A 115,343-nucleotide genomic window follows, 5' to 3' on the forward strand; every position below is an offset into this window, starting at 1 on the left:
GACGCCGTGCTCGAGCTCATGGCCGAGAAGGGCGAGGGGCTCACCATGACCGCCGTCGCCCGCCGCGCCAACTGTTCAAAGGAAACGCTGTACAAGTGGTTCGGCGACCGGGACGGCTTGCTGACCGCGACCGTGCGCTGGCAGGCGTCGAAGGTTCGCGCCGGCAACTACGACCGCCAGAAGCGCGACGCGGCTTCGCTGCGCGAGAGTCTCGAACGCTTCGCCGCCAACTGGCTGAGCGTCATCTCGAGCCGAACCTCCATCGCACTCAACCGTGTCGCCGTGAGCCAGGCGTCCAAGGACAGCAGCCTCGGCAGGATCTTGCTCGCCAACGGCCGCTTCGCGATCGGTGAGCGCATCAAGCCGCTGCTGGAGGACGGGCGCGATGCCGGTCTCATCGCCTTCGACGACACAGAGACCGCCTTCCGCACCTTCTTCGGCCTCGTCGGGCGCGATGTGCAGATCCGACTGCTGCTCGGCGACATGATCGAGATGAGCAAGGCGGAGATCGAACGCGACGCCTCGCTCGCGACCACACAGTTCCTCACCATTTTCGGAGCGGCGAGCGCCGAGCCGAGAATCCGCCTCACATGATGATTCAACTCAAGTAAGGAAACGTCTGACAATGCGTGTTTATTACGATCGCGACGCCGATCTCAACCTGATCAAGGGCAAGAAGGTTGCCATCGTCGGCTACGGCTCGCAGGGCAGGGCGCATGCGCTCAACCTGAAGGATTCGGGCGCCAAGGAGATCGCCATCGGCCTGAAGGCCGGCTCGGCGACCGCCAAGAAGGTCGAGGCCGACGGGCTCAAGGTGATGACCGTGGCCGAGGTCGCCAAGTGGGCGGACCTGATCATGATGGCGGCTCCGGACGAGCTGCAGGCCGATATCTACAAGAACGAGATCGCCGACAACATCCGCGACGGCGCGGCGATCGCCTTCGCCCACGGCCTCAACGTGCATTTCGGCCTGATCGAGCCGAAGAAGACCGTTGACGTGCTGATGGTTGCGCCGAAGGGCCCTGGCCACACGGTGCGCGGCGAGTACCAGAAGGGCGGCGGCGTGCCGTGCCTCGTCGCCGTCCATCAGGACGCCTCGGGCAATGCGCTCGACCTCGGCCTTTCCTACGCCTGCGGCGTGGGCGGCGGCCGCTCGGGCATCATCGAGACCAACTTCAAGGAAGAGTGCGAGACCGACCTGTTCGGTGAGCAGGTCGTTCTGTGCGGCGGCCTCGTCGAACTGATCCGCGCCGGCTTCGAGACGCTGGTTGAGGCCGGCTATGCGCCGGAAATGGCCTATTTCGAGTGCCTGCACGAAGTGAAGCTGATCGTCGACCTGATCTACGAGGGCGGCATCGCCAACATGAACTACTCGATCTCGAACACCGCCGAGTGGGGCGAGTACGTGTCGGGCCCGCGTATCATCACGGAAGAGACCAAGGCCGAGATGAAGCGCGTCCTGAAGGACATCCAGACCGGCAAGTTCACCTCGGAGTGGATGCAGGAGTACCGTTCGGGCGCAGCGCGCTTCAAGGGCATCCGCCGCATGAACGACTCGCACCAGATCGAGGAAGTCGGCGAAAAACTGCGCGGCATGATGCCGTGGATCGCCAAGAACAAGCTGGTCGACAAGGCCAAGAACTAAGAAGTCCGTCTCAATACTACCCTGCCGGCAATCTGCCGGCAGGGTGCTACGACGCCCAATTCCCGACGATTTGAGACGTTTCCTCCATTTCTTTCGCCCGCGCATGGCCTTTCAACTCCCGGCGGTCGGATTACTTTTTCGTCGTCGCTTCGGCCATTTGGCAGCAAATCCTTCAACCTGATTGCGAGTGCTCGTCCGCCTTCACAGCGGCTACCCTAATCGAGCCAGAGCCCCGAACACCGAGAAATCGAACGGGTTGTCCCATTCTGGAGCAGTATGTTGGCGCGGACCTTGCTTCGGGTGCACGGATGCCATTTGGAGGTGGTCGATGAACATCGTTAAGGGAACTGGCTGCGAGGGAGATAGGGCCGATCTCCCGGAGCGGCGCACCGAAGTGCGCCGCCGCGCGCTCAAGGGCGCGATCCTGTCATTCAATCGCGGTTTCAGCAGCTTCGAATGCGTCGTGCGCAATCTGTCGGATGGCGGAGCCAGGCTCAGCGTGGGGGAAACCTTCGCGCTGCCGTCGCGCTTCAGCCTGAAACTTGATGGGGAAGCGCCGCGGACCGCGCATGTGCGGTGGCGGACACACAACGCCATCGGAATCCGGTTTTCCGCCGGTTAGCGGCGGAGGCCATCAGCCAATTGCTCAGCTGAACGGCGACACGCAGACTTTTCGCGGTCCCGACGCAGGCTGGTAGCTGTTGTCCTTGGCGCGGTAGCTCTTGTACTTGGCGTAGCACCAATCGACATGGTCCGCCGACAGATCCTTCACGCGGAAGTTGGTTCGGGTGCCCGTGTACCTCGGGACCACGACGCGCGCCGGAGGCGAGCCTCTCATCCTGGGCACGCTGAGGTCGAGTTGCTGGTCAGGGGGCTCGTAGCGATAGCGGCCGAATCGATTGTCGTGTCCCGGATCGAAACGCCCGATGTCCGGTACAATGGTGTTGCGCGGGAGCGTGTTGACGCCGCCCATGCCGATCCCGCAATTGCCGATGGTGCCGCACAGGTCCTGCACTTGGACGATATCGGACGCCGGAATGGCGTCGGCAGGCAGCGAGGGAACCGTCAGCGCATGCGCGGGCAGCGCGACGATCGTCGCGAGCAGAGCGATCGCCTTCGGCAAATGGATCTGCGGATGGCTGCGCATCCGCCAAACATAGCGCGGCGCGAGACAAATCCCAAGATGGGAACGCTCGCGAAGCTTCTGGCCCAGTCGGGGTCGATGAGAGCGTCTTGTCTTTGCGGCCGTCAGCGGGCAATGCTCGAACGATGTCGCTTCGCCTCGCCACTTTCAACGTCGAAAACCTGATGCGTCGGTTCGATTTCTCCGGATTTCGAAACCAGCTCAACGAGGACCGCTCGCTGGCGCTGTTCGAGATCAAGGATGAGGCGGAGTACCGGCAGCTCGAGAAGGCTCGCGCCATCGCGCATACTGACGATACGCGGCAGATGTCGGCGCTGGCGATCGCCGAGGCGCGGGCGGACATCATCTGCCTGCAGGAGGTGGACGACATCGAGGCGCTGAAGGCCTTCGAATATGGCTATCTCTTCAAGATGATCGGCGAGGGCTATCGCCAGAAGTACACGACTGCGGGCAACGACTCGCGCGGCATAGATGTCGCCGTCATGATGCGGACGGAAACCGCGCACGGCCAGCCGATCGAGTTCGTGCGCATGACGAGCCATGCTTCGGTGACGTTCGACGAATTCGGCCTGCATACGCCGGAGCTGACGCAGGTCGGGATCGAGCCATTCGAGCGCATCTTTCGGCGCGACTGCCTCGAGATCGACGTCACGGTCGGCGGCGTGCCGCTCACCATCTACACGCTGCACCTGAAATCCATGGGCGGCCCGCGCAACAATCTGCCCGGACGGGAGGCGTCGATGCCGCTTCGCCAGGCCGAGGCAAAGGCGACGCGGCGCATCATCGAGGAGCGCTTCGGCAGGGAGCACGCCAAGAACAAGCGCTGGGTGATCTGCGGCGATATGAACGACTATCGCGAGCGGGTGTTGATCACCGGCAACGCGCACGCCGGGTTCGAGTTCGAGCCGGTGAAGGAACATCAGTCGGCGCTCGACGTGCTGTTGGCCGACGGATTCTGCGAGAATGTCGTGGAGCGACGGCCGGAACTCGACCGCTGGACGCTCTACCATACCCGCGGCCCGAGGGAGCGGCATCTTTGCCAGTTGGATTACATCCTGCTGTCACCGGCGCTGGCGCAGGCAAACTCAGGCGCCATGCCGGACATCATCCGCAGGGGCCAGCCCTACCGGACGCCCTTTCCACCCGGACAGGAGGTCGAGCGATACCCGCGCACCGGCTGGGACCGGCCCAAGGCATCGGACCATTGTCCGGTGGCGATCACTCTGGACATCGTCTGAGTCGACATGGTGGCTTTCGATATCCCGCGCGGCGTCATCGTTCCGGTCACGGCGGTCGAGGTGAAGCTGCAGCCCGATCCGCATCCCTTCGAGCTCCAGCATCGCCAGGAGATCGCCGACAACTGGCGGCGCATCTCCGCACAGAATCCAGCCCTATTCGACGGCCGGGTGGTGCTGTTGTCGGAACTCTCCTATCGCGGCGGGAAGGTGGTCGGTAAATGCCACGAGATCGGCTTTTCGACCTTCATGTTCTGGCGCGACCATGACCGCAGCGGCGCCGCCGAACACGCCTATGCGCACGCCGCCCTGGTTTCCAGCGACAACCAGCTCATCGCCATCCGGATGGGGGCTCAGACGGCCAACGCCGGCATGGTCTACTTCGCAGCCGGCTCGTTCGAGCCCGTAGATTTCCCCGGCGGCATGGTCGATGTCGACGCCAACATGATCCGTGAGGTGAGGGAGGAAACCGGGCTGGACATTTCCCGCCTGAGGCGAGATCCGGCCTACCACCTCTATTCGCTCGAAAGCGGTAGCGTCATCGTGCGGCGCTACTACCTCGATGAACCGGCGGACGTCATTGCCCGCCGTATCGAAGCGTTCGTGGCGTCGGAAGTCGAGCCCGAGATCGACGGCCCGGTGCTGATCTGCTCGGCCGAAAACCTGCCCGACGGCGTCAAGCCGCACATGGCGGAAATCGTCCGCTGGCATTTCCGGCAGGACGATTAGGCCTTACTCGTGCCGCAGCGCCTCGATCGGGTCGAGGCGGGCGCCGCGCAGTGCGGGGAAGAAGCCGAACACCATGCCGATGAGGCCCGAGAAGCCGACGGCCATCAGGATGACCGGCAGGCTCGGCGCGAAGGGGATGTCGAGCGCAATCGACGCGGCCGCGGCGAGCGCCAGGCCGATCGCAATGCCGATCAGGCCGCCGAGCAGCGAGAGAACCGTTGCTTCCACCAGGAACTGGACCAGGATGTGCCGCTCATGGGCGCCGATCGCCAGCCGGATGCCGATCTCGCGGGTCCGCTCCGTCACCGACACCAGCATGATGTTCATGATGCCGATGCCGCCGACCAGCAGGCTCACGCCCGCAAGCGCACCGAGCATGCCGGTCATGGTCGTCGTCGCGCTGGCCATGGCGTCGGCGATCTGCGTCATGTCGCGCACCGAAAAGTCGTCCTCGCGATCGGGCGGGATGCGGTGCGTCTCGCGCAACATGTCCTCGACGCGGGTCTGCAGCACGGAAGTCGGCGTACTGTCCTCGGCCGCCACGTAAATGGTCTCGATGTCGCGCTTGCCGGTGATGCGCCGCTGGAAGGTCTTGAGCGGCATCAGCACGACATTGTCCTGATCCTGGCCGAAGCCCGAAAAACCCTTGGATTCGAGCAGGCCGATGACCTTGCAGCTCATGCGGCCCACCCGGATCGTCGAGCCTTCCGGGTCGCCGACGCCGAAGAACTGCCGGCGCACGGTTTCGCCGAGAAGGCAACTGGCGACGCCGGCGCGGACCTCGGAGTCGGTGAAGGCGCGTCCGGAGACCACCTTCCAGTTGCGCGCTTCCAGATAGGCGCTGTCGGTACCGGTGACCGAAACCGTGAGGCTCTCCGTGCCGTAGACCACCCTGACTGTCTTCTGAGAGACAGGGGAGGCCGCGCGCACGCCGGCGACCCGTGCGACCAGCGCCTCGACATCCCTGTCCTCGAGCGGCCGGACGGGAGCGGTCGGCCCCGACCCCGGAACCGGCGGCCGGCCGGCGCGCACCACCAGCAGGTTGCTGCCGAGCTTGGAAATGTCGCCCTTCACCTTCTCGGTCGTGCCGCTGCCGATGGTGATCATGGCGATGACCGCGGCGACGCCGATGACGATGCCGAGAAGCGTGAGAAACGAGCGGAGCGCGTTGCGGCGTACGGAGCGGAGGGCGAGGCGGATGGTCTCCAGGAGCATCACGCCGCTTCCAGGTTGAGTGTGTCGGAGGCCACCCGCCCATCGAGGAAGGCGACGGTGCGCTGGGCGTAGGCGGCAATATCCGCCTCGTGCGTGACCATCACGACGGTGAGGCCGAGTTGCCGGTTGAGGCCGGTCAGCAGTTGCATGATCTCGTGGCTGCGGGCGGTGTCGAGATTGCCCGTCGGCTCGTCGGCGACCAGGAGGGTAGGGCGGCTGACGATGGCGCGGGCGATGGCGACGCGCTGCTGCTGTCCGCCGGACAACTCGGCCGGCGTGTGGCGTTCACGGCCGCCGAGCCCGACCTCGCGCAGAGCCTTCAGCGCCAGTTCGCGGCGCTCGGAGGAGGGGACGCCGCGATAGATGAGCGGGAGCTCGACATTTTCCACCGCGGTGGTGCGCGGCAAGAGATTGTAGCCCTGAAATACGAAACCGATGTAGAGGTTGCGCAGCGCGGCGCGACGGTCCCGGTCGAGACGTCCGGCGTCGACGGTGTCGAAGCCATAACGGCCGGATGTCGGCGTATCGAGGCAGCCGATGATGTTCATCGCCGTGGACTTGCCGGAGCCGGACGGTCCCATGATGGCGACGAATTCTCCGCGGCGGATCGACAGGTCGACGCCGGCCAGTGCATGCACCTGCGCCTCGCCATGGCCGTAGGTCTTCCAGACCTTGTCGAAGGCGATGAGGGGCGGCGTCAAGGAGATCAACCCGGCGCCTCGCTGAAGCCGACGATGACCGGCGCACCTTCCTCAAGACCGGAAACGATCTCGGTGCGCTCGCCGTCCGTCGAACCCGTCTTCACGCGCACGGACTTCGGCCGGCCGTCCTCCAGCAGGTAGATGGTTCGCGATCCGTCGGCCGGGGCGGTGCGCTGCGGGGGGCGTGCGCCTCGCGGCATGCGCGGCATGAAGAGGTTGGTCAGGCTCCAGCCGCCGCGCTCGTCCGCGACCGGCGGCCGGAAGCGGAACGCCGCGGACGGCACGGTGATGACGTCCTTCGCCTCGCGCGTGACGACGTCCACCGTCGCAGTCATGCCGGGCCTGAGCAGCAGCTCCTCGTTGTCGACGTCGAGCCTGGCGTCGTAGGTGACGACCCCGTCCGTGGTGACGGAAGCGAAGGCGATGTCGCGGATATCGGCGTCGAAGGTGCGCCCGGAAAACGCATCGACCGTGAATTTCGCCGACTGGCCCGGCGCGACCATGCCGATGTCGGCCTCATCGATCGCCGCCTTCAGCTCCATCCGGCGGAGATCAGCTGCGATCACGAAGAGAACCGGCGCCTGCAGCGACGAGGCGACCGTCTGCCCTGGATCGACGTCGCGCTTGAGCACGACGCCGTCGATCGGCGCATAGATGCTGCTCTTGGCGAGATCGGCCTCCTGCAGCTTCAACTGCGCCTCGGCGATCTGCACGTTGGCTTCGGCGACATCAACCGACGCTGCGGCGCGATCACGCGCCGCGAGCGCCGTTTCCGCCGCCTGATCGGTCGCCGTGCCGCGCGTAACGAGCTGCTGGATGCGGAGCAGGACCTGCTCGGTCTCCTTCAGCGTGGCCTTGGCCTGCTTAACCTGGGCGCGCGCCGAGGCCGCCGATGCGATCGCGCCTTCGACCTGCGCGGCGAGGCGGGTCGTGTCGAGCACAGCCAGGACGTCACCCTTCTTCACCTGCTGGTTGTCATTGACCAGCACGGAGCGGACGACACCGGACAGTTCGCTGGAGATGTCGACCTGGATGAGGGGCTGGAGGTTGCCGGTGGCGGTGACCTCGACGGTGAGGTTGCCCGTCGCGGCCGGCGCGGTCTGGAACACGAGACGGGCGGACGGGCGGGACAGCCAGTACCATGCGGCGAATGCGCCGCCGGCGGCAATCGCGATTGCCAACAGCACGGTCAGGAGGCGCCTGCGTCTGCGGCGACTGACGCCGGCGGCGTCCAGCCCCAGCGCGATTTCCATCGGCGGAACAGTTTCCGGCTGTGGCCGATTGACAAGCTGGTCGATAGCGAACCCCTATGGTGCGCGATGTCCCGACAGAGGAAAGATCAGGTCGGGAACATCCGATTGCAAATTAATTTTCCGCCATGTTCGCGAGAGTTCGGGACCCCGACGATGTCGAAGCGCAAATATCTAGTCTACGACGTGTTCACCGATCGGGCGTTCGCCGGCAATCCCCTCGCCATCGTGCTCGACTCGGTCGGGCTCGACGATCACGCGATGCAGGAGATCGCGCAGGAGTTCAACCTTTCTGAGACGGTTTTCGTGCTTGCCCCGCCCGGCGGCGCGCGTACGCCGATTCGTATCTTCACGCCGGCCCATGAACTGCCCTTCGCCGGCCATCCGACCGCCGGAACCGCGATCGCGCTCGCTGATCTGGGCGCATCGGCTGAAGTGGGCGACGACGGCGCGGTCCTGCTTGTGCTGGAGGAGAAGATCGGCCCGATCCGCTGTCTGGTCACGCGCGAGGCGCACGGGGCGTTCGCCGAGTTCGGCCTTGCCCGTCTGCCGGCACAGGCGCCTTTCGAGATCAGCCGCGAGGGGGCGGCGGCAGCCCTCGGTCTCGACCCGCAGGACGTCGGATTCGAGAACCACGTGGTCAGCGCGTGGAGCGCGGGCGTGCCCTATGTGTGCGTGCCGGTGCGCAATCTCGACGCGGCGGCGCGCGCGAGGCTCGACACACGCCTGTGGACGGAGATGGTGGGGACGCGCGGCGACGCGGCGACGCCGGCCGCCTACGTCTACTGCCGCGAGACCGAGCAGCACCTGAGCACGTTCCACGCGCGCATGTTCGCCGGCCACCTGGGCACGCGGGAAGACCCTGCGACGGGGTCGGCCGCGGCGGCCCTGGCAGGCGCGATCGTGCATTTCGACCAGCCGGTCGATGGCACGACCGAATGCTGGATCGAGCAGGGCCTCGAGATGGGCCGGCCATCCAACATCAGGCTCGAACTCGACGTCGGGAACGGCGCGCTGTCTGCAGCGCGGATCGGGGGCTACGCCGTGAAGGTGGCCGAAGGCGTCATCCTTCGATGACCTGGCCGATCATGCGATGAGGCCGATGAGGTCGGCACCGTAGGGGACTGGCTGGCCGGCCTGGTAGGCCGCCACGAAATCGTTGACGGCCCCGGCATAGAGGCCGACGTCGGCCTTCATGGATTCGTGGAGCACCGAGCCGATCATGACGAGCTTGGTCGCCTCGTCGAGCGGGACGCCGGACGGCGTCACCCGCTCCAGCGCCACCGCCGTGTAGAAGCCGATGGAACCCTGGAAGAAGGCGAGTGCGGCGGCGACGTCGATGCCGGCCGCCTCGGCCGCGGCGATGCCGACGATCTCGTCATAGGCCTCGGCCACCGCCTGGTTGAAGCTCAGCCCACCATAGGCGGCGTCGAAGGCGTCCGCGCCGACCCCGAACGCGCCGAGATTGTTGGCGAAGTTGATGAAGCGGTTCTCCTGGTTGAAGACCGCATAGTAGGCGTCGTTGAGATCGCTGGCGTTCCCCGGCGAATCGATCAGATAGCGGAAGCCGGCCTCGCCTGGCGCCGCTCCGGTGAAGAACTGGTAGGTCGCTGCCACCACCTCGATGTCCGGCGCCTTCCAGGGACCCAGACCATCCGCCGGCCCGTAGAGCTGTTGGGCAAGAGCGATATCTTCGGCCGATAGCGCACTCGCCAGGGCGACCGGATACATGATGGAATCGGGGTTGTTGCTGTGGCCGAGGCCGATCGCGTGACCGATCTCGTGCAGGGCGACCGCATAAAACTGTTGAGCGGCCGAGGCCTGCTGCGGATACCAGAATTCGGCAGAGTCGAACCGGATCTCGGCGCTGGCGCTCAGCAGCGTCGTCCCGATCATCGAATAGTGCACCTGCGCCTCGGCGACGGCGCCGCCGACGCCGTCAATGGTGTCCCAGCCGAAGCGAATGCCGACGGCAGGGGAATCGGCGACCTCGACGAAATCGATGTCCGCAACCGCTTCCCATTGGGCAAACGCGTTCCGGATCATCTGCTGGTACTGGTCGAAGCCGATCGCAGCGTCGAAGGAATAGAACTGCCCGGCGGTGAGGGCGAGACTCCAGGTCACCACGCCGCCGGACGTGCCCGCAACGAGGGTTGGACCCCACTTGAAAGCCATTCAATCATCTCCCGGTGCAGCCGCAAACAGGAATGCTCAGGAAATATGGCTTTTCGGGGTATCGCTTCGGCTCACGGAACGAAGCGGTTCCCGGTCGGGTTGGTCGGGTGAGGACGATGTCGCATCGCGCCGGGTTCGCGAAGATCGACCTTGTGTGGCCTTGGGTTTGCCAAGGCCGCACAAGGTCGCGCTTTTCGCGGCCCGCCGCGTATGCGGGTGCGCAATCCGTGTTTGCTTGGTCGCCGATCAGCAGTTGGCGATGTAGCGGCGACCGTCGCGGCCGCGGTAATAGCACTTGCCGGGCTCGTTGGCGTTGCCGATCAGAGCGCCTGCGGTTGCGCCGATCAGGCCGCCTACGACGGCGCCTTCGGCCGCGTCACCGGCGACCGCTGCGCCAACCGCCGCGCCGCCAAGACCGCCGATGGCAGCGCCCCTCTCGGTCTGGCTGCAGCCAGCGACCGTGAGGGCGACTACGGCAGCAACTATCAAATTTCTCATCGGGCAACCTCCGTTTTGAACACTTGACCGAACGCATGAACGCGATGGTTGTTCCGCGGGGAGCGTGGAAGGCCAACGGGGAGCGTCGGCGCTTCTGGAAAACGTGGCGTGGTCGGAAATGCGCCGTGACAATTGTTGTCATCCGCCGGTCCCAGCCCTGACCGGCGCGCTCGCGCGGCACTTCAACGATGAGTTCGACCGCCAGAGGGCGGACGAACTCAACCGCCACAGGTCAGGGCGCGTGGCGGTTGCGACGGGGCGCGCGAGGGCTAATGCCGCCAAGTACGAGGGAGCCGCGCGGGACAAGACGAAGGGTGAATTTCCGCTTGCGATCCCTTTGCGATTGTTGCCGTGCCCGGCGTGAAAAGCGAAACTCGCACCCAAAATGAGCCATTTCGGCAGGCGAGCTCGAATGTCTCGAATGTGGTGACTACGACATTGGTCAGACCTCGCCGTATCAGCCGTCGATGAAACACGCGGAAAGAAGAGATTTGCTGACTGCTGGTGAGGTCGGTTTCCTTCCAGAACGACCAATACTATGATCGGCCGAGGCCAGGCCGCCATGGACCGCAAGCTTTCCGCGATTCTAGCCGCAGACGTAGTTGGCTATTCGACGCTGATGGAGCGCGACGAGGCCGGTACGTTCGAGCGCCTTCGTGCCGGGCGCAAGGAACTGTTCGAACCCGAAATTGCACGCCACCACGGCCAGATCTTCAAGCTGATGGGCGACGGGATGCTGGCGGAATTCGGCAGTGTCGTCGATGCCGTCGAATGCGCAGTGTCACTGCAGCGCGGCCTGTCGGAGCGCAACGCCTCGCTTTCCGAAACGGAACAGATCCTGGTGCGGATCGGTATCAACCTCGGCGAGATGATCGTCGAAGGTAACGACCGGTATGGCGAAGGGGTCAATATCGCGGCCAGACTTCAGCAACTGGCGGAACCGGGCGGCATCTGCGTCTCGGGAAAAGTGGCCAAGGAGGTAGAGAGGAAGCTGGCGTTCGCCTTTGAGGCAATGGGCGAACAGAGGATTAAGAATATCGCCGAACCGGTTCAGGCGTATCGTGTACTGCTAAATCCCGCGGTCGCGGGCAAGACCCTCCATGTCCGCCGCCAACCGCGCGCCTGGCGCTTTCCCGCCGCCGCGGCTGTTCTCGTCCTGGCTCTCGGCCTTGCCGCAGCATGGTGGCAGCCGTGGGAGAGGCCCGCCGTTCAGGCGGGCGACATGCGGCCGTCTCTTGCCGTCCTGCCCTTCGAGAATCTCAGCGACGACAAAGAACAGGAATATCTCGCCAACGGCTTCACCGAGGACCTGACGACCGAACTGGCGCGCTTACCGGGTGTTTTCGTCGTCTCCCACAACGCGGCCTTCGCCTACAAGGACAAGAACCCGAAGCCGGAGGAGATCGCAGCGGCGTTGGGCGTCCGGTACCTGCTAGAGGGCTCGATTCGCCGCGTCGGCGACGACATGCGCATCAATGCGCAACTGATCGACAGCTTGACGTTGGGGCATCTCTGGGCGGAGCGTTTCGACGGCCGGTGGGCGGACGTATTCGCGCTGCAGGACAGGGTTGTCAGCAGCATCGCGGGCGCGCTCGAGCTTCGCCTTGTGCGCGGCGCGCCGGCGGCCCGTGCGGGAGGCACGAACAATCCCGAGGCTTATGACGTCTATCTCAAGGGAATGGACATCTATAACCGTATCAACACCCCCCAGGAATTTGCACATGCTGTGAAGTATTTTCAGCGAGCGGTGCAGATCGATCCGGATTTCGGCGCGGCCCACGCACAGCTCGCCTGGGCCTATTGGAATGCCGATATTACGCGTGCGGTGGTTATGGGGCTTTCGTGGGCCGAGGCCTACGGCAAGATCCATGAAACGCTCGAGGCGTCGTCGAAGCATCCTTCCACGAGCTACTATCAGCTCGTCGCCGAGTTAATGGTCCGTGAGCACAATTCGGACGAAGCTGTCAGCGTGCTTCTGAAATCGGTGGCACTCGATCCCAGCGATCCCTGGAACTATCTCAACCTAGCCAACGCCCTCAACTTCAACGGCAGGCCAAAAGAAGCGCTGACCTATTTGGAGGCGGCCGCGCGCGTCGATCCGAACTCGTGGATGGACTACAGGCTCTACCAGGCCGGACTGGCCGAGTTCAGCCAGGAGAATTTCGAAGGCGCCGTTCGCACTATCGAAAAGATGGACTTGGAATCACCCGATCCACGGGTGAAATTTTATGCCCTGCAAGTCCTTATTTCGGCCCTTGGGCATCTGGGGCGCACCGACCGGGCCGCGGTCGCCCTGGAGACGTTCAGGAAGGTTGTTGCGCGGAGAATGGAATACGAGCCGAGCCAGTTGATCACCCAAGACTACATGGTGTTCAAGAATACGACCGATATCGAACGCCTTTTGGCCGGCTTGACCAGGGCAGGCGTGCCCGATCTGCCCGCCTTGGCAGCGGCGGGCATGAAATCGAGCGATCGGCTTACGGGGGCGGCAATCAGATCACTTCTGTTCGGCTACGAGATGCGGGGGAAGTCGGCGCTTAACCAATTCTTGCCTATGCAGGCCACGATCTCGGCCGACGGCGCCCTTAAAGAGACTGTCGGTGCCAAGACCCGCTTTGGAACAACATGGGTGCAGGACGACTTCATATGCAAGTCATTCCCCGGAGAACTGACGAGCTGCGGAGCGATTTTTCGCAACGTGTTCAAGACGCCCGGGCGCGACGAGGAATACAAGGCCGTCTACCGCTGGGAACAATTCGAGTTTTCGGTCGTCAAGTGAACTCCCAAAGTGCCGCAAAGGCCGAGCGGCGGGCTTGCGGACATACATGCGACCGTGTTTCCAGCACCACAAACGACCGGAACTGTGAAGGCGGGACATTGCGTCTCGGTGTTCGGCGGCTCCCACCGCCATCGCGGACATAGGCAAGAGACGCTGCGCCCGAGCCAAAGGCCCGTTCCCGTCCATATCTATCTGGAAAATCAGGGAAATTTGGTGGGTGTGCACAGGATCGAACTGTGGACCCGCTGATTAAGAGTCAGCTGCTCTACCAACTGAGCTACACACCCACTGTCGCCGAGCGGCGATGGGCGGGCATATACCCATGCTCGCCGGTGCTGTCTAGACCTTCGCGCAGGAAATCGCAGAGGTTGTGCACTGGTGCGGCAATATTGTCGGGTCAGGCGGGGGCCGCCGCCTGGAAAGCCGGGGAAAGACGCTATCTCCAGGCGATCACCACGTGACGGGAATTGCCGCCGCGCAGGTCCGCAACAGCGCCCCTCAGCATCGGAATCACCGGATTGCGCAGGGCTTCGAATCGCGCAAAGCCCGCATCCCGCAGCATGGCGACGATGCAGGCGACGTTGGGCGCGAAGAAATTGGTGGGATCGCCGTTGAGCGACCCCGACGGAAGAAACCGCATCGCCGGCGCCTTTTGGCGATTGAGGCTGGTGGCGGTTTCCACGACGATCCTGTCGTGCGACATGGCGGCTGCCCACTCAAGACCGCCCAGCGGATCCTTCAGGTGATAGAGCACGCCCAGAAAGAGGACGACGTCGAAGGTTCCGTGCGCCTGCGGGTTGAGGCCGAACAGATCGACCTCGAGCGATTCGCAGCGCGACGAGAGGCGTCTGTGCGCGTGGTCGTAGCCGGCCTTCGTTCCCCAGCCGGGCCCGCCCCAGCAAAACCAGTCCGTCGACAGCACGCGGCTCGCGCCGCGCCGTTCCGCCTCGAAGGAGAAGAAGCCGTCCCAGGCGCCGATGTCGAGGACGCTCTTGCCGCCGACGCCGTGCCTGAAGATCGCCTCAGCCTCGCGCTTCAGGGTGGCGAGGGGCTTGATGCCGCTCGTGCGGCCGCCGTCCGGGAACTCCATCGAGTGAAACCAGTGGATGGCGCCGTGCCGTTCGAATTCGGCGATCTCGGGATGGCGGCCGCGTGCCGCCACCCGCGCGTCCTCAGGCAGCGCTGCGAACTCGGGACTGCCGGCGAGCGCGTGAAGGATTTCCCGGCGGGTGGCTGGGGAGCCTGCCCGATCTCCATAGTAGGTGCGGGCTTGGGCGTCGATCGGACGCGCGAGCACGGAACGGTAGAGGGTATCTATCTCGTCCAGGCTCAGCTGGTCGGCTCTCCTCATGTCAGGTCTCCCCGTTGGCGCCGCACGCATGATGGCGCATGGCGGCGCGACCGACTCTCCCTTCGGCCGGGAGAGGCTAGCGCAACTTGCCGTGCCGTGGAATGTGTACGCAGGCAGGGCGGGAACTGGCAGGCCAGGCGTCGCGCAGCCGCGGAAATCTCGACCGGCGACCCAATTGAGCCCCAGTCTCCAGTTGTAATCCCCATGCGAAGCCTCCAATTGAAGAACGCCCGCAGAAACATGCGTCCGGCGCCAAGCCTTTATCGGGGAATGTAACGACACAGCCATGGCACGACGCATCGCAACGACCGCCGGGCTGGCATTCGCCCTCGCGCTTGGCGTTCAAGCGGCCTCGCCGGCCACGGCTGCCGAGGGCGGACCCGCGGCGGCGATAGGCCGGGTCAATGCAGGCAACGGCGCGTACTGCACGGGAGCGTTGATTGCCGACAACATCGTCGTCACCGCCGCTCATTGCCTGATCGACCCCCGCTCCAGGCGCTGGTTGCGCGCGGATTCGCTGCACTTCCTGCCGGGATATCACCTCGGCGCCTATGACCATCATGCGCGTGTGGCCCATTACATGGTCAGTCCCGGTTACAATGCCGGCGAGCCGACCAGGAACCCGGCCGACGATTGGGCGCTGCTCGTGCTCACCGACAGGTTGCCGCCACAAACTTCGCCCCTGGAGGCGGCGGTCGTTGGCGCGGCCGCTGAAACGGTCAGCGAGGTCATGGGCTATGCCTCGCATCGAAAATATGCCCTGTCGACTTCAAGCCCCTGCCGGACGCGTCTCGTCGGTGCTATGCTCATGGGCGAGTGCAAAGCGGAGAGGGGCATGTCCGGAGCACCGCTCATCCAGATCTCCACCGGAGACATGATCGGCATCCAGGTGGCTGCGGGTCGGCAGAACGGGCGCGACGTGCTCGTCGGCGTTCCCGCGGCCGGCTGGCAAGACGTGCTTCGTAGATTGCGCACACCGGAAATTCGTGGGCAAGGTTCCGGCCGGTTGCAGTAGTATCATCTTCGCACTATATGGGCGCGTGAACCGCGAGGGAGGTTCACGCTCAGGACAAAGGTAGGCAGCGCAACGTGAGCAAAGCGGACAATCTCCTTTCGCAGGCGTTCCGTGAAGGGCGCGGCGGATTCATCACCGCCCTGGTTTTCAGCTTTTTTATCAATCTGCTGGCGTTCGTCGGTCCGCTCTACATGCTCCAGGTCTACGACCGGGTCATCACGAGCCGGAACGAGACGACGCTGGTCATGATCACCCTGATCGCGGCGTTCCTGCTTGTCGTCTTCGCTGTGCTGGAGCGCGCGCGCTCCGGCGTCCTGAACCGCGTCGGCGCCATTTTCGACGGCATCGCCAAGGACCGGCTTTTCGCGGCGGTCGCGAAAGGCAGCCTTCGTTCGCCCAACGCGGGAGGGGCTCAGGCGCTGCGCGACCTCGACAGCGTGCGCGAGTTCCTCACCGGCAGCGGCTTGGTTTCCTTCTGCGACGCGCCCTGGGTGCCGATCTTCGTCGCCGGCTGCTTCATCCTCCACCCCTTTTTCGGCTACGTAGCGCTGGCCGGCGCCATCATCATCTTCGCGCTCGCACTCGGCAACGAGTTCCTCACCCGCTCGCAGCTCAAGGAAGCCTCGCAGAACTCCGTGGTCGCCAACAACTGGGCGTCGGCGGTGTTCCGGAACGTCGAGGTGCTGCACGCGATGGGCATGGTCAACGCACTGCGCAGCCGCTGGCGCAAACAGCACGACGCGGTGATCGGCTGGCAGTCCAAGGCCAGCGACCGGGGCGGAAACTTTATTGCGGGCACGAAGTTCGTGCGCTCCTTCCTGCAGATCTGCATCCTTGGCGTTGGCGCGTATCTCGTCATCGAAGGTTCTGCCACTCCCGGGGCCATGATCGCGGCATCGATCATCATGGGCCGCGCGCTTGCGCCGGTCGAAGCGGCGGTCGCCAACTGGCGCGGTTTTGCCGCGGCGCGGGCGGCCCGGACGCGAATCCTGGCGCTGCTGGAGAACCTGCCGAGCGACCAGGAGCGCGTGACACTGCCGACGCCGCAGGGCGTCGTCTCGGTCGAGAACGTGCTCGCATGCCCGCCCGGCACGCGGATGCCGAGCCTGCGGGGTGTGACATTTGCTCTCAAGCCGGGGGACGTGCTCGGCGTCATCGGACCCAGCGCGGCCGGAAAGTCGACGCTTGCCCGCACGCTCGTGGGTGTCTGGCCGACTGTGTCGGGCGCCGTTCGCCTCGATGGCTCGGAGTTGCAGCACTGGTCGCCCGAGCAGCTTGGCCAGCACGTCGGCTACCTGCCGCAGGACATCGAACTTTTCAGCGGAACGATCGCCGAGAACATCGCGCGTTTCCTCGACGGCGACAGCTCGAAGATCATCGACGCCGCCCGCCTGGCGGGCGTGCACGAAATGATCCAGTCGCTGCCGGAAGGCTACAACACCCGGATCGGCGACCAGGGCGCCGGGTTGTCCGGCGGTCAGCGGCAGCGCATCGGATTGGCGCGCGCCTTCTACAATCAGCCGGCGCTGATCGTCCTCGATGAGCCGAACTCCAATCTCGACGCCGAAGGCGAAGCGGCATTGATCAATGGCATCAAGATCGCGAAGGAACGCGGCTCGACCATCATTCTTGTCACCCACAAGACGAACGTGCTCGGCATCGCCGACAAGATCCTGGTTCTCATGAACGGCCAGGTCCAGCATCTGGGCGACCGCCAGTCGGTGCTGGGCAAGCTGATGGGGCCGCGGGTGGCGCAGTTGAACCAGCCGGAGCCGCCAACGGGCGGCGCAATGACAGCAGGTCAGGCGTAGAATGTCATGAGCGATCAGATACCTCAGGCCAAGAGCGTCGTTCCCGTCGCGAACAAGAACTGGTTCGGTCCGGCAGCGTTCGGCTATACAGCGATCGTTCTGGCCTTCGTGGTCGGCGGAGGATGGAGCGCGTTCGCCCGCGTTGACAGTGCGGTCATCGCGCCCGGCGTGATCTCTATCGAATCGAACCGCAAGACCGTCCAGCACTACGAAGGCGGAATCGTGCGTGAGATTCGCGTCAAGGAGGGCGACTTCGTCAAGCCGGACGCCGTGCTTTTCGAGCTGGACACCACGGAGGCGCGCGCCAATGTGTCGATGGTCCGCGCCCAGCTGGATTCGGCGCTGGCGCTCGAGGCCAGGCTGGTCGCGGAGCGCGATCATGCCGACGCGATCGATTTCCCCGAAGAACTGCTGACCCGCCAGGACCAGCCGGTGACCGCGGCGTCCATCATCGACCAGGAGAAGCAGTTCAACCAGCGCCGCGACGCTTTGGCCGGCCAGATGGCGATCCTCACCTCGCGGATCGAGCAGCTGAACACCGAGATCGGCGGCCTCGGGCAGGAAGCGGCGGCAACGCGGCGCCAGCTGGAGGCGATCGATGACGAACTTGATTCCAAGCAGCAGCTCTACAAGAAGAAGCTGATCGCCAAGAGCCAGGTGCTGGCGCTGGAGCGTGAGAAGGCGCGGCTCGAGGGAGTCGTGGGGCGTTCCGTGGCCGACACGGCGAAGGCGGAGGGCTCGATCGGCGAGACCAAGCTCCAGATCCAGCAGCTCGAGAAGCAGTTCCTCGAGGATGTGAACGCGCAGATCCTGGAGGCGAGGCAGAAGATATCGGATCTGCGCCAGCGCTTCGTCGTCGCCAATGACGTGTTCGATCGGCTCGTCGTGAAGGCGCCACTCGGCGGCTATGTGCAGAATCTCAAGGTCTTTACCCGTGGCGCGGTCATCCAGTCCGGCCAGCCGCTTCTCGATCTGGTGCCGGTCGATGAACCGTTGATCATTCAGGCTCGCGTGTCGCCGCTCGACAAGGAATCGGTCAGGGTGGACATGCAGGCGGAAGTCCGCTTTCCCTCATTCAAGGCCACCGACTTCCCGCTCATCTACGGCAAGGTGCGCTCGGTCTCGAACGACCGGTTTGTGGACGAGCAGAGCGGCCAGGCGTATTTCCTCGCGCTCGTCCAGGTCGAAGACGACGAGGTCGACAGCGTGCAGGAGCATCTCACGGCAGGTCTTCCGGCCGAGGTCATCATGCCCACTGGAGAGCGAACCGTCCTCCAGTATCTGATCGATCCGATGCTCGAGCGGTTGCGCACGAGCATGCGCGAGGAATAAAATAAGCACAGCGCGAATGCGAACGTTCCGTCGCGTCAGATTGCTTCGCGATTCTGTGTTGTTTGCGACTGTTATATTTGCTATACTCGCATCATGAGGCGGAACGTGGGATGCAGGATCCCACGTTCGCGCATCAGGGCCTCAAAGCGTGGTGCAAGTGCCGTGTATACGAATCCGCAGAAGCTTAACGAGCCGCACGTTCAGCAGTTGCGGCAGGACGCAGGTCGCTGGCTGAAGGAACTGCGTGAATCAAAAAACATGACCCAGCGCGACCTGGCGATGCGTGTGGGCGCCGAATACTATACCTTCATCTCGCAGCTGGAGAACGGACGTGGAAGAATCCCGCCGGATCGGTACGCGGATTGGGCAAAAGCCCTTGACGTACCCGTGCGTCCTTTTGTTAAGAAGTTGATGGGATTTTACGATCCTGTTACCTATGATCTTCTTTTCGGGGACGAGCGTTCGGACGATTGAGCCGGGGCTGCTTCGGGTCCATAATGATTTCTAGGTGCAGCTGATCGGTGCGGAGGAGGCTGCTACGATATGACTGCCATTGCTCATAATGTTGTGAGCTTCTTCAAGGCCAGGCACTATGTGCGGGACTGGGACAACGCGGAACTCGCGCAGTTCTACCGCGTCGAGTCGGCCTTGCGGCAGGCGGGGATCTTCGTCGACACCGAACGTGGCCTGACCGACGAGGGCGATCCCTGGTTCGTCTTCTGTCGCCAGGACTCGGGCGAGGTTTTCCTTCACATCGCGCGCCTCGACGGGCTCTACCTCGTCGCCAGCCCTTCCATGCCGACACCGCTGTGGAGAAGATCGTTCGGAGAAATCCTGAGCGAACTGGCGCGGGAGAACCCCGTTCTTCTGCCGCAGCAGCGGCGACCGAGCACTGAGCTCTACATTCACCCATCCACCCTGCTTATCGCAGCCGTCGCCGCGCTCTTCTACAAGAGCGCCCCGATCCGGTCAGACGACCAGGTCGAGAACCCGCTTCGCCAGTCGGAGGCGCGCGGGGCGCAGAGCCATGGGCTGCTGTCTGACGTCTATTCGGCTGCATTGGTTTCCGCGATGGCCATCATTGCGGTTCTGCATCACACGCACTCGGACGAGGTGACGACGAGCAACGACAAGGCGGAAGAACTGGCTTTCCTGGACGGAATCCTGTTCGACAGCAGAAGTCATGACGAATTGCCGAGGTTCGAAGGCAATGTCGGGTCTTCCGGAGTGGTCGATGGCGCGCTCGCGAGTGACGCCGAGCTTGCCACGTCCGACGGCAAGCTTGTCGACGGAAGCGCAGAGACGCATGCAGATGCCGCCTCGTTGCTGAAGGACATGTTCGCCAGTTTTGCATCGAACATCGTGTCTGGCGCGACAGCCGCTCCGGCGACCGCGACGATGGCTATCGCCAAACAGGAAAGCGATGTCGTGCATGACGAGGGGCAGGCCCCCTCCGCTGGTGGAGCGGGCTCGTCCTCCGTCGTGATCGCCGAGGCAGCAAAGGCGGCGGCGAAGCCGGCGGCGGATGACACCGGAGCCAGCCAGCAGGTCAGCCTCGCTGCTCCTGCCATCGACGTCGACAAGGGCGTCGTGAAGGTGGCGAGCGCCGTCACCACGCCCGTCAGCCTGTTTCCGGAGCCGGTCCACCAGGCGGAGCCGCCGAAGGACGTGGGAACCTCGGGTGGGCCGACGCCCGTGCCCATGGAGCCACCGGTGGTCGTGGTCGAGGAACCCGTGGTTCCAACCGTCGGAGGCTTGGGTATCATCCAGGGGCCGGGCATGGCGGTTCTGTATGAGATTCCGCCCGAGCCGCCGGCGCCTGTGATCGAGACGCAGACGCCCGTCGTGGAGACGCCGCCGCTGCCGGCCGTTCCCGACAGCGTTGTGACGGCCATCATCCCGACCCCCGACGACGGGATCTTCACGCTCGGCTGATGGAGCCGGATCGTCTTGGCGATGCGCCGGCAGGACACTTGGTCCTGCCCGGAACGCCGGACGGTGCAAGGTGTCTTGGCTAAACTAGTCTGACCGGCCTGCAAGATGGGCGTGCGCCATATCCTTGAGGTCGCTCTCAGGGCCGACCGGCGGCCGCCACCCCGTTGCCGCCAGGCTGGAACTGTCGACCAGCAGATCTCCAAGCAGCTTTTCGGCGACGCTGCCCAGGCCAAGGCCGCGCAACAGCAAAGCGAGCAGCGATGGCGAGACCCGCATCAGATTGGCGGGGCGTCCCAGGCCGGCGCGAAGGGTCGACACGATTTGTCGGAGCGACATCGGATCGGCATCGCTCACGTGGTGTATCTGGGAGCCACTTCCGACGGCATCCGTCGCGGCCAGGAAACAGAGCGCGTCGACAAGGTTCGTGATGGCCACCATCGATCGCCGGTTTTCGACGGAGCCGAAGGGAAGCGGGAGAGGCGAGGCGCACAATCTGACGAGCATGCCAAGATCGCCCTTGGCGCCCGGCCCATACACAAGAGGCGGCCGCAGGATGATCGACTGGATGTCGCTGATGGAGAGGAGAGCTCGCTCGGCGTTCGCCTTCGAGCGGCCATATGCAGTGGACGGATGGGGAGGCATCGTCGGCGTCAGCATGCCCGTCCTCGATCCGATGACCGCGATCGATGATACGAAAACCAGCCGTGGAACGGATGCGGCTGCTGCGGCCGCTGCGAGGTTCTTCGTGAACTGATGATTGGCGAGGTCGAAATCGGCCTCGGTGAGGCGCTGGCCCCGACGCGGGGTGAGGCCGGCGCAGTGAATGACGGCGCTGCTGTTCTCGATGGCGCGGGCAAGCTCTGTCCGGCGTTCCGCCGCGAGCAGCTGCCGCCCTACGGGGACCACGCTGAAGCCCCGCTTCTCCATGGAGGCAGTCAACGCGGAGCCAATGAAGCCGCGGCAACCGGTAATGGCGACTGATGTCATGTTCCTGACCCTCGTTGCTGCTGTTTTGCATTGACCGGCCTGTCACGCGCCTCGGACAGCGCCGTGCCGCCGACCCGAATTTTCAGACGACATGATTTCGCCCGAGTGGTCAGCTTCATGTCAACCAAGCCATCGCCGAGTTCGAATTGACACAATTGGCGCTGCGATGCTTGGTCGCCGTCGCAGGCGGATGTCGAATGGAGCCGATAACAGGGATTTCGGTCCAGCTGCTAGGCTCGAGCGAGATGAAGTCGGATTGCGTCCCGGCTGCGACGAACATGCGATCGGGCGGAGTTTGATGTTTACTGTTCAGGCCGGTTCCCTTTTGGAGCGACGTTGCGTAAGAGGTGGCCTCCATCGAAAAGCATGACCAATGACGACATTCATCCCACTCGACAGGGCCAAACACGGATCACAGACTTGGCGGAAACCGGCGGACTACGCTTTTGCAGGTAGCGAGGCGGCCGTCCCGATCGTCGCGGTGGAAGCCGCGATAGCGGCGGTGAACATGCCCTTGGCGTTTGCAAGGAGCGGGGAGCATACCCAGCTGGTGGCTGTCCTTTCCGCCCGGCCGGGCAGGAACAGCTTTGTCGATGAAGATGGACGCTGGCTGGGCGCCTATATTCCCGCCGCGTTCCGCACTTTCCCGTTCCGCCTCGGCCGTGTTGAAGGTCGCGACGAGCATGTGCTTTGTATCGCAAGCGAAGGCGACCATCTGGCCCAAGGCGACCAGCCCATCTATGAGGAGTCCGGCGAACTCTCCGCGCAGGTCCAGCAGATCGTCTCCTTCCTCAACACGTTCGAGGCCAGCCGGCAGCAGGCGCTCGCTGCGGGGGCGGCGCTGATCGAGGCGGGCGTTCTCGCGCCTTGGCCAATCAGGGTGCGCGACCAATCTGGGTCGGATCGTACGATTGGCGGGATGCTGCGCGTCGACGAACAGGCGCTTTCAGCAGTGTCCGACAAAGCGTTCCTGAAGCTGCGCAGGCTCGGGGCGCTGGGTCTCGCCTACGCCCAGATGCTGTCGGTGTCGCGTCTCGAGATATTGAGCCGATTGTCCTATCTCGCAACAAGCCGTGCTCAGAGCCGGAAGAAGGAGCTCAATCTCGACTTCCTTCGCGAGGAAGACGGCAATCTGGTGTTTTAGTATCGGCCTGGGGCGGCGGCGATATGTTGAGGGTCCTCGTATTCGGCCGGTTTCTGGACGAGAAGCCGGGCGGCATCCAAAGTCACGTCGAGCACCTGTTCCACGCGATGCGTGGAGCGGTGGACTACGTCCATCTGGTGCCCACACGGGACTGGAGCGAAACGCGCGAGGTTCTTCACGGCTTTCCGGTCCTGCGGAAGCGCGGCATGGACATCGACGGAACCGTGGCCCTCTCGCCGGGCCTGATCAGCGAGGCCTGGCGTCTCGGACGGACCGGTTCGTTCGACCTGGTCCATCTGCATTTTCCCGATCCGATGACGCACATCGCCTCCATGGCGATCCCCGCATCGATCCCCCGCGTCATTAGCTGGCACGCAGACATCGTCCGTCAGCGCTACGTCCTGCCGTTCTATCGTCCATTCCTGAAGGCTGCCGCCAAGCGAGCCGGCGCCATCATCGCGCCAACGCCGCGCCATCGCGACGGCTCGCCGATCCTGTCCCAACTGGCCGACCAGTCGCACATAAAGGTCGTGCCCTACGGCTTTGATCTTACGCCCTTCACGATCCCCGCGCCTGAGGCGGCGGAAATCCGGGCCAAGTTCGGCGCTCCGCTCATCTTCTCACTCGGGCGGCATGTCAGCTACAAGGGTTTCGACGTTCTCATCCGCGCGATGGCGGACATACGCGGCGACGCGCATCTGGTGTTGGGTGGCGAGGGGCCGCTGACAGGAGAGCTGAGGGCGCTGGCTGCTTCACTCAGCGTGTCTGGACGCGTGCATTTCGTCGGCATGGTGCCGCCGGGGCAGCTATCGGCTTACTATCAGGCCTGCGACGTCTTCTGTCTTCCCTCCGTGACGGTGGCCGAGGCGTTCGGCATCGTTCAGGTGGAGGCGATGGCGAGCGGTAGGCCGGTCGTCAGCACGAAGCTGAACACCGGCGTCGACTACGCGAACCAGGACGGCGTGACCGGCTTCACGGTCACGCCCGGCAATTCGGCAGAATTGGCCGAGCGCCTGAACCTGCTGCTCGGCGACACAGCCCTGGCGACGACCATGGGCGAGGCGGCGCGGCAGCGTGCTCTTGGTGTATTCACCCTGGAGCAAATGCGCGTGTCGACACTGAAAGTCTATGAAAGTGCGCTCGCCCGCAGCGGCAGGCATGCCGGAAAAGGCGGTCAGACGCGGATCCGAAATACGGGCAATCCGCTCTGACGTTCTTCGCCTTTCCCGCAGGACGGCTTTTGCCACAAATAAGCCGGACCGGGTTTGCGAATGCCAGGCAATTGAACTAGAAGTCGGCCATCTCACGTTGAGGCAGCAGCTACGGCAACCCGCAGTCGCGCTTCCCGCAACTCATTAGAAAAGACGTTCCATGCGCAAAGCCTTGATCACCGGCGTAATGGGCCAAGACGGCGCCTATCTTTCGCAGTTGTTGCTGAACAAGGGCTACGAGGTCTACGGCCTCGTGCGCCGTTCGAGCACTGTCGATGTGAGGGACAACCGCCTGCATTGGCTGGGTGTGGCCGACGACGTGAAGATCGTCGACGGAAATCTGCTTGAACTGTCGGGTCTTATCCGCGCCGTGCGCGAGATCAAGCCGGACGAAGTCTATAATCTTGCCGCGCAATCCTTCGTGCGCACGTCCTGGCAGCAGCCGATTCTCACCGGTATGGTGACCGGCATCGGCGTCGCCAACATGCTCGAAGCGGTGCGCATCGAAGCCCCGGAGGCCCGTTTCTACCAGGCGTCGTCGTCGGAGATGTTCGGGCTGATCCAGGAACAGGTGCAGAGCGAGAAGACTCCGTTCTATCCGCGCTCGCCTTACGCGGTGGCGAAGGTCTACGGTCACTGGCTGACGGTCAACTATCGCGAAAGCTTCAACCTGCACGCCTCGAGCGGCATCCTTTTCAACCACGAGTCCCCGCTGCGCGGCATCGAGTTCGTGACCCGCAAGGTCACCGACGCCGTCGCCCGCATCAAGCTCGGCCTCGCAAAGGAACTGCGGCTCGGCAACATCGACGCCAAGCGCGACTGGGGCCATGCGCGCGACTATGTCAAGGCGATGTGGATGATGCTGCAGCAGGACCAGCCCGATGACTATGTCATCGCAACCGGCGTCACCACGTCGGTACGCGAGATGTGCCGCGTGGCGTTCGACACGGTCGGTCTGTCGATGGATGACCACCTCGTCATCGATCCCACGCTGTTCCGCCCGGCGGAAGTGGATGTGCTGCTCGGCGATCCTTCCAAAGCCCGCGAGAAGCTCGGCTGGGAACCGCAGGTGACCTGGCAGGACATGATCCGCGAGATGATCGAAGCCGACCTGAAACGCCTTTCGCGCAGGGACTGACGGAACCCAGAATGGCGGACCAGATGCGCGGCCGGGAGCATATGAGTCCTCGACGGGTCCTCGTGACGGGTGCGTTCGGCTTCGTTGGCCGCTGGCTGATCGCCGAGCTGCTGAAGCGCGACGCTTCGATGGAGATCATCGGCTGGCGTACGCACGACGAGGGCGGGGCAGCAGTCGATGCGCGCGTCGAGCCGGTTGCCGTGGATCTCACCGATCGCGACACGGTTTTCGCCGCGTGCGCCGCTGCAAAGCCGACGGCCGTCGTGCATCTGGCCGCGATTTCCGCGCCGCGCGAGGCGATGCTCGATCCGCGCCGGGCCTGGGACGTCAATCTGTTCGGAACGATGAACCTCGCCGACGCGGTGCTCGCAAGCGCGCCCACAGCGCGCTTCATCCATATCAGCAGCTCCGAGGTGTACGGTGGCAGCTTTGGCCGTGCCGCCGGGGCGCTTGACGAGACAGCGGCTCTGGAGCCGCTCAACATGTATGCCGTGACCAAGAGCGCGGCGGATCTGCTTGTCGGCAAGATGGCCCATGAGGGATTGCGCGCGATGAGGATCCGCCCCTTCAACCACACGGGGCCGGGCCAAAGCGACGTGTTTGTTGTGGCCTCGCTGGCCAGCCAGATCGCCAAGATCGAGCGTCGCATGGCGGCGCCGGTGCTCTATGTCGGCAACACCGATGTCAGCCGCGACATTCTCGATGTCCGCGACGTGGCGAGCGCCTATGCCAGTGCGGTGATGCTGCCGGACGGGCAGGGGGCGGATGTCCTCAACATCGCATCGGGCCGATCCATCAAGATCGGCGAAATCGCCGAGCGCCTGCGCTCGCTGGCCAAGGTGAGGATCGACATCGAGGTTGACGCTGCCCGCGTGCGCGCGAACGATATCAAGCGCACACTGGGCGACGCGCAGCGCGCCAAGGCGGTGCTGGGCTGGGAGCCGTCGATCCCGATCGAGGAGACGCTGAAGGACGTGCTGGACTACTGGCGCGAGAGGCTTGCGACGAGCCAGGCGGAGCGCGTCTCCTGATGTCTGGCTCGAACAATCCAGCGCAAGTCGTGCCCGGCCCAGGAGTTCCTGCCGCCATCAGGCCGGCAAGACTAGACCTGCGCATCCGGAACCAGATGAGTGCGCTCGCTGCCGAGCGCACTGGCGCCGCCACCATTGCTTATGCGGGGGAACCGAAATTGTCTCGACTGCGAGCCAAAGCGAAATCGCTGCTGCGTGGCCCGGCCGACGCCGTGAGGCGCTTCCTGAACGCGCCCGTCAGGGTCTCGATGATGGAAGTCGACCAGCGCGTGGAGCACGTCCAGCAGCGCATCGAGCACAACGAGATCGCGCAGCAGGCGCTGATGGCCCGGCTCGACAACCTGACGCGCATGTTCGGCGCGCGCATGGACGAGATTGAAGTCAAGATGCGGCCGCTCGTCTCGCTCGACGACGCCTACGCGGTCCGACTTGGCGACGGCTACGTGCTCGTCCCGAAGGACGAGCCCGCCTTCCTGCTGATGCTCGCAGACGCGACGACGGGAGGACTCGAGCCCGGCACGCGCGCCTGCCTGAAACGGCTGCTGCAGCCGGGCGACACCGCCGTCGACATCGGCGCCAATATCGGACTCCTGACCATGGCCTGCGCCCGGGCCGTGGGTCCCAGCGGCAAGGTTTTCAGCTTCGAGCCAGAGAAGCGGATGGCGGACCTGCTCGAGCGTACCATCTCCATGAATGGCTTCGCGCAGGTGAAGCTGTCGCGCCAGGCGGTCAGCGCCGAGCCGGGGACGCTTTCCTTCAACGTATCCAGGATTCCCGGGCACAGCTCTCTCTTCGCCCTGCCGGACCAGGAGGCGGGCCACCTGCAGAAAGTCGATGTCGTGCGCCTTGACGACGCGATCCCGGCCGACGCGAGGGTCGATGTCGTCAAGATCGACGTCGAGGGCGCCGAGATGGACGTGGTGAGGGGGATGCAGCGCATACTCTCGTCCAATCCCAATATCGCGGTGATCGCCGAGTTCGGCATTTCGCACCTGCGGCGGGTAGGCGTCACTTCGGCCGACTGGTTCGGCGCGTTCGAGGCGCACGGCCTCAAGCCGTTCGTCATCGAGGAGCCTACAGGCGTCTGCAAGCCGGCCGAGATCGAAAAGCTGGAAGCGATCGAGTCCGCCAACGTTGTCTTCGTGCGGCCTGGAAGCGCAACGGAAAAGAGGCTTCTCGCGTGAGGATAGGCTGGGTCACCCCGCTCGCGCAGAATTCGGCGATCGGACGCGTCAGCGCCATCGTGTGCGACGAGCTGGCGGCGCGCGGGCATCGGGTGGACATCATCAGGTCCGAGTCGCGCGAGACTGTCGACAGCCCGCACTGGCCCACCGAGCACAAGGTGACGACGTCCTTCGAGGTGTCGTTCCTGGAAGCCGAGAAGAACTATGACGTTGTCTTCCTGAACGTCGGCGACAATTTCAGTTTCCACGGCGGGATCTTCGAGTATCTGCGCAGGCCGACTGCCATCGGCATCTTTCACGATTTCTACCTGTTCAACCTGTTCAACGGTTGGCGGCACTCGTTGAAGCTTTCCGGACCGCAATCATCTCGGGAAATCGTCGCCGCCTATGGGCCGGGCGCTGCGGATGCGGCCCTGCGCGCCGTTGGCGGCGCGATGGACGTTTCCGAACTGGCGAGCGCCGTGCCCATGACCGAATGGGTGGCGATGCGGTGCGCCGGCGCGATCGCCCACGCAAACTTCTACGTGCCGCGGCTCCGCGCCTCCTGTGCGGGGACCGTGGACGTCGCCAACCTGCCGTGGCCGGGACGCGAAGTGCCGCCGCCCGCGCAGGGCAAGGACCGATTGACCGTGGTGACGGTGGGCGTGGTCAATCCCAACAAGTGCGTCGACGTGGTGATCGATGCGATCGGACAGTCGGCGGCGCTGCGCGAGAAGGTGCGCTACGTGGTGGCGGGCCCCATCGACGACGCTACACGTAGCCAACTCGAGGGAAAGGCCCGCGAGCAGGGCGTGCAGTTCGAGGCGCTTGGAAGCGTCAGCGAGGACGAACTTCTGCAGGTGCTGGGCGACGCCGACATCATGTGCTGCCTGAGGCGGCCGGTGCTGGAAGGCGCTTCCGCCTCGGCCATCGAAGGCATGCTGAGCGGCCGACCTACAATTGTCGCGGACGCCGGGTTCTATGCGGAGCTGCCGAGCCAGCATGTCGTCAAGGTGCCCGAGCAGGTCGGCGCGGCGGATCTGAAGAACGCGCTCGAGCGCCTGGCGTCTGACCCGCAGGCGCGACAGCGCATGGGCGAGAGCGCGCGCGCCTTCGCCGCGGAAGCGTTTTCGGTCAGCGCTTATGTCGATCGCCTGGAGAGCGTGGTGCGCGACCAGGCCCGGCTCGGCCCATATCTGGAGCTCGGCGATCGGCTGGCGCAACGCCTGAGTCGGCTGGGAATGCCTCCTTCAAGCGGGGCGGTCGATCGCCTGGCCGCCGCCATCGACGGCATGCGGCTGAGCGACCGACAGAGTCCGCACAGGATCTGAGGGGCGGCGATGAAACCTAAACTCGTCGTGCTGGGCGGAGGCGGACACGCCAAGGTCGCGATGGAGACGATCCGCGACGAAGGCCGCTACGAGATTGTCGGTTTCCTCGACGGCGAGGCCGCCGGGGAGGAAGTGCTCGGACTGCCCCGACTGGGAAACGACGACGTCATGGCGACACTGCGCGAACGCGGCGTGACGCATGTGTTTCCCGCCGTCGGCAGCAACAAGATTCGCGTGAGGCTCGGCGGCGAGGCCCGGCAGAACGGTCTGGAGATCGCCAACGCGGTCAGCCCGTTCGCCTATGTCTCGAAGACCGCGTCGGTGGGCAGCGGCGTGCTCATCGTCGCGGGGGCGGTCATCAACGCAGAGGCGACGATCGGGGATTTCGCCATCGTCAACACGACTGCCGTCGTGGACCATGACACGCATGTCGGAGTTGGTGCACATATTGCACCCCGAAGCGCGCTGGCAGGCAAGGTCAAGATAGGCCCGCAGGTGCTCGTCGGCGTCGGTGCGTCCGTCTTGCCGGATGTCTCGATTGGCGCCCATGCCATAATCGGGGCGGGTTCGTGCGTCGTATGTGATATTCCGCCCAACGCCAAGGCGTATGGCGTTCCGGCGCGGGTCGTTTCGTAGGAGCAGGTAGTCATGGCAGCCAAGCCACTCGGAGAGCCCGAGACCAAGCAGGAGCAGGAGCAGCTGCTCTCCGCGCGCATTCCTGTCGCCGCGCCCGTGCTCGACGGTCGCGAGGCGGAGTATGTCGCTGAATGCATCGAGACGGAGTGGATCTCGTCCAACGGCCGCTTCATCAGCGCATTCGAGAGCGCTTTCGCCGAATTCTGCGGCGTGAAGCACGCGATCGCGGTCAACAACGGCACGACCGCGCTGCATCTGGCGCTGGTGGCGCTGGGCATCGAGGCGGGCGACGAGGTCATCGTGCCGACGCTGACCTACATCGCCTCGGCCAACTGCGTGCGCTACTGCAATGCCGTGCCGGTGCTGGTCGACAGCGACCGGCAGACGATGAACATGGATCCGGCCAAGGTTGCCGCCGCGGTGACGCCGAAGACCAAGGCCATCATTCCGGTCCACCTCTACGGTCACCCGGTCGACATGGATCCGTTGCGCGAAATCGCGGACAAGCATGGCCTGTTCCTCGTCGAGGACGCCGCAGAGGCCATCGGCGCGAGCTACAAGGACAAGCGGGTAGGCGGCCTTGGCCATTGCGCCACGTTCAGTTTCTTCGGCAACAAGATCATCACCACCGGCGAAGGCGGGATGGTGACGACGGACGACGACGAACTCGCGGCGAAGCTGCGCCTCTTCAAGGGGCAGGGCATGGACCCGAACCGGCGCTACTGGTTCAACGTCGTCGGCTACAACTACCGCATGACCAATGTCGCGGCGGCGATCGGCCTGGCCCAGATGGAGCGCGTCGACCAGCACCTTTCGCGCCGTGCACAGGTGGCGTCGGCCTATAACGCCAAGCTGAGCGCGCTGGCGGACTTCATCGAATTGCCGGTGACCGCCAACTGGGCGACGCATTCGCACTGGATGTACGTGATCACGCTGAAGGACAGCGTGGCCAAGTCGCGGGATGCGGTGATGGCGGCGCTGGACAAGGAGAACATCGAGACGCGGCCCGTCTTCTATCCGATGCACCACATGCCGCCCTATCAGGAGGATCGGACCTATCCCATCGCCGAGCATCTTTCTGCACGGGGCATCAACCTGCCGACGCATGGGCGCATGACCGAGCGCGACATCGACCGGGTGGTCGATGCGCTGCGGCGGGCAGTGATCGACTGATTTGCGTATCGTCCTTGCTTCCTCCTTCGTGCCGTTCGTCAATGGCGGTGCGCGATTCATCGTCGAGTGGCTGGAGCGCCACCTGATCGAGCACGGCCATCAGGTCGAGCGCTTCTACCTGCCTTTCATCGAGCACCAGGACGAGATCCTGGAGCAGATGCTGGCCTACCGGCTGATGAGCCTGGAGGAACACTCCGACCTGCTGGTGACCTTCCGGCCGCCGGCGCATGTGCTGCGGCATCCGCGCAAGATCGTCTGGTTCATCCATCACATCAGGTCTTTCTACGACCTCGCCGGAACCGTGCACCGAGGCTTTACCAATGACGCCAAGGGCCGCGCGGTGCGGGATGCGCTGGTCGATATCGACACCGCCACCATCCTCGAGGCGAAGAAGGTGTTCACCAACTCGCAGGTGGTTGCCGACCGCCTCGAAAAGTTCAACGGAATCCGTGCGACGCCCCTTTATCCGCCGGTATTCCAGCCAGAGCGCTTCCGCCACGACGCCTATGGCGACGAGATCGTTGTTGTGTGCCGCGTGGAGCAGCACAAGCGGCAGGCGCTGCTGATCGAAGCCATGCGCCACACGACGACCCCGGTGCGGTTGAGGCTGTGCGGGCTGAGCTCGAACCCCGCCTATGACGCGGAGATCCAGAAGCTGATCAGTGACAGCGGGGCGGCGGATCGCATCGTCTTCGAGAACCGGTGGATCTCCGAGGAAGAGAAGGCGGAAAAGCTCGCGCCGGCGTTGGCCGCCGCCTACCTGCCGATCGACGAGGATTCCTACGGCTATCCGAGCCTGGAGGCCGCCCATTCGCGCAAGGCAGTGCTGACCACCGCGGACGCGGGCGGCGTGCTCGAATTCGTCGAAGACGGGCGCAACGGATTTGTCGCAGACCCGACGCCGCAGGGCGTGGCCGACGCCATGGACCGTCTCTATGCCGACCGGGCGCTGGCGGCCCGCATGGGCGCCTCGAGCCATGACCGGTTGCGCGAGATGAAGATCGACTGGAGCCACGTCGTCGAGAGCATCGTGTCATGAAGGTTCTGGTCGTCAACAACGCCGTGCCGTTCATCTGGGGCGGCGCCGAGGAACTGGCGCGCAACCTGGTGCTGGCGCTCAATGGGACGAAGGGCGTCAGCGCGGAACTTCTGCGCATCCCGTTCAACTGGGTGCCGAACGAGCGGCTGATCGACGAGATCCTTCTCAACCAGGCGATGCACATCCCCAACGTCGACAAGATGATCGCGCTCAAGTTCCCAGCCTATCTGGTGCCGCATCATCGCAAGACGCTCTGGCTGCTGCACCAGTTCCGGCAGGCCTACGACCTGCGCGATGCCGGGCAGAGCCCACTCGGACAAGACCCCGACAGCCTGGCGATCGTCGAGGCGATTCGTCGCGCCGACGATCTCTGCTTTGCCAACTGCCAGCGCATTTTCACCAATTCGCCGGTGACGCAGAACCGGCTCCGCCAGTACAACAAGCGCAAATCAGAGGTGCTCTATCCGCCGCTGAACGACGAGGCGCTGTTCCGGCCGGTCGAATACGGCGACTATATTTTTGCCGGAGGTCGCGTCTCCGCCGGCAAGCGGCAGCGGCTGCTGATCGAGGCGATGAAGCACACCAGGACCGGCGTGAAGCTGATCGTCGCCGGCCCGCCCGAATCCGAGGAAACGACACGGGAACTCACGCAACTGGTTGAGAAGGAGGATCTCGCGGACCGCGTTGTGCTCAAGCTTGGCCTGCTTTCGCGTGACGAAATCGCCTCCCTGGCCAACAATGCGCGCGCCTGCGCCTATCTGCCGTTCGACGAGGATTCGCTCGGGTACGTGACGATGGAAGCGTTCGCTGCCGGCAAGGCGGTGCTCACGACGTCCGATTCCGGCGGACTACTGGAGATCGTCAAGCATCAGTCGACCGGCTTTGTCGCCGAGCCCAACGCCGAGGCCATCGCCGCTGGGCTCGATGTGCTCAACGATCCGGCCACGGCGCGTAAGCTTGGCGGCGCGGCCAATGCGCTCTGGAAGCAAAGGAATCTGACCTGGGCCAAAACCGTAGACAGATTGCTGTCGTGAGCGCGACGCCTGGTATCGTTGATCTCGGACTTCCCGGTTGCTAAACGCCTGCCTTCAAGCTGCCATCCGGGCGAAATAGACCCTCGTCTTTCCACCCTTGCATCACGGATAATCGAAGCCGCCAAACTATGCGCGTCTGCCTGGAGACCTCGGCCATTCGGCCGCCAATGACGGGAATCGGGTACTACGTACTCTTCCTCGCGCGAAATCTGCTGACCGAAGCGGGCGGCGTGGACCTCCTTTCCTTCGACGGCGCAGCAGTGCAGCCGCTGACTGCAGCCTCGCTCGAGGTCAGAGGCGAGCAGGCTGCCGAAACACGTAGCCTGATGGGACGACTGGCCGCGGTCGCCAGAAAATCCGATGCCGTGCGGCGCGGCTACAGATGGTTCAAGGGCCAGCGCTTCCGGCAATCCGAGAAGCAGTTCGACCTGTTCCATGCGTTGAACTTCGTTCCCCCGCTGGAGACGAAATCGCCGGTCCTGCCGCTCATCCACGACCTGTCCTTCGAACGCCTGCCGCACACGCATCCGGCTGATCGCGTCGCCTTCCTGCGCAGCCGACTACGCACGGTCAACGAGTATCCCTTCATCAACACGCTCTCCCACTTCAGCGCCAGCGAGATCGCGGAGGTCTACGGCTACCCGATCGATCGGATCGGCGTCACGCATCCCGGCGTCAACGAGCGCATGTACCGCAAGCCCGACGCGGCGGCCCTTGCGCAGGTCGAGAGAATGGGGCTTGCCGAGCGCAGCTATTTCCTGACGGTTGGAACCGTCGAACCACGCAAGAACCACAAGGTTCTCGTCGAGGCCTATGTCGGCCTGCCGGCGGAGGTGAGGCGGCGCTGCCCGCTGGTGATCGTGGGAGCCAGCGGCTGGGGCAGCCTCGACGTGCCGGGACAGGACGAACTGGTGCGCGACGGATCGATCCGCTTCACCGGCTATGCCAGCGAGGACGTCGTCCATGCGCTCTACGCACGGGCGCGCGCCTTGCTGTTCCCGACGCTCTACGAAGGTTTCGGCATCCCGGTGGCGGAGGCGATGGCCAGCGGCCTGCAGCCGATCGTGTCCGACATTCCTGTCATGCGCGAGGTCGCCGGAGATGTCGGGATCTACATCGATCCCAAGGACGCCGAGGCGTGGCGTGCGGTACTCGCGGCCGCGGCGGCGGATGATAGTGAATTCTCGAAGGAAAGCGCGCTTGTCGCCCGGTCGAAACAGTTCACGTGGCAGCTGACCGCGCAAAAGACCGCCGCCCTCTACCGAAGGTTCGAGTGAAGCAATGTCGTCGACGCGATTCAACCAAGACAGTCGAGCCGCCGAGCCGCGCCGCCGCACGGTTGGCGGTGCAGGCTTCGATTTTTCCAATGCGATCGCGGATATCGTCGACGGCGCGCGGCGCCATGAACTGTGGAGCTATCTTGCGTGGAGCGACACACGCCAGCGCTACGAGCGCTCCATCATCGGTCCGCTTTGGATGACCATCAACATGGGCATCATGGTCGGCGCGCTGGGAGTCCTCTATTCGACCATCTTCAAGCAGGACATTTCGACCTACATGCCCTACCTGGCGATCGGCATCGTTCTGTGGGGCCTGATCTCCGCCTTCATCACCGAAGGCTGCATGACCTTCATTTCCAGCGGGCCGATAATCCGCAATATCCGCGCCCCGCTCAGCATATTCGCGTTCTACACGGTGTGGCGGAACGTGATCGTGTTTTTGCACAACATGCTGATCTATGTCCTCGTCGCCATCTTCTTCGGCATCTGGCCGACGCTCGACACGCTCTACATCCTGCCGGCAGCCGTGCTCTATTGCATCAATGCCTTCTGGGTGTGCCTTCTGCTTGGTCTTCTCTGCGCACGGTTCCGCGACATCCCGCTGCTGGTCACGAGCCTGATGCAGATCCTCTTCTTCTTCACCCCGGTCATCTGGACGGCCGACCTTCTGCCGGACCGCGCCTATCTGGTGCACTTCAATCCGTTCTACCATTTCCTCGAGATCGGCCGCCGTCCGCTCCTGGCGCAGCCCGCCGCCCTCGAGAATTGGCTGGTCGTGCTGGCCTGCACGGTCCTCGGGCTGGCTGTGACGATGGTCTTCTACGCGCGCTATCGCAGCCGCGTCGCTTATTGGATCTAGACCGATGGCGTTCATCAAGCTCGAGTCCGTATCGGTCAGTTTTCCGGTCTACAATTCAAGCGGCCGTTCGATAAAGAACCGCATCGTCTCGGCTGCCACCGGCGGCCAGATTTCGGCGCGCGAACACGGCGGCATCGTGGTGGAGGCGCTGCGCGACCTGTCGCTTGAGATCGAACACGGCGATCGCGTCGCGCTCATCGGCCACAACGGGGCGGGCAAGACGACACTGTTGCGACTGCTGGCCGGCATCTACGAACCGCCCGTAGGGACGATTACCGTCGAGGGTCGGGTGGCGCCGCTCTTCGATCTTGCGCTGGGCCTAAACATGGAGAGCACCGGCTACGAGAACATCCGCCTGCGCGGGCTGGTCCTCGGGCTCTCCAAGAAGGAGATCGACGCGCGCATGGAAGGGATCGCCGAGGCCAGCGAACTCGGCCAGTTCCTCGAAATGCCCTTGCGGACCTATTCGGCCGGCATGCTGGCGCGTCTGGCGTTCGCGGTCTCCATCGCGATCCAATCTGACATCCTGCTGCTTGACGAGGGCATTGGCGCGGGCGACGCCGCCTTCATGGCGAAGGCCAGGCAAAAAATCGCGAAATTCGTCGAATCCGCGGGAATCCTGGTTCTCGCATCGCATTCGGACGAGCTGGTGACGACCATGTGCGACAAGGCGCTGCTGCTGGAGCATGGCCGCATCATCGCCCAGGGCCCGGTCGAGGAAGTGCTTGCTACCTATCGCGCGGGCATGGCGGGGTAGGGGCGGTCGGCGGCCAGCTGGACGTCACGCCGCCGGGGTTTGTTTTGCCTGCCCCACCGCGGCAAAGAGAAGGCTCTTCGCCGACGCTTCGTCGCCGCTATCGACGGCCTTCCGCAGGGCCGTGAGGGTGTCGCAGACCTCGCCGTAGCTCCAGTTGCGGCGCTTGCCGCGCATGATCCTCGGATGCGCCGTGGGCTCGACATAGCTGGCGTCGTAGAACAGCTCCTCGTAGAGCTTTTCGCCCGGTCGCGAACCGATCACCTTGATTTCGATATCGCCATTCGGATGCGAGGCGTCGCGCAGCGTCAGCCCAGCGAAGCGGATCATGTTCTCGGCCAGTTCGCGAATGGCGACGGGCTCCCCCATGTCCAGCAGGAAAACGTCACCGTTCTGCGAGAGGCTGGCCGCCTGGATGATCAGTTCCGCCGCCTCGCGGATCGACATGAAATAGCGGGTCATGCCCTCTTCAGTGAGCGTGACGGGCCCGCCACTGGCGATCTGCTCCTTGAACAGGGGGACGACCGAGCCCTGGGATCCGATGACGTTGCCGAAGCGCACCGCGCAGAAGCGGTGCCTGTCGGAGGTCACGCGCGGCCGGTTGGCGAAGCTCCTGACGACGATCTCGGACCAGCGCTTGGTCGCGCCCATGACGTTCGCCGGGCGAACCGCCTTGTCCGACGAGATCAGGACGAAGTGCTCGACCTTGGCGTCGAAGGCGGCTTCGGCAACCGTCCAGGTGCCGAAGATGTTGTTGGCGATGCCCGACAGCATGTTCGCCTCGACCATCGGGACGTGCTTGTAGGCGGCGGCATGAAAGACGCTGTCGATCGGATGGCGCTCGAAGGTGCGCCGCACGATGCCAGCATCGGTGACCGATCCCAACACGGGTACGAGTTCCACGCCCTCCTGGTCCTTCAGGCTTCGCTCGATCTCGTATAGCGCGAACTCGTCGACATCGAAGAGAATCAGCCGCCTGGGGCCGAGCGTGACGATCTGGCGGCAGAGTTCGGAGCCGATCGATCCGCCGGCGCCGGTGACCAGCACCGTTTTGTCCTTGACGGGACCGCCAAGGAGGGCAGGGGCAGCAGCGACAGCTGCCCGTCCGAGCAGGTCGCCGAGCTCGATGTCGCGCACGCGGGTCGTGAGGTCGCCTTCCCAGCCGGCCGCAATGGTCGGCAGGAAGCTAACCTTGACGTCCAGCTTGGCCGTCTGGCGCAGCATCGCGCCGCGTGCCGGACTGGCCACGCTGTCGGAGCAGACGATGATCTCCTGAACCTCGAGGTCGGGGATGAGCGAGCCGAGCGCGCTCACCGGATATACGCGGACGCCCGAGATGTCGGCGCTCACCAGCGCCTCGTCGTCATCGATGAAGCCGACCACCTTGCTGTGCGGGTCGACGCGAAGCGCCGCGGCAAGCTGCACGCCGGCGCCGCTCGCCCCATAGATCAGGATGCGCTTGGGCGCCGAAGCCTCGTCAATGGCCTGCTGCAGGAAACGCCGCGCCAGGAACCGGCTGCCGGCAAGCAGGACAGTGCCCATCACGAAGTAGATGACCGGGATCGAGCGCGGCACGACTCCCATGCCCCGCATCTCGGTCATGAAGACGAAGACCAGCCAGAGCGGAACGGCGATCGCCATCGCCTTCACGATCGACCACAGCATCGTCTCCGACACGTAGCGGACCACGGCGCGATAGAAACCGAACTGGAAGAGGATGGGAACTGCGACGGCAGGCGCGACGGCGATCACGACCATCTGGGCAGGTGTGGGGACGAATGGACTCCCGAATCGCAGCGTGTAGCTCAGCCAGAGGGCAAACAGCAGAATCAGGAAATCTATGATGGCGAGCAGCGCCCGCTTCTGCCGGCGCGGCCTCTCGATCAACCAACCAACTATAGAGCCCAAGTCCACACCGCCCTTTGCTGCTCCCCGCCTCGGTCGGCGCGGCGCCTGGCCGCCGCAATTTTGACGCTAGGTATAACGCAAATCATGGAAAAGCAACGAAATCGCGGCGGACGCTTCTCAGTTTCCCACGGCGTCGCCCGAGCCACGACCGGCGATCGTCGCGAAGATGATGCACATGTCGCCGACGAATGTCCGCGATTCGACATAACGCTTGTCTACCTCCGCGAGGCGCTCGGGCGTCGACATGTCGATCCCTGCCAGTTGTGCGCTGCCGGTGATGCCGGGGCGCACTGAAAAGACGCCCGCCGCCCGGCGCGCCTCGATCATTTCGGTCTGCGCAGGCAGGCAAGGGCGCGGGCCGACAAGGCTCATCTCTCCGCGCAGAACATTCCAGAGCTGCGGCAACTCATCGAACTTGTGCCGGCGAAGCATCTCGCCGAGCGGCGTGACCCAGGAGGTCGCCACTTCATGCGAGCCGGCGTTCGGAGCTTCCTCGTACATGGTGCGGAACTTGTAGCAGCGGAATATCCGCTCGCCCCGGCCGACGCGCTCCTGGGCGAAGATGGCATTCCCCGGAGAGGAGCGGCGCACCTTCACCGCGATCCACGCCATGACCGGCGACAGGAAAATGAGCGCCGTCAGCGCGGCGACGATATCGAACGCACGTTTCATGGCCGGCATACGCACTGCGTTCCCGCCGAGGTGGGCCTGAGTCTGGTCTTTGGAGGCAATCGTTTCATCGGCGCTCTGGATTGCCGAGCCCGATGTTCGTGTCAACTGGGACTTAGGCGGATCGCCGGAACCGCGTCTGGTCGATCGCCGCAGCCATCAGCGTCTGCGTGTAGATGTCCTGCGGATTGTCGAAGATCTGGTCGGTCGGACCCTCTTCCACGATCTTCCCCTGTTTCATGACGATGATGTAGTCGGCGATGGCTCGAACGACAGCCAGGTCGTGGCTGATGAACAGGTAGGACAGGTCGTGCGCCTTCTGCAAAGTCCGCAAGAGCTCGACGATCTGCTTCTGCACCGAACGGTCGAGCGCCGAGGTCGGCTCGTCCAGCACGACCACCTTCGGCTTCAGGATCATGGCGCGGGCGATGGCGATGCGCTGGCGCTGGCCGCCCGAAAACTCATGCGGATAGCGGTTGCGCATCACTGGATCGAGGTTCACCTCACGCAGCGCCTCGACGGCGCGCTGGTCGCGCTGCTTCGACGTCAGCGAGGGCTCGTGGACGAGCAGGCCCTCGGTGATGATCTGGCCGACGGTGAGGCGAGGGGAGAGCGACCCGAACGGATCCTGGAAGACGACCTGCAGTTCCCGCCGGAGCGGCCGCATCTCGGCACGATCCGCCTTCGAGATGTCGCGATTATCGAAGCGAATCGCACCGTCGCTGTGCAGCATGCGCAGGAGCGCGCGTCCAAGCGTCGACTTGCCCGATCCCGATTCGCCGACGATGCCGATGGTCTGGCCCTTGCGCAGATGGATGGAGATGCGGTCGACAGCGCGCAGCAGCGTCGGCGGGCCGGAGAGAAACCCGCCGCCGAGATTGAACACGACTTCGACGTTCCTGCCTTCGAGCAGGATGGGCGCGTTGGCTGGCGGAGGCGCCTTTCGGCCGGTCGGCTCGGCGGCGAGCAGCATGCGCGTGTAGGGGTGTGTGGGAGCGGCGAATAGCTGCTCGGTTGCGCCAGTCTCAACCACGTTGCCGGATTGCATGACGTAAACGCGATCGGAGAAGCGGCGCACGATGCCAAGATCGTGTGTGATGAACACGATCGCCATGCCAAATTTCTGCTGCAATTCGGCAAGCAGCGTCAGGATCTGGGCCTGGATGGTGACGTCGAGTGCCGTCGTCGGCTCGTCGGCGATGAGGATGTCGGGATCGTTGGCGAGCGCCATGGCGATCATCACGCGCTGGCGCTGCCCGCCGGACATCTCGTGCGGATAGGCGTCGATTCGACGTTCCGGGTTGGGAATGCCGACCAGCTTCAGAAGCTCCAGCACGCGCGCACGGGCGGCTTTTGCGCTCATGCCCTTGTGCCGGATCAGCGGTTCGGCGACCTGGTTGCCGATCCGATAGAGCGGGTCGAGCGAGGTCATCGGCTCCTGGAAGATCATGGTGACCTTGGCGCCACGCACCTTGTTGAGCTCGCTCTCGCGCAAGCCGATCAGTTCCTGGTCGCGATACCTTGCCGAACCCGTCGCCCGCCCGTTCGAGGCCAGCAGGCCCATCATCGCCATCATCGTCTGGCTCTTGCCCGAGCCGGACTCGCCGACGATGCCGATGGTCTCTCCGGGAGCCACATCGAGGTCGATGCCCTTCACCGCCTTGACGACGCCGTCCTGGGTGGCGAACTCGACAGTGAGATCGCGGACCTTGAGGATCGCTTCCTTCGTCTCAGCCATGTCAGCGATCCTTGGGGTCGAGAGCGTCGCGCAGGCCGTCGCCGACGAAGTTCAGCGCGAACAGTGTGGAGACGAGGAAGAAGGCCGGGAAGAGCAGCAGCCAGTTTGCCGTGCCGATGTTCTTGGCCCCGGTCGAAATCAGCACGCCCCAACTCGTCATCGGCTCCTGCACGCCGAGACCGAGGAAGGACAGGAAGCTTTCCAGTATGATCACCTGTGGCACCAGCAGCGTCATGTAGATGACCACCGGGCCGAGAAGATTGGGGACTATGTGGCGCAAGAGGATGCCGCGCGAGGACACGCCGAGCGCCTCGGCCGCCTGCACATACTCCTGGCGTCTGATGGAAAGCGCCTGGCCGCGCACGATGCGCGACATGTCGAGCCAGAGCACGGCCCCCACGGCCAGGAACATAAGGACGAAGTTCCGTCCGAAGAAAACCACCAGCATGATGACGAAGAAGATGAAGGGCAGAGAATAGAGCACGTCGACGATGCGCATCATCACTTCGTCCGTCTTGCCGCCGATGAAACCCGCGGTGGCGCCATAGAGCACCCCGATGACCACGGCGACCACACCGGCCAGCAGGCCGATGGAAAGCGAGATGCGCCCCGCCATCAAAGTCCGCGACAGCTGGTCTCGACCCGTGTTGTCCGTGCCGAAGAAGAAATACTGCTGCTTGATGCCCGCGCTGAAGGTCATCTGCAGGCCATCGTTCGTCCTGTCCTCGACTTTGGCGTCGTCGAACGTGTCGGATCGGTCGATATAGCGCGTGTTGCGCTCGTCGATCTTCTTGGACGACGTCACGGTGAAGAGCACCCGCTCGCCCTCCTGCCGCCAGTCCTTGAGATCCACGCGCATGCGCTTGATCACGTCGCCGAGGGCCGTCTCGATCATCTCGGGCTTCGGATAAGCCGAAAGGCTGGGCGGCGTGCGCACGTAGTCCGCGTAGATCGTGGTGTACTGGTGCGGCACGAACCACGGACCCACCACGCAAACGATCGCCATCAGGATCAGGTAGACGAGGCTGACCATCGCGGCTTTGTTGGATTTGAGCCGCAGCCATGCGTCGCCCCAGAAGGATCGCCCGGCGACGGGCGTTTCGGCGGGACCGGAAAGGGTGGCGTCAGTCATAGCGCACCCTCGGGTCGACGACGGCATAAAGAATGTCCACGATCAGATTGAAGACGATGGTGAAAATGGCGATGACCACCACCGTGCCCATGACCAGCGTGTAGTCGCGGTTCAGCGCAGCATCGACGAAATAGCGACCAACGCCCGGAATGGCGAAGATCGTCTCGACGATGATGGAGCCGGTCAGCAGGGCGGCCGCGGCCGGTCCGGCATAGGAGACGATGGGCAGCACTGCACCACGCAACGCGTGCTTGATGACGACGGACCATTTCGACAGGCCCATAGCGCGCGCCGTCCGAATGTGGTGAGACCGAAGCGATTCGATCATCGAGCCGCGCATCAGGCGGGCAACAATGGCGATCTGGGGCAGGGCAAGCGTGAGCACCGGCCCGATCTTGTTCAGCAGCGCGCCTTCTCCCCATCCACCGACGGGGATGAGCTTCCACGACAGCGCGAAGACGAGCTGGATGACCGGCGCGATCACGAACGTGGGGATCGTGCTGCCGGCAGTTGCCGTGGCGATGACCGCATAGTCGGCCGCGCGGTTCTGGTTGAGGGCTGCGACGATGCCGAGCACGCCGCCGACGATGAGCGCCAGGATCAGCGCTGACGCGCCGAGCTGGATCGAGATCGGGAGCCCGTTGGCGAAGAGTTCGCCCACCGTGAAATCCGGCAAATTGTAGCTCGGGCCAAAGTTCCCGTGCAGCAAATTATTGAGATAGTTTAGATATTGCTGCCACAAAGGCTTATCGAGCCCGAATTGGGCTTCGAGGTTCGCCTTGATTTCGGGGCTTAGGCCGCGTTCCTGATTGAACGGTCCGCCGGGCGCGACCCTTATAAGAAAGAACGCAAGCGTAACGATCACGAAAAGCGTCGGAATGGCGGTCAAGAGCCGCCGGAGTACGTAGACGAGCATAGCATCCCCGCCTTTGAGAGGGATGCCGCCGCCCCGGCGGACCGGGGCGGCGGCGCGAAAGCTATTCCGTCTTCGAGATGAAGCGGCTCGGATGGACGTCCATCACGTTCGGCTCGTAGCCAGCCAGCTTCGGCGAAACCAGGTTCTTGTAGCTGTAGTAGAGCAGCGGAATCTGGCCGACCTCGTCGATCAGCACGCGCTCGGCTTCCGACAGAAGCTTCAGCCGCTCTTCAGGCTTGCCGCCAGCCGCCGCGGCCTTGTCCATCAATTCCTCGTATTTCGGGCTGTTGTAGTTCGCGTAGTTGTTGCCGCTCGCCTTGCGCGAGATGCCGAGGAAGCTTTCGGGATCCTTGTAGTCCGCGATCCAGCCGGCGCGGGCGACGTCGAAGTCGCCCTTCTGCTCGAGATGGCCGTAGTGGGTCTTGGTGTCGGTGTTGAGCAACGACACCTCGATCCCGAGCGGCTTCAGCTGCTCCTGGATCGCGACCGCCGTGTTCTTGTGGTTCTCCGACGTGTTGTAGCGGATTTCCATCTTCAGCGGCTTGTCCGGGCCGTAGCCGAGTTTCTCGAGGATGGCCTTGGCCTTGTCCTCGCGATCGATCTGCGATTCGTCGGCGAAAGTCGCGAGCGCGGAAGTGTAGCCCTCGATGCCCGGAGGCACCATGGAATAGCCCGGGATCATCGAGTTCTGCCAGACCTTCTCGGCCAGGAAGTCGCGGTCGATCGCCATGGAGATGGCGTTGCGCAGCTCGGGGTTGTCCCACGGCGCCTTGTCCGTCTTGATCGCGTAGTAGTAGACGCCGAGATACGGGCCGAACTTGAGCTGGTCGCCGAATTTCGCCTTGAGGTCAGCCATCTGCTCGGTCGGGATGTCGTCGTTGTAGTCGATCTCGCCTGCTTCGAAGCGCTTGATGGCGGTCGAGCGATCCTCGGTCGGGAAGTAGTTGACGGTGTCGAGCTTGACGTCGGCGACGCCGTGGAACTGGTCGTTCTTGACCAGCTTGATGTGGTCGTTCGGAATGAACTCGGCGAGCTTGAACGCGCCGTTGGAAACCAGGTTGCCCGCCTTGATCCAGTCGTCGCCCAGCTTCTCGATTGCCGCCTTGTTGACCGGATAGGTCGACTGGTGCGTCAGCATCTCGAGGAAGTAGGGGGTCGGCGACTTCAGCGTCACCTCAAAGGTAGTCGGATCGACGGCGCGAACCGCCAGTTCCTCCGGCTTCATCTTGCCGGTGTTCACTTCCTCGGCGTTCTTCACGACATAGAGCATCGAGGCGTATTCGGCGCCCGTCGCCGGGTCTTCCAGGCGGCGGAAGGAATAGACGAAGTCGTCGGCCGTGACCGGCGAGCCATCCGACCATTTGCCGTCGGCGCGCAGCTTGAACGTGTAGACCAAACCGTCATCGGAGACGGTCCAGCTCTCGGCGGCGCCCGGGATCATCTCGGCCTTCTGGTCCTGCATCACAAGACCTTCATAAAGGTCGCGCAGGATGTTCGCCTCGTAGACCGTCGACGTCTTGTGCGGATCAAGCGACTCGGGGTCGGCCGAGTTGCCTCGGTTGAAGACCATCTCCGCATAGGCGGGGGCGGCCATGTAGACCCCGCCGACAGTCATGATGCTCGCGGCGAACACGGTCGCGCGAAACAGATTTTTCAGCATTTCAACTCTCTCCCTGTTGGGCCCGAAACGCCGTCCAGCACAGGGCAGGCGCGGCTCGGGCGCTTCAGCAAGAACCAGGTTCCTACTGCTTCGGCCGTTCCCTCATGGCCGAGATGAGCGCGACACTAGCAGCTAGCGCTCCATTTTCAACACGGAACGCCGAACAGCTATTTCAAACTAACGTAGGGTCTGCGCAAGAAAACACATTCCCCTACGGAAGGCTGGCGAGAACGGAGTTTGCGCGTCTGGCCGTCAGGCCGCCTTCGCATTCTCACGCGTGAGGAGACCCTCGATCTCTGCGGCAAGCGCGCTCGCCAGGTCCGGCCGCGCCATGGCCAGATGGAGGTTTGCGCTCACATAGCCGGTCGGCGATCCGCAGTCGAAGGTACGCCCGGCGAACTCGTAAGGCCGGATCACCTGCGTCTGGAGAAGGGTCCGAAGTGCATCGGTGAGCTGGATCTCTCCGCCGGCGCCCGGCGCCTGGTCTTCGAGGATGGCGAAGACCTCCGGATGAAGAATGTATCGGCCGGAGATGAAGAAGTTGGACGGCGCCTCGCCAGGGGCCGGCTTCTCGACGAGGCCTGTGATCCGCGATCCGTCGCTGCCCGGTTGCAGCGATACGATGCCGAACTTGTGCGCTTCCTGGGGATCGCAGCGCTCCACAGCCACGACGTTGCTGCCCGTCTCTTCGTAGAGATCCACCATGGACGACAGGCAGGGCGTCTGCGCCACCATCAGCATGTCCGGCAGCAGGACGGCGAAGGGTTCGTCGCCGACGACGTGACGCGCCGTCCAGATCGCGTGCCCCAGTCCTCGGGCCTCCTGCTGGCGCACGAAGGAAATCGCCCCCGTTTGCGGCGTCGCGCCCGAAATCCTGTCGGCCAGCGGATGCTTGCCTGCCTTGCGCAGCGAACTGTCCAGCTCGAAGGCATGATCGAAATGGTCCTCGATGGCTCCCTTCATGCGTCCGTGGACCACGACGACGTGTTCGATCCCCGCGGCGAACGCCTCTTCGACGATGTAGTCGATGAGGGGGCGATCGACGACCGTGAGAAGCTCCTTCGGAACGCTCTTCGTGGCCGGAAGCATGCGGGTGCCGAAGCCGGCTGCGGGAATGACGGCCTTACGGATTTTCTTATGCATTTGGGGTCCTGAAGGTCGGTTTGGGTGAGAGTTTTGCGGCGTACGCCGAGAAACGACGGAACCCAACGCCCCTGCCGCCCGTTGGGTTCCGTCGTACGGGGACGGCAAACAGAATTCCGCCACGATTCTCATGCTTTCGCCCACGTATTGCCGCAACCAATTTGGATAACGGCGGTTAAGGGGTCGCCGCCTGCCGCCCCATCCGCCAGTAGGAAGTTTGATGAATATCCAATCCGAGCCGTTGGCGTTCGAGTCGACGGCGAAGCCTCTTCCCCCGCAAGCCGAAATTCCCATCCGCTCGACCGTTCTCAACGAGGAAAATCTCCGTCGGCTCGGTGAGGCGCTCGGTCGGGGGGAGGTTGGTTATCTGCTCGGCCTGGAGGCGTTCGATTTTCGCAAGAGGACCAAGGAGAACGCCGATTGCATCCTGCGGGTGTACCGCTCGACGAACGAGGCGCAGGCGCGCGGAGAGTCGATCACACCAGCGGCGCAGTGGCTGCTCGACAACCACTATATGGTCGAGGAGACCATCCATCAGATCAAGCGCGACATCCCGCAGCGATTCTACCGCCAGTTGCCGACGATCCCGCTGCCGGGCGGTGGCCACGTGCCTCGGGCGCTGGCGATCGCGTGGCTCTATGTGGCGCATACCGACAGCACGATTTCAGCTGAGGGGTTTGCGGCGATCGTCGACGGATATCAGAAGCACGCGCCGCTCAAGATCGGGGAGCTGTGGGCGCTGCCCTCGCTGCTCCGCTTTGTCCTGATCGAGAACTTGCGCCGCCTTGCCATGCGGGTGGGACGGGCCCGTGAGATGCGGCGCACCGCCAATGGTCTGGCCGACCGTGTGCTGTCGTTGTCGGGCGAGGAGTCCCAGAGTGCGCTGGCGGAGTTTGCCGCCCATGCGCGCGACACCACGTTCGCCACGCAACTGCTCTATCGGCTGCGGGACGGGTCGAAGAATGCGGGCGACGCCCTGGGCTGGCTGGAAGCCGAACTTGAGCGCTCGGGCTCGGACGCAGAGGAAATCATCATCGCCGAGCATCAGACGCTGTCGAGCGGCAACGTCACCACCGGCAACATCATCCGCGGCCTGCGCCACATCAACGACGTCAACTGGACGGTCTGGTTCGAGAGCATCAGCCGCGTCGACGCGCTGCTGCGCGAGCGCACCAATCTGTCCGAGCTGGATTTCGCTTCCCGCGATCAGTATCGGCGGGCGATCGAAAGCATCGCGCGACGTTCGGAATTGACCGAATACGAGGTAGCCGAGCGGGCGACGCGACTGGCCGGCTGGTCCGAGGAGGCTGCCGCGGAAGCCGCCCGCCTTGCACCGCCCATTACCGATCTGGTCGATGTAGGCTTTTTCCTCGTCGGCGAGCGCCGCGCCGAACTGGAGGAGGCGGTCGGCTACGCGCCATCCTTCGGGCAACGCTTGTTGCGCAGCTTCCAGGCGGCGGGTTGGCCCGGCATCGTGATCCCGGTCGTCGGCATGACCACCTTGCTGCTGGCCGCCGCCGCCTTCGCGCTGGCGTCTGCGGATATCCCTGCTGCGGCGACGGTCCTCCTGATCCTGCTCTTCTCGGTACCCGCGAGCGAAGGCGCGCTGGCGTTCTTCACGACCATCGTGCTGCTCTTCGTGAAGCCGACCCGCCTGATCGGCTACGAGTATCCGAAAGGCGTGCCGGAGCACGCCCGCACGCTCGTCGTTGTCCCGTCATTGATATCCTCGCGCGATGACGTCGAGGAAAGCGTGCGCAATCTCGAGGTGCACTACCTCGCCAACATGAGTGGCGACCTCCGCTTCGCACTGCTTTCCGACTGGCCCGACAGCGATGTCGAACAGGACAAGGCGGATCTCGAACTGCTCGAGTACGCTAGGCACAGCGTTCATGTACTCAACAGCAAGTATCCGCTGGAGGGGGCAGCGCGCTTCCATCTGCTGCATCGTCGCCGCCTCTATAACGAGTCGGAAGGCTGCTGGATGGGCTGGGAACGCAAGCGCGGCAAGCTTCACGAGTTGAACCTGCTGCTGCGTGGCGACAGCGACACCACCTACCTGCCGCCCACCACCCCGATTCCCGAGGGCATCGTCTACGTGATGACGCTCGATTCCGACACGCGCATGACGCGCGGGGCCGTCGCCAGGCTGGTCGGCAAGATGCAGCATCCGCTCAATCGTCCGGTGATCGACGAGCAGCAGCGGCGCGTGACCGCCGGCTACGGCATCCTGCAGCCGCGGGTGACGCCCTCGCTCACCACCGGCGACGAGGCGTCGTTCTTCCAGCGCATCTTCTCGGCCAACCGCGGCATGGACCCCTACGTCTTTGCCGTGTCGGACCTCTATCAGGACGTATTCGGCGAGGGCACGTTCACGGGCAAGGGCCTCTACCATGTCGACGCCATGGAGGCGGCGCTCAAGGACCGCATCCCCGAGAATGCCGTGCTGAGCCACGACCTGCTCGAAGGGGCGCTGGCCCGGGCCGCGCTCACCACCGACGTGGAGGTCGTCGAGGACTACCCGACGCGCTACGCCGTCGATGCATCCCGGCACCATCGCTGGGCTCGCGGCGACTGGCAGCTGCTGCCCTTCATCTTCGGTCCGGATTCCGGCGTGCCTGGCCTCTCGCGCTGGAAGATGGTGGACAACCTGCGGCGCTCGCTGACGCCGATCTTCTGGGTGCTCGCGTCGATCGCGGGCTGGTCGCTGCTGCCCTTCACGATCGCGATCCAATGGCAGGCGCTGCTCATCGTCAGCCTTTTCATGGCGCCGACCTACGACATCATCGACGCCATCTGGCCGGACAATCCCGACGTCACGCTGCGCGGTCACCTCATCTCGCTTGGCCGCGACGTGGCGTTCGGCTCGGCGATGGTCGCGATGCGCGTCGTGCTGATGGCCCATTCGGCCTGGATGATGGCTGACGCCATCGTGCGCACGCTCTATCGTCTGTTCATCAGCCACAAGAACCTGCTCGAATGGCGCACCGCGTCGCAAACCGAGAAATCGGGTGTGAACACGGTGCGCGGCTATTGGCACATGATGGCGGGCGGGGTGCTCGTCGCGTTGCTTGGGCTCGCCATCCCGACCGCCGCATACTCTTCGGGTGCGTTCGTGGCGCTGATCTTTGCCGTGTTCTGGGCAGGTTCGCCGCTTTTCGCATGGCTCGTCAGCCGTTCTGCGGAGACTGAAGACAGGTTGGCCGTCGCCGAGGGCGATCGCGCTAGGCTGAGGTCGGTGGCGCGCCGTACCTGGCTCTACTTCGAGACCTTCGTGACGCCCGAAGACAACCACCTGCCGCCCGACAATTTCCAGGAGACCCCGGCGCCGCTGGTGGCGCACCGGACGTCGCCGACCAACATCGGCGTCTATATGCTGTCGGTGGTCTCGGCGCGCGACTTCGGCTGGGTCAGCCTCGCGCACGCGGTAGAACGGCTGGAGGCGACGCTGACCACGATCGAGAAGATGGAGCGGTATCGCGGCCATCTCTACAACTGGTACGAGACGACCACGCTGCGGCCGCTGCACCCGCTCTACGTATCGAGCGTCGACAGCGGCAACCTGGCGGGACATCTCGTGGCGCTGGCGTCTGCCTGCAACGAATGGGCGATCGCCCCGGCGGCGCATCTCCAGGGCGACTTCGACGGCATCCTGGATGTCGTCGAGATCCTCGACGAGACGCTTGCCGCGCTTCCGGACGACCGACGCCAACTGCGGCCCCTGCGACAGCGGCTCTCCGAGCGCATCAGCGGCATGCGGCGCGCCGTCAACACCATCAAGAGCGAGCCGGAAACGGCTGCGATCCGGACCCTCAACCTCGCGATCCTGTCGGCCGACATCCGCAAGCTGGCTTCCGCCATCCACGGCGAGACGAACTCATCGGCGTCCGAGCTTCTGCTGTTATGGGCAGGAAAGCTGGAAGCGACGTGCGATGCCCATGTCAGCGATTCCCACACCGATGAAGGCGGAGTGGAATTGCTGCGCTCGCGCCTCGTCAAGGTGCGCGACCGCGCCCGCAAGTTCGCCTTCGAGATGGATTTTTCCTTCCTTCTCAGGCGCGAACGCAACCTGCTGTCGATTGGCTACCGGGTGCACGAGAGACAGCTCGACGAAGCGTGCTACGACCTGCTGGCATCGGAAGCGCGGCTCACCAGCCTGTTCGCCATCGCCAAGGGCGACATCGCGACGGAACACTGGTTCCGCCTCGGACGGCCGATTGTCGAGATCGGATTCAGCGGCGCGCTCATGTCGTGGTCCGGGTCGATGTTCGAGTACCTCATGCCGCCGCTCGTCATGAAGGAGCCGCACGGCGGCATTCTCAATCAGACAAACCATCTGATCGTGCGCAAGCAGATGCAGTATGGCAGGTCGAAGAATGTGCCATGGGGCATCTCGGAAGCGGCCTACAACGCCCGCGACCGTGAGATGAACTATCAGTACACGAATTTCGGCGTGCCCGGTCTCGGGCTGAAGCGGGGCCTCGGCCAGAACACGGTCATCGCCCCCTATGCGACGGTGCTTGCCGCGCAGTATGCGCCGGCGGCGGCCGTCGCCAACCTCGAGCGTCTCAAGCAGGGCGGCGCGCTCGGCCTGTACGGTTACTACGACGCCGTGGATTTCACGCCGCAGCGCGTTCCGGAAGGCCAGAAGGGCGCCGTCGTCCACAATTACATGGCGCACCACCAGGGCATGTCCGTCGTCGCGATCGCGAACGTGGTCTTCGAAGGACGCATGCGGGAGCGGTTCCACGGCGATCCGGTCATCGAAGCTGCGGAACTGCTGTTGCAGGAGAAGGCGCCGCGCGATGTCCCGGCCACGACCGTGCGCACCGAGGCAGCCGAGCGTTCAAATCTGCATGCGATCGACGAAAACTACGACAACCGCATCGTGCTCAATCCGCACCACGCGCTGCGCGCGACCAACGTGCTCTCCAACGGTCACTATTCGGTGATGGTGACGGCGGCAGGCTCGGGCTACAGCCGATACGACGATTTCGCCGTGACCCGCTGGCAACCCGATCCGACGGAAGATCGCTACGGCAGCTATGTCTTCCTGACCGACGCAACGACCGGCGAGTGGTGGTCGGCGACGGCCGAGCCGAAGCGTGCGCCAGGCGAAACGTCGCAAACCGTGTTCTGCGACGACAAGGCGACCTTCGTGAAGACCGTCGGCGATCTCCGATCCGAAGTCGATGTCATCGTTACGGCGGAGGCGAATGGCGAAGGCCGCCGCGTGACCCTCGTCAACAGCGGCATCGCGGATCGCTACATCGATATCACCTCCTACAGCGAGATCGTTATCGCGCCGGAAGCGAGCGACAACGCGCATCCGGCGTTCTCGAAGATGTTCGTGGAGACGGAGATCGACCCGGGCCGCAATGCCATTTTCGCGGAGCGGCGCCAGCGCCAGCCCGGCGAGGCGACGCTCGCCTTCGCGCACTTCGTGACGGCCAGCACCGGATTCTCGCGCGAGACCGAGGCCGAGACGGACCGCCGCGCCTTCATCGGGCGCGGGCGATCGATCCTCGATCCTGCCGCTTTCGATGCTGATGCCAGGCTCGGCGGCAGCGAAGGCTTTACGCTCGACCCCATCGCGGCGTTGCGCTGCCGCATGCGCGTGCCTTCGGGCAAGAAGGTGTCGGTGACGTTCTGGACGGTGGTCGCGGCGGACCGCGCCGAGGTTGAGGCGTCCATCGAGCGCCTCGACCATCCGGAGAGCTTTCAGCGCCAGGCGACCCTTGCATGGACGCGCTCGCAGGTGCAGACGCGCCATGTGGGGCTCAGCCTCGCCGACGCCGCCAACGTGCAGAAGCTGGCGCGCTACCTCATCTATCCGGAGCCCTGGACGCGCCTGTCGGCAGAAGCGATCGCCTCGGGCCTTGGCAAGCAATCGGCGTTGTGGCCGATGGCGATCTCGGGGGACTACCCCATCTTCGCGCTGCGTATCGGCGACGTGGCCGATCTGGAGATCGTCGCGTCCGCGCTGCGGATGCAGGAATACATGCGCGCAAGGGGACTCCTCGTCGACCTCGTCATCGTCAACGAGCAGGCGTCCTCCTACGTCCAGGATCTGCAGCAGGCAATCGAATCGCTCTGCGAGAACAGCCGCCTGCGCGGCAAGGAGCACGGGCCGCGGCAGCACATCTTTGCGGTGCGGCGAGACCTGATGGACGAAAGCGCCTATCGCACGCTGATCGCAGCTGCCCGTATCGTGCTGCACACGCGCAACGGCACCATCTTCGATCAGATCGAGCGCGCCGAGGCAGCCGAAATCGAGGCGCGGGGCAAGCTTCCGCCGGAAACACCGTTCGCGCCCCGGATCCAGCAGACCTTGCCGTCAGCAGTTCCATCGGCGGATGTCCCGGGCGACGACCTCGCGTTCTGGAACGGGATCGGCGGATTCGACCGCAACGGCCGCGACTACGTGATCAGGCTGCGGGGAGATCGTGTCACCCCGCATCCCTGGATCAACGTGATCGCGAACGAGAGTTTCGGCTTCCATAGTTCCGCCGGCGGCGCTTCATTCAGCTGGAGCAGGAACAGCCGCGACTTCCAATTGACACCATGGTCGAACGATCCGGTGATCAACCGGACTGGCGAAGCGCTCTACATCCGCGACAACAGGACCAACGAGGCGTTCTCGCCGTTCTCGACCGTCTTGCGCGATCCCTCGCTCGTCTACGAAACGCGGCACGGTCAGGGCTTCAGCACGTTCAGCGTCAGCCGCGACGGGCTCGACGTGGTGGCCACGCAGCTTGTCGATCCGAAGGATCCGGTCAAACTGACACGGCTGAGGATCACCAATGGACGCACGCAGGCCGCAAGATTGCGGGTCTACGCGTACGCCGAATGGGTGATGGGCAACAATCGCGGGAGATCGGCGCCGTTCATCCTGTCGACGCACGACGAAACGACGGGCGCCCTGCTGGCGCGCAATGCCTACAACCTCGACTTCGCGGACCGGACGGCATTCCTGGCATGCGACCAGCCGCCCCAGACCTTCACCTCCAACCGTCACGAGTTCATCGGCCCGCACGGTTCCGTGCAGGCTCCCGAGGCGGTCATCTCCGGCGTGGATTTGTCCGGGTCGGTCGAGGCGGGCTTCGATCCTTGCGCAGCGCTCGCGCGCGACGTGGAGATCGCTCCGGGCGAAAGCGCGGAGATGATCTGGATGCTGGGCGACGCGTCTTCCGCGGAGGAGGCGGTCGCGCTGGTGACACAGCACCGCGCGCGGGACTTTGATGAGCGCCTCAAGGAGAACGAGGAGCAGTGGGACGACCTCCTCGGCACGCTGCAGGTCGACACGCCCGATCCTTCGCTCAACGCGATGGTCAACGCCTGGCTGCCCTATCAGAGCCTTGCCTGCCGTATCCGCGCACGCTCGGCCTTCTACCAGGCGAGCGGCGCATTCGGCTTCCGTGATCAGTTGCAGGACACGCTTGCCTTCCTGCTGCACGATCCGACGCTGGCGCGGGCGCAGATACTCAATGCTGCGGGCCGCCAGTTTCCGGAGGGCGACGTGCAACACTGGTGGTTGCCGCGCACCGGCGCTGGCGTGCGCACCATGATCTCCGACGACGTCGTATGGCTGGGTTACGCAACTGCCCATTACATCGCCGTGACGGGCGACGCGACGATCCTCGAGGAGACGCTGCCCTTCATCGAAGGCGAGAAGTTGGCGGACGGGCAGCACGACGCCTTCTACACGCCTGAAGTATCCAAGGAGACCGTGTCGCTCTACGAGCACGTCGTGCGGGCATTGGACCTTGCCATCCAGCGTACCGGCGGGGACGGCCTCCCGCTGATCCTCGGCGGCGACTGGAACGACGGCATGAACCGGGTCGGCGAGGGCGGCAAAGGTCAGAGCACATGGCTCGGCTGGTTCCTCGCAAGGACGCTCACCGACTTTGCGCCGCTCGTGCGGGAGCGCGGCGACGCCAAGCGGGCGGACCGCTACGAGGAGCACGTCGAAGCGCTCAAGAAGTCCCTGGAATCAAAAGCCTGGGACGGAGAGTGGTACATCCGCGGCACATTTGACGACGGCACGCCCCTGGGGTCGAAGGATTCGGACGAGTGCCGGATCGACCAGATCGCACAGTCCTGGAGTGTGATCTCGGGGCATGGCGACGCCAAGCGCTCCGCCAAGGCGCTCGACGCCGTCGAGAACCTTCTGGTCGATGCCGAGCTTGGCATTGCGAAGCTGTTCACGCCGCCCTTCGAAAAGACCGAGAAGGAACCGGGATACATCAAGAGCTATCCGCCCGGCGTGCGCGAGAACGGGGGGCAGTACACACACGCCGCCACATGGCTCGTCGTCGCGCTGGCCAAGGCCGGACGCGCAGATGCCGCGCTACGCGTCTTCCAGATGTTGAACCCCATCAACCATGCGCTGGACCGCGAGGCGGCCGACCACTATCGGGTGGAGCCCTATGTTGTCGCTGCAGACGTCTACTCGGGCGACAAGGGCGGGCGCGGCGGCTGGACCTGGTACACGGGATCGGCCGGCTGGCTGTACCGCGCCGCAGTCGAGGCGATACTGGGCATCCGAAAGCAGGGCGGCAGGCTGTTCGTCGAGCCGGCGCTGCCGACCGCGTGGAATGGTTTTTCCGCGCGTCTCAAGCTGGGTGGCGCGACCTACATCATCCATGTCGAACGCAACGCGGGGGACCGCGCGGCGCTGGAGATTGACGGACGCCCAAGCCGCTCGAGGAGCATTCCTTTGGTCGAGCAAGGAGAGGTGGAGGTGCTGGTGCGCGTGGCGAGCCAGAACCCCCACGCATACGTTCACAAAACCCCTATGCGGTCGCCATAATTTCGCCGCAAGACCGCCATTTTTCGTTTAAACTCAACCCGTTACTCGATCACGGGACCTTACAAGCTGTAGCGAAAGTTTGTCACGAAATCCGGAACCGACTTTGGGTCGACACATTGTGCTGCCACGCAACAGCCCGTAAGCGTTCTATGGTGCACTGCACAATCGGTGACGACGAGGTATATGCGTGTCATTGCTGGAAGTTTATTTTAGAGCAATTCGTTACCTCGCCGCCGAAAAGAGCAAAGTGCTCACGATTTGCGGGGCAAATATCGTCCTCGCAATGGTGACGATCGCCGAGCCGATTCTGTTTGGACGGATCATCGACGCCATCTCCGACAAGGAGGACGTTTTCTCCAGCCTGTTGGTGTGGGCCGGGCTGGGCGCGTTTAACATCGTCGCATACATCCTGGTGGCGCGCGGCGCCGACCGGCTGGCGCACTTCCGTCGCACGCAGGTGCTGGCCGATTCGTTCGAGCGCGTGATCACCATGCCGCTTGCCTGGCATCACGATCGCGGCACGTCCCATACGCTCCACACGCTTCTGCGCGCCGTCGAAACCCTGTTCGGCCTTTGGCTCGAGTTCATGCGGCAGCACCTCTCAACAGCCGTCGCCCTGCTGCTGCTGATCCCAACGGCGCTGTCGCTGGACCTGCGCATGTCGTTGGTGCTGTTCGCGCTGGCGGCGGCCTACATCGCCATCGGGCGTGGGGTCATGCGCAAGACGAAGGAAGGCCAGGCGCGCGTCGAGCAGCACTATCACCGCGTGTTCGCCCACGTGACGGACAGCGTCAGCAACGTCTCCGTCCTGCAGAGCTACAACCGCGTCGGCCAGGAGACGCTCGCACTCAAGAAATATGCTGCAGACTTGCTGGACGCCCAGTTTCCGGTGCTCGACTGGTGGGCGCTGGCGAGCGCGATGCATCGGCTTGCCTCGACCATCTCGATGATGATCGTGCTTTTGATCGGCGCCTATCTGGTGACGCTCGGCAAGCTGCGCATCGGCGACATCATCGCCTTCACGGGTTTCGCCACGCTGATGATCAGCCGCCTCGACCAGGTGAGCGCATTCGTCAACCAGATCTTCGAGGCCCGCGCCAAGCTCGAGGACTTCTATGCGCTGGAGGATGCGGTTGCTGAACGGGCCGAGCCGGAAGGCCAGCGCGAGCTGCACAACGTGACGGGACATGTGCGCTTCGAGGACGTCAGCTTCTCCTTCCGCAATTCGGGGCAGGGCGTCGAGAACATCACCTTTGAGGTGGCCGCCGGACAGACGGTGGCCATCGTTGGTCCGACAGGCGCCGGCAAGACCACCCTGATCAACCTGCTGCAGCGCGTCTACGATCCGTCGGCCGGGCGCATTCTCGTGGACGGCGTCGACACGCGCACCTGCACCCGCAAGTCGCTGCGCCATTCGATTGCGACCGTGTTCCAGGACGCCGGGCTGTTCAACCGTTCGATCGAGGAGAACATCCGCATCGGCCGCGCGGGGGCCAGCTATGACGACATCCACCAGGCCGCCTGTGCGGCCGCCGCACAGGACTTCATCCTGGCGAAGAGCGAAGGCTACGACACCATGGTGGGCGAGCGCGGCGGCCAGCTTTCCGGCGGCGAGCGGCAACGCATCGCCATCGCGCGCGCCATCCTCAAGGACGCGCCGATCCTCGTGCTCGACGAGGCAACGAGCGCACTCGACGTTGAAACGGAGGGGCGCGTCAAGGAAGCGATCGACAGGCTGCGCGAGGGCCGCACGACCTTCGTGATCGCGCACAGGCTGACGACGGTGAGGGACGCAGACCTTGTGATCTTCCTCGACGGCGGACGCATCGTGGAAGTCGGCGGTTTCCAGGAACTCGCCGCCAACAATGGCCGCTTCGCCGGGCTGCTTCGCGCCGGCGGGCTGCTCGACGACGATGAGGTACGCAAGCTGGCCCGACTGACGACGCCGAGCGAGGCCGCTTGACGCGGACGCTGCCGGCTCCGATCGCGTTGTGGCGGCGATAAAGCCTACGCGTCCCTCAGGTGGATGTGGCAGCAGCCGCTGCCGTGGCCGTCGGTCCAGGTGACGTTCTTGAATCGCACCCCGGCAGCCTCGAACAGCCCGCGGTCGAAGGCGCCGGCGATGCGGCACATCGTGGCGAGGCGTTCGCCGTCGAGGCCCGCCGCAACCCAGGCGTCCTTCAACGGACAACGCTTCACATAAAAGCTGATGCCGTCGTCCCGGCGCTCAACACGCGTGGGGTACATGCGCCCGCCGTCTGGGCTCGCCGCCAGGAAGGCTTCGCCGATGGCGCGGGCATCCTTCGGCCCGTATTGCCGGAAGGCAGTGGAGGCGACCTCTTGGCCGCGCTTTTCCACCGCCCGCGTGATGATCGCCTCGGCCTCATCAGAACCGTACACTGTCTCCAGCTCGTCGTAGAGGAGCCGGTAGAGGTCGGCGCGATTGCGAAACGCCGCGTCGAGTTCCTGCGCAAGCGATTCCGCCCGATCTGGATGTTCCCCGCTCATCCATTCTCCATAGGTTGGTCAGGTTGATATCTGAGCCGCGGGACGGCCGCGACAAGGGCTCTTGCCGCTTCGGACTGCGGCGAAGCAACCAGATCCGCTGCCGGCGCGGTCTCGACGATGCGGCCATGCTCCATCACCGCCACGCGGTGCGCGATCTGCCGGACGACGGCGAAGTCGTGCGTGACGAACAGATAGGCCATGTCCCGTTCCCGCTGCAGTTCTGCCAGCAGGCCGAGGACCTTTGCCCGCACCGATACGTCGAGCGCGGAGACGGCTTCGTCCAGCACGATGAGCTTTGGTTCCGAAGCAATAGCCCGCGCGATGGCGACGCGCTGGCGCTGGCCGCCCGAGATGTCGTGAATGTTACGTTCCGCAAGCGCCGGCGACAGGCCGACACGCTCGAGCAGGGCGGCGATCCTGCGCGGGCGCTCGGCGCGCGGGGTGATCCGATGGATGCGCAGCAGGTCGTCGATCGCGCGGGCGACAGTGGCGCGCGGATTGAAGGCGGCGTGCGGATCCTGGAACACCATCTGCAGCTGTGCCCGCATGGCGCGGAGCGCCGCACCGCGCAGGGCGAGCAAGTCGGTCCCGTCGAAGGAGACTGTGCCCGCATCCGGTTCGAGCAGGCGCAGGATTGCGCGGGCGAGCGTCGACTTGCCGCTGCCGGAGGCGCCGACCAGAGCCAGCGTCTCGCCGGGCCGCAGCGAGAGGCTGACGTCGTCGAGGGCGGTGATCGTCACGCCGGTGCGGCGGAACCGCTTGGTCAGGCCCTCGACCTTGAGCAGCGCCGCGCTCATGCGCCAGTCCCCACATGCGCGTCGATGAGCGAGCGCGTGTAGTCTTGGCGGGGGTGGCGCAGGACCTGCTCGGTCGGGCCGAGTTCGATGAGCCGGGCATCCCGGAAGACGCCGATGCGGTCGACCAGCTGGGAGGCGAGCGCAATGTCGTGGCTGATGAAGAGCAGCGTCATGCCTTCGGTGCGCACCAGCCCGTCGAGAAGGTCCACGATGCCGGCCTGCACGATGGTGTCGAGCGCGCTCGTCGCTTCGTCTGCGACCAGCAGCCTGGGATTCGCCGCAATGGCCGCAGCGATCGTCACGCGCTGCTTCTGGCCACCGGACAGCTGGTGGGGATAGGCGCGGGCCAGCGAAGCCGGGTCGGGAAGCTCCATCCTGCCCAGCAGTTCCACCGCTCGGGCATGGGCGGCGCGCCATGTCAGGCCGAGGTGGGCGTGGACGACCTCGGCCACCTGGTCGCCGATACGCATCACCGGATCGAGGCTCGATGCGGGGTCCTGGAACACCAGCCCGATGTCACGCCCTGGCACGGGCGCGGATGGCAGACCCGGCCAGGCGATGGAACCCGTCACAGTGGCTGTTGTGGGAAGGATGCCGGCGAGCGCCCGGGCGAGCGTGCTCTTGCCGGAACCGCTCTCGCCGATGATCGCCAGGCGTTCGCCGGCAGCTACGTCGAGATCGAGGCCCGTTAGCGCCGGCGTTTCCGCTGCGGCGTAGCGGACGCCGAGGCCGCGGATCGCGAGAAGCGCCTTCATCCCTGCCTCCGGCGCGCCGCGAGCGCCTCGACCACGCCTTCGCCTGCGAGATGGACGCCGAGCACCGTCACCACGAGCGCAATTCCCGGGAAGACCGAGAGGTAGGGGGCGGCCCGCAGGACGGCGCGACCCTCGGCGATCATTCCGCCCCAGGTGACGCTGTTGGGGTCTCCCAGGCCGAGGAAGGAGAGGGCGGCCTCTATGAGGATGGCGTTGGCGACGATGACGGAGGCCAACGCCAGCACCGGAGGCAAGGCGTTGGGCAGGATCTCGCGGAACGCGATCTCGGCTGGATGCATGCCAGCGACGCGGGCCGCGGCGACGTAGTCGCGTTCCCGGATCGACAGCACCTCGGCGCGGGCGATGCGAGCAGGCTGCGTCCAGGCGGATGCCGCGATGGCGGCGACGACGACGGCGAGCGACGGCCCGACGACGCTGACGAAGGCCAGCGCCAGCAGGAAGCCCGGCACGGTCTGGAAGGCCTCGGTCACCCGCATCAGCGCCTCGTCCACGACGCCACCGGCAAAGCCGGCAATGGTGCCGACGGTCGCGCCGACCGCGATGGAGGCGATGGCGGCGGCGAGGCCGACGAGGAGCGAGGTGCGGGCGCCGTGGACGAGTTCCGCGAGCAGGTCGCGTCCGAGGCGGTCGGTCCCCAGCAGTGCGGCGGGATCCTCGAAGGGCCGCAGCATCGGACGGGCGACGATGGCCAACGGATCGCCGGGAAAGAGGAGGGGCGCCAGAATGGCGAGCAGGGCGATCGCCAGCAGGATGAACGCCCCGGCCAGCCCCTCAGGCGTGCGGATGAAGCGACCGACGATCCGCCTCATGACGGCTCCGTGGCGCCGACCCGCGGGTCGAGCAGCGCATAGGCTATGTCGACCGCGAGGTTGATGAGAATGACGAGCACCGCGCTCACCAGCACGATGCCGAGCAGGAGCGGGGTGTCGCGTGAGGCGACTGCCTCGGAGGCCAGCCGCCCGAGGCCGGGAATGGCGAAGACGCTCTCGATGACCACGCTGCCGCCCAGCATCGAGGCCGACTGCAGGCCGAGCATGGTGACCAGCGGCATGAGCGCGTTGCGGGCGACGTGGCGGATCACGATCCGCCGCCGAGGGATGCCCCGCGCCTCCGCCGCGCGAACAAAATCCAAGCGCCAGACCTCGGCCATGCCGGCGCGCATCATGCGCAGGTAGAGCGCCAGGTAGATAATGCCGAGCGACGACACCGGCAGAACCAGGTGGGCGGCGATGTCGAGCGCGCGGGCAAGTCCGTGCTTGCCGGACGCAATGGTTTCGATGCCGGCCAGCGGCAGCCAGCGCAGGCTGATGGAGAAGACGATGACGAGGACGAGGCCGAGCCAGAAGCCTGGTATCGCGTAGAGCGCCAATGAGCCGATCGACAGGAAGCGGTCGCGAAAGGAGCCCGGACGCGCGCCGGCGACGATGCCAAGCAGGGAGCCGAGGGCAAAGGAGAGAGCTGTCGCGCTGGCCATCAGGAGCAGCGTGTTCGGCAGGCGCTCGAGGATGACGTCGAGAATCGGCCGCGAGAAGCTGACGGACCAGCCGAGGTCGCCGCGCGCCAGCGCTGCGAGATAGGCGCCGAGCCGCGCGCCGGCCGACTGGTCGAGGCCCCAGGCGTTTCGCAGCTCGGCGATCATCTGCGCATCGCCGCCGCCGGTCGACACGATGTAGGCGTCGACGGCGTCGCCCGGGGCCAGCTCCAGTAGCAGGAACGCGCCGATGACGACGATGGCGAGGACCGGAATGGCGGAGAGGAGTCGTCGGCGGACGAGGCGGAGCGCTCGGGTCATACGACGGCCGCTTTTCTCCCCCCTTGAGGGAGAGATGGCCGCGAAGCGGTCAGAGGGGGTAGCCTCAGAAGGCGCCGCCAAACCAGCGCCGCGCGCTGCCGGAGGTACCCCACCCGCGGCCTGCTGCCGGACCCTCCCCTCAAGGGGGAGGGAATTGCCGGCGCTATTCCACCCACGTATCCGCCCAGTTGCTGACGGCCCAGCGGGGATTGTCGGAGACGTTCTTGACCTTGGTGCGGGCGACCGTGATGAAGCCCCATTCGGCGACGTTGATCAGCGGCAAATCCTCGACGACCTTTGTCTGGAACTCGCGGTAGAGGGCGATGCGCTTGTCCGCGTCGATCGTCTCGGCGGCCGTGGCGATGATGGCGTCGAGCGCGTCGTTCTTGTAGCCGCCCTGGTTCGAGAAGGGCACGCCGTCGGGGATGCCGCTTTGTACGAGAATGGTCGTCGAGATCGCCGGGTCCCCACGGAACACAGGCGGGGCGATCGCAAGGTCGAAGGCATGGTCGGTGTAGACCGCCTTCTGGTGCGCGGCGGAGTCGTTGTTGACGAGCTGCGCGTCGATGCCGACTGCCGCCAGCGCCTGGCGAAGATAGTCGCCGAACTGCTTGGTTTCGTTGAAATAGGGCGCCGGGAGCAGTTTCAGGGCGAAACGCTTGCCGTCCGCGCCTTTCGGATAGCCCGCTTCGTCGAGCAGGGCATTCGCCTTGGCGACGTCGAAGTCGTAGGTCGGAACGTCACTCGTGTAGAACTGCTTGTCGTTGCGCGGCACTGGTCCGGTAGAGGCAGCGGCGTAGCCCAGGAAAATGGTGTCCACCACGAACTTCTTGTCGATGGCGTGCGCAATGGCCTGGCGGACCTTGAGGTCGGCGAGCTCCTTGCGGCGGTGGTTGATCTCGACCACGAGCTGGTAGGTCAGCGCCTCGTAGCCTTTCGAGACGACCTCTATGCCCGGCACCTTGGCGATGCGGGCGAGGTCGGCCAGCGGAACGGCGGAGAACGCGGCGAGGTCGATCTCCTCGGCTTCCAGCGCGCCGGCAGCGGCTGCCCGGTCGGGCAGGACGCGGTAGACGATCTCGTCCAGATAAGGCTTGTCCTTGTCCCAGTAGGAGGGGTTCTTTTCCAGCCGGTAGTATTCGCCCGCCTTGTGCTCGGCGAAGCGGTAGGGGCCGGTGCCGATGGGGGCGGCGTTGGCCGGATTGGCGGCGACGTCGGTGCCTTCATAGACGTGTTTCGGCACGACGCTGGTCAGCGGCGGGAGCGCGTTGCGGATGAGCTGGAAGGGTGTCGGCTTCGAGAACCTGAACACCGCCGTGTGGTCATCCGGCGTGTCGACCGCCTCGAGATCCTTGAAGACAACCCGGCCGAGGTTCTGCAGCGGCTTCCAGATGTTGAGCGCCGAGAAGGCGACGTCGGCCGAAGTGAAGGGTTTGCCGTCGTGCCAGCTGACGCCTTCCCGCAGCTTGAACGTGACCGAGAGGCCATCGTCCGAGCCTTCCCAACTCGTCGCCAGGCGCGGCTCCAGCCCGTCCGCGCCGTCGAACGAGGCTTCCGCCAGCGGCTCGATCACCTTGCTCGAAATGAAGAAGACGCCGTTTGAGGCGACGATCGCCGGATTGAGGTTCTTGGGCTCCGAATCCGCCGCGACCACGAGCCGCCCGCCTGCCTTCGCCTCCTGCGCGTACAGAAGGCGGGGCATGGCGGTAGACGCGAGCAGCACGGTGGTGCTGGCCAGCAGCGAACGGCGGGTCAACTCGATATCCGGCATGTCTCTCTCCGTTTCGATCGCGCCCAGACTAGGGCCACGCCACGCAGCAAACGAGGCAAATCTTTGCTTTGGCTAGGCAATTCTAGAAAACCGACACGCCGCGGAGAAGGGCCAGCGGAACGAAGCCGGCGCGCCACGGTGAGGGATTGCGATCTTGCCACCCACCCGCCTCGCTTCGCTCGGCACCCTCCCGATCGAGGGAGGAGGCGGCTCGAAGGGCCGGAGGAGGTGACGGAAGTGGTGCGTGGCCGACTCGACAAATGCGCGACCGCAGAAAGCGGAAGAACCCGATTTACGCTTCTGGAGCTTTGGTCGGAACCCGCCCCCCGCGTCCCGTCAGGTGATGTAGTCGGCAAGCCGCGCCTTGCGCACATCCTGGAGCAGGCGGACGAAGCCGGCCGCCTGATGGTCGGCGGTGAGCCGTCCCTTCTCCGGCGTCGCCGCAGCCGCATTGCCGACAACGCCGTTGGGATTGAGGTCGCTGGCGATCCAGGCGAAGGCGTGCGTGCCGGTGTGGCGCAGCAGGGCAAAATCCTTCTCGGCGCGCTCGACGTTCGAGCGGAAATCCGCGGCCCTGGACATGTCGACCAGTTCGGGGCGGAAATGCAGCATCAGCGAGGTCTCCGCATCGCCGCCATGGATGCCGTAGCGGTGCTCGGAGTCGGGATACATGCCTTCCGGCATGCCGAACCGCATCCAGCTCGTCTTCACGGCCAACATGCCGAAGCGCACGCGCAACTCGCGCGTGACAATGCCCATGATCTCCTCGTTGCCGCCATGCGAGTTGACGAAGACGATCTTCTTCACGCCCGCGCGGGCGACGGACGCTCCGAGTTCCGTCCAGGCGTCGATCAGTGTGGCGGGGGGCAGGGTGAGCGTGCCCGGCGCATGGAGATGCTCGTTCGACTTGCCGACCGACTGTACCGGCAGGATGCGCACGTCGAGGTCGGTCGGCACCAGCGGGATCACGGTCTCCAGCATGCCCTGCATGATCGAGCTGTCGGTGGAGACCGGCAGATGCGGGCCATGCTGCTCTATTGCTGCGACCGGCAGAACGGCGATCGTGGCCTCAGGGTCGGTCGCGCGGTGCTCCGTCGTCGGGAAATCGCCCCACCAGATGCGCCTGTAGTTCCGTGCCACGCAAAACCTCATCGAGTACCGGTCATATCGGAGCTGGTCATATGCCAAGCCCCGCGCATTTGTAAGGCCCGCCGAGCGGCATTTCCATGCCTGCGCCGCGCCCTACCTATGGGGCAGCGACACGTGGAGGACGCTCGGATGACGACGATCTGGCTCGGCGCGCTGCTGCTCGTGGCAGGCGTCGTCTACATGGCTGTCGCAGCGACCTGGCGGGGACGCATGAGCGATGCGACGCCGTCGGTCACACCCGCCCCGGACACGCTCGAGCCCGCCCACCGCGGCGTCGGCTTCCTCGGGCTCGGATCGAACTGGCCCGGCATACTGATGGCCGCGGTCGGCGCGCTCCTGCTGCTGGTGGGCGGGTTGGCCCTTTGAGCGGCTATCAGGCGTCGCGTGCCTTGCCGGCCGCGACCACCTCGACCTCGACCTTGAATTCCTCGCGGGTGAAGCCTGCGACGATCATCAGGGTGGATGCCGGCGCAGGATGGCCGAAAAGCCGGTCGCGCACGTCCATGTAGGCGCGCAGGTAGCTGCGGTCGCTGACGAAGGCGTTGATGCGGATGACGTCATTCAGGCCGAGGCCGGATTCCCTGAGGATCGCTGCGATATTGGCGAAGCAGAGCTCGGCCTGCGCGCCGGCGTCCTCCGGCACGGCGTCGTCGGCTGCGATGCCGAGCTGGCCTGAGCAGAAGACCAGCCGCGAGCCGGCGGGCACTTCGACGCCGTGGCTATAGCGAGCGAAGGGCGGCTTGATCGAAGTGGGGGTGAGATAGTTGAGCATCGGGTCTCCTTCGCAGTCTGGCATGTCGCTTTACTATGGTGTGCAATCAAGGCGATAGGGGGAAGTGCGCACGTGACAGCCGCCGCAAAAATGGGCACGATGCCAGGCAAGGCGGTAGGCGCCCGTAGGACGCGATCACCGCCAGCGCGGTTTTTCAAGGACCGGTAGCCGAACCGGGGGTGGGCCCGGGTCTTGCCTGAAGTTTCGAATGCCATTCCGCGCATGCCGCGCGGTCCAAATGAGGGTGGTGCAATGAAAACGCTTCTTTCCACATGCGCGGTCGCGACCGTGTTCCTGGCGGCGTCCGGCATCGGGGCCGGCGCGGCCGAAAAGGTCACGTTCATGTCCAACTGGCTCGCGCAGGCGGAGCACGGCGGCTTCTACCAGGCGGTGGCCGACGGCTCGTATGCGGCGTGCGGCCTGGACGTCACCATCCAGCAGGGCGGCCCGCAGGTCGCCGGACGTCCGTTGCTGCTCGCCGGGAAGATCGACTTCTACATGGGCGGCAACATGCAGCAGGCCTATGACGCGGTTGCCCAGAACATCCCGCTGCGCGTGGTGGCGGCGTCGTTCCAGAAGGACCCGCAGGTGATCATGTCGCATCCGGGCGAGGGGCTCGACAAGTGGGAGGATCTGCCGAACGCGGAGCAGTACATCATCGGCGACGAGGGCGCGCAGAGCTTCCTGTTGTGGATGGCTGAGGAATACGGCTTCGATCCGGCCAAGCGCGTGCCCTACACCTTCAACCCGGCTCCCTTCATCGCCAACAAGAAGTCGATCCAGCAGGGTTACGTGACGTCCGAGCCTTATGCGGTGGAGAAGGAAGCCGGATTCGTTCCCAACCAGTTCCTGCTCGCCGACCACGGCTTCAACGCCTATGCGACGACGATCGAGACGATGCAGGACACCATCGACAAGCGTCCGCAGGTGGTTCAGTGCTTCGTCGATGGCACCGCCAAGGGCTGGTACGGCTACCTCTACGGCGACAACAAGGCGGCCAACGAGCTTATCAAGAAGGACAACCCGGATCTGACCGACGAACAGATCGCCTTCACCATCTCGCAGCTCAAGAAGTTCGGGATCGTCGATTCGGGCGACTCGGAGAAGCACGGCATCGGCGCGATGACGGATGAGCGCATGCAGAGCTTCTACGACAAGATGGTCAAGGCGAAGGTGCTCCCCGCCGGAATCGACATCAAGAAGGCCTACACTCTCGATTTTGTTAACAAGGGCGTCGGCCTCGACCTCAAGAAGTAGCGCGCCGGTACTTGGCTGCAAGCCGGCGAGAGCGTATCAGGCACCCCAATTGCAATGACGGTCGCTGTTCCCTCGTCAAGGGGGAAGCGGCTGCGGCAGGCGTTTGCGCTTCCCCTCCTGGCGGGAGGGGAGCATTGCGAAAGTAGCCCGCCGGGCGAGGGGTATTGCATCCAATGAACCAAAGGATGGATCGCTGTTGATGCTGATGAACTCAGCCGCCTCGCGACAGGAAACACAGGTATCGACTGGGCCGCTGCTATCGCTGCGGTCCGTCGGCAAGGTCTTCTCCAACGGCGTCACCGCCCTCTCGAACGTCGACCTGACGATCGGGGAAGGCGACTTCGTCAGCCTGCTCGGCCCTTCCGGCTGCGGCAAGTCGACGGCGCTCAGACTGATCGCGGGGCTTTCCTCGCCGACCTCGGGCCAGGTGCAGTGGCACAAGGCGCAGGGGCGCGACAGCGTAGGCTTCGTCTTCCAGGAGCCGACGCTCATGCCGTGGGCGAATGTCTTCGACAATGTATGGCTGCCGTTGCGCCTGCGTGGCGTGTCGCGCAGCGCCGCAGCGCCCGCGGTTCACAAGATGCTGGAGCGCGTGCATCTGTCGGGCTTCGAAAACGCGGTGCCGCGCGAGCTCTCGGGCGGCATGAAGATGCGCGTCTCCATCGCCCGCGCGCTGGTCACGGAGCCGCGCGTGCTCTTGATGGACGAGCCGTTCGCCGCGCTCGACGAGATCACCCGCTTCAAGCTCAACAACGACCTGCTGGAACTCTGGCAGGAAGCGCGCTTCACGACAATCTTCGTGACCCACAGCGTGTTCGAGAGCGTGTTCCTGTCGAACCGCATCGTGGTGATGGCGGCTCGGCCTGGCCGGGTTTTTCACGAGGTCGAGGTAGCGGCGGGCTATCCGCGCGACGAGGCGTTCCGGACCTCGCCGGAATACGCATCGCTTTGCCGGGAGGCGTCGGACGTGCTTGGCGACGCGATGCGTGCAGGAGGCGGCCATGACGGTCATTGAAGAACGCGCCCCGGCGACGGTGGTCGACCCCGAAGAGGCGCGCCGGGTGCGCAACGAACGGTTGGAGCGCGTAGGCAAGTGGGTGCTGCCGCTGACGATCATGGCCGCGGCCATCTTCGCCTGGGACCGCATCTGTGTGTGGAACGAGATCCCGCAATACATCCTGCCGCGGCCGGGCGTCGTGGTGCAGACCCTGTTCACGGATTCGGCGCTGCTGTTCGGCTCGCTGCTGACGACGCTGAAGATCACCTTCCTCAGCCTGCTTCTGGCCGTCATCGGCGGCGTCGGGCTGTCGGTGCTGTTCGCGCAGTCGAAATGGGTGGAGATGTCGTTCTTCCCCTTCGCCATCGTGCTGCAGGTGACGCCGATCGTGGCGATTTTCCCGCTGATCAACATCTATGTCGACAACCAGACCGCCAAGCTTCTGCTCTGCGCCTGGATCGTGGCGTTCTTCCCGATCCTGTCCAACACCACGCTCGGGCTCAATTCGGTCGACCGCAACCTGCGCGACCTGTTCAAGATGAACGGCGCGACGCGCTGGCAGGAGCTTTGGCACCTGCGCCTGCCGGCCGCGATGCCCTATTTCCTCGGCGGCCTGAAGATCGCCGGCGGCCTGTCGCTGATCGGCGCGGTAGTGGCGGAGTTCGTGGCGGGATCGAGCGGGCAGTCGTCGGGGCTTGCGTCGCGCATCATCGAGGCCGGCTACCGCCTCAACGCGCCACGCCTGTTCGCCGCGCTGATCCTGATCTCGTTCACCGGCATCGTCATCTTCCTGGTGCTGTCCTACGTCTCGCACCTCGTCCTGCGTAGCTGGCACGAAAGCGCGCTGAAGCAGGAGCGCTGAGGGGTGGCTGTTGTGCAAACCTTGATGAATGTTGCGCTTCACGGCGCGCTGGGGCGCCGCACTTCACGTCTATCTACCTTTGCCTCATGACGGTTCCGACCATTCCAGTGCCGACCATACCATCCGAGGGCAATTACGCTCTCTCTCGCGCCCGCATCCACGCTTCGCTCGCTCCGGGCCTCTCCGCCCCTGCTGATCCCGACGGCTTCGCGCTCGTCGACATCTTGGTCACTGACGGAAGGATTGCCGCGATCGAGGCGCACGGAATCGCCCGCGACGCCGCCGGCGAAATCGTCGATCTCGCCCGCCGCATCGTGATGCCCTGCTTTGTCGACTGCCATACGCATCTCGACAAGGGCCACATCTGGACCCGCAATCCCAACCCGGACGGCACCTTCGCCGGCGCGCTCGCCGCCAACGGGGTCGACCGGATCGCCTATTGGAGCGCCGAGGATGTGGCGCGGCGCATGGATTTTGCGCTGCGCTCGGCCTACGCGCACGGGACCAGGGCGATCCGCACCCATATCGACAGCACCGCGCCGCAGGACGCGATTTCCTGGCCGGTGTTCGAGGAGATGCGCGAACGCTGGCGCGGCCGCATCGAGCTGCAGGCCTCCTGCCTAACCGGCATCGAGGCGGTGCGCGACGAAGCGTGGTTCACAGCACTCGCCGACCGGATGAAGGCGGCGGGCGGCGTGCTGGGAGCCGTCACCTACATGCTGCCCGACCTCGACGATCTGCTGGATCGCATGTTCCGCCTCGCCATGGAGCGCGGGCTCGACCTCGACTTCCACGCCGACGAGACCGGCGATATGTCGGCCGTGTCGCTGCGCAAGATCGCCGAGCACGCGTTGCGGACGGGTTTTGAGGGAAAAATCCTCGTCGGCCATTGCTGCGCACTGTCGCGCCAGCCGGACACCGAGGTGCTCGACACGCTGGACAAGGTCGCGCGGGCGGGCATCGCCGTCGTCTCGCTGCCGATGTGCAATCTCTACCTCCAGGACCGCCGCGGCGACGGCACCACGCCGCGCTGGCGCGGCGTGACGCTGCTGCACGAGATGAAGGCACGCGGCATCCCGGTCGCTGTCGCTTCCGACAACACACGCGATCCATTCTACGCCTATGGCGACCTCGATATGCTGGAGGTCTACCGCATGTCGACGCGCATCCTGCACCTCGACCACCCGGTCGGCGACTGGCCGCGGACGGTTGCGGCGACGCCGGCCGAAGTGATGCGGCTGGACGGGGCGGGGACGCTTCACGCCGGCGGGAAGGCGGACTTCGTCATCTTCCGCGGGCGGAGCTGGACCGAGCTGCTGTCGCGGCCGGAAGCCGACCGGATCGTGGTGCGCGACGGGCGCGCTATTGATGCGGTGCTGCCGGACTATTCTGAACTCGACGACTTGATGGGACTGGACTGATGGATATTGCCGCGCTGAGAAGCGATCTGGACGGGCTGAAGATCGAGGACAATGCCAAGATCGTGCAGCAGAAGAGCCGCGACTTCTACTGGTACAGCCCGGTGCTGAAGCGCCAGCTCGACCATGTGACGGCTGACCTGATCGTCTCGCCCAAGAGCGAGGAAGAGGTGATCCGCGTGCTCGCCGCCTGCCACAAGCACGGCGTGCCGGTCACCCCGCGCGGCACCGGCACCGGCAATTACGGGCAGGCGATGCCGCTGTCGGGCGGCGTGGTGCTGTCGCTGGCAGAAATGAACGAGGTGACGTCGATCACGGCCGGACGCGTGGTCTGCGGACCCGGCGCGATCATCGCCGACATCGACCGCGCGACGCGTGCGCATTCGGCGCAGGAGCTGCGGCTGCATCCCTCGACCTACAACACGGCGTCGGTCGGCGGCTTCATCGCGGGCGGCTCGGGCGGCGTCGGCTCGATCAATTTCGGCGGGCTGCGCGACTTCGGCAACGTGATCCGGCTGCGCGTCGTCACCATGGAGGCCGAGCCGCGCGTGCTCGAGCTCACCGGCGAGGACCTGCACAAGGTGACCCACGCGTACGGCACCAACGGCATCATCACCGAGGTCGAGCTGCCGCTGACGGCCGCCTATGACTGGGTGGACGTGATCGTCGGCTTCGACAAATTTGCGGGCGCGGCGCGCTACGGCAACGCGCTTGCCCGGCAGGACGGCCTCCTGACCAAGCTGATCACGCCGATCGCGGCGCCCGTGCCGTGGCTCTATTTCAAGCGGCACCAGAAATTCCTGAAGGAAGAACAGAGCATCTGCGTCTGCATGGTGGCGGCGCATTCGCTCGACGCGTTCCTCGCCTTCACCCGACGCGCGGGCGGCGAGGTCGTGTACAACGCCGCCACTGCGCCGGACGAGGACAAGAAGGGCCTGCCGCCGGCGTATGAGCTGGCCTGGAACCACACGACGCTGAGGGCGCTGCGCGTCGATCCTTCGATCACCTATCTGCAGTCGCTCTATCCGTTCCCCAACCAGCTCGAACTGGTCGAGAAGATGGACGGGATGTTCCCCGGCGAGGTGTTTTCCCACCTCGAGTTCGTTCGCTTCGACGGCGACGTCACCTGCTTCGGGCTGAACCTCGTGAATTTCACCACCGAGGAGCGGCTGGACGAGATCATCCGCACCTTCGAGGCGAACGGCTGCCCGATCTTCAATCCGCACCGCTACACGCTGGAGGAGGGCGGCATGAAGCAGACCGACGAGGTGCAGCTCGCCTTCAAGCGCGAGGCCGACCCGCAGGGCCTGCTCAATCCGGGCAAGATGATCGCCTGGGAGGATCCGGACTACGACTACCGCTCGGACAAGACGTTCCTGTTCCGGGGACTGGAGAAGGTGGGGTGAGATCGGGCGCGGCGCACTCCCTCCCCCCTGAGGGGAGGGTGCCGCCGAAGGCGGCGGGTGGGGTCCCCGCGGCCGGGTGGGACGTTGTTCTGGCGGCGCCCTCTGAGGTGACCCCCTCTGCCCGCTTTGCGGGCATCTCCCCCTCAAGGGGGGAGAAAGACGCCGCATGAACATCCTCGTCCTCTTTGCCCATCCGGTCGAGACGAGCTTCAACGCGTCGCTGCACAGGATGATCATCGATCGGCTGACGGCTGCCGGGCACACCGTCGACGATTGCGACCTCTATGCCGAGGACTTCGATCCACGGCTCACGCGTGCCGAACGGCTGAACTATCAGGACGTCGGAAACAATGTGGAACCGGTGCGCGGCTATGTGGAGCGGCTGCAGCGGGCCGAAGGGCTGGTGCTCTGTTATCCGGTTTGGAACTACGGCTATCCGGCTATCCTGAAAGGGTTTTTCGACCGGGTGTTCCTGCCGGGCGTGACCTTCAAGCTGGTCGACGGCAAGGCCTGGCCGTCGCTCCACAACATCCGCAGGGTCGAAGCCGTGACCAGCTACGGCGGCAGCCGGCTGCGCGCGATGCTCATGGGTGATCCGCCGCGAAAACTGGTCAAGCGGCTGATGCGCTCGACGGTAAAGCCCGGCGCGCCGGTCGGCTTCAGCGCGCACTATTCGATGAACCTCTCCACGGCGGCCTCGCGGGAGGCGTTCAAGGCCAAGGTCGCGGCAAGAATGGACCGTTTCTGATGCGTGCGCTCGTCGTCTATTGCCATCCGGTGCCGGAGAGTTTTGGCGCCGCCCTGCGCGACGCGGCGGTGGATGCCCTGAATGCCAGGGGCGACGAGGTGCGCGTCATCGATCTCTACGCCGAAAAGTTCGATCCTGTGATGTGCGCCGACGAACGCCGCACCTACAACGACCAGGCGCCCGCCGATCCGGCGCTCAAGTCGCATGTTGAGCAGTTGCAGTGGGCGGAAACGCTGGTCTTCATCTACCCGACCTGGTGGTACGGGCTGCCGGCGATGCTGAAGGGCTGGTTCGACCGGGTGTGGGCGAAGGACGTCGCCTTCGCGCTGCCGGCGGGCGGCGGGCCGATCACGCCGCTGATGACGCATGTGTCGAAGATCGCCGTCATCACGACCTGCGGCGCACCCTGGTGGTGGTCCGTGGTCGTCGGCCAGCCGGGCCGGAAAACGCTTTTGCGCGGCATGCGGGCGCTTTGCGCCAAGCGCTGCCGCACGATGTACCTGGCGCACTACCTCATGGACGCCTCGACGCCGGAAAGCCGGGCCGCGTATCTGGCGAAGGTGAAGAGGAAGCTGGGACGGTGGTGATCAAGAACTCCGGCTGTTCCGGTCGCTAGGCGCCAGGGGCGATGCCAGCCGGAGACATGGTCGTACCCGCGCGGCGCCCCGCTTGATCACGACCCAAAACGCAACGGCAAATATGGTCTGGGCCAACAGCGCCCATGATGCAACCGGCTGTACTGGAAGGCGATGGAGTTTGCCCGCTCTAACCATTCCGCCTGAGGCTGCGCGGCCAGCCATCGCGCAGGCACGCCAGCTCGAAGCCACCTGAGAACTTGGAGGTGATCTCCGAACATTTCTGTCGGACCCGTTCACGAAGAAGGAGGCATGCGGCAGCTCCCATCGGTTGGTTCATCGCCGCCCGCTTGACCCTGAGAGGGCGTGGACGCTACTGTTTTCCTCACCTGACCGCTCAATACTAGCTGCTCGATATTCAAGCTGGACAAGCTCTTCGAAACTTAAGCTGGAGAAGCGCCGTGTATCTCAAGTGTTTCGCACCTGGAGAGTCGGTCGAGCCTGTGGCGCATGCCATGCCGCAGGCGGCAGTCCTCTCTTTCCTCCACACAGCTTTCAGAACGGTCTTCTCGGGCCGAAATCGGCTTGCGGCGGCTCTTCTGTTCGGATTGTGCGCAACTGCCAGCGCCGATGACGTCCTCTTCGAGAACGTCCGCATCTTCGACGGAAAGGGCGGCGCCCTGTCGGAGCCGTCGAACGTGCTGGTCAAGGGCAATGAGATCGCGCGCATCTCGACGGGCGCGATCGACGCCGAAGGCGTGGAGCGCATCGCCGGCAACGGGCGAACGCTGATGCCGGGGCTGATCGACGCGCACTGGCACGCGATGCTGGTCGCGTCCTCGCCGGCGGAGTTGATGGGCAACGTCATCTATTCCAGCATCGTGGCCGCCGATGAGGCGACGGATACGCTGATGCGCGGTTTCACCACCGTCCGCGACGTGGGCGGGCCGGCGTTCGGCCTCAAGCACGCGATAGACCAGGGCGTTATCCCCGGACCGCGCATCTATCCGTCCGGCGCCATGATCACCGTGACCAGCGGGCATGGCGATTTCCGCCAGTTCACGGACCTGCCGCGCAGGGTCGGCGTGCTCACTCCGATGGAGACGGCAGGCGGCGCCATGGTCGTGGACAGCCCCGACGAGGTGCGCATGCGCGTCCGCGAGCAGTTGATGCAGGGGGCCGTGCTCGTCAAGCTGACTGCGGGCGGCGGCGTGTCCTCACCGTTCAGCCCCCTCGACGTCACCACCTTCACCGAGTCTGAGCTGCGGGCCGCCGTCGAGATTGCCGACAACTGGGGCACCTACGTCGCCGCACATGCCTTCACCTCCGATGCCACCCAGAAAGCCATCGCGGCGGGCGTGAAGTGCATCGAGCACGGCTTCCTCATGGATGAGGACACCGCCAAGCTGATCGCTGAAAAGGACATCTGGCTGAGCCTGCAGCCGCTTCCCGAAGGAATGAGGACAAACCTCCGGGAGGGGTCGGTCGAGCGGGCCAAGGCGGAAGAGGTGTGGCCGGGAATCGACAGGACCTACAAACTGGCAAAGAAGTACAAGATCAAGACGGCGTGGGGCACCGACGTGCTGTTCTCGCGCGCGCTGGCGCGGCAGCAAGGCGCGATCCTGGCCTCGCTGTCCCGCTGGTACACGCCGGCAGAGGCGCTTGCCATGGCGACCGGGACCAACGCCCAGCTACTGGCGCTATCGGGTCCGCGCAATCCCTATCCGGGCAAGCTCGGCGTCGTCGAGGAAGGCGCGCTCGCCGACCTCCTTCTCGTAGAGGGCAACCCGCTGGAGAACCTCGACCTCGTGGCCGATCCCGCCAACTTCAAGATCATCATGAAGGACGGGACGATCTTCAAGAACACGCTGGGTAAGTGAGGGCGGAGACGAGGCGGCAGAAGGCGTCCACGTTGTGCAGAGCGCCGCAATCGTCACCCTGTTGCCCGGGACATACGATGCTGCGACAGGTCCGTTGAATGGTCTGATTGCGACCGGAGCGAGCTTTCAGCTTGCTTCGTGGTCGAATGTGTCAAAGTCCTCCATTCTCATGAAAACAAACCCGGAAAGGGCCTCTAGTTCATTTTGATCCCTCGTCGAAAACACGATTTCATCCCTCAAGGCCGGCATTTCGGCGTTTGTAGAGGTGTTCGATAGCAATTCCCCGCAAATGACCTCCATCACCCAATGATCGAACTCAACGGGAGAGCGGTCGACATAGAAGCGTAGAGTAACCGTCCTATCATCATAGTACCCAACGGCTACGGCGCGTAGCGCGGGGTAGACGTTCCTCAGCAGCACGCCCTGCATCCAGATGCGCAGCCATCCAGGGATTTCATCTTGGATCACGGCTGTCGTTTTCTCATATCGATTTTTGCCTTGGTCTGCGAAGGGCGTTCCTTACGCCGCCTTGCTGCGGTAGGCGGAGGCGAAGCGGCGCAGGCGCGTGGCGGCGTCGCGCAGGACCTCTTCCGGCTGGCACAGGCTGATGCGGATGTGGCCGGCGGCGGCGTCGCCGAAGCTGATGCCCGGCATGACGCCGACTTTTTCGGCTTCCAGCAGCCCCCAGGCGAATTTCTCGCAGTCGGGCTCGACCGCGCGGACGTCGAGCATGACGTACATGCCGCCATCGGAGCCGCGCACGGTGATTTCGTTGGCGCCGTGCAATGCGTCGAGGAAGAGGGTGCGACGGGCGGCGTAGCGTTCGGCGATCTCGCGGACGCCGTAGCCTTTGTCCAGCGCCTCGATCGCGGCGCGGGAGACGAAGTCGGCCAGGCCGTAGGTGGTGACGAGGTTGAGCGAGATGAGCAGCGTGATCAGCGGTTCCGGTCCGGTAAGCCAGCCGATGCGCCAGCCGGTCATGCCGTGGCTCTTCGACATCGAGTTAATCACCAGCGTGCGCTCGGCCATGCCGGGGAGCGAGCGCGGGGAGACATGCTCGCCGCCGCCGAGCGTCCAGTAGACCTCGTCTGAGAACACCCAGAGGTCATGCTCGATGCAGAGGGCGGCCAGCGCTTGCAGCGATCTGGCCGTGTAGACCGCCCCGGTCGGGTTGTTGGGGCTGTTGATGAGGATGGCCTTCGTCTCCGGGCGGATGGCCGCGGCGATTGCCGTCGCGTCCGGCTGGAAGCCGTTCTCGGCGCGCGACTCCACGACGGTGAAGGATGCGCCGGCGGCGCGAAAAGTGCCGGGATAGGTGGCGTAGTAGGGGGCCACGACGATGGCGTGGTCGCCCGGATCGAGAACCGCCTGCACCGCGGCGTAGAGCGACGCCTGGCCGCCCGGCGTCGCGATGACCTCGCTCGCCCGCGTTGGGACGCCCGTTGCCTCGGCGCTTACCCTCGCCATCGCCTCGCGCAGCTTCGGCATGCCGGCGAGCTGTGTGTAGTGGTGATGGCCGGCCCGCACGGCGGCCACGCAGGCTTCGACGGTCTCGCGCGGGCTGTCGAAATCATGGTCGCCGACCGAGAGCATGATGATGTCCTCGCCGGCCTGCTTGCGGGCCAGAGCGGCGAAATGCACCTCCCAACCGTCCTTGCCGGAGGGAAGGATGCCGGTGAGGCGGGAAGAGGGGCGGGGCATGGTCAAAATTCCATATCGCGATGGGTGGCGCCCCCACTCCGCCCCGCGGGGCGGGGCACCTCTCCCCCTGTCCGGGGGAGAGGAAAGACGGAGCCGTTGCCGCTCTTCCTCTCCCCCGTCGAGCGGGGGAGAGGTGGTTCGCGCAGCGAACCGGAGTGGGGGTCGACAATCGGTCCGCTCAACTCTTCAATCTCTCATTCTCAGGGTCCCAGAGCGTCCGGTCGGGCTGCACCGTGGCGGGAACGCGCTCGCCGAAGATCTCTATGTCAACTCTGGTTCCCGGCGCGGCCAGATCCGAGCGCACCATGCCCAAAGCGATCGCCTTGTCCACCCTGTAGCCGAAACCTCCTGACAGCGTCTCGCCGGCAATCCTGCCGTCGTGCCAGATCGTCGACATGTAGGGCGCGTCGCAGTCGCCGGGCTCGTCGAGGACGAGGGTGACGAAACGTTTTGCGACGCCCTGCTGCTTTTCCACAAGCAGGGCGGCCTTGCCCATAAAATCCGGCTTGTCCCACCTGACGAAGCGCTCGAGACCGCCCTGCAGGATGGTGTAGTCGGTCGAAAGATCCTGCTTCCAGGCGCGATAACCCTTTTCGAGTCGAAGCGAATCCAGCGCGAACATGCCGAACGGTTTCAGGCCGTGCTTTTGGCCGACTTCCCACACTGCATCGAAAACCTTAGCCGTGCTGCCGGCATGGGTGTGGAGCTCCCAGCCGAGCTCGCCCGCGAAGGAGACGCGGACCAGCTGCAGCCACTCGCCGGCGATCTGGCAGGGCTGGTGAGACAGCCACGGCAGCGTCAGGTCGGCGTCGGTGATCTGGGCGAGGATTTTTCGCGCGTTCGGCCCGGTCAGGATCTGGCAGGCGAATTTCTCGGTGACGATTTCCAGAGTCATTTCGCTGTCTTGCGGGAAGTGCTTCCGAAGCCACTCGAAGTCGTGCCACTCGGCGACGGCGGCGGTGATGAGGAAGAAAAAATCCTCCTCGATCGCCATGATCGACATTTCAGTGACGATGCGACCGCTGTCATCGGCGAAGTAGCCCAGGCCGATGCGGCCGGGTTTCGGCACTGCGCCGGTGATGAGTGTGGAGAGCCAATCCCGCGCGCCGGGTCCCTTCAGGCGGAAGCGAGAGAAGCCGGGGAGGTCGAGGATGCCGGCGGCGTCGCGCACGGCGAGGCATTCTTCTCGGACGCGACTTTGCCAGGGGCCGTCGCGGTCGTAGGTCTGCGTCGCGGCTTCCGAAGTGTCGTCGCCGGGTCTTGCGTACCAGAGCGCGCGCTCCCAGCCGTTATAGGCGCCGAATTGTGCGCCCAGTGCGGCGACACGGTCGTGGATGGGCGAGAGCTTGCGATTGCGCGCCGCCGGCCAGACGTGGCGCGGGAATTGGATGGCGTATTCGTGGCCGTAGGCCTCCAGGCCCTTGGCAAAGGCGTAGTCGGCAGCGGCGGCGAAGGAGGTGAAGCGGCGCGGGTCGCACGACCACATGTCCCATTCGGTGCGGTCCTCGGTCACCCATTCTGCGAGGACTTTTCCTGCGCCGCCGGCCTGGGCGATGCCGAAGGTGAAGACGCAGGCCTCGAAGGCATTGGGCACGCCGGGCATCGGGCCGATGAGCGGGTTGCCGTCGGGGGTGTAGGGGATGGGACCGTTGATGATTTTTGAGAGGCCCGCCGTGCCGAGGATCGGAACGCGCCGGGTGGCGTCGTTCAAGTACCATTCCAGCCGTTCGAGATCGTCCGGGAAGAGCTGGAAGGAAAAGTCCTCCGGCATCGGGTCGTGGGGTGTCGCCCAATGCGCGCGACAGTCGCGCTCGTAGGGCCCCAGGTTCATCCCGTATTTCTCCTGCCGCAGGTAGTATGATGTGTCGACGTCGCGCAGCAGCGGAAGCTTGCGCCCGGCCTCCTGCGACCACGCCTTCAGCTCCGGAATCTCCTCGAACAGGATGTACTGGTGGCTCATCACCGTCATCGGGATCTCGCGACCGAACATCTTTCCGACCTCGCCGGCGCGGTAGCCGGCGGCGTTGACGACGTATTCGCAGCGGATGTCGCCCTGGGGCGTCGAAACGATCCACTCGTCCTTATCGCGGCTGACCGAAGTAACCGGGCAGAAGCGAACGATCCTGGCGCCCAAATCGCGTGCGCCCTTGGCCAGCGCGTGGGTCAGTTGGGCGGGGTCTATGTCGCCGTCATTGGGGTCGTAGAGCGCGCCGGCGAGGTCGTGCGTTTCGATGAAGGGATACTTCGCTCTGATCTCGCCGGGGCCGATGACGTCGATGGCCATGCCCTGGTAGCGGCCCATGCCCCTGGCGCGCTGGAACTCGCGCATGCGCTCCCTGCCGTGGGCCAGCCGGATCGAGCCGGTGACATGGTAGTTCATCGGGTAGTCGACCGCCTTCGCCAGCCCGCGATAGAGTTCGGCCGAGTAGCGCTGCATGTTCATCAGCGACCATGAGGACGAGAAGGTCGGAACGTTGCCCGCCGCGTGCCAGGTCGAGCCGGATGTCAGCTCGTTCTTCTCGAGCAGTACGCAGTCGGTCCAGTCCGCCTTGGCGAGATGGTAGAGCGAGGACACGCCGACTGCGCCGCCGCCGATGATGACCACGCGAGCTGTCGATGGAAGATCGGCCATGCGTCCACCTCCTTCGCCCCGGCGGGACCATGCGGAATGTCGCCCGGGAACGGCTTTCTGTCATGCGCCAGCGCGGCATTCGCGGCAATGCCATGGCGAAACCGGCGAGGGTGCGCGGCATCAGGCTTCGCATGATTGTCGCAACTTTGGTGAAAAGGTGAGAAACAGATTGATGGCGCGGTGGCGACGATTCGCTTGCGCGCCGGGCAGGCCGATGCGATGGCTGCGTCAACGAGCGAGGCGGCGCCACCATGGATCGGGCCGCGTTTGCAGGAAGAACGCATGCTTGCACCTGACAAGAAGAATTCGACAGTCGACGACGCGGCGATCGTGGACGAGGCGATCGCCTCGCGGCGTTCCGTCCGCGCCTTCCTTCCCGACCCGGTGAGCCACTCGGCCATCCGCGAGATCCTGGAAGTGGCCGCTCGCGCGCCCTCCGGCACCAACATGCAGCCGTGGCGGGTCTATGTGACCGAGGGCGAGAAGAAGCAGCAGATCGGGGACGCGATCCTCAACTCGGGCATCCGCGCCGAAAAGGCCATCTGGGACGAGTACCGCTACTATCCGGATCAATTCTTCGAGCCGTATCTCGGCCGCCGCCGCAAGGTGGGCTTCGACCTCTACGGCCATCTCGGCATCGCGCGCCGCGAGGTGGATCGCATGCGCGAGCAGCACGACCGCAATTTCGTCTTCTTCGACGCGCCGGTCGGCATGATCTTCACGATCGACCGGCGGCTCAATCAGGGTTCGTGGATCGACTACGGCATGTTCCTGCAGAGTATCATGATCGCGGCGCGGGCGAGGGGGCTGCACAGCTGCCCGCAAGCGGCTTTCGCGCCCTATCACAAGCAGATCAGGCCGGTTCTCGGCATCTCGGACGAAGAGGTCGTCGTCTGCGGCATGGCGCTCGGCTACGAGGACGTCACCAAGCCGGAGAACGACCTGCGCACAGAGCGCGCGCCGCTGGAAGAGTGGGTGACGTTCGTCGAGTGAGCGGTCTCAGGACCTGCGCTCGCTTCAAGGCCGCTACCGTTTCCGGACATAGGCGCAGCATTCCAGCTCCACCTGCGCGCCGAGCGCGAGGCCGTTCGCGCCGAATGCCGAACGCGCCGGCAGGCGGTCTGGATCGAAATATTCGAGATAGACCCGGTTGAAGTCGGCCCATTTCGACATGTCGGCCAGCATCACCGTGCATTTGAAGACGTCGGCCAGGGTGAGGCCATTGGCCTCGAGAACCGAGCGGATGTTCTCCAGGGTCTGCCGCGTTTCGGCCTCCAGGCCGCCCGGAACGAGTTCCAGCTTGCCCGGCACATTGCCGAGAGCGCCGGACAGGTAGAGCACGTCGCCGACGCGCACCGCCACGCTGAAGGGAAGATTGGCGGCTTTCGCGGCGGGAGAGCTGATGAAATCCACCGCCATCGTTTCCTCCTCTGGCTACATCACCTCGTATCCGACCTCTTCCGCGCCGTGGCACAGCGACTTCCAGAAGCTGCGGGCGAGGGAGCGGAAGACGTAGAGGTCAAAGGCGGTCGGGGCGGTCCGCTGGATCTGCGCGAAGATGTCATGATGCATCGTCGAGCGACCCGCGCCGAGCGGAAAGGCGGTCAGGGCAAAATCGATCGCGAAGAACTTCGACAGGACCCATTCCGCCTTCGGGCCGGCGATGCGGATCGCCGTGCGGCCATGCGACAGGTCGGTGACGGAGCCGGTTTCGTGGAGGATCGCGGCCGCGTAACGGGCTGCCAGTCCTTCGGCTTCGTCGACCAGCAGAAACTTGCCAGGCGCGAAGCCGAACGCGGCCTTGCCGCTTTTCGCTACGCCGCCGCCGGCGCCGTCGGGAAGTTTCAGGCCCGAAACGGCCTTGATCGCCGCGATGACCTTCTTCTCCTCGCCGTGCCATGCGGCGAGCTGAACGATCGAGCCGGGTTGCGTTTCCGACAGGACGACGCCGGCCGTGCCGGCGATGTTGCCGTGTGGGCCGGGGCGGTAGGCAGCGCCGAGCGGGGACACAGGATCAACCATGCATGCGTGTCCCTTCAGGGTCGAACATATGGTGGCTCACGATCTCGACCGGGCCGAAGCGGCCGCGCAGCGGGTCGGAGGTATAGGCGCGGGCGCCGCGACGGTCCTTCCCGCCGCTGACAAGCGCCAGGCCGATATATTTACCGAGTGACGGCGAGTAGCAGGTCGCGGTGATGTGGCCGATCGAGTTGGCCGGCTGTTCCGGATCGGCGTGCTCGACTATGTGCGCACCGCCGTTCAGCGTGCGTCCGTCGAGCGAGATGAGGCCAACCAGCTGCAGCCGGTCCGGCGCGGTCTGTCCCTCGCGGTCCATCATCGCCGAGCCGACGAACGGTTTCTTCTTCGACAGCATCCAGTCGAGGTGGAGGTCGCGCGCCGTGGTGCGCCCGTCGATCTCCGCGCCGGTGACGTGGCCCTTCTCGATGCGCATGGTTCCGAGCGCCTCCATGCCGTATGCCACGAGGCCATGCGGCTTGCCGGCCGCCATCAGCGCGTCCCAGACATGCTGGCCGTGGCCCGCGCCGCAATAGACCTCGAAGGCCATCTCGCCGGAGAAGGAGAGGCGGCAGATCATCACCTGCACGCCGGCGATCTCGCCGTGGACGATGCCCATGAAGGGCAGGGCGTCGTTGTCCATCTTCGTGCCGCTGACGCAGGACGCCAGGATCTCGCGCGCCCTCGGCCCGCCGATCGCTGCGCCCGCCCACTGGTCGGTGACCGAGGTAAGATGCACCCTCAGGTTCGGCCAGACGACATCGAGCAGGTATTCGAGGTGCTGCATGACCTTGCCTGCATTGGCCGTGGTCGTGGTCATCAGGAAGTCGTTCGCTCCCAGCCGCCAGGTCGTGCCGTCGTCGAGCACAAAACCGTCCTCGCGCAGCATCAGACCGTAGCGGGCCTTGTTGACCGGCAGCGTGGAGAAGACGTTGGAATAGACCCGGTCGAGGAAATCGGCGGCGTCCGGTCCCTGGACGGCGATCTTGCCCAGCGTCGAGACGTCGACGATTCCGGCTTTGTTACGGGTGGCGCGCGTCTCGCGCACATAGGCCTGTTCGATCGTCTCGCCGGGAGCGGCGTACATGCGCGGCCGGAACCAGAGGCCGGCGGGCATCATCTCGGCGCCCTGCGCGACATGCCAGTCATGCATCGGCGTCAGCCGCTCGGCCCTCAGGTCGCCAAAACGCTCGGCGGCGATCGAGCCGATGGAGACGGGCGCGTAGGGAGGACGGAAGCGGGTCGTGCCGACTTCCGGGATTGGCTTGCCGGACGTCTCGGCCATGATCGCCAGACCGGGCACGTTCGACGTCTTGCCCTGGTCGGTCGCCATGCCGAGAGTGGTGTAGCGCTTCAGGTGCTCGACCGAAACGAAACCCTCGCGATGGGCGAGCCGGACGTCGTCGGCGGTGACGTCGTGCTGGAGGTCGACGAAGGCCTTGCCCTTCGCCTTGATCTCGAAGACCGGCGCGGGTTCGGACAGGAACTCGGTGGGCTGGGCTTGCGGCAGCGCATCTGAACCCGAGCCGCCGTCACGTCCCGCCGCATCGCCTTGCTCGATCGCCTCGGCGGTGGAGAACGCGCCGGCGGCGGCTCCCACTGCCACCCACTCCTGGTTCGCCGGGGGCGGCAGGAAGGCCTGCAGGCGGTCGTCCCATGCGGGCTTGCCGCCGGCCTGGCTCGCCAGGTTCAGCACCGGAGACCAGCCGCCGGAAACCAGCAGACAGTCCACAGGGATGGGGCGCACCTCGCCTGAAAGTGCGCCGCTGGCGGCATCGAAACGCTGCACCTTGATGCCGGAAAGCGCCTTGCCGCCGTCGGCGGCGACAACGGCGTGGCCGAGCAGGAGATCGGCCCCGGCGGAACTGGCGGCCATACGCGCCGCCGCTGAGATGTCGCTTCGAACATCGACGATCGTGGCAACCGCGGCCCCGGCCGCCTTCAGCGCGGCCACCGCTGCATAGGCGGTGTCATTGTTGGTGAAGATCGCGATCCGGCTGCCAGGCAGGATCCCGAACTCGTTGGCGAAGCGATGCGCGGCGGAGGCCAACATGACGCCCGGCCGGTCGTTGCCGGGGAATACCATCGGCCGCTCGAGCGCGCCCGTGGCGATGACGACCCGGCTTGCGCGGATCGTCCAGCTGCGGTGGCGCGGCTCGCCCCTGGCGGGGGCCTGCTTGTGATCGCTGACCCGTTCGATGGCGGCCATGGTGTTATCGTCGTAGTAGCCCCAGACCATGGTGCGCGGCAGCAGGGTGACGTTGGGCAGAGCGCGCAGCTCCTCGACCATGGCCTCGGCCCACGCCTCGGCTGCACGCCCGTCGATGGTCTCGCCGGACCATTTTGCGGAGCCGCCGAAGGTCGGGTCGAATTCGGCGAGGATGACGCGGGCACCGTTTTCGGCTGCCGCCTTCGCCGCCATCAGGCCGGCCGGCCCGGAGCCGACCACCAGCACGTCGCAGAAGGCGTTCACGCGTTCGTAGCGGGCCATGTCCGGGGCCACCCCGGCGCGGCCGAGACCAGCGGCGCGGCGGATGAAGTGCTCGCAGAACATCCAGAAGCGGGTGCCCTTGAGCGGGCCGATCCGCGGCCCCATGAAGGTCTTATAGTAGAACCCGGCGCTGAACAGCTTGCCTGCCAGCTGGTTCACCGCCTGAACATCGAACGCCAGCGACGGGAAGCGGTTCTGGCTGACGGCGACCAAGCCGTCGTGGATCTCGATCGTCGTCGCCGGAACGTTCGGCTCGCGAACCTCGCCGCGCAAGACGGTGACCAGCGCGTTGGGCTCGTCGATGCCGGCGGAAATCAGCCCGCGCGGACGATGATACTTGAACGAGCGGCCGAACAGCGTGACGCCGCTGGCGAGCAACGCCGAGGCGAGGGTGTCGCCCTCATACCCGGAGTAAGCACGCCCGTCGAACATGAAGCGGACAGGCCTGGCGCGGTCGATGCGCCCGCCCGTCGTCGCGCGTCGGGGGCTCATGCCTTGGCTCCGGGGCGCGCGTGGCGTTCGTGCTTCCTGTGGCCGGCTTCGCGGACGAAGCCCACGCTTGCGATCTTGTGTGTCGTGGTGGAGCGCACGACGGCCAGGTGCGCGCGGCAGCCGCCTGAATGCTGCCAGATCTCGTGGTGCGCGCCGGCGATGTTCACGCGGTCATAGACATAGGCGTTCCATGCCTCCTGGTCGGTCGAGGCAGGTTCGGGGCGCGTGCGGTTGCCGTCGCCCTGATAGGTGTACTCGGAGACGTCGCGGGGACCGCAATAGGGGCAGGTGATCAGCATTGTCGTTCGCCTAGTGCAGCCGGGGCGTCGCGCCCTGGCCCTTGTCGTCGATGACTGCGCCGCTATGGAAGCGGTCGAGGCTGAAGGGCGCATTGAATTCGTGCGGCTGGTCCCTGGCGATGGTGTGGGCAAAGCAGAAGCCCGAGGCAGGCGTCGCCTTGAAGCCGCCGTAGCACCAGCCGCAGTTGAGATACATGCCGGGCAGCGGGCCAGTCGTGATGATCGGCGAGCCGTCCATCGACATGTCCATGATGCCGCCCCAGGAGCGCAGCACGCGCACCGGCGCCAGGCTGGGGAACAACGCCAGCATCTCGCTCATCACGTCCTCGACGATCGGCAGGTTGCCGCGCTGCGCGTAGCTGTTGTAGCCGTCGATGTCGCCGCCATAGACCAGCCCGCCCTTGTCAGACTGGTTCATATAGAAATGGCCCATGCCGAAGGTGACGACCGTGTCCAGGAACGGCTTTATCGATTCGGTGACGAAAGCCTGCAGCACGTGGCTTTCGATCGGCAGCCTGTCGACGCCGGCCATGCGCATGACGTGGCCGGTCGATCCGGCGACGGCGACGGCGATCTTCTTCGCGCGGATCTCGCCGCGTGACGTCGTCACCCCGACCACCCGATCCCCGTCCTTGATGAAACCGTTGACCTCGCAATTCTCCAGAATGTCGACCCCGCGCCTGTCGGCGGCGCGGGCGTAGCCCCAGGCGACCGCGTCATGACGCGCCGTTCCGGCGCGGCGCTGCATCAGGCCGCCGACGATCGGAAAGCGCGCCGATGCGGTTTCGTCGATGCCCGGCATCAGTTTCTTGATCGCGGCGACGTCCATCAGTTCGGCATCGACGCCGAGATGGCGCATGGCGTTGCCGCGCCGGGCGAATTCGTCGATCTGGCCCGGCGAATGGCCGAGCGCCAAGACGCCGCGCTGGGAGAACATGACGTTGTAGTTCAGGTCGTGTGAGAGTTCCTCCCACATCTTCATCGAGTGCTCGTAGAAGCGGATGTTCTGCGGCAGCAGGTAGTTGGAGCGCACGGTGACGGTGTTGCGGCCGACATTGCCGGAACCGAGGTAGCCCTTCTCGAGCACCGCGACATTGGTGATGCCGTGCTCCTTGGCGAGATAGTAGGCGGTCGACAGGCCGTGCCCGCCGCCGCCGACGATGATGACGTCATAAGTCGGCTTCGGGTCCGGCTTGCGCCAGGCCGGTCTCCAGTCGCGGTTTCCCGAAAGCGCATTTTTCAGCAGCGCAAAGGCTGAATATTCCGCCATGCCCCATCCATCTCGTTCGCGAGCCCGGACACTATAGTGCCGGATTTTCCGTGAAGGCCAAATTTCCGCCACGCCATATCGTTTGTCCGACCTGAGGCGTCGGTGAGGCTGAGTCGCTTGCTCGTGCAAGCGTCGCTGTCTATCACTGGGCGCCAGTTCGATCGACCCTGCATGTGAGACCGGGATTGGCCAAGTCCTTCATCAACTTCCTTCGACTGCTGGCGGTCCTTGCCGCGCTGCTGGTCGTCTCCGTCGCGGCATCGGCGCAGTCCGCGGCACCCGCGCCGCAGCCCGCCTCAGAGATCGTTTCCAGCCAGAAGAGCGTTCTCGACAGCCTGACACGGCGCACCGACGATATCGAAAAGCGTATCGAGGAGAGCAAGGACAGCGACGACAAGCTCGTCGATGCGCGTGTGGCGCTCGAGGAAATCTCGGTCGAAGTGCTGCACAGCAGCGTCGCCTTCCGGCCGCGCCTGGCGGAAATCAACGCGCGGCTGGAGCAGCTCGGCCCCGCTCCCGCGGAAGGCCAGACGCCGGAAACCGAGTTGGTGTCGGACGAGCGCACGGCGCTGCAGGCGGAGAAAGCCCAGATTAACGTCCTGATAGGAAGGGCGGAAGACCTTTCTATCCGCGTCAGCGGCCTCATCGAGAAGATCGCCACGATGAGGAGCGAGCTGTTCCGGAAGGTCTTTACGGATCGCTACGACCTGATGGACGCGCTCGGGCAGCAGACCTTCATCGACGCTCAGCATGAGTTGAGCACCTTCTACCAGTCGGTCGCCTCCTGGCTGCGTTTTGTCGTCCGCTTCAAGTTCCAGGCTGTGGTGGGCGCGGCGATACTGGCGCTGGTCGCGGCCGTGGTCCTGCTGGTCGGCGGCCGCCGCATGTTCGGACAGCTGATCGAGGCGGACCCAGCGGACGATGACCCGTCCTACCTGACCCGACTCTCGGTTGCTTTCTGGTCGACGCTGCTGCCGACGCTCGCGCTCGGGGTCTTCCTGTTCTCGACGGATTTTTTCTTCAATTATTTCAATGTATTGCGCGGCGACATCGGAGGCTTTCTGCGATCCCTGTCGGGCTTCATCCTGATCGTGTTCTGCGTGAACAGGCTGGCGCGGGCGGCGCTGTCACCCTCGCTGCCGAACTGGCGGCTCGTCCCGGTAGACACCAGCGCTGCGCGCTGGCTGGTGTTCATCGCCACGGCCATGGCGCTGGTGCTGGGCGTCAACGGCTTCCTTCGCGAAATCAACGAGCAGATGGGCGCGCCGCTTTCCATCACCATCGCGCGCAGCTTCGTCGCGACGATGACGGTCGGCCTATTGCTGATCTTCGTCGGCTTGATCCGGCCCTTCCGTGACAGCGAGGGGAACGCGCGACCGTGGCCGACCTGGTTGCGCTACGCGCTGTTCGGGATCGGCGGCTTTACGCTGGCGGCGGCGTTGCTGGGCTATATCGGGCTGGCGCTGTTCCTGTCCGGGCAGGTCGTGCTGACGGGAACGCTCCTGCTGCTTGCCTATATCGGTTTCCTGTCGGCGCGGGCGATCGGCGATGAGGGAGGGTTCGCCGGCACCGTGTTCGGAAGGCGCCTGGCGGCTGGCGGCAAGATGAACGAGGCGACGCTCGACCAGCTCGGGCTGGTGGTGAGCATCGGCATCAACCTCATGATCGCAGCGATCTTCGTCCCGATGATCCTGTTCATGTGGGGCTTCCAGGTCGGCGACCTTCGCGCGTGGGCCTACAGGCTCGCGACGGGCATCCAGATCGGCTCGATTTCGATCTCGATCACCGGCATCCTCACCGGCATCCTGGTCTTCATCGCCGGCTACTTCCTGACGCGCTGGTTCCAGGGCTGGCTCGACGGCTCGGTGATGGCGCGCGGGCGGGTCGACGCCGGAGTGCGCAACTCGATCCGCACCGTCGTCGGCTATGCCGGCATCGCGCTTGCCGCGCTGGTCGGCATCTCTGCCGCGGGTCTGAACCTCTCCAGCCTCGCGCTGGTGGCTGGCGGCCTTTCGCTCGGCATCGGTTTCGGCCTCCAGAACATCGTTTCAAACTTCGTGTCGGGACTGATCCTGCTGGCGGAGCGGCCGTTCAAGGCAGGCGACTGGATTGTCGCGGGCGACGTTTCCGGCACGGTGAAGAAGATCAGCGTGCGCGCCACCGAGATCGAAACCTTCCAGCGCCAGACAATGATCCTGCCGAACTCGGTGCTCATCAACGGGGCCGTCGGCAACTGGACGCATCGCAACAAGCTCGGCCGCGTCGACATCAAGGTGAACCTTGCCTACGGCAGCGACGTGCGCAAAGCGCACGCGGTGCTGCTCGACATCGCGCGCTCGCATCCGATGGTGCTCAAGAACCCCGAGCCGTTCGTGCTGTTTGCCAACTTCGGCCCGGCCGCGCTCGAATTCGAGATCCGCGTCTTCCTGGCCGACATCACCAACGGCGGCGCCGTCCAGAACGACATCCGTTTCCAGGTGGTCGAGACCTTCGCGCAGGAGCATCTCGAGATCCCGTCGGCGCCCCGCGCGGTCGTGGAGTCGAAGCCTGATGAACTGGCGCACGAGGAGCCTGAGCACGCGGAACCAGAGCGTGAGGAGACCGTCAAGCCGCCTGCCGCAAAGGCAAAGGCGCAGGCCGAGACGCCGAAGCCGGGCCGGCAGCGGAAGCAGGCTTCGGCCTGAAGCAGGACCCGGCTGAACGCTGCATTCAGTTGCCGTTCAGGATCGATCAAATATAAGGTGGATGCAACGGGCAACACCGTTGCAACGGCAACAGAGGCGGTGGCGACACCGGTAACGGCAATGAAGAAGTTCCTGATCGGGCTTGCTGCGCTTGTGGCTGCGGCAAATTCTGCGATGTCGGCGACCGCCGTCAATCGGGACAGCGAGCCGCGCACGATCATGGTCACGGAGGGCGGCAGCAAGTCGGAACTGTCGCTGGCGGCGGGCGAGACGGTCGAGTTCTGCAGCGGCGGCTGCTTCGTTACCTTGCCCAACGGAGATCGCGAGGCGCTCACGGGATCGGAGACCATCGAGATCCAGAACGGCGTCGCGCGCGTCAAGTAGCCCTCGCCTCCATCCACGTAAAGAAGGCCGGACGGTTGTCCGGCCTTTTGCGTTTCTCGATAAGGTTGCGTTAAGGCTGTCGGCCGAAAAGCGCTTGCAGCGAAAGCAACAGTGCGCAGGTTAAATCTTCGCTGACTCGAGTTCGCTATACCGCGCGGCAAGGGCGCCGGGACCATGGGCAGAGGCGTCAAGCAGGGCGCGGGCCACATGGACGTATTATCGGACAGGAAGACGATTCCGCTTGCGGTCGATCTCGACGGTACGCTGATTGCGACGGACCTCCTGTGGGAGGGCCTTTTCCTGCTGCTCAGGAGAAATCCACTCCTTTTCTTCATGGTCCCGTTCTGGATGCTGCAGGGACCGGCGCGGCTGAAGCAGGAGATTGCGGCGCGCGTCGACATCGACCCTGCGACGTTGCCCTACCGGGACGCCGTCCTCCAACGCATTCGACGGGAGCGCGCAGCGGGCCGGCAGGTTATTCTCGCCACCGGCACGCCCCGCAGGTTCGCCGAGGCGATCGCCGCGCATCTCGGCCTGTTCGATCAGGTGATGGCGACCGACGGCCTTCACAACCTCACTTCCGAACGCAAGCGCGCGACGCTGTGCGAGGCCTTCGGCGACGGCGGCTTCGACTACGCCGGCAACAGCAGGCACGACCTGAAGGTTTTTGACGCCGCGCGCGAAGCGATTGTCGTGGCGCCCGACAGGGCGGCCGCCCGCTGGCAATCGGCGAACCGCGCGGAATTGCTGGAGACGCCCAAACCGACGCTGCGCACCGTCCTCAAGATGTTGCGCGTACACCAGTGGCTGAAGAATGTCCTGATCGCCGTCCCGGTCGTGCTGTCGCACGAATATGCGAACATGGCGATCGTGTGGGCGGCGATGCTCGCATTCATCTCATTCAGCGCGACTGCATCCGCGGTCTACATCGTCAACGATTTTTTTGATCTCACGCTCGACCGCAAGCACGCGACAAAGCGCAACCGGCCCTTCGCCAGCGGCCTTTTGTCGATGAAGTTCGGGCTGATCTCGGCAATGGTGCTACTGGCGATCAGTGTCGGCACGGCGCTGCTGCTGCCGCCGCTCTTCCTCGCCGCGCTCGGCGTCTACTTCGCCTGCACCACCGCCTATTCGCTGGCGATCAAGCGGATGCTGCTGCTCGACGTGCTGATGCTGGCGGGGCTCTACACGATGCGTATCATCGCCGGCGCGGCGGCGACGGGCATGGATGTATCGTTCTGGCTGCTTGCCTTCTCGATCTTCTTCTTTCTCTCGCTGGCGCTGGTGAAGCGCTACGTCGAGCTGCGCGCCACCGCACTCGATCCCAAACAGCGGATCGCTGGCCGTGGTTATCGGCCGGAGGACGAAGACATCATCGCGCAGGCCGGCATGGCCTCCGCCTTCTCCTCGGCGCTGGTCTTGGCGCTCTACATCGACAGCGACGCGGTGCGCGAGCAATACGCCCATCCCTACATGATGTGGCCGCTGGCGCCGATCGTGCTCTATCTCACCATGCGCATCTGGATCCTCGCGCGGCGCGACGAGATGCATGACGATCCGGTCGTCTTCATCACGAGAGACTGGCGCAGTCAGCTCGTGGCGCTGTTTGGCGCGCTGCTCATTGTCTGCGCAGTGATCGCGCCATGAGCGAGAACTACGAGAGCTTCGGGCGCTTCGCGTCGCCGGCGAGGCATGGACTGTCGTCGCAGTGGGCGATTGCGCGGTTGATGGCGGGCGAGGCGGAGCCGAATTCGCTGCTCGCCTATGGAAACGGCCGCAGCTACGGCGATTCCTGCCTCAATCCCCGAGGCCTCGCGGTGGACATGAGAGACCTCAACCGGATTCTCGAGTTCGATGCCGAGACCGGGATACTCAGGGTGGAGGCCGGCGCGCTCCTGTCCGACGTGATCGCCCAGGTGGCGCCGCGCGGGTGTTTCCCGCCTGCCGTTCCCGGAACGCAGCACGTGACAATCGGCGGCGCTATCGCCAACGATGTGCACGGCAAGAACCATCACCGCCGCGGCACGTTCGGCGCGCACGTCCGGAGCTTCAAGCTGCTGCGCTCGGATGGCCGCGTCCGCGACTGCTCCAGGAGCCAGAACCCCGATCTGTTTGCAGCCACCATCGGCGGCATGGGCCTTACCGGGCTGATCCTCTCGGCCGAGATATCCATGATGCGGGTCACGTCAGTCGACGTGGCCGAGCGCGTCACCGCGTTTCGGACCCTCGACGCCTATTTCGAACTCGCGGAGGCGGCTGATCAGGACAACGAATACGCCGTCGCCTGGATCGATCAGCTGGCGACGGGCTACGGTTTCGGACGCGGGCTACTGCTGGCGGGAAACCACGCCGAGACCGGCCGCTATGAGGCGCCGCAAAAGGCGGCGCGACTATCGGTACCGTTCACGCCGCCGTTCACGGTCCTCAACCAGCCGTTCCTGAAGGTGTTCAACACGGCCTACCGGCTGGCCAAGGGCCGCGCGGCGGGCACCCGGATCTCGGACTTCCGCTCCTTCTTCTTTCCCCTGGACGGGGTCGGCAACTGGAACAGGCTCTACGGCCCGCGTGGGCTGCACCAGCACCAGAGCGTCATCCCCTTCGAGGCCGCGCCGCAAACCATACCGGCCATGCTCGCCGCGACGCAGAAGGCGGGGCAGGGCTCCTTTCTCACCGTGCTGAAGCGGTTCGGCGCTGTCGCTTCGCCGGGCATCCTGTCGTTTCCGCGGCCGGGTTACACGCTGACGCTCGACTTCCCGCATCGCGGCGAGCGCACGCTTGCGCTGCTGGCCGAACTGGACCGCATGACTGTCGCGGCCGGAGGAGCGGTCAACCCCTACAAGGATGCCCGCATGAGCGAGCACACCTTTGCGGCGTCGTTTCCGCAATGGCGCAAGCTCCAGGCCCTGCGGGACCCCGCGTTCAGTTCGGGCTTCTGGGAGCGCACAGCCTGCCGTCTGGCGAGAGACGACGGCCACAAGGTCGCGGCGGCATAGGAACAGGAAGGGCCGGAGATGGCAAATACATGAAATACATCGTCTTTATTCTCTTCACGGTGATGACGAACGCGGCCGCCCAGCTGATGCTCAAGCACGGGATGATGTCGCTGGGACCGATCTCGTTCGAAGGCGTCAACCCGGTCGTCAAGCTGCTGCAGATCGTGTTCAGCCCCTGGGTGTTCCTGGGCCTGTGCACCTTCGTCATCTCGATGGCGTCGCATCTCTATGTCCTGTCCAAGGTCGAGCTCTCCTTCGCCTATCCGTTCCTCAGCCTTGCCTATGTCGCGGTGGCCGTGTTCGCCTATTTCGTCTTCCGCGAGGACCTGAACGCCTGGCGCATCGCCGGCATCGGCTTCATCTGCGTCGGCACCATCCTGATCGCACAGGGCGGCAGCGGCCATGTCGAGGCATCCCCTTCCCAAGAATCCATCCAGACGAGTGAGCTAGCCCGATGAGACACATCATTTTTGGCGGCGACGGGTTTGTCGGTCGCCACCTTGCCCCGAAACTTCTGGCCGACGGACAGGAAGTGGTGGTCGCCGACATCGCCAAGAGCGACCTGGCTCATTACCGCAGCGTCCGCCATGTTCCGACGGACGTCACGGATCCGGCCTCCGTGGCCGCCGTGGGCATCAAACCCGACGACATGGTCTACAACCTGTCGGCCAAGATGCTGTCGCCGCTCCAGGTGCGGACGAAGCGCCACGAGTTCTTCTATCCCGTCAACTATGACGGCACGAAGCACATCATCGAGGCGATGGACAAGGCCGGCGCGCCGAAGCTCGTCCACTACACGACCGACATGATCTACGGCCACACGCTCACCTATCCGATGACCGAGGAGCATCCCGTCGCTCCGCTCGGCGAATACGGGATGTCGAAGTGGGAGACGGAGCAACTGGCGCATCAGTGGCGCGAGCGCGGCATGCGCATCTCGCTGTTCCGGCCGCGCCTGATCATCGGCCCCGGCCGTCTTGGCATCCTTGAGAAGCTGTTCAAGCTCATCGACTGGAACCTGCCCGTGCCGATGATCGGGTCCGGCAGGAACCCCTACCAGTTCATTTCGGTGTTCGACTGCGCGGAGGCGGCGCGCCTTGCGTGGCTCGGCGGCGTGCCGAACGAGGCCTACAATCTCGGCTCCCTCAATCCGCCGCCGGTCCGCAAGCTGCTCGGCGACCTCATCCGCCATGCCGGTTCGAAGTCGATCCTGATCCCGACGCCGGGCTGGGCGGTGAAGCGCACGCTCGACCTGCTCGACCTCATGAACATGCCGATCATGGATCCGGAGCAGTATCTGATCGCCGACGAGGAATGCGTGCTCGACGTGTCGAAGGGCAAGCGCGACCTCGGCTGGGTGCCGCAATACCGCGACGAAGACATGCTGATCGCCGCCTACACCGAATACCGTGCGAAAAAGGAAGGCCGTTCCGGCTCTCCCGCGCACGTGCCCGCCGAATAGGAGTCCTGTCGATGAACGTGATGACCAAACCGGAAGCGGGCGCCGTTCTGAATGCGCCTGGCGTCGGCCACAATATGCTGGCGAAGCCCAACCTGCTGACTGTCGATGACGCCAAGAAGATGGACGTCGCCCGGATGACGGACCTGTTCAAGGACCACATCAACCCCGGCCAGCTGCATTTCATGAAGCTGCTCGGCTTCAACAAGGTGAAGGTCGAGCGCGCCGAGGGAATGCACTACTTCGACCAGAACGGCAGAAAGATCCTCGATTTCTTCGGCGGGTTCGGCTCGCTGGCCCTCGGCCACAACCATCCCAGGATCCTGAACGCGCGCCAGCGCTTCCAGGACGAGAAGCGGCACGAGATCGCCATCGCCTTCATGTCGCAATATGCCTCGGCGCTCGCCTACAATCTGGCTCAGGTCTCGCCGGGCGATCTGGACATGGTGTTCCTGGGCTCGACCGGCTCCGAGGCGATGGAAGCGGCGGTGAAGGTCGCCGAACGCGCGGCCGGCCCGAAGCGTCCCAAGATCGTCTATGCCGAGAACTCGTTCCACGGGAAAACCAAGGGCGTGCTGTCGCTGACCGACAGCCCGCTCTACCGCGGCGAATTCAAGCTGGTCGGCAACAACGTGAAGGTGCCGTTCGGCGACATCGACGCGATCGAGAACGCCTTCCGCTCCGATCCCGAGATCGGCGTCATCGTGCTGGAGACTGTGCAGGGCGGCGGCGGCATCATCCAGGCCGACAAGGCGTTCTGGCAGAAGCTCAGGGCGCTATGCGACCAGTACGGCGTGCTGTGGGTGGCCGACGAGGTGCAATGCGGCGTGGGGCGGACCGGCCGCTTCTACGCATTCGAGCATTATGACGTGGTGCCGGACGTGACCGCGCTGGCCAAATCGCTCGGCGGCGGCAAGACGGCAATGGCCGCGATGATCGCCAGGCGCGGCGTCTACATGAAGGCCTACGGCACCCCGAAGACGGCGATGATCCATGCGCAGGCGACCTTCGGCGGCATCGGCGAGGCCTGCGTCACGGCGATTGAAACCCTCAACATCCTCTATGACGAGGGGCTGATCGACAATTCGGCGGCGACCGGCGAGTATCTGCTCCAGCGGCTGCAGGAGCTTCAGGCGAAGCACCCCAAGCTGGTCAAGGAGGTGCGTGGCAAGGGCCTGATGATCGGGCTGGAGTTCCACGACTTCTCGCAGACGCTGCCGATGGTGCTGCGGCCGGTGGTCAGCGTGCTGGACGACAAGCTGAAGGGTTCGCTCTCGGGCTTCGTGGGCGCACTGCTCTTGCGCGACTACGGCATGCTGGTCGCCTTCACCGAGTACAACCGCAACGTCATCCGTCTCGAGCCGCCGCTTACCTGCTCGCGCGAGGACGTCGACCAGTTCGTCAACGCCTTCGACGACCTGCTGTCGCGCGGCATCGTGGCCATCGTGAAGGACTTCGTGAAGAGCCAGGTGAGGTAGGCCAGACCCACGTCAGCTGAGATATCGAAGGCCGGGCCACGCGCCCGGCCTTTTCGTTCCTTCGCAGGTCAGTCAACCAGCTCAGCCAGTCTCGGATGGACGAACGCGTCGTAGCAGGCGTCAAGCTTTATCCGCTTGTGGGTCGTCAGGGCCGACGCGTACATCTCGTACAGCATCGCATTGGCCGTCGTCGGAGGACAGGTCGGGTAGAGCACCAGATCGGTCGCGCTGACCGCCGCCTCTTCCTCCGATCCCGGATCGGGGACGGCTCGGGTCGGATCGGCGCCGATCGCAATGTGAAGCGGCGCCGAGCGGTCCATCAGCCATGGGAACGGGTTGACGAAGTTCAGCGACATGATGGTCTCGAAGCGAACGTCTTTTGCCGCCTCCAGGGCGCGGATGGAGCTGATGGCGCGGTCGATGCCGATCAGGTGGGTCACCTGGAAATCGAACTCCGAGTAGAAGACGGGCGACGGCAGCACCTCGGCGCCGGTGAGGTCCTCGTAGAGGTCGCGGTGCTGCGGATAGAAACCCATCATCGCCGTCACGCGGCGCTCCACCTCGTCGCGCATGTTGATGCTGCCGAGCGTCTTGAGGTTCTGATGCTGGAGCGCCAGGTTCTTCGCCGCGCCGACATAGGTGCGCGCCGCGCGCTCGACGACGGCGACGGCGGGGGGCAGGGCGGCGGCCGCGGCGAGCGCGAAGACCGTGATCATCAGCTTCGGCTTCGCCATCAAGGCTCCCGAACGCAGCAGGACCGCAAGCAGCACCGGCCACAGGAAGATCAGCGCCTGGCTGCCGGTGTTCTGCGTCTCGAAGAAGATGCCGGCCGCGAGTACGGCTGCGAGCCACAGGCCGTGGTGATCGAACAGGACGCCGACGTCGGCCGGGCGGCGCGTGCGCCATGCGGTCGCCGCGCGCTGCAGGAGAAGCCCGCGATCGGCCCACAAGAGCAGCAGGCCGAGTGCCGCGGCGGGCAGGATGATCCCGAAATTGTTGGACATCGACTGCAGGAAGCGCGGCAACAGCGAGCCGCTGTTCATCTCGACCAACTGGCCGATGTCGGCGAGGTAGTGGCTGACGATGCCTGTGGAGAGTTCGAGGCCGCCAAGCACAACGGCGAAGGCGAGCGCCGAGGCGACTGCATGCCTGAGCGGCACCCGGCCGGCCAGGAAGGCGAAGACGACGATCGATACGGCGGCGACGAAACCGGTGATCTTGAGGAAGAAGAGAGCGGTCATGGCGACCGCGATGATGGAGGCCAGCAGCCAGCGGTTCTTGACGAAGAGGAGCGCCGCCACCAGCACGTAGAGGACCTGGCAGACTTGGCGGTTGTAGATGCCGAAGCCGTCGGAGCCGGGGTAAGGATAGAATTCCCGCGTATTGAACGGCAGCAGCGCGAAGATCAGGAACGGGAGGAGCAGCGCAAGCGCGGTGACGCGGGAGCGCTGATCGATCTGCCACACCACCAGCGCCATGAGGGGCGCGGTCAGGACCAGCAGCGACCAGTGGGCGATCAGCGTCGGCTGGGCACCTGGAAACAGCGTGAGCCATCCTGCGAAGATGTAGTATCCGAGCGGGCCAACGGGCGTGAAGAAGTCGAGGACGGGCGCCTGACCGTCGAAGATGCGGTTCGCCGCATCATAGTAGATCATCACGTCCCAATACATCGGGCCGATCGGCGCCGAGAGCGGCACGGCGAGGAGCAGGCAGACGAGCACGCCAGCCAGCGCCAGCAGCGCCTGCGGCGACAACAGCATTCGGCCAAGTCCGGCTTTCTGCCGGCTGCCCGCACGATCGAGCGAGATGCTCATGTAAGGCTCCCCTGCCACGCAACCGCGCATTCCTACCAGCCACATGACGGAAATTCGTTAACGCTGCGAAGTGACGTGTTGTTAAGGTTGATGGTGGACGCCCGCGCGCTCCCATCCCGTCGCGCGGCTTTTTCGCAATGTCGCAAACAGGCTGCAATCGCGCTGCGGCTCTCTATAGTCTGCGCGCCAAATCATCGTGGAGTCGCGGGCAATGGCAGAGTTTCCGGGGAAGGCGAGGGTCGTCATCATCGGGCTGGGCGGGATCGTTGGCGCATCGGTTGCGCATCACCTGATCGAGCGCGGATGGGACGATATCGTCGGTATCGACAAGTCCGGCATCCCGACCGACATCGGCTCGACGGCGCACGCCTCGGACTTCTGCTACATGACCAGCCACGACTTCCTGTCGTGCTGGACGTCGCTCTACTCCATCGACTTCTATGACAAGCTCGGTCACTACGAGCGGACGGGCGGGCTCGAGGTCGCTCGCGTCGGCGACGATCAGCGCATGGACGAAATCAAGCGCAAGGTCGCCTCGGCGAAGGCCTTCGGAACACGCGCGCGGCTCATCGATCCGGCGGAGATCAAGCAGAAATTCCCTCTGATCGAGGAAAGCGTCATCCAGGGCGGGCTGTGGGACCCCGATGCCGGCCTTGTCATCCCGCGTTCGCAGACGGTCGCCGGCAAGCTGGTGGACGAGGGCGTGGCTGCCGGCAAGTTGCAGGCCTTCGCGAATACATCGGCGACGTCGCTGGTCATCGAGAACGGCCGCATCAAGGGTGTGGTGACCGACCGCGGGACGATCCATGCCGATTATGTGGTCGTCTGCGCCGGCCTGTGGGGCCGCCTGATCGCGGAAATGGCGGGCGAGGATTTGCCGGTCATGCCGATCGACCATCCGCTGACCTTCTTCGGGCCGTACACGGAGTTTGCCGGCACCGGCAAGGAGATCGGATATCCGCTGCTCCGTGACCAGGGCAACTCGGCCTACATGCGCGACACCGGCGACCCGACGACCTCGGAAGGCGGGATGATCGAGTGGGGCTATTACGAAGAGAAGAACCCGCGCCTCGTCCACCCGCGCGATTTGCTCGAAAAGCACCAGGCGCGGCTGTCGCCGTCGCAGCGTGATCTCGACATGGAGCAGATCCTCGAGCCGCTGGAACGCGCCATCGAACTGACGCCGATCCTCGGGGAACTGGGCTACGACGAACGGCGCTCGTTCAACGGCCTGCTGCAGGTGACAGCCGATGGCGGTCCGTCGATCGGCGAAAGCCAGAAGGTGAGGGGGCTTTGGTATGCCCTGGCCATCTGGGTGAAGGACGCGCCCGGCATGGGCAAGCTGGTCGCCGACTGGATGACCGACGGACGCACACCCATCGACCACGCGAGGATCGACTACTCCCGATTCTATCCGCACCAGTTGGAGGAGGACTTCGTAGCCGGTCGCTGCAGCGAGGCCGCACAGAAAGTCTATAATCCGGCGGTTCATCCGCGCGAGCCCTACGCAACGGGGCGCAATGTTCGCCGCTCGCCCTTCTACGAGCGTGAGAAGGAACTCGGCGGTCATTTCATGGAACTCGGCGGCTGGGAGCGCGCGCACGGCTACGCCGCCAACGAGCACCTGCTTGAGAAGTACGGCGACCGCGTGCCGGTCCGGACAAACGAGTGGGACCACCGCCATTTCTGGCGCGTCTCCAACGCCGAGCATCTCGCCATGAGCGAGGATTGCGGCATCGTGAACCTCTCGCACTTCTACATGTTCGACGTCGAGGGGCCGGACCACGTCGCGCTGATGGAATGGTTGTGCGCGGCAAGGATCGGCGGCGACGCCAATATCGGCAAGGGCATCTACACGCACTTCCTCGACGACGAGGGCATGGTGCGCGCCGACCTGACCGTCATCCGGATGGCCGACCGCTGCCGGGTGATCGACGGGGCGGACGCCGGGCCGCGCGACTTTCACTATGTGAAGCGGGTGGCCGAGGACAAAGGCTTCGACGTAAGTATCACCGATGTCACGGAAAAGTTCGTCACCATCGGCATCTGGGGCCCCAATGCGCGCGCGACATTGCAGAAGGTCGTTGACGAGCCTGCCGGGCTTTCGCCCGAAAACTTTCCTTTCGCTGCGATCAAACCGCTCAGGATCGGGGGCAGGGACGTGACCGCCTTCCGCATCTCATATGTCGGCGAGCAGGGGTGGGAACTGCACATGCGCTACGAGGACGGGCTGGCCGTCTGGGACGCACTGCGCGCGACGGGAGTGATGGCCTTCGGCGTCGAGACCTATGCGAACAGCCGCCGCATGGAAAAAAGCCTGCGCCTGCAGAACGCGGATCTGCTCACCGAGTACAATCTGCTGGAGGCGGACCTGCAGCGGCCGAAGGTCAAGGAAGCGGACTTCCGCGGCAAGGCGAAGCATCTTGAACATCGCGCCCGGCCGCATCAGCCGGCAATGCTGTGCACGCTGACGCTGGAGCAGAACGTCGATTCCAGGGGCGTCGCGCGCTATCCGGTCGGCATCTGTCCGATCCTCGACCCGGCGACCGGTGAGACGCTGGTGGATTCGCTCGGGCGGCGCTCTTTCACGACATCGATGGCCTTCGGCCCCACCATCGGCAAGACGATCATGCTCGCCTACCTGCCGCACGACAGAGCGGAGAAAGGCAACACGTTCGAGATCGAGTACTTTGGCGAGCGCTATCCGGTGAGGGTGGCGGGCGTCGGTTACGAGCCGCTCTATGACCCGGAGAACCTGAAGCCGCGAAGCTGAGCCGCCGCCCTTGGCCTAGGCCGGCGCGGCGCCCGCAAGCGGGAAAAGACCCGACGCCGCGCGAACGCATCCGGGGCTTCCGCGGGAGGCGAATCTCGCTTACCTTGCTCTCATGTCTCGTCGGGCAAGCGCATGGCGGGGAGTCTTGGGCGGCGTCGCCCTGGCGCCGATCCTGTACTTCGCGCCCGGTGCATCCGCGGTGGAGCCGGTCGACGTGGAGCTGGTACTCGCCGTCGATGTGTCGCTTTCCATGTCCCCCAGCGAACTGGAGATCCAGCGCCACGGCTATGCTGCCGCGCTGACCGACCAGCAGGTGATCGATGCCATCGCCGCGGGCGGCTACGGCAAGATCGCAATCACCTATTTCGAATGGGCAGGCTCGACCTCCCAGCGGGTGATCGTGCCGTGGACAGTCATTGAAAGCCGACAGGATGCCGAGGCGGTCGCGGCGAAACTCACGGCCGCGCCGTCAAACAGCGCGCGTCGCACGTCGATCTCGAGCGCCATCGATTTTGGCGTCGACCTGTTCGCCGAGACCAATTATCGGGGGACGAAGCGTGTCATCGACATTTCCGGCGATGGGCCGAACAATCAGGGGCCGCAGGTCGACCTGTCGCGCGACCTCGCCGTGGCACAGGGTATCGTCATCAACGGCCTGCCGCTGATGACCAATGGCGGACTCACCAGCGCCTACGATGTGGACGATCTCGATCTCTACTACACGGATTGCGTGATCGGCGGGCCGGGCGCTTTCATGATCCCCGTCAACGACTGGGAACAGTTCCCCGAAGCGGTGCGTCGCAAGCTGGTCCTCGAGCTCGCTGGCGCCAACGCGCCGATATGGGTGTCCGGCGAAGCGGGCAGCCCTCAGGTCATCTTTGCGCAGCACCGCCTGCGCTATGATTGTCTCGCTGGCGAAAAGCTGTGGCGCGACCGCAGCTGGATGTGGGACAGCCGCTGAACGTGGCGCGCGGGACCGCGACCAGCTCGTTTCAGAGCGGGTCGCGCATGTCGATCAGCGGTTCGACATCGCGCATCGAGAGGTAGTTCGGGATCCCCTTCTTGGTGGCCTGCGGGCTGGCGGCCATGTCGAACAGCTTGTCTCCGAACGCTGCCTTGTACTTCTGGACCCTGAGATAGCTCTCGAAGTTCTTGTTGAGGACCCAGTCGGGTTCGACGACCCGCGCTCCCCGCGCTGCCTCGGACCGCTTGAAGGCGGCCACTGCGCGTTCGATCTCCTGCAGCGGGAGGTCGACGGACTCGAAGTTGACGATCTCCTCACGCAGAGCGGCGAAGAAAGCGGCGTCGGCCTGCGCCCTTACGCCGGTCAGATGCTCTCCCGCCTTCGGGATCAGGTCGTCCACGAAGTAGTCCGCCATCCGCTGGGCGGTCGACGTTCCCGGCTGAAGCGGAGCGCTCTCCTTCGGGTCGACGAAGGTCTTTGACAGCGGGAAGGCCGGGTCCGGTGTCGCGGGACATTCGAAGTGCATGAAGTTGGGCTGGTCCGGAGGCTGACCGGGAGGAGCCTGCAGGTTCAGCACAAGGATCTCCAGCGGCGAGATCGCTCGGGCGAAGTTGATCATGGTGATCGTCTTGTAGCCCTGGGACAATTCGGACGAGTCCGTCGTGTCGTCATCATAGTAGCAGACACGGCCTGCGCCGCCGGCGACCAGTTCCTCGCGGACGAAGGCCGGGGACATCGGCGTCACGCGATGGCGGATCCGGCCGAAGGTGGCGATCGCGGCGAGGTTCGAGATGAACCTGCCCATGTCGGGGTCGTTGCAGCCGCGGTCCGTCAACCTCTTCGTCGCTTCGGCCATCGCGGGGGGATTGAGGGCCCTGATAGCGTCACGGTTGATGGAAACGGGGCCAAGCGCCTTCGGGATGCGTGACAGGAGAACGCCCATGCCCGTCATGAAGCTCGTGCCGGGCGGCAGCTTCTCGCCCCTGACGAAGAGCAGGTTGTAGGCCCCGTAGGTGTTGTACATGGTCTCGCGGATACCGGCGAGGTTGTCCGGTGTGTGACCCGGGCAGAGCTTGTCCAGTTCGTTGAGGTATTCGAAGCCGAGAGCGTAGGCGATCGGTTGGTCGACCGGCAGGCTAAAATGTGTCTCGAACTCACCCTTCAATATCCCGATGAGCGCGGCCTGGAGCTGCTGGTCGAACTGGGCCGACGCCGGGCCACACGCCATTACCATCAGCAGGAGAAGAACCAGTCTGCGCATGACCTTGCCCTCAGCTCCGTCCAGGCTGATCGAACGCCGTCCGGATGAGCGGCACAAGTCGGCTATTCGAGGTAGTCGAGGTCGGCGACGCCCCTGCTTGCAGGCGATGCCGGGCGATTGCAGCGTCAATCCTCTCTTAGGCGGACCGGCCTATGGTCGTGCGATGCAGGACACCGATATTCGCACATTGCAACCGCAATCGACGCGCCCTTTCACCTGGGGCATCGTGGGGGCCGGCGTGATCGCACGGCAGTTCGCGGCCGATCTTGGCAGTATCGCGGGGATGCGCGTCGGCGCGGTGTGCTCGCGAAGCGAGGCGTCCGCGGTGCGCCTGATGCGCGCCACGGGTGCGACACGATTCCATCAGGAACTGGCGGCTCTGCTGACCGACACGACGATCGACGGCGTCTACATCGCCACGCCGAACTCGCTTCATGCGCCGCAGGCTCTGCAGACGCTTGCCGCCGGCAAGCCGGTGCTGGTGGAGAAGCCGCTGGCGACGTCGGCCGCGGACGCGGCTCGCATCGCAGAGATGGCGAAGGCGAGCGGCTGCTTCGCCATGGAGGCGTTGTGGACGCGTTTCCTGCCAGCGGTCGCGGCGGTCCGGGACATGATCTCCACGGGGACGATCGGCGAGATCGAACGCATCGAGGCGGAACTCGCCTATCGCAAGCAAGAGAGCGCCGACGGGCGGTTCTTCGATCCCGCGCTCGGCGGAGGCTCCGCGCTGGATCTCGGCGTCTATCCGCTGTCGCTGGCGCTCCACCTGCTCGGGCTGCCAGACCGGCATTCCGGGCGCTGGTGGCCAGCCAAGAGCGGCGTCGACCTGCGCTGCGAGTTCAAGCTAGCTTTCGGCCAGGCGAAGGCGGCGCTCTCCTGCGGCTTCGATCGCAACGGGCACAACAGCTTTACGATCCTTGGCTCCCGCGGCGCCATCCGCCTGGAGCAGCCTTTTCTCAAGGCACAAAGGGTGACGGTGTTCGGCAAGAGCGTGCGCGACCTTCCGCTGGTTGGCGCAAGAACTCCAGTCTCCGGCATCGCGGCGAAGCTGCTTGCGCGCTTGCCGCTGCCGGGGCGCAAGGCCGAAAGCTATCGCTTTGCAGTCAACGGACTCCAGTTCGAGGCGGCGGCCGTCATGGAAGCGGTGCGGCGCGGCGCGCGGCAGTCCGACGTCATGCCGCTCGACCACAGCGTGGCCGTGCTGGAGATCATCGACGCGGTGCTTGGACGGCCGCCAGAGCGGGGCTGAAAGTCGACCTGACTTCATAGGGGGCGGCCTGCTCTCCCGCGCCGGAAAGCGCCAACGCCAGTTCGGCGATGTGCAGCGCCACATCCCCGGAAAAGAATGGCGCGCCGCCGTTGGCGATCGCCTTGGCCTGGGCGGCGACGCCACGAGAAAAATCGATCTGCGACGGAAACGCCGGCAGTTGCGCGCGCGGCGTCTCGACCGGCAAGGCAAGACGTCTTCCGGGGCGCGGCCTGAGATGCAGGACGTTTGCCAACCGGCGCTCGATGCGGCCGCGAACCTTGTCGGCGATGGAGCGGGGCGCGCCGGCCTTTTCCAGGTAGACCGGGGAGTGGTGATCCCAAAGATCGCGCACCAGGATCGTACCGGCGTCGCCAAGGATGGTCAGCGAGCGGTCGCGCGGTGCGGCAAGCCCGCAGGTCAACCGCGCGACTGCGCCGGAGGCGAATTTCAGGCAGCCGACGGAGAAGTCGGGACCCATGGCGAGATGCCTGGTTCCTTCGCCCTTGTCGGGGAAGGTGAGCGAGGAGAAGGCAGTCAGGGTCTCTACCGGTCCGAGCAGCGAGGTGAGCCAGGACAGGGCATAGCCCGCATGTTCCAGCGTGCAGCCGATCTCGAACTCGTGCAGGCCGGGCCATCTTGCGCCGGAAAGCGAGCGCCAGACCTTCCACCTGTCGCGAAAGACGGCGCCGTCCTCCAGTTCCGCATAGGCGAGGCGGGGCGTACCGATGTCACCGGCGGCAATCGCCGCAGCGACGGCCGTATGAGCCGGGCTCAGGGCGTTGGCGGGAGCCGCGGCGAGGCAGAGGTCCTTTTCCGCCGCAAACCGCACCAGCGCCTCCGCCTCTTCCCGATGCATGGCGAGAGGCTTTTCGGAATAGACGTGCTTGCCCTTGTCGAGCGCGCGCCGGGAGATCTCGTAGTGGCTTTCGGGATTGGTCAGATTGACGACGATGTCGACCCGGCTATCGTCGAGCACGGCGTCCAGCGAGGGGTATCCGGGAACCGAGTAGAAGGCGCAAAACCGCTGGAGTTCTGCCGGCGCCCGGTCGTACACGCCGATGAGCTTCAGCTCAGGGTGGTTGGACAGCGTGGTCTTGTAGTAATCGGCGACGAAACCCGTGCCGACAAACGCGATGCCCGTCATGAAAGTCTCCGTAGCCTCGACGCCACGGATAGCCCCACGGGCTTTCGTTTTGGTGAATCTGGCGCCTCAGGCGGCCAGCAACTGCTTGCGGTCCAGGCGCTCCTGCTGTGGCGAACGGGCGTAGAGCTCGCGGTAGCATTTTGAGAAATGCGAGGCGGAGACGAAGCCGCAGGCGACAGCGACATCCACTACCGGCATGGACGACTGGACAAGCAGGTGGCGGGCGCGGTCGAGCCGGATCTCAAGGTAGTAGCGGGCCGGCGACCGTCCCATCTCCTGCCGGAACAGCCGTTCGATCTGCCGGCGCGACAGCCCGACACGGTCGGCGATCTCGATGAGCGACAGCGGCTCCGAAAGGTTCGCCTCCATGCGCTCGATAATGGACAGAACCTTGCCGTTCTGCACGCCGAGCCGCGCCCGCAGCGGCAGGCGCTGGCGGTCAGTCGGGCTGCGCACGCGGTCGGTTAGCACCTGCTCGCAGACGCGGTTCACGAGATTGTCGTCGAAATCGTCGCCGATCAGCTTCAGCATCATGTCCAGCGCCGCGGTGCCGCCGGCGCACGTGTAGATGTTCTGGTCCACCTCAAAGAGGTCGGCGAAGACGTTGGCCTTGGGGAACGTCTCGGAGAAACCCGGCAGATTCTCCCAGTGGATGGCGCAGCGCTTGTTGGCTAGCAATCCGGCGGAGGCGAGCACATAGGCGCCGGTGCACAGACCGCCGATGCCGACGCCGCGGTTGTACTCCTCCCGCAGCCAGGCAAACACAGAGCGATTGTGATAGGTCTCGACGTTGACGCCGCTGCAGACGATGACCATGGAGGGCCGCTCAGGGCCCGCCATCTTGCGGCGCTCATCTTCCAGCGAGCCGTTCGCCGCGCATTCCACGCCGTTTGACGCATTCACAGGGCGGCCGTCCAGGCTCGCCAGCCTCCATTTGTAGGCCTCATAGCCGAGCATGCGGTTGGCGATGCGCAACGGCTCAAGGGCCGTCGCGAAAGCGACCATGGTGAAGTCAGGAATCAGAAAAAATACCAGCGATCGCTTGATCGGGTGCCTGTGCGCGGTCAACCTGCCTGCCCTCACGTCAACTGCTGTCGCGAAGAGGATGTCGCGAATAGCAAAGTTCACATCAGCTAGCACCAGTCTTGTCAACGGATTTCGCGTGGGACGGTGTCAATTCTGCGCCCCGATCGACACCGATCCGCCGGCGACGCCGCAAGCTGGCGCCAAAAAAAGCGCCGCCCTGGCTTTCGCGAGGTCGGCGCGGGCGGCCGCTGGGAGGAGGTGCGGCCTACTACTGTGAATTGGGTCAGCGAATGAGAACGCCAAGGCGCACCGCGGCGACCGCCCCGGTCTGACCCGGCATGGTCCTGCTCAGGCGCTGGCGCTCCAGGCTGGTGGTGAGATTCGCCGCACTGCGGCTGCCGAACAGGCGCGCAAAAAGGTTCATGACACGTCTCCATGCATCAGAGTTACACGGGGTGCCTTCGCTGTATCAGGAGTGGGGCATCTCGTTGGATGACCCGCATATAGTGAGGCTCGTGCGGTCCATCAGCGCCAAAAGCGAAGCGGTCCATTGAAAATGCGACACAGGGTCGGTGCGCGCTTGTGGCAAGAGCCGAAAAGTTCTGGTTTTACAATGAGATGAACAAAATGTCGCAGCTATGCGGATTGTTCATGAACGTCATGCGGGCGACGCATGCCTGACCATCATCGTGGAACAGCCTGCCGGCGCCGCGGGTAGGGACCGGCAGGCTGTCATTGGTCGGCCGCACGATCAGCGGCCTCCCGCCCAGGTGCCGATCCCGGGGCGGCGGGGGGTGCGGGTTTCGAAGGCGTCGGGCCAGCCGATGTCCTTCTGCAACTCGATCGGCAGGTCGCGGATCGCGCGTTCGGTGAGGTAGCGGGCGCGGGCTGCGCTATAGTCGTGCACGATGCGCTCGATGGTCGACAACATAGACATGATCGCTTCCTTCCTCGTCATTTGCCGGGCTGCCCGGTCACCGACTTCGGTGGGGCAGTCGCAGGCTCAGGCTTTCAGCTTCGCATCGCACAACCGGTCGGTTTCTTCGAATGCATCTGCGCCGGGTGGGGCGACACGTCCTTGCGACGCTGTTGACTATGGGGTGAATCTGATGTTCAATCAAACGAAATCAAATGATGATGTCGATCAAGATTTTTGAATAGAGGCCGCCATGAACGCGCCATTGAACCACCCGCTGCCCCTGCTCGATCTGGACGTGCTCAGAACCTTTACGGCGATTGCTGAAACCGGAAGTTTCACCACCGCAGCCAATGCGGTGTTCCGTACGCCGTCCGCGGTGTCGATGCAGATCAAGAAGCTCGAGGACATCCTCGGGCGCGCCGTGTTTTCGCGCGATGCGCGCTCGGTGACGCTGACGACCGACGGCGAGATGCTGCTCGGCTATGCAAGGCGTCTGCTGGCGATCAACCGCGAGGCGGTGTCGAAGTTCATCATTCCCGACATCGTCGGCGTGGTGCGGCTGGGCTCTCCGGACGACTACGGAGAGCGCGTGCTGCCGCAGGTGCTGAAGCGCTTTGCGCAGTCGCACCCGGCCATCGCGGTCGACGTCACCATTGACCAGAGCGCCAATCTGCGCCGGCGCATGGACGACCGGGCGCTGGACCTGACGCTGCTGACCAACTCCTACAAGTCCAGCGCGCTGTCCGCCGAGGTCCTGCTGACCGAGCCGATCGTATGGGCCGGGGCCAAGGGCGGCTGCGCGCATATGCGCGAGCCGTTGCCGGTTTCGCTGTGGGAGGAAGGATGTGCATGGCGGGCAGGCGCGCTTGAGGCGCTGGGCCGGGAAGGGCGCAACTACCGGGTCGCCTATATGAGCGCGCACACCGCCGGACAGCGTGCCGCCATCATGGCGGATCTTGCGGTGGCCCCGCTGCCAAAATCTTTCCTCGGCAACGAAATGGTGGAACTTGGCCAGAAGGACGGCATGCCGGACATCGGCAGCTACAACATCGCCATGATCGTCGCACCGGACGCCAGTGCGCCGGTGAAGGCGGTGGCGGACCATATCCGTACGACCTTCGAGGTGTTCAAGGAGACGGGAAAGTTTTAGGGCGGGCGGCCTCCCGCGTCCTGCCCCGCCCATGCGCCGCGATCATCCGGCAGGCTCAGCCTGGGGAATGGGCAACGGGCCAGGAACGGCATCGGGGTGCGGAAGCGGGGCGGCGGCGAGATAGGCCACGATCCCATCCCTCGCACGCCGGGCTTCCGGCATGTCGATCAGCGTCCAGACGTGGAACATGCCCTTCTCGACGACCAGTTCCACCTCGACGCCGGCCTTTCGCGCCTTCTCCGCGAAACTGACGGTGTCGGGATAGAGCAGATCGCGCGTGCCGGTCAGGATCAGCGTCGGCGGCAGCGCGGCGAGGTTGCCGAAGACCGGGCTGATGCGCCAGTCCGTGCGCGCCAGGCCTGCGCTGTAGTGGCGGATCGCCTCGAGCCCCCCGGCAATGCCCAGCCAGGGGTCCACCTTCTCGACCTCGTAGGCCGCGGGATTCTCGAGCGAGACGTCGAGACATGGAGAGATGAGGACATGGCGCGAGGGGAGCGCCATGCCGCGCTCGGCGGCCATCATGGTGAGGACGACCGCCATGTTGCCGCCGGCCGAATCGCCCATAAACAGGATGTCGCGGCCGTCGGCATCCTCGAGCATCGCGGCATAGACCTGCATGATCATGCCGAGCATGGCGTGGATGTCGTGCTGTGGCGCGATCGGATAGATCGGCACCGTGATGCGGACGCCGAGGCGCTCCGACATCTCTGCGATCAGATTCCAGTGGAAGCGCGTGATTTCAAACACATATGCGCCGCCGTGCAGGTAGAGAATCCGCTGGCCGTTGCGGATCCCGGCGCGTGGCGCGATGTCGTAGACGGGAAAGCCGGCGACATGACGCTGGCGGATGTCGAGGCGCTTCGCCAGGGCTGGAGGAGGGCGGTGATCCTCGGTCCGGCGCGCCGCCGCGATCCAGCGGTTCAGCTCCGCTGCGCTGGTGAAAGCCTTCTTGCGGGTGCGGCGAAGGACGAAGGCGACGAGGTGGCTCTTGAGACTGGGCATGATCGCTTCGCGGGAAATCCCTGGACGAACTGTTCCCCCACGAAGCGAGAATGTGCAGTCGGCTCAGCAAAATCAAGCTGCCCGCGCGGCGGCGGGCATTTCGAGCGCGTCAAAGCTCCCAGGACCGGCTACGCCGCTGCTTCGCCCCGGAACGGCTCGGCGACCAGCGCCAGCCGATATCCTTCTGGACCTCCGGCGGCAGGGTCTCCAGCAGCATTTCCGTACGCCGCCGCGCGCGCGCCTTGGCGAGACGGGCCAATCCACTCAAAAACAGCATAGGCTTGTCCTCCGGTCTGCGGGACTGCGATGCGCTGCCTGGTAGACCGTGAATAAACGCTGACTGTTTCGAGCAAGTGGCGGCGGGTCGCCGATGCCCGTAGTTTACGTTACGTCATGGAAACGTTTGCGTGCAAACGATCCCCGCGCAAAAGCCGGCGCGGGGCCCTTTTTGTTCACGCACGACCGCGCCGTGCCGCCCGTTCTTCACGTGAACGGCGGCGGGGAGCCGTATCGGCGGGAGATCCATCCTCCGAGGCGGCCTTTCGCGGCGGCAGCTTCACCTGCTCGGCCAGCTTCGGAAACGGATCAACCTTGTTCGGCAGCGCCATGGCGTCGATGAAAAGCTGCTGGAAGTGGGGTTCCAGAGCCGTTTCGATCTTCTCGATGCGCATCACCTCCCGTTCGATCTCGCGACGATGATCGCGGTTCAACAGGGCCATCAGCGCTCCGGTGCCCGAGGCGTTGCCCACCGCCTTCACTTCAGCCAGGTCGCAGTCGGGGATCAGGCCCAGCACCATGGCGTATTTCGGGTCGATGAACGAGCCGAAGGCGCCGGCGAAGCGGATGGTGTCGACGTGGTCGATGCCCTGCTTTTCCATCAGAAGCTTGACGCCGGCGTAGAGAGCGGCCTTTGCGAGCTGGATGGCGCGGATGTCGTTCTGGGTGACGGTGATGCGCGGGGCGCCCTCCCGTCCCTCGCGCACCAAGTAGGAGAAGGTGCGCCCGTTCGGGATGATGCGCGGGGTTCTGGCGGAGAGATCGCCATCGATGACGCCGTCCTCGGTGATGATGCCGGAAAGATACATCTCCGCCACGACCTCGATGATGGCGGAGCCGCAGATTCCGGTGACGCCCGTAGCGGCGGCGGCCTCTTCAAAGCCTTCCTCGTCGGACCATCTTTCGGTCCCGATAACGCGGTATTTCGGCTCGAGCGTCTCTGGGTCGATGCGGACCCGCTCGATGGCGCCCGGCGCGGCTCGCTGGCCGGACGAGATTTCCGCGCCCTCGAAGGCCGGGCCGGTGGGGGAGGAGGCGGCGACGACACGGGTGCTGTTGCCAAGCACGATCTCGGCATTGGTGCCGACATCGACGAGCAGCATCATCTTGTCCTGGCGATACGGACCTTCCGACAGCGTCGCGCCGGCGGCGTCCGCACCGACATGGCCGGCGATGCAGGGCAGCGTGTAGAGCCGCGCGCCGCGGCTGACATCGATGTCGATCTCATGCGCCCAGAACTGCAGCGCGCCGGAGACCGCCAGCGCGAACGGCGCCTGGCCGAGCTCGGTCGGATCGATGCCGAGGAACAGGTGGTGCATGATCGGATTGGCGACGAAGACGCAATCGAAGATGTCGTGGCGGTCGACGCCGCCTTCAGCACACACATTCCCGATCAACGTGTTGACGGCCTCGCGGACGGCCTTGGTCATCGCCTCGCGCCCGTCCGGGTTCATCATGACGTAGGAGACGCGGCTCATCAGATCCTCGCCGAAGCGGATCTGCGGGTTGGACGTGCCAGAGGAGGCGGCAATGCGGCCCGACAGCAGCGAGACCAGATGCATTGCGATCGTGGTCGAGCCGATGTCACAGGCGATGCCGTAGGCCTCGTTCTTCAGCCCGGGATACAGCGCGATGATGAAGGGCCGCGCCGATTCCATGTCGCGATGCACGACGGCGGTGACGCCCCACTTGCCTTCGCTGACCTCCGGCTGGTCCGGCAGTTTTGTTCGCAGGATCTTCTGGAGCTGCGGGATCAGGTGAGGGGCGATCAGCAAATCCTTCCAGCCCCAGTCCTTTTCCAGCGCCGCCTTCAGCCGGTCGAGATCGCCGAGCGGCTTGTGCATGTCTGGCTCTTCCACCTCGACATAACAGAGCTGGACGGCGGCGTTGCGCTCGATGTGGCGGTCGACGGCAGCCTTGCGCACCACTTGCGCGTTGATGACGGTATCCTGGGGCACGTCGATGACGAGGTCGCCCTGCACGGTCGCGGAGCAGGAGAGGCGGCGGTGCTCCGGCAGCCCGCGCACGCGCTCGTAGCGCTCTTCCTTCGGCCCCTTGGCGGAGATGTGGTCGTTCGACGAGACGATCTTGTGCTTGGCGAAATTGCCTTCCTGCACCTCGATCTGGCAGCGCCCGCAGGTGGCGCGTCCGCCGCACACGGATTCCACATAGACGCCGAGCGAGCGCGCGGCGTCGAGCAGCGGCGTCCCGACCGGGAACCGCCCCCGTTTGCCCGATGGCATGAAGAGGACGAGGGGGTCGGTAGGGGAAACGGGGGCGTTCATTGGGCAGTCGCAGTGCTGAGTTTCACGGTGATGAAGGCCGCCACAAGGGCGACCGCGAGCATCGCCGAACTGATCCAGAAAAAGGCCCTAGACACTCTGGACTGCACGGCGTGGCTCGTCTTGTTCAAGGCCATGAGCAGCGTGCCTCCGAGCGCCAGTACCGAAAGTCCAACTGCCAGCGGAACGATGTATGCTTTGAGATTAGCACTAAACAACGCGAACTCTGCGGCATCGGCGAACAATGTGTAGCGGGTGATCAGGACGACTGCCGCGAGGATCGCGATCAATCGGAGATGCTTTTTGAAATGACTTAAAAGTCCATTGAACATGGCTATCCCTGTACAGCCCGGCGCGCCTCGCGCCCGCCGCGGCGGCGGCCGCCATTGGCGGCGCCCGCATCGCCCGGAGCGTTGACCGCAACCGGCGGGGGAGCGGCGTGCTCGCCCGGCTTGAAATCCTTGTAGGTCTTGATCCAGGTCATGCAGTCGCGGTCGGTGCCGTTGAGCACGTTCGCGGCGCGCACAGCCTCCATCTCCTGCGGGCGGACCGGGTTCATGATGGCCGATGTCATGCCGGCGCCTATCACCATCGGGATGAAGCCGGCGTTGATGCCGTGGCGGTGGGGCAGGCCGAAGGAGATGTTGGAGAGGCCGCAGGTCGTGTTGACCTTCAGTTCCTCGCGCAGGCGGCGCAGGAGCGCGAATACCTGGCGGCCGGCGTCGCCCAGCGCGCCGATCGGCATGACCAGCGGATCGACGACGACGTCATGCGCCTTGATGCCGTGGTCCATGGCGCGCTCGACGATCTTCTTGGCGACCGCGAAACGCACGTCCGGGTCCATGGAGATGCCGGTCTCGTCGTTGGAGATGGCCACCACCGGCACGTCGTACTTCTTCACCAGCGGCAGGATGGCTTCCAGCTTCTCCTCCTCGCCGGTGACGGAGTTCACCAGCGGCCGGCCCTTGGCGACCTTGAGGCCTGCCTCGATGGCGGCGGTGACGGACGAATCGATGGAGAGCGGCAGGTCGACGAGGTTCTGCACGATCTCCAGCGTCTGGACCAGCAGGCCAGGCTCGGTTGCGTTCGGGTCGACCGCCGTGACGCCGGCATTGACGTCGAGCATGGTGGCGCCTGCGGCGGCCTGTTCCAGCGCGTCCTTGATGACGGTGTCGAAATTGCCCACCTGCATCTCCGCGGCCAGCTTCTTGCGGCCGGTCGGGTTGATGCGCTCGCCGATCACGCAAAATGGCTGGTCGAAGCCGATGACGATTTCGCGGGTCGCCGAAGCGACGATGGTGCGGGTCATGAATTACTCCTCGTGATATAAAGACTTCTTTATATCGTTATCTGGCGTGGTTCAAGCGATCGGTGCGGTCAATGCGCCGTCTTCACCATGTCGACCTGGGTTTCGGTGATATTGTCGTGGAGGATCTGGTCAAGTCGCTGGGCGACGAGCTGGTCGTCCTGGCGCGGCTCGCGCTTCCATGGCCGTCGCCCCTTCAGCACGCCCGATTCGTCGACGATCTCGGCGACATACTCCTCCTGCCGGTAGGCCATCACATGGACGCCGGCAACGCCCGGGATTTCCTTCACCTCGTTGATGATGTCGATGCAGATGCGCTTGCCTTCGGCCTTCTGGTCGGCAGCGCCTTCGAGCCGCGTGATGATCGAATCGGGAATGTGGATACCCGGCACGTTGGAGCGGATCCACCGCGCCGTCTTGGCCGAAGCAAGCGGCCCGACGCCGCACAGGATGAAAACCTGCTCGTGAAAGCCGAGGTCGCGAACGCGTTCCATGAAGCTGCGGAACATGGGCACGTCGAAACAGTACTGGCTCTGCACGAACTGCGCGCCGGCGGCGATCTTCTTGCCGAGATGGAGCGGGCGGAAATCGAACGGCGGGGCGAACGGGTTGACGGCGGCGCCCAGGAAGAGCTTCGGCGGCGTGGTGAGCTTTCGACCGGACAGGAACTTTCCATTGTCCCGCATGATGCGGATGGTTTCGAGCAGCGACATGGAATCAAGGTCGAAGACCGGCTTGGCGCCGGGCTGGTCGCCGGCCTGCACGCCGTCGCCGGTCAGGCACAGGATGTTCGCCACGCCCATGGCGGCCGCGCCCAGCACGTCGCCCTGGATGGCGATGCGGTTCTTGTCGCGGCAGGCGATCTGCATGATCGGCGCGTAGCCCATGCGGGTGAGCAGCGCGCAGATGCCGACCGAGGACATGTGGCAGTTTGCGCCCGACGCATCGACGGCGTTGATGCCGTCCACCCAGCCGTCGAAGATCCTTGCGCGGTTGTAGACGTCTTCCGGATCGGCGCTGTCGGGCGGGTTGAGCTCGGTGGTGACGGCGAACTCGCCGCGGCGCAGCACCCGCTCCAGCCGTCCGCGCGAGGTGTGGCCGGGCAGGGGCTCGAGCGGCAGGTGGATGCCGTCTGGATGCTCGTCGCGCTGAGGAGGGCGGGGTGAGGTCATTCGAGTCCCCCGCATGAGCGCCGGACCGCTACCCCCACCCCTAACTGCTCACGACAAGGGGGAGGGGAAGCCAGGCTCAGCACAACCGCGCGCAGTTCATCGGCGAGCAGGCGCGGCCGGGCAAGACGTTTCCGCTCCCCCTTGTGGGAAGGGGTCAGGGGTGGGGGCGCCTTGGAGGCCAGGCGGTAGATGCGAACAAGGTCGTTCACGCTGCACCCACCTTTCCTTGCTCTCGCTCGGAAGCAGCCAGCGCTGTCACGCGCAGCCAGGCCGATGTTTCGCGCAGCGACTGGTCGACCGGCTTCTGGACGTTGAGAATGGCGTCGCCAGCGGCCATGTTGCGCGAGCCTTCCCAGGCCTTCACCCAGACGCAGGGCATGTCGGGCTCGACCTCGCAGTTGCCATTGGCGCGAACGCCGCCGCACGGGCCGTTGCGAAGCTGCTTGGGGCAATTCATCGGGCAGGACATGCCGGTCGAGGAGAGGATGCACTGGCCACACATGCGGCAGTCGAACATGATGCCCTTGACCCGCTTCTCGACGAATTTCACCGGGGTCTCGACGCGGCCGTAGCCGATGCGCTTCCACACCGGATGCAGCCGCAGGAAGGCGTCGGCAAACCTGGAATAGAACCATTCGAGCGCGCGCGAATGCCGGACCGACCAGAGGCGCACCGAGTAGCTCCGCTGCACGCGACGCTGCGGGGACACGTCGGCGGGCTTGTAGTCGCTTTTCGACGCCGCCTTCTTGACGATGGTGGCCTGCGTCACGCCGCCGGTTGCGGAAGGCGGCGTGCCGTTCGCCGCATCAGCGGCGCTTGCTTGGGAGGCTATGCTCGGTTGTGCGTCAGCCATCTTCCTTGCCGCCGGATTTGGCGAGAGCGACCAGCCGCTCCCGATCGTATCGTGCATCGAGTTCGGTCGCGGCCTTGTCCGCCTCCGCCTCCAGGTCGTCGCTCACGGGCACCGGATCGGCTTTGCGCCATTCCGCCAGATAGGCGTCGGTTTCGGCTGCGCCCGACCGCATGGCCGCCATGTCGATGGCCTCGGTGAAGCGCAGGGGCAGTTCGCGCTTGGCGTTCTGACGACCCTTCTTGACGATGACCTGGGCAGGAATATCGCGCCAGTAAACGACGATCAGATCAGCCATTTCGTACTCTCGATGTGTGTGGTTGAGATTTGCAGGAACCGTAATGCGCCCGCTTGTTACCCGACGACGCCGGGGCTTTCAAAAGCGACGCGGGAACGTCGCTCGACGGAGATGTGGCACGGAAGCCATCCGGCCGCAGCGTGTAGCTTTGACGCTACCAGACCCCGCGCGTGATCCCCGTCCAGAAATAGTTCCAGATCGTGGGATGATACCATTGCTTCGACGGCAGGTCGGAGGCGACCGGCGCAAGCCGGCCGGCAAGCGCATCCTCGGCCGCCGCGATGCAGATCTCGCGCGACATCGCCGCCTGACGGAAGGCGTAGGTCATGAAATTGTCGTTCGGCGCCGGCTTGCCGCGGACTTGCCGGAGTGTGCCGCCGGTGTCGACGCCCGCATCCACCAGATGCACCGTTCCGCCGAAATTTTCCGCGTCGCCGCCGGCGAGCGCCCAGTAGCCGCCATTCATGCCGCGATACTTCGGATTGATGCCGGCGTGATAGTTGACGACGGGGCAGGGCATGTCGGCCAGCATGCCGGCCTTCATCATGCGGCAGCCGACGAGGAAGAGCAGATCCGGCTTCAGGCGAGCAACGGCGTCCTGGAAGCCGGGCGCGTTGACAGAGGAAACCCCGATGACCGACTGACCGGGCTGCGGGCCGGGTTTCAGGCCGTTGTCGTCGACGATCCGCGCGATCCGGCGCTTGAGGAGGCGCTTGGCGATGACGGTCCAGATCATCATCGCCGTCTGCCCGGCAGCATTGATGTAACCGAATCTCCTGACGCGCCGCCGGATCATGGCTCTGCGCGGCTCGCCTTCCTCGAGGATCACGTCGATGGGACCGAAGCGTTCGATCAGGGCGTTGGCGATGATCCAGGGGTGCGGTCCGCCCGCAGTGACGACGACGATCTTCGGGGACATTCGTACTTTCTGCGCGGCATCAGGTGGCAAGACCGTAGCCGCGAAACCTTAATCGCGGCTCTATCGGGCGTTGCAGCCTCACCCGCCGCTCGCTCAAAAGAGCCCGAACAGCGCGTGCGTGAGGAAGCCGGCTGTGCCGATGACCGCTCCGATGACGCCGAGGGCCGCGATGCCGACAAGACCGCCGACGCTCAGCAGCAGGCCGTCTCGCTCCGAAAGGGCAAGGCCGAGGATGGCGGTCGAGCAGGCCGGCAGCCAGTTGCCGAGCGGTATCGGCAGGGTGACGACCAGCCCGAGAAACAGGCTCACCGCGCCGATGAAGCGGTCGCCCTGACGCCTCCAGAACGGCCAGTAGCGGGGCTTCACGACCTGCTCCAGCCGGACGATGCGGGGGATCAGCCAGTCCATCACCTTGCGGAACTGTTCGGGCGAAATCGACTTGCTCAACAGGAACGTCGGCAGCCAGGCGCGACGGCTGCCATAGGCCATCTGCGCCGATACGATGACCAGCGGCAGGCCGAGGATGGCCGACGCCGGTGGCGGCAGCGGGATCATGTTGATGGCGGCGAAAAACACCAGCAGGCCGGCAAAGCCGCGGTCGCCCAGCGCATCACGGATCGTGCGCAGCGAGACCGGGCCGTCGGCATCGCGCGCCATCTGCGCGAAAAGCTGCGACAGTCGACGCGGCCGGCGGCGCGCGGGCGCGCCGGTCATCTGTCCATCGTCGAATCCGCGCATGTCATGTCTCATTCGAGAAGCCGCCCCCCGCGCCCCCATGCGCGTCGACGGGATTGTGAACTTGAGCCGTTAAGTCTTGATGACGTTTCGCACAGTTGCAGGCGAGGCGATGCATGGCAACCGGGCGCAGTCGGGCTAGCGGCGGAACTCGAGAACGTCGAGCCTGGATTCGTAGTGAGGGGCAGGGAATTCGATGCGCCATTCCTTCGCGCCGGTGCGAAAGGCGTAGCCTGCCTGATCCGTCTCGGGGCCTGCGCCGTAGTGCTTGGGCTTTTCTCCCGCGACGAACTGAGAACCGAGATAGACGAGCCGTTTGTCGCCATCGTCGAAGAAGCGGCCGATGGTGCGCTGCGAGCCGCTGAGCTTTTCAAGCCGCCAGCCGGAGCCGTCGTCAGTGACACGACACCTGAACCATCCGTATACGACGATCGGCGAAAGGCCGCCCAGCTTGGTCGTGCGGCACTGCCAGTCGCCGGTCATGTCGAAGCCGGAAAATTTCTGCAGCGGCTTGGCGAGGGACGCTTCGAGCGCGCTGCGATCCATGCTGTCGTCGTCTCCCTTCGCCTCCGCGAGGGCCTGCCGCCTGGTTTCTCCGTAGTTGTCGAGGCGTATCCGGTCGGCGGGGGTGATCAGCTTCATGATCTCGCCGTCGGCACGAGCCTCTGCTGCCGGAAGAAGGACGAGCAGAGTGAGCAGGCAGGCGCGCAGGTTCATGGAGTCTCCGGGGCTGTCAGGACCTTCGGCCTGCCTCTGCGGCAGCGTTGCGAAGCGCAGGCGTCAGGTCGCCGTAGCCGGTGAAGCGTCGCTCGTAGGCAAGTCCGAGCATCCTGGCCGCATCCTCCGCGACCTTGTCGAGTTCCGGATTTTCGGTTTGGGCAAGGTAGACGAGCTTTTCGTAATTGCCGAAATAGTCCGGGATCAACTCGGGATGGCGGTCGAGACCCAGCGGCCGGACGAAGAACGCCTCGAACTGGCGGCAGAGAAAATCGGTCATGTAGAAGCACAGCATGTCCGCTTCGCCTGACGCCGCGAATGCGTCGAGCCCCTGGTAGAAGGCGAAGCAGTGCGGTCCCCCGACGCGCTCCACGCCGTGCTTTTGCAAAACCTTGTCGAGCAGGCCGCCGGTGCCGCAGTCGGCATAGCCGGCGAAGATCTCCCCATAGCCGTCCGCCTTTGCCTCCAGGATGGCTTTCTCCATCGCAGGCGCGATCCTGTCCGGGTAGAAGTGGAACTCGGCCGGCAGGCAGGTGAGATCGAGATGATCCAGCCCGAAAGCCGCCTTCACGGCGAGAATTTCCCGCGCGATCATGCCGCAGGCAATCACCCGCAACCGGGACTGTCCCGTTTCGTTCTCGGTAATTTGTTCGGTCATGGAACCCATGCGGCGCCTCGCCGTTGCAAGGATTACTAGTCGAAAAGGGAGACACCGTCCATGAAACTCGCCCGCCTAGTTCCCATCGCGGCATTGATCGGCGCCATGCTTGTCGCGTCGTGCGCCAACACCGTGCGCGGCGTCGGCAGGGACGTGAAGGCGACCGCGAACGCTGTCGAGGACACCGTCAACTAGAACCGGCGGGATCTGCGCCTCGCCGGGAAGATGGCCGTCATGGGCCACGTTGTCTCTTCATCACACCGGATGGAGAGACAGATGTCGTTTGCACGAATCCGTTGCGTCTCGATGCTCCTATTGGCCCTCGCGGTCACCGCTGCCTGCCAGTCCACCAGCAGAACCTCCGGAGGTTCTGGAGGCGGCATGTCGGGCATGTCCGACAGCAGTTCGCCCTCTACAGGCGGCATGTCGGGAAACAGCGGCTCCTACTGAGCCGCTCTGGAAGCGACGGTCCTTCAGGCCGTGGCGCGCACGTTGTGGCGGCGCTTCATGAAGTCCTTCGCTGTCTCCACGGCGACGGCCGCGTCGCGACAATAAGCATCGGCGCCGACAGCCTTGCCGAACTCCTCGTTGAGCGGGGCGCCGCCGACCAGGACGATGAAGTCGTCGCGAATGCCCTTTTCCTTCATC

99 protein-coding genes and 1 tRNA gene (2 of these 100 cut by a window edge) are annotated in these 115,343 nt (G+C 64.8%); 49 read left to right on the forward strand and 51 right to left on the reverse strand.

All coding sequences use genetic code 11. The features are described 5' to 3' along the window. The 3 genes from PD284_RS11935 to PD284_RS11945 form a co-directional block, all read left to right on the forward strand. Positions 1-594, forward strand: the 3' portion of a protein-coding gene (locus tag PD284_RS11935; protein ID WP_274628414.1) for a TetR/AcrR family transcriptional regulator. 60 nt of this gene lie to the left of the window's left edge; only the last 594 of its 654 coding nucleotides appear in the window; its start codon lies off the left edge, out of view; it ends in the stop codon at positions 592-594. Positions 595-625: 31 nt separating this feature from the next. Beyond that, positions 626-1,645, forward strand: a complete 1,020-nt coding sequence (ilvC, locus tag PD284_RS11940) for a ketol-acid reductoisomerase (RefSeq protein WP_274628415.1) — start codon at positions 626-628, stop codon at positions 1,643-1,645. Positions 1,646-1,973: 328 nt separating this feature from the next. Continuing rightward, positions 1,974-2,267: a PilZ domain-containing protein gene (locus PD284_RS11945; protein ID WP_274628416.1), complete on the forward strand. Its 294-nt coding sequence runs from the start codon at positions 1,974-1,976 to the stop codon at positions 2,265-2,267. 24 nt (positions 2,268-2,291) lie between these two features. Here PD284_RS11945 and PD284_RS11950 read toward each other — a convergent pair whose 3' ends face one another. Then, positions 2,292-2,792, reverse strand: a complete 501-nt coding sequence (locus PD284_RS11950; protein ID WP_274628417.1) for a BA14K family protein — start codon at positions 2,790-2,792, stop codon at positions 2,292-2,294. 122 nt (positions 2,793-2,914) lie between these two features. Here PD284_RS11950 and PD284_RS11955 point away from each other — a divergent pair, with 122 nt between their 5' ends. Both PD284_RS11955 and PD284_RS11960 read left to right on the forward strand, forming a co-directional pair. Beyond that, positions 2,915-4,027, forward strand: a complete 1,113-nt coding sequence (locus tag PD284_RS11955) for an endonuclease/exonuclease/phosphatase family protein (protein ID WP_274628418.1) — start codon at positions 2,915-2,917, stop codon at positions 4,025-4,027. Between the two features lie 9 nt (positions 4,028-4,036). Continuing rightward, positions 4,037-4,753, forward strand: a complete 717-nt coding sequence (locus tag PD284_RS11960) for an NUDIX hydrolase (RefSeq protein ID WP_274630615.1) — start codon at positions 4,037-4,039, stop codon at positions 4,751-4,753. 3 nt (positions 4,754-4,756) lie between these two features. On the opposite strand, the gene PD284_RS11965 is transcribed toward PD284_RS11960, so the two are convergent. The 3 genes from PD284_RS11965 to PD284_RS11975 are packed head-to-tail and all read right to left on the reverse strand — an operon-like array spanning position 4,757 to position 7,967. Continuing rightward, on the reverse strand, positions 4,757-5,968 hold the full coding sequence (locus PD284_RS11965; protein WP_274628419.1) for an ABC transporter permease: 1,212 nt from the start codon (positions 5,966-5,968) through the stop codon (positions 4,757-4,759). Continuing rightward, positions 5,968-6,669: an ABC transporter ATP-binding protein gene (locus tag PD284_RS11970; protein ID WP_411956199.1), complete on the reverse strand. Its 702-nt coding sequence runs from the start codon at positions 6,667-6,669 to the stop codon at positions 5,968-5,970. The genes PD284_RS11965 and PD284_RS11970 overlap by 1 nt, the downstream gene beginning before the upstream one ends. A gap of 5 nt (positions 6,670-6,674) precedes the next feature. Next, positions 6,675-7,967: an efflux RND transporter periplasmic adaptor subunit gene (locus PD284_RS11975; protein ID WP_274630617.1), complete on the reverse strand. Its 1,293-nt coding sequence runs from the start codon at positions 7,965-7,967 to the stop codon at positions 6,675-6,677. A gap of 108 nt (positions 7,968-8,075) precedes the next feature. Here PD284_RS11975 and PD284_RS11980 point away from each other — a divergent pair, with 108 nt between their 5' ends. Further along, positions 8,076-8,996 (forward strand): PhzF family phenazine biosynthesis protein, encoded by a 921-nt coding sequence (locus tag PD284_RS11980; RefSeq protein ID WP_274628420.1) that lies wholly within the window; start codon positions 8,076-8,078, stop codon positions 8,994-8,996. A 9-nt stretch (positions 8,997-9,005) separates the two neighbouring features. Here the strand turns inward: PD284_RS11980 and PD284_RS11985 are convergent, their stop codons facing one another. After that, complete coding sequence (locus PD284_RS11985; RefSeq protein WP_274628421.1) at positions 9,006-10,094, reverse strand: matrixin family metalloprotease; 1,089 nt, start codon at positions 10,092-10,094, stop codon at positions 9,006-9,008. Between the two features lie 246 nt (positions 10,095-10,340). Next, positions 10,341-10,592 carry a glycine zipper domain-containing protein gene (locus tag PD284_RS11990; protein ID WP_274628422.1) on the reverse strand — a complete coding sequence of 84 codons (252 nt, stop codon included), beginning with the start codon at positions 10,590-10,592 and terminating at the stop codon, positions 10,341-10,343. 562 nt (positions 10,593-11,154) lie between these two features. Between PD284_RS11990 and PD284_RS11995 the strand changes: the two genes are divergently transcribed. Then, positions 11,155-13,371, forward strand: coding sequence for a tetratricopeptide repeat protein (locus PD284_RS11995; RefSeq protein ID WP_274628423.1), 2,217 nt, complete (start codon positions 11,155-11,157; stop codon positions 13,369-13,371). 211 nt (positions 13,372-13,582) lie between these two features. Here PD284_RS11995 and PD284_RS12000 read toward each other — a convergent pair. Further along, positions 13,583-13,658 (reverse strand) — tRNA-Lys (locus tag PD284_RS12000). Between the two features lie 149 nt (positions 13,659-13,807). Next, entirely contained in the window at positions 13,808-14,722 is a 915-nt protein-coding gene (locus PD284_RS12005; protein WP_274628424.1) for a DUF1698 domain-containing protein, read from the reverse strand. Between the two features lie 286 nt (positions 14,723-15,008). On the opposite strand from PD284_RS12005, the gene PD284_RS12010 reads away from it, so the two are divergent. The 5 genes from PD284_RS12010 (at position 15,009) to PD284_RS12030 (ending at position 20,815) form a co-directional block, all read left to right on the forward strand. After that, a complete protein-coding gene (locus tag PD284_RS12010) occupies positions 15,009-15,737 on the forward strand; it encodes a trypsin-like serine peptidase (RefSeq protein WP_274628425.1) in 729 nt (242 codons plus the stop codon). A gap of 74 nt (positions 15,738-15,811) precedes the next feature. After that, positions 15,812-17,548, forward strand: coding sequence for a type I secretion system permease/ATPase (locus PD284_RS12015; protein WP_274628426.1), 1,737 nt, complete (start codon positions 15,812-15,814; stop codon positions 17,546-17,548). 6 nt (positions 17,549-17,554) lie between these two features. After that, positions 17,555-18,880, forward strand: coding sequence for an HlyD family type I secretion periplasmic adaptor subunit (locus PD284_RS12020; protein ID WP_274628427.1), 1,326 nt, complete (start codon positions 17,555-17,557; stop codon positions 18,878-18,880). A 162-nt stretch (positions 18,881-19,042) separates the two neighbouring features. Further along, positions 19,043-19,354 carry a helix-turn-helix domain-containing protein gene (locus tag PD284_RS12025; protein ID WP_274628428.1) on the forward strand — a complete coding sequence of 104 codons (312 nt, stop codon included), beginning with the start codon at positions 19,043-19,045 and terminating at the stop codon, positions 19,352-19,354. 69 nt (positions 19,355-19,423) lie between these two features. Next, the gene (locus PD284_RS12030) at positions 19,424-20,815 is read left to right on the forward strand and encodes a hypothetical protein (RefSeq protein WP_274628429.1); all 1,392 of its coding nucleotides are present in this window, start codon (positions 19,424-19,426) and stop codon (positions 20,813-20,815) included. An 84-nt stretch (positions 20,816-20,899) separates the two neighbouring features. On the opposite strand, the gene PD284_RS12035 is transcribed toward PD284_RS12030, so the two are convergent. Next, complete coding sequence (locus tag PD284_RS12035; RefSeq protein WP_274628430.1) at positions 20,900-21,802, reverse strand: NAD-dependent epimerase/dehydratase family protein; 903 nt, start codon at positions 21,800-21,802, stop codon at positions 20,900-20,902. Positions 21,803-22,175: 373 nt separating this feature from the next. On the opposite strand from PD284_RS12035, the gene PD284_RS12040 reads away from it, so the two are divergent. From PD284_RS12040 to PD284_RS12100, 13 genes are all read left to right on the forward strand, one after another. After that, a complete protein-coding gene (locus PD284_RS12040; protein ID WP_274628431.1) occupies positions 22,176-22,946 on the forward strand; it encodes a SapC family protein in 771 nt (256 codons plus the stop codon). A gap of 23 nt (positions 22,947-22,969) precedes the next feature. Further along, positions 22,970-24,157 carry a glycosyltransferase gene (locus tag PD284_RS12045; protein WP_274628432.1) on the forward strand — a complete coding sequence of 396 codons (1,188 nt, stop codon included), beginning with the start codon at positions 22,970-22,972 and terminating at the stop codon, positions 24,155-24,157. A gap of 160 nt (positions 24,158-24,317) precedes the next feature. Continuing rightward, positions 24,318-25,295 (forward strand): GDP-mannose 4,6-dehydratase, encoded by a 978-nt coding sequence (gene gmd / locus PD284_RS12050; RefSeq protein ID WP_274628433.1) that lies wholly within the window; start codon positions 24,318-24,320, stop codon positions 25,293-25,295. 11 nt (positions 25,296-25,306) lie between these two features. After that, positions 25,307-26,326: a GDP-mannose 4,6-dehydratase gene (locus PD284_RS12055; RefSeq protein ID WP_274628434.1), complete on the forward strand. Its 1,020-nt coding sequence runs from the start codon at positions 25,307-25,309 to the stop codon at positions 26,324-26,326. Between the two features lie 158 nt (positions 26,327-26,484). Next, positions 26,485-27,510, forward strand: coding sequence for an FkbM family methyltransferase (locus PD284_RS12060; protein WP_274628435.1), 1,026 nt, complete (start codon positions 26,485-26,487; stop codon positions 27,508-27,510). Next, positions 27,507-28,820, forward strand: a complete 1,314-nt coding sequence (locus PD284_RS12065) for a glycosyltransferase family 4 protein (RefSeq protein ID WP_274628436.1) — start codon at positions 27,507-27,509, stop codon at positions 28,818-28,820. The genes PD284_RS12060 and PD284_RS12065 overlap by 4 nt, the downstream gene beginning before the upstream one ends. Before the next feature lie 9 nt (positions 28,821-28,829). Beyond that, complete coding sequence (locus PD284_RS12070) at positions 28,830-29,456, forward strand: acetyltransferase (protein ID WP_274628437.1); 627 nt, start codon at positions 28,830-28,832, stop codon at positions 29,454-29,456. 12 nt (positions 29,457-29,468) lie between these two features. Beyond that, complete coding sequence (locus tag PD284_RS12075; protein WP_274628438.1) at positions 29,469-30,629, forward strand: DegT/DnrJ/EryC1/StrS family aminotransferase; 1,161 nt, start codon at positions 29,469-29,471, stop codon at positions 30,627-30,629. Position 30,630: 1 nt separating this feature from the next. Continuing rightward, a complete protein-coding gene (locus PD284_RS12080) occupies positions 30,631-31,668 on the forward strand; it encodes a glycosyltransferase family 4 protein (RefSeq protein WP_274628439.1) in 1,038 nt (345 codons plus the stop codon). Beyond that, on the forward strand, positions 31,665-32,702 hold the full coding sequence (locus PD284_RS12085) for a glycosyltransferase family 4 protein (RefSeq protein WP_274628440.1): 1,038 nt from the start codon (positions 31,665-31,667) through the stop codon (positions 32,700-32,702). Before PD284_RS12080 ends, PD284_RS12085 begins: the two co-directional genes overlap by 4 nt. A gap of 167 nt (positions 32,703-32,869) precedes the next feature. Continuing rightward, positions 32,870-33,979 (forward strand): glycosyltransferase family 4 protein, encoded by a 1,110-nt coding sequence (locus PD284_RS12090; RefSeq protein WP_274628441.1) that lies wholly within the window; start codon positions 32,870-32,872, stop codon positions 33,977-33,979. Between the two features lie 4 nt (positions 33,980-33,983). After that, positions 33,984-34,841, forward strand: a complete 858-nt coding sequence (locus tag PD284_RS12095) for an ABC transporter permease (protein WP_274628442.1) — start codon at positions 33,984-33,986, stop codon at positions 34,839-34,841. 4 nt (positions 34,842-34,845) lie between these two features. Continuing rightward, complete coding sequence (locus tag PD284_RS12100; protein ID WP_274628443.1) at positions 34,846-35,598, forward strand: ABC transporter ATP-binding protein; 753 nt, start codon at positions 34,846-34,848, stop codon at positions 35,596-35,598. Between the two features lie 24 nt (positions 35,599-35,622). Here the strand turns inward: PD284_RS12100 and PD284_RS12105 are convergent, their stop codons facing one another. The 7 genes from PD284_RS12105 to PD284_RS12135 form a co-directional block, all read right to left on the reverse strand. Next, a complete protein-coding gene (locus PD284_RS12105; RefSeq protein WP_274628444.1) occupies positions 35,623-37,503 on the reverse strand; it encodes a polysaccharide biosynthesis protein in 1,881 nt (626 codons plus the stop codon). 117 nt (positions 37,504-37,620) lie between these two features. Beyond that, entirely contained in the window at positions 37,621-38,184 is a 564-nt protein-coding gene (locus PD284_RS12110; protein WP_338036649.1) for a sugar transferase, read from the reverse strand. Between the two features lie 103 nt (positions 38,185-38,287). After that, complete coding sequence (locus tag PD284_RS12115) at positions 38,288-39,910, reverse strand: ABC transporter ATP-binding protein (protein WP_274628445.1); 1,623 nt, start codon at positions 39,908-39,910, stop codon at positions 38,288-38,290. 1 nt (position 39,911) lies between these two features. Further along, on the reverse strand, positions 39,912-41,042 hold the full coding sequence (locus tag PD284_RS12120; RefSeq protein ID WP_274628446.1) for an ABC transporter permease: 1,131 nt from the start codon (positions 41,040-41,042) through the stop codon (positions 39,912-39,914). Then, positions 41,035-41,958 carry an ABC transporter permease subunit gene (locus PD284_RS12125; protein ID WP_274628447.1) on the reverse strand — a complete coding sequence of 308 codons (924 nt, stop codon included), beginning with the start codon at positions 41,956-41,958 and terminating at the stop codon, positions 41,035-41,037. The genes PD284_RS12120 and PD284_RS12125 overlap by 8 nt, the downstream gene beginning before the upstream one ends. 61 nt (positions 41,959-42,019) lie before the next feature. Continuing rightward, positions 42,020-43,618 carry a peptide ABC transporter substrate-binding protein gene (locus tag PD284_RS12130; protein WP_274628448.1) on the reverse strand — a complete coding sequence of 533 codons (1,599 nt, stop codon included), beginning with the start codon at positions 43,616-43,618 and terminating at the stop codon, positions 42,020-42,022. A gap of 252 nt (positions 43,619-43,870) precedes the next feature. Then, positions 43,871-44,761 (reverse strand): UTP--glucose-1-phosphate uridylyltransferase, encoded by an 891-nt coding sequence (locus tag PD284_RS12135; RefSeq protein WP_274628449.1) that lies wholly within the window; start codon positions 44,759-44,761, stop codon positions 43,871-43,873. 220 nt (positions 44,762-44,981) lie between these two features. Here PD284_RS12135 and PD284_RS12140 point away from each other — a divergent pair, with 220 nt between their 5' ends. Both PD284_RS12140 and PD284_RS12145 read left to right on the forward strand, forming a co-directional pair. After that, positions 44,982-53,573, forward strand: a complete 8,592-nt coding sequence (locus PD284_RS12140) for a glycoside hydrolase family 94 protein (protein WP_274628450.1) — start codon at positions 44,982-44,984, stop codon at positions 53,571-53,573. A 187-nt stretch (positions 53,574-53,760) separates the two neighbouring features. After that, a complete protein-coding gene (locus PD284_RS12145; protein WP_274628451.1) occupies positions 53,761-55,536 on the forward strand; it encodes a glucan ABC transporter ATP-binding protein/ permease in 1,776 nt (591 codons plus the stop codon). A gap of 44 nt (positions 55,537-55,580) precedes the next feature. Here the strand turns inward: PD284_RS12145 and PD284_RS12150 are convergent, their stop codons facing one another. From PD284_RS12150 to PD284_RS12180, 7 genes are all read right to left on the reverse strand, one after another. After that, positions 55,581-56,081, reverse strand: coding sequence for an L-2-amino-thiazoline-4-carboxylic acid hydrolase (locus tag PD284_RS12150; RefSeq protein WP_274628452.1), 501 nt, complete (start codon positions 56,079-56,081; stop codon positions 55,581-55,583). Beyond that, the gene (locus PD284_RS12155) at positions 56,078-56,878 is read right to left on the reverse strand and encodes an ATP-binding cassette domain-containing protein (protein WP_274628453.1); all 801 of its coding nucleotides are present in this window, start codon (positions 56,876-56,878) and stop codon (positions 56,078-56,080) included. Before PD284_RS12155 ends, PD284_RS12150 begins: the two co-directional genes overlap by 4 nt. Beyond that, entirely contained in the window at positions 56,875-57,633 is a 759-nt protein-coding gene (locus PD284_RS12160) for an ABC transporter ATP-binding protein (protein WP_274628454.1), read from the reverse strand. Before PD284_RS12160 ends, PD284_RS12155 begins: the two co-directional genes overlap by 4 nt. Next, a complete protein-coding gene (locus tag PD284_RS12165) occupies positions 57,630-58,463 on the reverse strand; it encodes an ABC transporter permease (protein WP_274628455.1) in 834 nt (277 codons plus the stop codon). The genes PD284_RS12160 and PD284_RS12165 overlap by 4 nt, the downstream gene beginning before the upstream one ends. Continuing rightward, positions 58,460-59,446, reverse strand: a complete 987-nt coding sequence (locus PD284_RS12170) for an ABC transporter permease (protein ID WP_274628456.1) — start codon at positions 59,444-59,446, stop codon at positions 58,460-58,462. Before PD284_RS12170 ends, PD284_RS12165 begins: the two co-directional genes overlap by 4 nt. Before the next feature lie 163 nt (positions 59,447-59,609). Next, positions 59,610-61,217, reverse strand: a complete 1,608-nt coding sequence (locus PD284_RS12175) for an ABC transporter substrate-binding protein (RefSeq protein WP_274628457.1) — start codon at positions 61,215-61,217, stop codon at positions 59,610-59,612. Positions 61,218-61,553: 336 nt separating this feature from the next. After that, positions 61,554-62,357, reverse strand: a complete 804-nt coding sequence (locus PD284_RS12180) for a creatininase family protein (RefSeq protein ID WP_274628458.1) — start codon at positions 62,355-62,357, stop codon at positions 61,554-61,556. A 138-nt stretch (positions 62,358-62,495) separates the two neighbouring features. Between PD284_RS12180 and PD284_RS12185 the strand changes: the two genes are divergently transcribed. Beyond that, positions 62,496-62,732, forward strand: a complete 237-nt coding sequence (locus PD284_RS12185) for a hypothetical protein (protein ID WP_274628459.1) — start codon at positions 62,496-62,498, stop codon at positions 62,730-62,732. Between the two features lie 7 nt (positions 62,733-62,739). On the opposite strand, the gene PD284_RS12190 is transcribed toward PD284_RS12185, so the two are convergent. After that, entirely contained in the window at positions 62,740-63,138 is a 399-nt protein-coding gene (locus PD284_RS12190) for a RidA family protein (RefSeq protein WP_274628460.1), read from the reverse strand. A gap of 252 nt (positions 63,139-63,390) precedes the next feature. Between PD284_RS12190 and PD284_RS12195 the strand changes: the two genes are divergently transcribed. The 8 genes from PD284_RS12195 (at position 63,391) to PD284_RS12230 (ending at position 72,281) form a co-directional block, all read left to right on the forward strand. Beyond that, on the forward strand, positions 63,391-64,395 hold the full coding sequence (locus PD284_RS12195) for an ABC transporter substrate-binding protein (RefSeq protein WP_274628461.1): 1,005 nt from the start codon (positions 63,391-63,393) through the stop codon (positions 64,393-64,395). Between the two features lie 199 nt (positions 64,396-64,594). After that, positions 64,595-65,410, forward strand: coding sequence for an ABC transporter ATP-binding protein (locus tag PD284_RS12200; RefSeq protein ID WP_274628462.1), 816 nt, complete (start codon positions 64,595-64,597; stop codon positions 65,408-65,410). Continuing rightward, positions 65,397-66,254 (forward strand): ABC transporter permease, encoded by an 858-nt coding sequence (locus PD284_RS12205; protein WP_274628463.1) that lies wholly within the window; start codon positions 65,397-65,399, stop codon positions 66,252-66,254. Before PD284_RS12200 ends, PD284_RS12205 begins: the two co-directional genes overlap by 14 nt. Positions 66,255-66,340: 86 nt before the next feature. Next, complete coding sequence (locus PD284_RS12210; protein ID WP_411956200.1) at positions 66,341-67,675, forward strand: cytosine deaminase; 1,335 nt, start codon at positions 66,341-66,343, stop codon at positions 67,673-67,675. Continuing rightward, positions 67,675-69,078: an FAD-binding oxidoreductase gene (locus PD284_RS12215; protein WP_274628465.1), complete on the forward strand. Its 1,404-nt coding sequence runs from the start codon at positions 67,675-67,677 to the stop codon at positions 69,076-69,078. The genes PD284_RS12210 and PD284_RS12215 overlap by 1 nt, the downstream gene beginning before the upstream one ends. Before the next feature lie 166 nt (positions 69,079-69,244). Beyond that, on the forward strand, positions 69,245-69,826 hold the full coding sequence (locus PD284_RS12220) for an NAD(P)H-dependent oxidoreductase (protein ID WP_274628466.1): 582 nt from the start codon (positions 69,245-69,247) through the stop codon (positions 69,824-69,826). After that, positions 69,826-70,413, forward strand: coding sequence for an NAD(P)H-dependent oxidoreductase (locus PD284_RS12225; RefSeq protein WP_274628467.1), 588 nt, complete (start codon positions 69,826-69,828; stop codon positions 70,411-70,413). The genes PD284_RS12220 and PD284_RS12225 overlap by 1 nt, the downstream gene beginning before the upstream one ends. Before the next feature lie 503 nt (positions 70,414-70,916). Beyond that, on the forward strand, positions 70,917-72,281 hold the full coding sequence (locus PD284_RS12230; RefSeq protein WP_274630619.1) for a metal-dependent hydrolase family protein: 1,365 nt from the start codon (positions 70,917-70,919) through the stop codon (positions 72,279-72,281). Between the two features lie 126 nt (positions 72,282-72,407). Here the strand turns inward: PD284_RS12230 and PD284_RS12235 are convergent, their stop codons facing one another. The 3 genes from PD284_RS12235 to PD284_RS12245 all read right to left on the reverse strand — a co-directional run bounded on the left by PD284_RS12235 (position 72,408) and on the right by PD284_RS12245 (position 76,614). Further along, the gene (locus tag PD284_RS12235; protein ID WP_274628468.1) at positions 72,408-72,749 is read right to left on the reverse strand and encodes a hypothetical protein; all 342 of its coding nucleotides are present in this window, start codon (positions 72,747-72,749) and stop codon (positions 72,408-72,410) included. A gap of 51 nt (positions 72,750-72,800) precedes the next feature. Further along, the gene (locus PD284_RS12240) at positions 72,801-73,982 is read right to left on the reverse strand and encodes a pyridoxal phosphate-dependent aminotransferase (RefSeq protein ID WP_274628469.1); all 1,182 of its coding nucleotides are present in this window, start codon (positions 73,980-73,982) and stop codon (positions 72,801-72,803) included. A 178-nt stretch (positions 73,983-74,160) separates the two neighbouring features. Further along, a complete protein-coding gene (locus PD284_RS12245; RefSeq protein WP_274628470.1) occupies positions 74,161-76,614 on the reverse strand; it encodes a GcvT family protein in 2,454 nt (817 codons plus the stop codon). A gap of 282 nt (positions 76,615-76,896) precedes the next feature. On the opposite strand from PD284_RS12245, the gene PD284_RS12250 reads away from it, so the two are divergent. Next, positions 76,897-77,607, forward strand: coding sequence for a nitroreductase (locus tag PD284_RS12250; protein ID WP_274628471.1), 711 nt, complete (start codon positions 76,897-76,899; stop codon positions 77,605-77,607). A gap of 33 nt (positions 77,608-77,640) precedes the next feature. Here PD284_RS12250 and PD284_RS12255 read toward each other — a convergent pair whose 3' ends face one another. Genes PD284_RS12255 through PD284_RS12275 form a run of 5 tightly spaced genes read right to left on the reverse strand, consistent with a single transcriptional unit; the run spans position 77,641 to position 83,182 of the window. Next, on the reverse strand, positions 77,641-78,033 hold the full coding sequence (locus PD284_RS12255; RefSeq protein ID WP_274628472.1) for a RidA family protein: 393 nt from the start codon (positions 78,031-78,033) through the stop codon (positions 77,641-77,643). Between the two features lie 15 nt (positions 78,034-78,048). Beyond that, positions 78,049-78,636: a sarcosine oxidase subunit gamma family protein gene (gene soxG / locus PD284_RS12260; protein WP_274628473.1), complete on the reverse strand. Its 588-nt coding sequence runs from the start codon at positions 78,634-78,636 to the stop codon at positions 78,049-78,051. Next, complete coding sequence (locus PD284_RS12265) at positions 78,629-81,613, reverse strand: sarcosine oxidase subunit alpha family protein (protein ID WP_274628474.1); 2,985 nt, start codon at positions 81,611-81,613, stop codon at positions 78,629-78,631. The genes soxG and PD284_RS12265 overlap by 8 nt, the downstream gene beginning before the upstream one ends. Further along, positions 81,610-81,912 (reverse strand): sarcosine oxidase subunit delta, encoded by a 303-nt coding sequence (locus PD284_RS12270; protein ID WP_274628475.1) that lies wholly within the window; start codon positions 81,910-81,912, stop codon positions 81,610-81,612. The genes PD284_RS12265 and PD284_RS12270 overlap by 4 nt, the downstream gene beginning before the upstream one ends. A gap of 10 nt (positions 81,913-81,922) precedes the next feature. Next, entirely contained in the window at positions 81,923-83,182 is a 1,260-nt protein-coding gene (locus PD284_RS12275) for a sarcosine oxidase subunit beta family protein (RefSeq protein ID WP_274628476.1), read from the reverse strand. A 185-nt stretch (positions 83,183-83,367) separates the two neighbouring features. On the opposite strand from PD284_RS12275, the gene PD284_RS12280 reads away from it, so the two are divergent. The 7 genes from PD284_RS12280 to PD284_RS12310 all read left to right on the forward strand — a co-directional run bounded on the left by PD284_RS12280 (position 83,368) and on the right by PD284_RS12310 (position 92,180). Then, positions 83,368-85,866, forward strand: a complete 2,499-nt coding sequence (locus PD284_RS12280) for a mechanosensitive ion channel family protein (RefSeq protein WP_274628477.1) — start codon at positions 83,368-83,370, stop codon at positions 85,864-85,866. Between the two features lie 120 nt (positions 85,867-85,986). After that, entirely contained in the window at positions 85,987-86,250 is a 264-nt protein-coding gene (locus PD284_RS12285) for a hypothetical protein (protein ID WP_274628478.1), read from the forward strand. A 207-nt stretch (positions 86,251-86,457) separates the two neighbouring features. Next, positions 86,458-87,897 (forward strand): UbiA family prenyltransferase, encoded by a 1,440-nt coding sequence (locus tag PD284_RS12290; RefSeq protein ID WP_274630620.1) that lies wholly within the window; start codon positions 86,458-86,460, stop codon positions 87,895-87,897. Then, positions 87,894-89,243, forward strand: a complete 1,350-nt coding sequence (locus PD284_RS12295; protein WP_274628479.1) for an FAD-binding oxidoreductase — start codon at positions 87,894-87,896, stop codon at positions 89,241-89,243. Before PD284_RS12290 ends, PD284_RS12295 begins: the two co-directional genes overlap by 4 nt. 29 nt (positions 89,244-89,272) lie before the next feature. Next, positions 89,273-89,701, forward strand: coding sequence for an EamA family transporter (locus PD284_RS12300; RefSeq protein ID WP_274628480.1), 429 nt, complete (start codon positions 89,273-89,275; stop codon positions 89,699-89,701). Continuing rightward, positions 89,698-90,705, forward strand: a complete 1,008-nt coding sequence (locus PD284_RS12305) for an NAD-dependent epimerase/dehydratase family protein (RefSeq protein ID WP_274628481.1) — start codon at positions 89,698-89,700, stop codon at positions 90,703-90,705. The genes PD284_RS12300 and PD284_RS12305 overlap by 4 nt, the downstream gene beginning before the upstream one ends. Positions 90,706-90,779: 74 nt before the next feature. Next, the gene (locus PD284_RS12310) at positions 90,780-92,180 is read left to right on the forward strand and encodes an aspartate aminotransferase family protein (RefSeq protein ID WP_274630621.1); all 1,401 of its coding nucleotides are present in this window, start codon (positions 90,780-90,782) and stop codon (positions 92,178-92,180) included. A 68-nt stretch (positions 92,181-92,248) separates the two neighbouring features. Here the strand turns inward: PD284_RS12310 and PD284_RS12315 are convergent, their stop codons facing one another. Then, positions 92,249-93,994 (reverse strand): hypothetical protein, encoded by a 1,746-nt coding sequence (locus tag PD284_RS12315; protein WP_274628482.1) that lies wholly within the window; start codon positions 93,992-93,994, stop codon positions 92,249-92,251. 211 nt (positions 93,995-94,205) lie between these two features. Between PD284_RS12315 and PD284_RS12320 the strand changes: the two genes are divergently transcribed. Both PD284_RS12320 and PD284_RS12325 read left to right on the forward strand, forming a co-directional pair. Then, positions 94,206-96,767 carry a GcvT family protein gene (locus tag PD284_RS12320; protein ID WP_274628483.1) on the forward strand — a complete coding sequence of 854 codons (2,562 nt, stop codon included), beginning with the start codon at positions 94,206-94,208 and terminating at the stop codon, positions 96,765-96,767. 112 nt (positions 96,768-96,879) lie between these two features. Then, complete coding sequence (locus PD284_RS12325) at positions 96,880-97,728, forward strand: DUF1194 domain-containing protein (RefSeq protein ID WP_274628484.1); 849 nt, start codon at positions 96,880-96,882, stop codon at positions 97,726-97,728. A gap of 31 nt (positions 97,729-97,759) precedes the next feature. Here the strand turns inward: PD284_RS12325 and PD284_RS12330 are convergent, their stop codons facing one another. Then, positions 97,760-98,992, reverse strand: a complete 1,233-nt coding sequence (locus PD284_RS12330) for a hypothetical protein (RefSeq protein WP_274628485.1) — start codon at positions 98,990-98,992, stop codon at positions 97,760-97,762. A gap of 163 nt (positions 98,993-99,155) precedes the next feature. Between PD284_RS12330 and PD284_RS12335 the strand changes: the two genes are divergently transcribed. Continuing rightward, the gene (locus PD284_RS12335; protein WP_274628486.1) at positions 99,156-100,241 is read left to right on the forward strand and encodes a Gfo/Idh/MocA family protein; all 1,086 of its coding nucleotides are present in this window, start codon (positions 99,156-99,158) and stop codon (positions 100,239-100,241) included. Here PD284_RS12335 and PD284_RS12340 read toward each other — a convergent pair. The 4 genes from PD284_RS12340 to PD284_RS12355 form a co-directional block, all read right to left on the reverse strand. Beyond that, complete coding sequence (locus tag PD284_RS12340; RefSeq protein ID WP_274628487.1) at positions 100,201-101,385, reverse strand: Gfo/Idh/MocA family protein; 1,185 nt, start codon at positions 101,383-101,385, stop codon at positions 100,201-100,203. The two genes, PD284_RS12335 and PD284_RS12340, sit on opposite strands and share 41 nt — an antisense overlap. Before the next feature lie 66 nt (positions 101,386-101,451). Then, positions 101,452-102,390, reverse strand: a complete 939-nt coding sequence (locus PD284_RS12345; RefSeq protein WP_411956201.1) for a GlxA family transcriptional regulator — start codon at positions 102,388-102,390, stop codon at positions 101,452-101,454. Positions 102,391-102,694: 304 nt separating this feature from the next. Next, positions 102,695-102,835: a hypothetical protein gene (locus tag PD284_RS12350; protein WP_274628488.1), complete on the reverse strand. Its 141-nt coding sequence runs from the start codon at positions 102,833-102,835 to the stop codon at positions 102,695-102,697. A gap of 327 nt (positions 102,836-103,162) precedes the next feature. Continuing rightward, entirely contained in the window at positions 103,163-103,348 is a 186-nt protein-coding gene (locus PD284_RS12355) for a hypothetical protein (RefSeq protein WP_274628489.1), read from the reverse strand. A 232-nt stretch (positions 103,349-103,580) separates the two neighbouring features. Between PD284_RS12355 and PD284_RS12360 the strand changes: the two genes are divergently transcribed. After that, positions 103,581-104,480, forward strand: a complete 900-nt coding sequence (locus tag PD284_RS12360; protein WP_274628490.1) for a LysR substrate-binding domain-containing protein — start codon at positions 103,581-103,583, stop codon at positions 104,478-104,480. Between the two features lie 42 nt (positions 104,481-104,522). Here the strand turns inward: PD284_RS12360 and PD284_RS12365 are convergent, their stop codons facing one another. The 12 genes from PD284_RS12365 to PD284_RS12420 all read right to left on the reverse strand — a co-directional run bounded on the left by PD284_RS12365 (position 104,523) and on the right by PD284_RS12420 (position 114,695). After that, on the reverse strand, positions 104,523-105,482 hold the full coding sequence (locus tag PD284_RS12365) for an alpha/beta hydrolase (protein ID WP_274628491.1): 960 nt from the start codon (positions 105,480-105,482) through the stop codon (positions 104,523-104,525). Between the two features lie 109 nt (positions 105,483-105,591). Continuing rightward, positions 105,592-105,759: a hypothetical protein gene (locus PD284_RS12370; protein ID WP_274628492.1), complete on the reverse strand. Its 168-nt coding sequence runs from the start codon at positions 105,757-105,759 to the stop codon at positions 105,592-105,594. Positions 105,760-105,934: 175 nt separating this feature from the next. Then, positions 105,935-108,043: an ASKHA domain-containing protein gene (locus tag PD284_RS12375; RefSeq protein ID WP_274628493.1), complete on the reverse strand. Its 2,109-nt coding sequence runs from the start codon at positions 108,041-108,043 to the stop codon at positions 105,935-105,937. Then, positions 108,040-108,372, reverse strand: a complete 333-nt coding sequence (locus PD284_RS12380) for a hypothetical protein (protein WP_274628494.1) — start codon at positions 108,370-108,372, stop codon at positions 108,040-108,042. Before PD284_RS12380 ends, PD284_RS12375 begins: the two co-directional genes overlap by 4 nt. A gap of 2 nt (positions 108,373-108,374) precedes the next feature. Next, positions 108,375-109,349 carry a methyltetrahydrofolate cobalamin methyltransferase gene (locus tag PD284_RS12385; RefSeq protein ID WP_274628495.1) on the reverse strand — a complete coding sequence of 325 codons (975 nt, stop codon included), beginning with the start codon at positions 109,347-109,349 and terminating at the stop codon, positions 108,375-108,377. Between the two features lie 68 nt (positions 109,350-109,417). Continuing rightward, positions 109,418-110,518, reverse strand: a complete 1,101-nt coding sequence (locus PD284_RS12390; protein WP_274628496.1) for a methylenetetrahydrofolate reductase — start codon at positions 110,516-110,518, stop codon at positions 109,418-109,420. Positions 110,519-110,723: 205 nt separating this feature from the next. Continuing rightward, entirely contained in the window at positions 110,724-111,371 is a 648-nt protein-coding gene (locus tag PD284_RS12395; RefSeq protein ID WP_274628497.1) for a methylenetetrahydrofolate reductase C-terminal domain-containing protein, read from the reverse strand. Next, positions 111,364-111,666 carry a virulence factor gene (locus PD284_RS12400; RefSeq protein WP_274628498.1) on the reverse strand — a complete coding sequence of 101 codons (303 nt, stop codon included), beginning with the start codon at positions 111,664-111,666 and terminating at the stop codon, positions 111,364-111,366. Before PD284_RS12400 ends, PD284_RS12395 begins: the two co-directional genes overlap by 8 nt. Before the next feature lie 154 nt (positions 111,667-111,820). Further along, complete coding sequence (locus tag PD284_RS12405) at positions 111,821-112,585, reverse strand: formyl transferase (RefSeq protein ID WP_274628499.1); 765 nt, start codon at positions 112,583-112,585, stop codon at positions 111,821-111,823. A 93-nt stretch (positions 112,586-112,678) separates the two neighbouring features. Beyond that, positions 112,679-113,323 (reverse strand): exopolysaccharide biosynthesis protein, encoded by a 645-nt coding sequence (locus PD284_RS12410; RefSeq protein WP_274628500.1) that lies wholly within the window; start codon positions 113,321-113,323, stop codon positions 112,679-112,681. Between the two features lie 135 nt (positions 113,324-113,458). Further along, on the reverse strand, positions 113,459-114,037 hold the full coding sequence (locus PD284_RS12415) for a DUF4893 domain-containing protein (protein ID WP_274628501.1): 579 nt from the start codon (positions 114,035-114,037) through the stop codon (positions 113,459-113,461). Positions 114,038-114,053: 16 nt separating this feature from the next. Beyond that, the gene (locus PD284_RS12420) at positions 114,054-114,695 is read right to left on the reverse strand and encodes a DUF1638 domain-containing protein (protein ID WP_274628502.1); all 642 of its coding nucleotides are present in this window, start codon (positions 114,693-114,695) and stop codon (positions 114,054-114,056) included. Between the two features lie 60 nt (positions 114,696-114,755). Between PD284_RS12420 and PD284_RS12425 the strand changes: the two genes are divergently transcribed. Continuing rightward, positions 114,756-114,890, forward strand: a complete 135-nt coding sequence (locus tag PD284_RS12425) for an entericidin EcnAB (protein ID WP_274628503.1) — start codon at positions 114,756-114,758, stop codon at positions 114,888-114,890. Between the two features lie 278 nt (positions 114,891-115,168). On the opposite strand, the gene PD284_RS12430 is transcribed toward PD284_RS12425, so the two are convergent. Then, positions 115,169-115,343 carry the end of a corrinoid protein gene (locus tag PD284_RS12430; RefSeq protein WP_274628504.1) on the reverse strand. It continues 524 nt past the right edge of the window, so 175 of the gene's 699 nt are visible here — the last part of the coding sequence; the start codon falls outside the window, past its right edge; the stop codon is at positions 115,169-115,171.

Source organism: Mesorhizobium shangrilense (genome assembly GCF_028826155.1).
GTDB classification, from domain to species: Bacteria; Pseudomonadota; Alphaproteobacteria; order Rhizobiales; family Rhizobiaceae; genus Arvimicrobium; species Arvimicrobium flavum.

Coding starts and splice junctions, on each gene's coding strand:
- PD284_RS12085 (WP_274628440.1), top strand. CDS start 31,665: ATGAAGGTTCTGGTCGTCAACAACGCCGTGCCGTTCATCTGGGGCGGC.
- PD284_RS12415 (WP_274628501.1), bottom strand. CDS start 114,037: ATGAACCTGCGCGCCTGCCTGCTCACTCTGCTCGTCCTTCTTCCGGCA.
- PD284_RS12075 (WP_274628438.1), top strand. CDS start 29,469: ATGGCAGCCAAGCCACTCGGAGAGCCCGAGACCAAGCAGGAGCAGGAG.
- PD284_RS12420 (WP_274628502.1), bottom strand. CDS start 114,695: ATGACCGAACAAATTACCGAGAACGAAACGGGACAGTCCCGGTTGCGG.
- PD284_RS12250 (WP_274628471.1), top strand. CDS start 76,897: ATGCTTGCACCTGACAAGAAGAATTCGACAGTCGACGACGCGGCGATC.
- gmd (WP_274628433.1), top strand. CDS start 24,318: ATGCGCAAAGCCTTGATCACCGGCGTAATGGGCCAAGACGGCGCCTAT.
- PD284_RS12400 (WP_274628498.1), bottom strand. CDS start 111,666: ATGGCTGATCTGATCGTCGTTTACTGGCGCGATATTCCTGCCCAGGTC.
- PD284_RS12320 (WP_274628483.1), top strand. CDS start 94,206: ATGGCAGAGTTTCCGGGGAAGGCGAGGGTCGTCATCATCGGGCTGGGC.
- PD284_RS12385 (WP_274628495.1), bottom strand. CDS start 109,349: ATGACCCGCACCATCGTCGCTTCGGCGACCCGCGAAATCGTCATCGGC.
- PD284_RS12160 (WP_274628454.1), bottom strand. CDS start 57,633: ATGAAGGCGCTTCTCGCGATCCGCGGCCTCGGCGTCCGCTACGCCGCA.
- PD284_RS11945 (WP_274628416.1), top strand. CDS start 1,974: ATGAACATCGTTAAGGGAACTGGCTGCGAGGGAGATAGGGCCGATCTC.
- PD284_RS12150 (WP_274628452.1), bottom strand. CDS start 56,081: ATGAGCGGGGAACATCCAGATCGGGCGGAATCGCTTGCGCAGGAACTC.
- PD284_RS11980 (WP_274628420.1), top strand. CDS start 8,076: ATGTCGAAGCGCAAATATCTAGTCTACGACGTGTTCACCGATCGGGCG.
- PD284_RS12175 (WP_274628457.1), bottom strand. CDS start 61,217: ATGCCGGATATCGAGTTGACCCGCCGTTCGCTGCTGGCCAGCACCACC.
- PD284_RS12315 (WP_274628482.1), bottom strand. CDS start 93,994: ATGAGCATCTCGCTCGATCGTGCGGGCAGCCGGCAGAAAGCCGGACTT.
- PD284_RS12390 (WP_274628496.1), bottom strand. CDS start 110,518: ATGACCTCACCCCGCCCTCCTCAGCGCGACGAGCATCCAGACGGCATC.
- PD284_RS12325 (WP_274628484.1), top strand. CDS start 96,880: ATGTCTCGTCGGGCAAGCGCATGGCGGGGAGTCTTGGGCGGCGTCGCC.
- soxG (WP_274628473.1), bottom strand. CDS start 78,636: ATGGTTGATCCTGTGTCCCCGCTCGGCGCTGCCTACCGCCCCGGCCCA.
- PD284_RS11990 (WP_274628422.1), bottom strand. CDS start 10,592: ATGAGAAATTTGATAGTTGCTGCCGTAGTCGCCCTCACGGTCGCTGGC.
- PD284_RS12100 (WP_274628443.1), top strand. CDS start 34,846: ATGGCGTTCATCAAGCTCGAGTCCGTATCGGTCAGTTTTCCGGTCTAC.
- PD284_RS12215 (WP_274628465.1), top strand. CDS start 67,675: ATGGATATTGCCGCGCTGAGAAGCGATCTGGACGGGCTGAAGATCGAG.
- PD284_RS12370 (WP_274628492.1), bottom strand. CDS start 105,759: ATGCTGTTTTTGAGTGGATTGGCCCGTCTCGCCAAGGCGCGCGCGCGG.
- PD284_RS12045 (WP_274628432.1), top strand. CDS start 22,970: ATGTTGAGGGTCCTCGTATTCGGCCGGTTTCTGGACGAGAAGCCGGGC.
- PD284_RS12410 (WP_274628500.1), bottom strand. CDS start 113,323: ATGCGCGGATTCGACGATGGACAGATGACCGGCGCGCCCGCGCGCCGC.
- PD284_RS12340 (WP_274628487.1), bottom strand. CDS start 101,385: ATGACGGGCATCGCGTTTGTCGGCACGGGTTTCGTCGCCGATTACTAC.
- PD284_RS12345 (WP_411956201.1), bottom strand. CDS start 102,390: ATGGTCGCTTTCGCGACGGCCCTTGAGCCGTTGCGCATCGCCAACCGC.
- PD284_RS12395 (WP_274628497.1), bottom strand. CDS start 111,371: ATGGCTGACGCACAACCGAGCATAGCCTCCCAAGCAAGCGCCGCTGAT.
- PD284_RS12290 (WP_274630620.1), top strand. CDS start 86,458: ATGGACGTATTATCGGACAGGAAGACGATTCCGCTTGCGGTCGATCTC.
- PD284_RS12240 (WP_274628469.1), bottom strand. CDS start 73,982: ATGCCCCGCCCCTCTTCCCGCCTCACCGGCATCCTTCCCTCCGGCAAG.
- PD284_RS12020 (WP_274628427.1), top strand. CDS start 17,555: ATGAGCGATCAGATACCTCAGGCCAAGAGCGTCGTTCCCGTCGCGAAC.
- PD284_RS12220 (WP_274628466.1), top strand. CDS start 69,245: ATGAACATCCTCGTCCTCTTTGCCCATCCGGTCGAGACGAGCTTCAAC.
- PD284_RS12125 (WP_274628447.1), bottom strand. CDS start 41,958: ATGCTCGTCTACGTACTCCGGCGGCTCTTGACCGCCATTCCGACGCTT.
- PD284_RS12360 (WP_274628490.1), top strand. CDS start 103,581: ATGAACGCGCCATTGAACCACCCGCTGCCCCTGCTCGATCTGGACGTG.
- PD284_RS12170 (WP_274628456.1), bottom strand. CDS start 59,446: ATGACCCGAGCGCTCCGCCTCGTCCGCCGACGACTCCTCTCCGCCATT.
- PD284_RS12130 (WP_274628448.1), bottom strand. CDS start 43,618: ATGCTGAAAAATCTGTTTCGCGCGACCGTGTTCGCCGCGAGCATCATG.
- PD284_RS12120 (WP_274628446.1), bottom strand. CDS start 41,042: ATGACTGACGCCACCCTTTCCGGTCCCGCCGAAACGCCCGTCGCCGGG.
- PD284_RS12110 (WP_338036649.1), bottom strand. CDS start 38,184: ATGCCGGCCATGAAACGTGCGTTCGATATCGTCGCCGCGCTGACGGCG.
- PD284_RS12310 (WP_274630621.1), top strand. CDS start 90,780: ATGCTGGCGAAGCCCAACCTGCTGACTGTCGATGACGCCAAGAAGATG.
- PD284_RS12115 (WP_274628445.1), bottom strand. CDS start 39,910: ATGGCTGAGACGAAGGAAGCGATCCTCAAGGTCCGCGATCTCACTGTC.
- PD284_RS12005 (WP_274628424.1), bottom strand. CDS start 14,722: ATGAGGAGAGCCGACCAGCTGAGCCTGGACGAGATAGATACCCTCTAC.
- PD284_RS12185 (WP_274628459.1), top strand. CDS start 62,496: ATGACGACGATCTGGCTCGGCGCGCTGCTGCTCGTGGCAGGCGTCGTC.
- PD284_RS12275 (WP_274628476.1), bottom strand. CDS start 83,182: ATGGCGGAATATTCAGCCTTTGCGCTGCTGAAAAATGCGCTTTCGGGA.
- PD284_RS11965 (WP_274628419.1), bottom strand. CDS start 5,968: ATGCTCCTGGAGACCATCCGCCTCGCCCTCCGCTCCGTACGCCGCAAC.
- PD284_RS12245 (WP_274628470.1), bottom strand. CDS start 76,614: ATGGCCGATCTTCCATCGACAGCTCGCGTGGTCATCATCGGCGGCGGC.
- PD284_RS12335 (WP_274628486.1), top strand. CDS start 99,156: ATGCAGGACACCGATATTCGCACATTGCAACCGCAATCGACGCGCCCT.
- PD284_RS12285 (WP_274628478.1), top strand. CDS start 85,987: ATGAAGAAGTTCCTGATCGGGCTTGCTGCGCTTGTGGCTGCGGCAAAT.
- PD284_RS12210 (WP_411956200.1), top strand. CDS start 66,341: ATGACGGTTCCGACCATTCCAGTGCCGACCATACCATCCGAGGGCAAT.
- PD284_RS12200 (WP_274628462.1), top strand. CDS start 64,595: ATGCTGATGAACTCAGCCGCCTCGCGACAGGAAACACAGGTATCGACT.
- PD284_RS12405 (WP_274628499.1), bottom strand. CDS start 112,585: ATGTCCCCGAAGATCGTCGTCGTCACTGCGGGCGGACCGCACCCCTGG.
- PD284_RS12135 (WP_274628449.1), bottom strand. CDS start 44,761: ATGCATAAGAAAATCCGTAAGGCCGTCATTCCCGCAGCCGGCTTCGGC.
- PD284_RS12070 (WP_274628437.1), top strand. CDS start 28,830: ATGAAACCTAAACTCGTCGTGCTGGGCGGAGGCGGACACGCCAAGGTC.
- PD284_RS12350 (WP_274628488.1), bottom strand. CDS start 102,835: ATGAACCTTTTTGCGCGCCTGTTCGGCAGCCGCAGTGCGGCGAATCTC.
- PD284_RS12095 (WP_274628442.1), top strand. CDS start 33,984: ATGTCGTCGACGCGATTCAACCAAGACAGTCGAGCCGCCGAGCCGCGC.
- ilvC (WP_274628415.1), top strand. CDS start 626: ATGCGTGTTTATTACGATCGCGACGCCGATCTCAACCTGATCAAGGGC.
- PD284_RS12265 (WP_274628474.1), bottom strand. CDS start 81,613: ATGAGCCCCCGACGCGCGACGACGGGCGGGCGCATCGACCGCGCCAGG.
- PD284_RS12375 (WP_274628493.1), bottom strand. CDS start 108,043: ATGAACGCCCCCGTTTCCCCTACCGACCCCCTCGTCCTCTTCATGCCA.
- PD284_RS12330 (WP_274628485.1), bottom strand. CDS start 98,992: ATGCGCAGACTGGTTCTTCTCCTGCTGATGGTAATGGCGTGTGGCCCG.
- PD284_RS12225 (WP_274628467.1), top strand. CDS start 69,826: ATGCGTGCGCTCGTCGTCTATTGCCATCCGGTGCCGGAGAGTTTTGGC.
- PD284_RS12380 (WP_274628494.1), bottom strand. CDS start 108,372: ATGTTCAATGGACTTTTAAGTCATTTCAAAAAGCATCTCCGATTGATC.
- PD284_RS12195 (WP_274628461.1), top strand. CDS start 63,391: ATGAAAACGCTTCTTTCCACATGCGCGGTCGCGACCGTGTTCCTGGCG.
- PD284_RS12300 (WP_274628480.1), top strand. CDS start 89,273: ATGAAATACATCGTCTTTATTCTCTTCACGGTGATGACGAACGCGGCC.
- PD284_RS12010 (WP_274628425.1), top strand. CDS start 15,009: ATGGCACGACGCATCGCAACGACCGCCGGGCTGGCATTCGCCCTCGCG.
- PD284_RS11950 (WP_274628417.1), bottom strand. CDS start 2,792: ATGCGCAGCCATCCGCAGATCCATTTGCCGAAGGCGATCGCTCTGCTC.
- PD284_RS12090 (WP_274628441.1), top strand. CDS start 32,870: ATGACGGGAATCGGGTACTACGTACTCTTCCTCGCGCGAAATCTGCTG.
- PD284_RS11985 (WP_274628421.1), bottom strand. CDS start 10,094: ATGGCTTTCAAGTGGGGTCCAACCCTCGTTGCGGGCACGTCCGGCGGC.
- PD284_RS12270 (WP_274628475.1), bottom strand. CDS start 81,912: ATGCTGATCACCTGCCCCTATTGCGGTCCCCGCGACGTCTCCGAGTAC.
- PD284_RS12230 (WP_274630619.1), top strand. CDS start 70,917: ATGCCGCAGGCGGCAGTCCTCTCTTTCCTCCACACAGCTTTCAGAACG.
- PD284_RS12165 (WP_274628455.1), bottom strand. CDS start 58,463: ATGAGGCGGATCGTCGGTCGCTTCATCCGCACGCCTGAGGGGCTGGCC.
- PD284_RS12155 (WP_274628453.1), bottom strand. CDS start 56,878: ATGAGCGCGGCGCTGCTCAAGGTCGAGGGCCTGACCAAGCGGTTCCGC.
- PD284_RS11955 (WP_274628418.1), top strand. CDS start 2,915: ATGTCGCTTCGCCTCGCCACTTTCAACGTCGAAAACCTGATGCGTCGG.
- PD284_RS12365 (WP_274628491.1), bottom strand. CDS start 105,482: ATGCCCAGTCTCAAGAGCCACCTCGTCGCCTTCGTCCTTCGCCGCACC.
- PD284_RS12055 (WP_274628434.1), top strand. CDS start 25,307: ATGGCGGACCAGATGCGCGGCCGGGAGCATATGAGTCCTCGACGGGTC.
- PD284_RS12140 (WP_274628450.1), top strand. CDS start 44,982: ATGAATATCCAATCCGAGCCGTTGGCGTTCGAGTCGACGGCGAAGCCT.
- PD284_RS12295 (WP_274628479.1), top strand. CDS start 87,894: ATGAGCGAGAACTACGAGAGCTTCGGGCGCTTCGCGTCGCCGGCGAGG.
- PD284_RS12030 (WP_274628429.1), top strand. CDS start 19,424: ATGACTGCCATTGCTCATAATGTTGTGAGCTTCTTCAAGGCCAGGCAC.
- PD284_RS12035 (WP_274628430.1), bottom strand. CDS start 21,802: ATGACATCAGTCGCCATTACCGGTTGCCGCGGCTTCATTGGCTCCGCG.
- PD284_RS12425 (WP_274628503.1), top strand. CDS start 114,756: ATGAAACTCGCCCGCCTAGTTCCCATCGCGGCATTGATCGGCGCCATG.
- PD284_RS11995 (WP_274628423.1), top strand. CDS start 11,155: ATGGACCGCAAGCTTTCCGCGATTCTAGCCGCAGACGTAGTTGGCTAT.
- PD284_RS12205 (WP_274628463.1), top strand. CDS start 65,397: ATGACGGTCATTGAAGAACGCGCCCCGGCGACGGTGGTCGACCCCGAA.
- PD284_RS12190 (WP_274628460.1), bottom strand. CDS start 63,138: ATGCTCAACTATCTCACCCCCACTTCGATCAAGCCGCCCTTCGCTCGC.
- PD284_RS12355 (WP_274628489.1), bottom strand. CDS start 103,348: ATGTCTATGTTGTCGACCATCGAGCGCATCGTGCACGACTATAGCGCA.
- PD284_RS12305 (WP_274628481.1), top strand. CDS start 89,698: ATGAGACACATCATTTTTGGCGGCGACGGGTTTGTCGGTCGCCACCTT.
- PD284_RS12040 (WP_274628431.1), top strand. CDS start 22,176: ATGACGACATTCATCCCACTCGACAGGGCCAAACACGGATCACAGACT.
- PD284_RS12255 (WP_274628472.1), bottom strand. CDS start 78,033: ATGGCGGTGGATTTCATCAGCTCTCCCGCCGCGAAAGCCGCCAATCTT.